Annotated in this window: 112 protein-coding genes and 1 tRNA gene (2 of these 113 running past the window's edge); 35 read left to right on the top strand and 78 right to left on the bottom strand. The window is 57.6% G+C overall.

What is annotated here, in order from left to right:
- Together K8I01_05800 and K8I01_05805 are read right to left on the bottom strand one after the other, a co-directional pair.
- Positions 1–55 carry the 5' end (the start) of a hypothetical protein gene (locus K8I01_05800; GenBank protein MBZ0219926.1) on the bottom strand. 368 nt of this gene lie to the left of the window's left edge, so the window shows 55 of its 423 coding nt (coding positions 1–55); it begins with the start codon at positions 53–55; its stop codon lies beyond the left edge, outside the window.
- A 91-nt stretch (positions 56–146) separates the two neighbouring features.
- Positions 147–578, bottom strand: a complete 432-nt coding sequence (locus tag K8I01_05805) for a hypothetical protein (protein ID MBZ0219927.1) — start codon at positions 576–578, stop codon at positions 147–149.
- A gap of 246 nt (positions 579–824) precedes the next feature.
- On the opposite strand from K8I01_05805, the gene K8I01_05810 reads away from it, so the two are divergent.
- Positions 825–2,282, top strand: coding sequence for an RtcB family protein (locus K8I01_05810; protein MBZ0219928.1), 1,458 nt, complete (start codon positions 825–827; stop codon positions 2,280–2,282).
- 25 nt (positions 2,283–2,307) lie between these two features.
- Complete coding sequence (locus K8I01_05815; protein ID MBZ0219929.1) at positions 2,308–2,739, top strand: archease; 432 nt, start codon at positions 2,308–2,310, stop codon at positions 2,737–2,739.
- Between the two features lie 154 nt (positions 2,740–2,893).
- On the opposite strand, the gene K8I01_05820 is transcribed toward K8I01_05815, so the two are convergent.
- Positions 2,894–3,067 (bottom strand): hypothetical protein, encoded by a 174-nt coding sequence (locus K8I01_05820; GenBank protein MBZ0219930.1) that lies wholly within the window; start codon positions 3,065–3,067, stop codon positions 2,894–2,896.
- A gap of 324 nt (positions 3,068–3,391) precedes the next feature.
- On the opposite strand from K8I01_05820, the gene K8I01_05825 reads away from it, so the two are divergent.
- The gene (locus K8I01_05825) at positions 3,392–3,619 is read left to right on the top strand and encodes a DUF3553 domain-containing protein (GenBank protein ID MBZ0219931.1); all 228 of its coding nucleotides are present in this window, start codon (positions 3,392–3,394) and stop codon (positions 3,617–3,619) included.
- 210 nt (positions 3,620–3,829) lie between these two features.
- On the opposite strand, the gene gpmI is transcribed toward K8I01_05825, so the two are convergent.
- The 5 genes from gpmI to nadD form a co-directional block, all read right to left on the bottom strand.
- Complete coding sequence (gene gpmI / locus K8I01_05830) at positions 3,830–5,368, bottom strand: 2,3-bisphosphoglycerate-independent phosphoglycerate mutase (protein MBZ0219932.1); 1,539 nt, start codon at positions 5,366–5,368, stop codon at positions 3,830–3,832.
- Positions 5,369–5,489: 121 nt separating this feature from the next.
- A complete protein-coding gene (locus tag K8I01_05835) occupies positions 5,490–6,833 on the bottom strand; it encodes a tetratricopeptide repeat protein (GenBank protein MBZ0219933.1) in 1,344 nt (447 codons plus the stop codon).
- Positions 6,834–6,856: 23 nt separating this feature from the next.
- Positions 6,857–7,327, bottom strand: a complete 471-nt coding sequence (locus tag K8I01_05840) for a 23S rRNA (pseudouridine(1915)-N(3))-methyltransferase RlmH (GenBank protein MBZ0219934.1) — start codon at positions 7,325–7,327, stop codon at positions 6,857–6,859.
- A 12-nt stretch (positions 7,328–7,339) separates the two neighbouring features.
- Complete coding sequence (gene rsfS, locus K8I01_05845) at positions 7,340–7,756, bottom strand: ribosome silencing factor (protein MBZ0219935.1); 417 nt, start codon at positions 7,754–7,756, stop codon at positions 7,340–7,342.
- Positions 7,757–7,830: 74 nt separating this feature from the next.
- Positions 7,831–8,472: a nicotinate-nucleotide adenylyltransferase gene (gene nadD, locus K8I01_05850; protein MBZ0219936.1), complete on the bottom strand. Its 642-nt coding sequence runs from the start codon at positions 8,470–8,472 to the stop codon at positions 7,831–7,833.
- A gap of 153 nt (positions 8,473–8,625) precedes the next feature.
- Between nadD and K8I01_05855 the strand changes: the two genes are divergently transcribed.
- The 8 genes from K8I01_05855 (at position 8,626) to bioD (ending at position 16,617) form a co-directional block, all read left to right on the top strand.
- The gene (locus K8I01_05855) at positions 8,626–9,951 is read left to right on the top strand and encodes a replication-associated recombination protein A (protein ID MBZ0219937.1); all 1,326 of its coding nucleotides are present in this window, start codon (positions 8,626–8,628) and stop codon (positions 9,949–9,951) included.
- Between the two features lie 200 nt (positions 9,952–10,151).
- On the top strand, positions 10,152–10,661 hold the full coding sequence (locus tag K8I01_05860) for a hypothetical protein (protein MBZ0219938.1): 510 nt from the start codon (positions 10,152–10,154) through the stop codon (positions 10,659–10,661).
- Between the two features lie 156 nt (positions 10,662–10,817).
- On the top strand, positions 10,818–11,801 hold the full coding sequence (gene bioB / locus K8I01_05865) for a biotin synthase BioB (GenBank protein MBZ0219939.1): 984 nt from the start codon (positions 10,818–10,820) through the stop codon (positions 11,799–11,801).
- A 10-nt stretch (positions 11,802–11,811) separates the two neighbouring features.
- Positions 11,812–12,975, top strand: coding sequence for an 8-amino-7-oxononanoate synthase (gene bioF, locus K8I01_05870; protein ID MBZ0219940.1), 1,164 nt, complete (start codon positions 11,812–11,814; stop codon positions 12,973–12,975).
- Positions 12,968–13,750 carry an alpha/beta fold hydrolase gene (locus K8I01_05875; protein ID MBZ0219941.1) on the top strand — a complete coding sequence of 261 codons (783 nt, stop codon included), beginning with the start codon at positions 12,968–12,970 and terminating at the stop codon, positions 13,748–13,750. Before bioF ends, K8I01_05875 begins: the two co-directional genes overlap by 8 nt.
- 7 nt (positions 13,751–13,757) lie before the next feature.
- The gene (locus K8I01_05880) at positions 13,758–14,564 is read left to right on the top strand and encodes a methyltransferase domain-containing protein (protein ID MBZ0219942.1); all 807 of its coding nucleotides are present in this window, start codon (positions 13,758–13,760) and stop codon (positions 14,562–14,564) included.
- Positions 14,561–15,931 carry an adenosylmethionine--8-amino-7-oxononanoate transaminase gene (bioA, locus tag K8I01_05885; GenBank protein ID MBZ0219943.1) on the top strand — a complete coding sequence of 457 codons (1,371 nt, stop codon included), beginning with the start codon at positions 14,561–14,563 and terminating at the stop codon, positions 15,929–15,931. Before K8I01_05880 ends, bioA begins: the two co-directional genes overlap by 4 nt.
- Positions 15,928–16,617: a dethiobiotin synthase gene (gene bioD / locus K8I01_05890; protein MBZ0219944.1), complete on the top strand. Its 690-nt coding sequence runs from the start codon at positions 15,928–15,930 to the stop codon at positions 16,615–16,617. Before bioA ends, bioD begins: the two co-directional genes overlap by 4 nt.
- A gap of 18 nt (positions 16,618–16,635) precedes the next feature.
- Here the strand turns inward: bioD and K8I01_05895 are convergent, their stop codons facing one another.
- The 6 genes from K8I01_05895 to K8I01_05920 all read right to left on the bottom strand — a co-directional run bounded on the left by K8I01_05895 (position 16,636) and on the right by K8I01_05920 (position 24,286).
- Positions 16,636–18,570 (bottom strand): aconitate hydratase, encoded by a 1,935-nt coding sequence (locus K8I01_05895; protein MBZ0219945.1) that lies wholly within the window; start codon positions 18,568–18,570, stop codon positions 16,636–16,638.
- Positions 18,571–18,827: 257 nt separating this feature from the next.
- A complete protein-coding gene (locus K8I01_05900) occupies positions 18,828–20,708 on the bottom strand; it encodes a methyl-accepting chemotaxis protein (protein MBZ0219946.1) in 1,881 nt (626 codons plus the stop codon).
- A gap of 14 nt (positions 20,709–20,722) precedes the next feature.
- Positions 20,723–21,313: a cytochrome c family protein gene (locus K8I01_05905; protein ID MBZ0219947.1), complete on the bottom strand. Its 591-nt coding sequence runs from the start codon at positions 21,311–21,313 to the stop codon at positions 20,723–20,725.
- 48 nt (positions 21,314–21,361) lie between these two features.
- On the bottom strand, positions 21,362–22,348 hold the full coding sequence (locus tag K8I01_05910) for an MtrB/PioB family outer membrane beta-barrel protein (protein MBZ0219948.1): 987 nt from the start codon (positions 22,346–22,348) through the stop codon (positions 21,362–21,364).
- Complete coding sequence (locus K8I01_05915) at positions 22,323–23,384, bottom strand: MtrB/PioB family outer membrane beta-barrel protein (protein ID MBZ0219949.1); 1,062 nt, start codon at positions 23,382–23,384, stop codon at positions 22,323–22,325. The genes K8I01_05910 and K8I01_05915 overlap by 26 nt, the downstream gene beginning before the upstream one ends.
- A 26-nt stretch (positions 23,385–23,410) precedes the next feature.
- Positions 23,411–24,286, bottom strand: coding sequence for a DmsE family decaheme c-type cytochrome (locus tag K8I01_05920; protein MBZ0219950.1), 876 nt, complete (start codon positions 24,284–24,286; stop codon positions 23,411–23,413).
- 172 nt (positions 24,287–24,458) lie between these two features.
- Here K8I01_05920 and K8I01_05925 point away from each other — a divergent pair, with 172 nt between their 5' ends.
- The 6 genes from K8I01_05925 to K8I01_05950 all read left to right on the top strand — a co-directional run bounded on the left by K8I01_05925 (position 24,459) and on the right by K8I01_05950 (position 30,374).
- On the top strand, positions 24,459–24,839 hold the full coding sequence (locus K8I01_05925; GenBank protein MBZ0219951.1) for a DUF2267 domain-containing protein: 381 nt from the start codon (positions 24,459–24,461) through the stop codon (positions 24,837–24,839).
- Positions 24,840–24,885: 46 nt separating this feature from the next.
- Positions 24,886–25,893, top strand: a complete 1,008-nt coding sequence (locus K8I01_05930; GenBank protein ID MBZ0219952.1) for a hydroxyacid dehydrogenase — start codon at positions 24,886–24,888, stop codon at positions 25,891–25,893.
- Between the two features lie 3 nt (positions 25,894–25,896).
- Positions 25,897–27,720 (top strand): glycoside hydrolase family 15 protein, encoded by a 1,824-nt coding sequence (locus tag K8I01_05935; GenBank protein ID MBZ0219953.1) that lies wholly within the window; start codon positions 25,897–25,899, stop codon positions 27,718–27,720.
- Between the two features lie 61 nt (positions 27,721–27,781).
- Positions 27,782–28,189: a hypothetical protein gene (locus K8I01_05940; GenBank protein MBZ0219954.1), complete on the top strand. Its 408-nt coding sequence runs from the start codon at positions 27,782–27,784 to the stop codon at positions 28,187–28,189.
- 1 nt (position 28,190) lies between these two features.
- Complete coding sequence (locus K8I01_05945; GenBank protein MBZ0219955.1) at positions 28,191–28,787, top strand: gluconate 2-dehydrogenase subunit 3 family protein; 597 nt, start codon at positions 28,191–28,193, stop codon at positions 28,785–28,787.
- Between the two features lie 33 nt (positions 28,788–28,820).
- On the top strand, positions 28,821–30,374 hold the full coding sequence (locus K8I01_05950; protein ID MBZ0219956.1) for a GMC family oxidoreductase: 1,554 nt from the start codon (positions 28,821–28,823) through the stop codon (positions 30,372–30,374).
- Between the two features lie 9 nt (positions 30,375–30,383).
- On the opposite strand, the gene K8I01_05955 is transcribed toward K8I01_05950, so the two are convergent.
- The 4 genes from K8I01_05955 to K8I01_05970 form a co-directional block, all read right to left on the bottom strand.
- A complete protein-coding gene (locus K8I01_05955) occupies positions 30,384–31,583 on the bottom strand; it encodes an HlyD family efflux transporter periplasmic adaptor subunit (GenBank protein MBZ0219957.1) in 1,200 nt (399 codons plus the stop codon).
- Positions 31,584–31,586: 3 nt separating this feature from the next.
- On the bottom strand, positions 31,587–33,950 hold the full coding sequence (locus tag K8I01_05960) for an ABC transporter permease (GenBank protein ID MBZ0219958.1): 2,364 nt from the start codon (positions 33,948–33,950) through the stop codon (positions 31,587–31,589).
- Position 33,951: 1 nt separating this feature from the next.
- On the bottom strand, positions 33,952–34,662 hold the full coding sequence (locus K8I01_05965; GenBank protein ID MBZ0219959.1) for an ABC transporter ATP-binding protein: 711 nt from the start codon (positions 34,660–34,662) through the stop codon (positions 33,952–33,954).
- A gap of 105 nt (positions 34,663–34,767) precedes the next feature.
- Positions 34,768–35,142, bottom strand: a complete 375-nt coding sequence (locus K8I01_05970; protein MBZ0219960.1) for a helix-turn-helix domain containing protein — start codon at positions 35,140–35,142, stop codon at positions 34,768–34,770.
- Between the two features lie 179 nt (positions 35,143–35,321).
- Here K8I01_05970 and K8I01_05975 point away from each other — a divergent pair, with 179 nt between their 5' ends.
- On the top strand, positions 35,322–35,945 hold the full coding sequence (locus tag K8I01_05975) for an XRE family transcriptional regulator (protein ID MBZ0219961.1): 624 nt from the start codon (positions 35,322–35,324) through the stop codon (positions 35,943–35,945).
- A gap of 38 nt (positions 35,946–35,983) precedes the next feature.
- Here the strand turns inward: K8I01_05975 and K8I01_05980 are convergent, their stop codons facing one another.
- The 21 genes from K8I01_05980 to K8I01_06080 form a co-directional block, all read right to left on the bottom strand.
- A complete protein-coding gene (locus K8I01_05980) occupies positions 35,984–37,018 on the bottom strand; it encodes a glycosyltransferase (protein MBZ0219962.1) in 1,035 nt (344 codons plus the stop codon).
- Positions 37,019–37,052: 34 nt separating this feature from the next.
- Positions 37,053–37,904, bottom strand: a complete 852-nt coding sequence (locus K8I01_05985; protein MBZ0219963.1) for a glycosyltransferase — start codon at positions 37,902–37,904, stop codon at positions 37,053–37,055.
- 31 nt (positions 37,905–37,935) lie between these two features.
- Positions 37,936–39,162 (bottom strand): glycosyltransferase family 4 protein, encoded by a 1,227-nt coding sequence (locus tag K8I01_05990; GenBank protein ID MBZ0219964.1) that lies wholly within the window; start codon positions 39,160–39,162, stop codon positions 37,936–37,938.
- Positions 39,163–39,187: 25 nt separating this feature from the next.
- Positions 39,188–39,955 carry a class I SAM-dependent methyltransferase gene (locus K8I01_05995; GenBank protein ID MBZ0219965.1) on the bottom strand — a complete coding sequence of 256 codons (768 nt, stop codon included), beginning with the start codon at positions 39,953–39,955 and terminating at the stop codon, positions 39,188–39,190.
- A gap of 113 nt (positions 39,956–40,068) precedes the next feature.
- Positions 40,069–41,091 carry a class I SAM-dependent methyltransferase gene (locus K8I01_06000; protein MBZ0219966.1) on the bottom strand — a complete coding sequence of 341 codons (1,023 nt, stop codon included), beginning with the start codon at positions 41,089–41,091 and terminating at the stop codon, positions 40,069–40,071.
- Positions 41,092–41,110: 19 nt separating this feature from the next.
- Positions 41,111–41,329 carry a hypothetical protein gene (locus K8I01_06005; GenBank protein ID MBZ0219967.1) on the bottom strand — a complete coding sequence of 73 codons (219 nt, stop codon included), beginning with the start codon at positions 41,327–41,329 and terminating at the stop codon, positions 41,111–41,113.
- Position 41,330: 1 nt separating this feature from the next.
- The gene (locus K8I01_06010; protein ID MBZ0219968.1) at positions 41,331–42,743 is read right to left on the bottom strand and encodes a glycosyltransferase family 4 protein; all 1,413 of its coding nucleotides are present in this window, start codon (positions 42,741–42,743) and stop codon (positions 41,331–41,333) included.
- 17 nt (positions 42,744–42,760) lie between these two features.
- On the bottom strand, positions 42,761–43,819 hold the full coding sequence (locus tag K8I01_06015) for a glycosyltransferase (GenBank protein MBZ0219969.1): 1,059 nt from the start codon (positions 43,817–43,819) through the stop codon (positions 42,761–42,763).
- A gap of 7 nt (positions 43,820–43,826) precedes the next feature.
- Entirely contained in the window at positions 43,827–44,591 is a 765-nt protein-coding gene (locus K8I01_06020) for a methyltransferase domain-containing protein (GenBank protein MBZ0219970.1), read from the bottom strand.
- 81 nt (positions 44,592–44,672) lie between these two features.
- Positions 44,673–45,626 carry a glycosyltransferase family 2 protein gene (locus tag K8I01_06025; GenBank protein MBZ0219971.1) on the bottom strand — a complete coding sequence of 318 codons (954 nt, stop codon included), beginning with the start codon at positions 45,624–45,626 and terminating at the stop codon, positions 44,673–44,675.
- On the bottom strand, positions 45,623–46,477 hold the full coding sequence (locus tag K8I01_06030; GenBank protein ID MBZ0219972.1) for a class I SAM-dependent methyltransferase: 855 nt from the start codon (positions 46,475–46,477) through the stop codon (positions 45,623–45,625). The genes K8I01_06025 and K8I01_06030 overlap by 4 nt, the downstream gene beginning before the upstream one ends.
- Before the next feature lie 133 nt (positions 46,478–46,610).
- Positions 46,611–46,835, bottom strand: a complete 225-nt coding sequence (locus K8I01_06035) for a hypothetical protein (GenBank protein MBZ0219973.1) — start codon at positions 46,833–46,835, stop codon at positions 46,611–46,613.
- Positions 46,835–48,193 carry a glycosyltransferase gene (locus K8I01_06040; protein MBZ0219974.1) on the bottom strand — a complete coding sequence of 453 codons (1,359 nt, stop codon included), beginning with the start codon at positions 48,191–48,193 and terminating at the stop codon, positions 46,835–46,837. Before K8I01_06040 ends, K8I01_06035 begins: the two co-directional genes overlap by 1 nt.
- Positions 48,190–49,218: a hypothetical protein gene (locus tag K8I01_06045; GenBank protein ID MBZ0219975.1), complete on the bottom strand. Its 1,029-nt coding sequence runs from the start codon at positions 49,216–49,218 to the stop codon at positions 48,190–48,192. The genes K8I01_06040 and K8I01_06045 overlap by 4 nt, the downstream gene beginning before the upstream one ends.
- Before the next feature lie 36 nt (positions 49,219–49,254).
- Positions 49,255–49,905, bottom strand: a complete 651-nt coding sequence (locus K8I01_06050) for a class I SAM-dependent methyltransferase (protein ID MBZ0219976.1) — start codon at positions 49,903–49,905, stop codon at positions 49,255–49,257.
- Between the two features lie 38 nt (positions 49,906–49,943).
- Positions 49,944–50,483, bottom strand: coding sequence for an adenylyl-sulfate kinase (gene cysC, locus K8I01_06055; GenBank protein MBZ0219977.1), 540 nt, complete (start codon positions 50,481–50,483; stop codon positions 49,944–49,946).
- A 35-nt stretch (positions 50,484–50,518) separates the two neighbouring features.
- The gene (locus K8I01_06060) at positions 50,519–51,808 is read right to left on the bottom strand and encodes an ABC transporter ATP-binding protein (GenBank protein ID MBZ0219978.1); all 1,290 of its coding nucleotides are present in this window, start codon (positions 51,806–51,808) and stop codon (positions 50,519–50,521) included.
- Positions 51,809–51,812: 4 nt separating this feature from the next.
- Complete coding sequence (locus K8I01_06065; GenBank protein MBZ0219979.1) at positions 51,813–52,631, bottom strand: ABC transporter permease; 819 nt, start codon at positions 52,629–52,631, stop codon at positions 51,813–51,815.
- A gap of 236 nt (positions 52,632–52,867) precedes the next feature.
- A tRNA-Cys gene (locus K8I01_06070) sits at positions 52,868–52,942 on the bottom strand.
- A gap of 62 nt (positions 52,943–53,004) precedes the next feature.
- A complete protein-coding gene (locus tag K8I01_06075) occupies positions 53,005–53,754 on the bottom strand; it encodes a thermonuclease family protein (GenBank protein MBZ0219980.1) in 750 nt (249 codons plus the stop codon).
- Positions 53,751–54,287 carry a hypothetical protein gene (locus K8I01_06080; protein ID MBZ0219981.1) on the bottom strand — a complete coding sequence of 179 codons (537 nt, stop codon included), beginning with the start codon at positions 54,285–54,287 and terminating at the stop codon, positions 53,751–53,753. The genes K8I01_06075 and K8I01_06080 overlap by 4 nt, the downstream gene beginning before the upstream one ends.
- Before the next feature lie 270 nt (positions 54,288–54,557).
- On the opposite strand from K8I01_06080, the gene K8I01_06085 reads away from it, so the two are divergent.
- Together K8I01_06085 and K8I01_06090 are read left to right on the top strand one after the other, a co-directional pair.
- The gene (locus K8I01_06085) at positions 54,558–54,758 is read left to right on the top strand and encodes a hypothetical protein (GenBank protein MBZ0219982.1); all 201 of its coding nucleotides are present in this window, start codon (positions 54,558–54,560) and stop codon (positions 54,756–54,758) included.
- Positions 54,755–55,201 (top strand): hypothetical protein, encoded by a 447-nt coding sequence (locus tag K8I01_06090; GenBank protein MBZ0219983.1) that lies wholly within the window; start codon positions 54,755–54,757, stop codon positions 55,199–55,201. The genes K8I01_06085 and K8I01_06090 overlap by 4 nt, the downstream gene beginning before the upstream one ends.
- 319 nt (positions 55,202–55,520) lie before the next feature.
- Here the strand turns inward: K8I01_06090 and K8I01_06095 are convergent, their stop codons facing one another.
- The 35 genes from K8I01_06095 to tmk form a co-directional block, all read right to left on the bottom strand.
- The gene (locus K8I01_06095; protein ID MBZ0219984.1) at positions 55,521–56,393 is read right to left on the bottom strand and encodes a methylenetetrahydrofolate reductase; all 873 of its coding nucleotides are present in this window, start codon (positions 56,391–56,393) and stop codon (positions 55,521–55,523) included.
- A gap of 21 nt (positions 56,394–56,414) precedes the next feature.
- Positions 56,415–57,107: a phosphoribosylformylglycinamidine synthase subunit PurQ gene (gene purQ / locus K8I01_06100; protein MBZ0219985.1), complete on the bottom strand. Its 693-nt coding sequence runs from the start codon at positions 57,105–57,107 to the stop codon at positions 56,415–56,417.
- A gap of 47 nt (positions 57,108–57,154) precedes the next feature.
- Positions 57,155–57,394: a phosphoribosylformylglycinamidine synthase subunit PurS gene (purS, locus tag K8I01_06105; GenBank protein MBZ0219986.1), complete on the bottom strand. Its 240-nt coding sequence runs from the start codon at positions 57,392–57,394 to the stop codon at positions 57,155–57,157.
- Positions 57,391–58,095 carry a phosphoribosylaminoimidazolesuccinocarboxamide synthase gene (locus tag K8I01_06110; GenBank protein MBZ0219987.1) on the bottom strand — a complete coding sequence of 235 codons (705 nt, stop codon included), beginning with the start codon at positions 58,093–58,095 and terminating at the stop codon, positions 57,391–57,393. The genes purS and K8I01_06110 overlap by 4 nt, the downstream gene beginning before the upstream one ends.
- A gap of 15 nt (positions 58,096–58,110) precedes the next feature.
- On the bottom strand, positions 58,111–59,421 hold the full coding sequence (gene purB / locus K8I01_06115; protein ID MBZ0219988.1) for an adenylosuccinate lyase: 1,311 nt from the start codon (positions 59,419–59,421) through the stop codon (positions 58,111–58,113).
- Positions 59,422–59,566: 145 nt separating this feature from the next.
- A complete protein-coding gene (locus K8I01_06120; protein MBZ0219989.1) occupies positions 59,567–60,208 on the bottom strand; it encodes a V-type ATP synthase subunit D in 642 nt (213 codons plus the stop codon).
- Positions 60,209–61,561, bottom strand: coding sequence for a V-type ATP synthase subunit B (locus K8I01_06125; protein ID MBZ0219990.1), 1,353 nt, complete (start codon positions 61,559–61,561; stop codon positions 60,209–60,211).
- A 1-nt stretch (position 61,562) separates the two neighbouring features.
- Positions 61,563–63,317, bottom strand: coding sequence for a V-type ATP synthase subunit A (locus tag K8I01_06130; GenBank protein ID MBZ0219991.1), 1,755 nt, complete (start codon positions 63,315–63,317; stop codon positions 61,563–61,565).
- A gap of 140 nt (positions 63,318–63,457) precedes the next feature.
- A complete protein-coding gene (locus tag K8I01_06135; protein MBZ0219992.1) occupies positions 63,458–63,787 on the bottom strand; it encodes a V-type ATP synthase subunit F in 330 nt (109 codons plus the stop codon).
- A gap of 7 nt (positions 63,788–63,794) precedes the next feature.
- Positions 63,795–64,871 (bottom strand): V-type ATPase subunit, encoded by a 1,077-nt coding sequence (locus tag K8I01_06140; GenBank protein ID MBZ0219993.1) that lies wholly within the window; start codon positions 64,869–64,871, stop codon positions 63,795–63,797.
- 2 nt (positions 64,872–64,873) lie between these two features.
- A complete protein-coding gene (locus K8I01_06145; GenBank protein ID MBZ0219994.1) occupies positions 64,874–65,476 on the bottom strand; it encodes a V-type ATP synthase subunit E in 603 nt (200 codons plus the stop codon).
- Between the two features lie 9 nt (positions 65,477–65,485).
- On the bottom strand, positions 65,486–65,698 hold the full coding sequence (locus K8I01_06150; protein ID MBZ0219995.1) for an ATPase: 213 nt from the start codon (positions 65,696–65,698) through the stop codon (positions 65,486–65,488).
- Between the two features lie 134 nt (positions 65,699–65,832).
- Positions 65,833–67,710: a hypothetical protein gene (locus K8I01_06155; GenBank protein ID MBZ0219996.1), complete on the bottom strand. Its 1,878-nt coding sequence runs from the start codon at positions 67,708–67,710 to the stop codon at positions 65,833–65,835.
- The gene (locus K8I01_06160) at positions 67,707–68,036 is read right to left on the bottom strand and encodes a hypothetical protein (GenBank protein MBZ0219997.1); all 330 of its coding nucleotides are present in this window, start codon (positions 68,034–68,036) and stop codon (positions 67,707–67,709) included. The genes K8I01_06155 and K8I01_06160 overlap by 4 nt, the downstream gene beginning before the upstream one ends.
- A 72-nt stretch (positions 68,037–68,108) precedes the next feature.
- The gene (locus tag K8I01_06165) at positions 68,109–68,546 is read right to left on the bottom strand and encodes a helix-hairpin-helix domain-containing protein (GenBank protein ID MBZ0219998.1); all 438 of its coding nucleotides are present in this window, start codon (positions 68,544–68,546) and stop codon (positions 68,109–68,111) included.
- Between the two features lie 53 nt (positions 68,547–68,599).
- The gene (gene cimA / locus K8I01_06170) at positions 68,600–70,186 is read right to left on the bottom strand and encodes a citramalate synthase (protein ID MBZ0219999.1); all 1,587 of its coding nucleotides are present in this window, start codon (positions 70,184–70,186) and stop codon (positions 68,600–68,602) included.
- A gap of 48 nt (positions 70,187–70,234) precedes the next feature.
- Complete coding sequence (locus tag K8I01_06175; GenBank protein MBZ0220000.1) at positions 70,235–71,476, bottom strand: aspartate kinase; 1,242 nt, start codon at positions 71,474–71,476, stop codon at positions 70,235–70,237.
- 29 nt (positions 71,477–71,505) lie between these two features.
- Positions 71,506–72,897, bottom strand: coding sequence for a dihydrolipoyl dehydrogenase (gene lpdA, locus K8I01_06180; GenBank protein ID MBZ0220001.1), 1,392 nt, complete (start codon positions 72,895–72,897; stop codon positions 71,506–71,508).
- 71 nt (positions 72,898–72,968) lie between these two features.
- Positions 72,969–73,430: a tRNA (adenosine(37)-N6)-threonylcarbamoyltransferase complex ATPase subunit type 1 TsaE gene (tsaE, locus tag K8I01_06185; GenBank protein MBZ0220002.1), complete on the bottom strand. Its 462-nt coding sequence runs from the start codon at positions 73,428–73,430 to the stop codon at positions 72,969–72,971.
- Entirely contained in the window at positions 73,431–74,978 is a 1,548-nt protein-coding gene (locus K8I01_06190) for an NAD(P)H-hydrate dehydratase (protein ID MBZ0220003.1), read from the bottom strand. It abuts the gene before it with no gap.
- Entirely contained in the window at positions 74,975–75,325 is a 351-nt protein-coding gene (acpS, locus tag K8I01_06195) for a holo-ACP synthase (GenBank protein ID MBZ0220004.1), read from the bottom strand. The genes K8I01_06190 and acpS overlap by 4 nt, the downstream gene beginning before the upstream one ends.
- A 7-nt stretch (positions 75,326–75,332) precedes the next feature.
- Positions 75,333–76,061: a pyridoxine 5'-phosphate synthase gene (locus K8I01_06200; GenBank protein MBZ0220005.1), complete on the bottom strand. Its 729-nt coding sequence runs from the start codon at positions 76,059–76,061 to the stop codon at positions 75,333–75,335.
- A 188-nt stretch (positions 76,062–76,249) separates the two neighbouring features.
- The gene (glmM, locus tag K8I01_06205; GenBank protein ID MBZ0220006.1) at positions 76,250–77,608 is read right to left on the bottom strand and encodes a phosphoglucosamine mutase; all 1,359 of its coding nucleotides are present in this window, start codon (positions 77,606–77,608) and stop codon (positions 76,250–76,252) included.
- Positions 77,609–77,611: 3 nt separating this feature from the next.
- The gene (locus K8I01_06210) at positions 77,612–78,259 is read right to left on the bottom strand and encodes a hypothetical protein (GenBank protein ID MBZ0220007.1); all 648 of its coding nucleotides are present in this window, start codon (positions 78,257–78,259) and stop codon (positions 77,612–77,614) included.
- Positions 78,256–79,065 carry a diadenylate cyclase CdaA gene (gene cdaA / locus K8I01_06215; protein ID MBZ0220008.1) on the bottom strand — a complete coding sequence of 270 codons (810 nt, stop codon included), beginning with the start codon at positions 79,063–79,065 and terminating at the stop codon, positions 78,256–78,258. The genes K8I01_06210 and cdaA overlap by 4 nt, the downstream gene beginning before the upstream one ends.
- Positions 79,059–80,204, bottom strand: coding sequence for a dihydropteroate synthase (gene folP / locus K8I01_06220; protein MBZ0220009.1), 1,146 nt, complete (start codon positions 80,202–80,204; stop codon positions 79,059–79,061). The genes cdaA and folP overlap by 7 nt, the downstream gene beginning before the upstream one ends.
- Before the next feature lie 146 nt (positions 80,205–80,350).
- Entirely contained in the window at positions 80,351–82,231 is a 1,881-nt protein-coding gene (ftsH, locus tag K8I01_06225; GenBank protein MBZ0220010.1) for an ATP-dependent zinc metalloprotease FtsH, read from the bottom strand.
- 136 nt (positions 82,232–82,367) lie between these two features.
- Positions 82,368–83,213 (bottom strand): YihY/virulence factor BrkB family protein, encoded by an 846-nt coding sequence (locus tag K8I01_06230; protein ID MBZ0220011.1) that lies wholly within the window; start codon positions 83,211–83,213, stop codon positions 82,368–82,370.
- A gap of 3 nt (positions 83,214–83,216) precedes the next feature.
- Positions 83,217–84,527: a ribosome biogenesis GTPase Der gene (gene der, locus K8I01_06235; GenBank protein ID MBZ0220012.1), complete on the bottom strand. Its 1,311-nt coding sequence runs from the start codon at positions 84,525–84,527 to the stop codon at positions 83,217–83,219.
- A gap of 66 nt (positions 84,528–84,593) precedes the next feature.
- Complete coding sequence (gene era / locus K8I01_06240; GenBank protein ID MBZ0220013.1) at positions 84,594–85,472, bottom strand: GTPase Era; 879 nt, start codon at positions 85,470–85,472, stop codon at positions 84,594–84,596.
- A 615-nt stretch (positions 85,473–86,087) separates the two neighbouring features.
- Positions 86,088–87,500: a YchF/TatD family DNA exonuclease gene (locus K8I01_06245; protein ID MBZ0220014.1), complete on the bottom strand. Its 1,413-nt coding sequence runs from the start codon at positions 87,498–87,500 to the stop codon at positions 86,088–86,090.
- Positions 87,501–87,648: 148 nt separating this feature from the next.
- Complete coding sequence (gene metG, locus K8I01_06250; GenBank protein MBZ0220015.1) at positions 87,649–89,181, bottom strand: methionine--tRNA ligase; 1,533 nt, start codon at positions 89,179–89,181, stop codon at positions 87,649–87,651.
- Positions 89,174–90,097 (bottom strand): stage 0 sporulation family protein, encoded by a 924-nt coding sequence (locus tag K8I01_06255; GenBank protein ID MBZ0220016.1) that lies wholly within the window; start codon positions 90,095–90,097, stop codon positions 89,174–89,176. The genes metG and K8I01_06255 overlap by 8 nt, the downstream gene beginning before the upstream one ends.
- Before the next feature lie 63 nt (positions 90,098–90,160).
- Complete coding sequence (holB, locus tag K8I01_06260) at positions 90,161–91,177, bottom strand: DNA polymerase III subunit delta' (GenBank protein ID MBZ0220017.1); 1,017 nt, start codon at positions 91,175–91,177, stop codon at positions 90,161–90,163.
- A gap of 5 nt (positions 91,178–91,182) precedes the next feature.
- Entirely contained in the window at positions 91,183–91,815 is a 633-nt protein-coding gene (tmk, locus tag K8I01_06265; GenBank protein MBZ0220018.1) for a dTMP kinase, read from the bottom strand.
- Between the two features lie 121 nt (positions 91,816–91,936).
- On the opposite strand from tmk, the gene K8I01_06270 reads away from it, so the two are divergent.
- The 13 genes from K8I01_06270 to atpC all read left to right on the top strand — a co-directional run bounded on the left by K8I01_06270 (position 91,937) and on the right by atpC (position 107,073).
- Positions 91,937–92,362 carry a BlaI/MecI/CopY family transcriptional regulator gene (locus K8I01_06270; GenBank protein MBZ0220019.1) on the top strand — a complete coding sequence of 142 codons (426 nt, stop codon included), beginning with the start codon at positions 91,937–91,939 and terminating at the stop codon, positions 92,360–92,362.
- Positions 92,362–93,249, top strand: coding sequence for a M56 family metallopeptidase (locus K8I01_06275; GenBank protein MBZ0220020.1), 888 nt, complete (start codon positions 92,362–92,364; stop codon positions 93,247–93,249). Before K8I01_06270 ends, K8I01_06275 begins: the two co-directional genes overlap by 1 nt.
- A gap of 47 nt (positions 93,250–93,296) precedes the next feature.
- Positions 93,297–94,568, top strand: a complete 1,272-nt coding sequence (locus K8I01_06280; protein MBZ0220021.1) for a TolC family protein — start codon at positions 93,297–93,299, stop codon at positions 94,566–94,568.
- 244 nt (positions 94,569–94,812) lie between these two features.
- Positions 94,813–96,285: an efflux RND transporter periplasmic adaptor subunit gene (locus K8I01_06285; GenBank protein ID MBZ0220022.1), complete on the top strand. Its 1,473-nt coding sequence runs from the start codon at positions 94,813–94,815 to the stop codon at positions 96,283–96,285.
- 2 nt (positions 96,286–96,287) lie between these two features.
- On the top strand, positions 96,288–99,428 hold the full coding sequence (locus K8I01_06290) for an efflux RND transporter permease subunit (GenBank protein ID MBZ0220023.1): 3,141 nt from the start codon (positions 96,288–96,290) through the stop codon (positions 99,426–99,428).
- A gap of 56 nt (positions 99,429–99,484) precedes the next feature.
- A complete protein-coding gene (locus K8I01_06295; GenBank protein MBZ0220024.1) occupies positions 99,485–99,811 on the top strand; it encodes a hypothetical protein in 327 nt (108 codons plus the stop codon).
- Between the two features lie 87 nt (positions 99,812–99,898).
- The gene (locus K8I01_06300; GenBank protein ID MBZ0220025.1) at positions 99,899–100,675 is read left to right on the top strand and encodes a hypothetical protein; all 777 of its coding nucleotides are present in this window, start codon (positions 99,899–99,901) and stop codon (positions 100,673–100,675) included.
- A gap of 433 nt (positions 100,676–101,108) precedes the next feature.
- A complete protein-coding gene (locus K8I01_06305) occupies positions 101,109–102,068 on the top strand; it encodes an ATP synthase F0 subunit B (protein MBZ0220026.1) in 960 nt (319 codons plus the stop codon).
- Positions 102,068–102,613, top strand: a complete 546-nt coding sequence (gene atpH / locus K8I01_06310; GenBank protein MBZ0220027.1) for an ATP synthase F1 subunit delta — start codon at positions 102,068–102,070, stop codon at positions 102,611–102,613. The genes K8I01_06305 and atpH overlap by 1 nt, the downstream gene beginning before the upstream one ends.
- Positions 102,614–102,616: 3 nt before the next feature.
- Complete coding sequence (gene atpA, locus K8I01_06315; protein MBZ0220028.1) at positions 102,617–104,131, top strand: F0F1 ATP synthase subunit alpha; 1,515 nt, start codon at positions 102,617–102,619, stop codon at positions 104,129–104,131.
- A gap of 28 nt (positions 104,132–104,159) precedes the next feature.
- Positions 104,160–105,026, top strand: coding sequence for an ATP synthase F1 subunit gamma (gene atpG, locus K8I01_06320; GenBank protein ID MBZ0220029.1), 867 nt, complete (start codon positions 104,160–104,162; stop codon positions 105,024–105,026).
- 133 nt (positions 105,027–105,159) lie between these two features.
- The gene (gene atpD / locus K8I01_06325; protein MBZ0220030.1) at positions 105,160–106,629 is read left to right on the top strand and encodes a F0F1 ATP synthase subunit beta; all 1,470 of its coding nucleotides are present in this window, start codon (positions 105,160–105,162) and stop codon (positions 106,627–106,629) included.
- Between the two features lie 21 nt (positions 106,630–106,650).
- Positions 106,651–107,073: an ATP synthase F1 subunit epsilon gene (gene atpC / locus K8I01_06330; GenBank protein MBZ0220031.1), complete on the top strand. Its 423-nt coding sequence runs from the start codon at positions 106,651–106,653 to the stop codon at positions 107,071–107,073.
- Positions 107,074–107,272: 199 nt separating this feature from the next.
- On the opposite strand, the gene K8I01_06335 is transcribed toward atpC, so the two are convergent.
- From K8I01_06335 to K8I01_06350, 4 genes are all read right to left on the bottom strand, one after another.
- The gene (locus K8I01_06335) at positions 107,273–107,851 is read right to left on the bottom strand and encodes a hypothetical protein (GenBank protein ID MBZ0220032.1); all 579 of its coding nucleotides are present in this window, start codon (positions 107,849–107,851) and stop codon (positions 107,273–107,275) included.
- A gap of 71 nt (positions 107,852–107,922) precedes the next feature.
- Positions 107,923–108,888, bottom strand: coding sequence for a hypothetical protein (locus K8I01_06340; GenBank protein ID MBZ0220033.1), 966 nt, complete (start codon positions 108,886–108,888; stop codon positions 107,923–107,925).
- A 41-nt stretch (positions 108,889–108,929) separates the two neighbouring features.
- Positions 108,930–111,122: a HAMP domain-containing protein gene (locus K8I01_06345; GenBank protein ID MBZ0220034.1), complete on the bottom strand. Its 2,193-nt coding sequence runs from the start codon at positions 111,120–111,122 to the stop codon at positions 108,930–108,932.
- A 279-nt stretch (positions 111,123–111,401) separates the two neighbouring features.
- Positions 111,402–111,677, bottom strand: a complete 276-nt coding sequence (locus K8I01_06350) for a hypothetical protein (GenBank protein ID MBZ0220035.1) — start codon at positions 111,675–111,677, stop codon at positions 111,402–111,404.
- 280 nt (positions 111,678–111,957) lie between these two features.
- On the opposite strand from K8I01_06350, the gene trpE reads away from it, so the two are divergent.
- Complete coding sequence (trpE, locus tag K8I01_06355) at positions 111,958–113,463, top strand: anthranilate synthase component I (GenBank protein ID MBZ0220036.1); 1,506 nt, start codon at positions 111,958–111,960, stop codon at positions 113,461–113,463.
- Positions 113,464–113,465: 2 nt separating this feature from the next.
- Positions 113,466–113,779, top strand: partial view of an aminodeoxychorismate/anthranilate synthase component II gene (pabA, locus tag K8I01_06360; protein ID MBZ0220037.1) — the 5' portion only. It continues 274 nt past the right edge of the window; 314 of the gene's 588 nt are visible here — the first part of the coding sequence; its start codon is at positions 113,466–113,468; its stop codon lies beyond the right edge, outside the window.

A 113,779-nucleotide genomic window follows, 5' to 3' on the forward strand; every position in this document is an offset into this window, starting at 1 on the left:
CGGCGGAGGTAAAGAAGACGGCCGCGAGCGCGATTGTCAAAATACGGTATTTCATGATTTACCTCTCTTGTTGCGCCTGTAACCTCTAAAATCAAAAGGGCCTGCGGCTTAAGCCGAGGCCCTTGATGACCGTAACCATGCGCCTTTTAGCCATACAGGCCCAAATCGCCCCTCAGGGCTATCTCCGCGTTTTCAAGGTCAGCCGGGTCGCCGGTGGGGTGATAGGCTATTTCCAGCATGTCCCACCTGTTAAGCTCGCCTTCGGGCACCGTGGCTATGAACCTGCCGTTGCCGGCCGCGTCGGTCCGGAAAGAGTAATCCTCCACGCCGAGGCCCTGCATCCTCTCGGGCCCGTCAGCCAGCCATGCCGTGTATACGGAATTGGGCCTCAACCCCCTTACCTCGACCGTAACCTCCTGCTGGTTGATGCCCGAGTCATAATCTTCCACGCTTATGAAGCCTTCGGCATCCGGGAACTGAAAGACGCCTTCGAGCGGGATCCTGTACTGGGCGTCCGCAGTTGATATGAAAGCGGCCGAGATCAAGCCCATTACGGCCGCCAATAAACCCTTTCTCATACTCGCACCTCCATTATATGCAAAACCCTTCGGAAATCATGCCGCTTAAATCGTCCGCTTGCGGCGCATAAACCGTTCATATTTTAATTCTAGACCCGAGGACGGGCTTGTCAAGAAGCCCGAAATCCCCGCCAAGACGGGAAAAACAAGCCTTGCTTTTTTCTGGTAAAGTAATGATTATACCGAGGACCTCCGCGACCGCCGTGAAGTCCCGCGCCGGGGAATAATACCTTAGAGGCAAGGGCTATGGCCGTTCCTTCATCGATAAAAAGGATATCCGAAACCATCTGGGAGCTCCCGAAGAGCTACAAGCAGGGGATGCTCGTCCCGGCGCGCATATACGCGACCGAGAAACTCATAGGGGAGATGGACGAAGGAGTCTTCAACCAGGTGACGAACGTCGCATGCCTGCCCGGCATAGTCAAATACGCCTGCTGCATGCCGGACGGGCACTGGGGCTACGGCTTCCCCATAGGCGGGGTGGCCGCCATGGACGCAAGTCGAGGGGTAATATCGCCCGGGGGCATAGGCTTCGACATAAACTGCGGGATGAGGCTTGCCGTTACGGACCTCACACTCGAAGAGGTGAAACCCAGGCTGAAGGAATTGGTGGACGCGCTCTTCTACAGGATACCCTCGGGCGTGGGCTCCACCGGCTTTCTGAGGCTCGACAGGAAGGAGTTCAGGGAAGCGCTTGAAGAGGGCTCGCGCTGGTGCCTGAGAAAGGGCTATGCCTGGCCCGAGGACATCGAGCTTACAGAGGAGCGGGGCTGCTTCGAGGGGGCGGACGCCTCGAAGGTGAGCGAAAAGGCCATAGACCGGGGGTTCGATCAGGTGGGCACGCTTGGGAGCGGGAACCATTACTGCGAGATACAGGTCGCGAAGCCCGAGAACGTCATCGACGAGGAGACGGCCAGGGCCTTCGGTTTCACGCTCCCGGACCAGATAGCCATAATGTTTCACTGCGGTAGCCGCGGCTTCGGCCACCAGGTGGCGACCGACTACCTCCAGGCCTTCCTTCGCGTAATGGAGCCGAAATACGGGATAAAGGTGCTCGACAGGGAACTCGCCTCCGCGCCCTTCAACTCGCGGGAGGGTCAGGACTACTGGAAGGCCATGAAGTGCGCCGCCAACATGGCCTTCGTGAACAGGCAGGTGATACTCCACAGGATACGCGAGGTCTTCTCGACAATATTCAGGAGGCCGCCCGAGGACCTCGGGATAAGGATGGTATACGACGTAACCCACAATACGGCCAAGGTCGAGAGGCATATGGTTGACGGCAAGGAGATGGAACTCCTCGTCCACAGGAAGGGAGCGACAAGGGCCTTACCGCCCGGAATGAAGGGACTCCCCGAGAGGTACATGCAGACCGGCCAGCCCGTCATAATCGGCGGGAGCATGGAGACGGGCTCATATCTCCTCGCGGGTCTCGCGACCGGCAAGGACGCGTTCTACACGACCGCGCACGGGAGCGGCAGGACCATGAGCAGGCACCACGCGAAACGCATGTACAGGGGCTCGAAGCTCCAGCACGAGATGGAGGAGCGGGGCATCTATGTAAGGAGCGTGACATGGGGCGGGCTTGCCGAGGAGGCAGGCGCGGCCTATAAAAAGATTGACGAAGTGGTCGGGGCTACCGAATCGGCCGGGCTCAGTAAGCGCGTAGTCCGGCTCATACCCATCGGGAACATAAAGGGTTAGCCGTAAAGGCAAAGGAAAACCGGGAATGCCGTATCGCTATCTTGACGAAATAGCCACTGCCGACGTAGCGTTCGAGGCAACCGGCGGAAGCCTTGAAGAGGTCTTCACCTCCGCCGCGGAAGCGACGGTGAACGTAATGGTAGACGAGCCGGAGAGGATAGAGAGAAAGAAACGCGTGAGCGTAAGGCTCGAAAACCCTGACAGGGACATGCTCCTCTACGATTTCCTGAACGAGCTTGTGTACCTGAAGGACGCGAAGAAGCTCCTTGTGCGAGTGGAAAAGATTGAGATAAAGGAAGGCGCGGACGGCTTAAGCCTCGTTGCCGAGCTCTCGGGAGAAGAGCTTGACCCGGCCAAACACCCGCTCGGCGCTGACGTGAAGGCAGTGACCCTGCACATGTTCAGCCTGGAGAGGGCCGATAGCGGGTGGAAGGCGGTTGCCGTGCTGGATATATAGCAGGGTACTGAATCACTCAAGGCACGTTCAGACTGCTCAAAAAGCTCAAGATGCGAGGAGTCGAAAATGAGGAATGAGGCGTACTTTCATTGTACGCCGGAATGTCCAATTTTGAAGACGACAACGCAGATTGGGCTTTTTCAGCAGCCTGCGCTCAGAAGTCCTCCTCCAAAAAGAACTCTTCCGTATTCTTCTCTTTCCGGAGCGCGAGCGGGGTCTGGCAGTAGGGGCAATAGACGCTCTCCCCGATCTTTTCATCCCCGGCCATCGGTACTTCCACATCGCACATCGGGCAGGTGAGATAATTACAGGAACCTTTCTGCGGCATAGGTCGCCCTCCCTAGAAGGATGTTGAAAAAGTCCTTCCTGGACTTTTTCAAACACGGCTTGGCGGAATGAATCCGCCCAAGCCTCACAAATTGCTCGACTTTCAAGTCTTCGCAATTGGCAATCCATCCATGGATTGCCTAGCATGGTGTTTTTCAACACCCTGCTATGAATTCCGGCCATATCATCTCATACCCGGGCCTCGGTTTCAAGGGGGCTGGAACCTCGCCATAGCCGGAGAAAAAAACGCCCATAGCGCGTTTCACCCAGTCCCTGCGCGGGTTTTCCCACTTGACGGAGCTCACTAAAAGACGGAAAATTAGGTATGCGCGAGGAGAGAAGGAAACTGTACCTCTCGGTTGGGGAAGTAGTCGTCCACCTGAGGCACCCGGAGTGGGGCCATGGACGGGTGGTCGAGGAGATGAACTCCACCATTCCCGGCGGCATATCCTTCATCAGGATAGAATTCAGGTACGCCGGCAGGAGGACCTTTGATAACAATATCGAAAGCCTGCAGTGCTGCTACCATGCGGGCGTAAGGAGGGTTGGCTGACTTATAAAAGGGCTGCGCATGTCGCGCTTCATGATGCAGTGGGGCAAAATACTCCTTCCCTATCTCAAGGCAACCTCTAAAAATTTGGGATTTTTCCCGCAGTAAGGAAGGCCGGGAAGAAAAAAGCGGAGCATATACGATAGTGTGTGAGCATTTTTATTCACGTAACTACGCAGAGTCCGGGGAAAAGATCATTTTGTAGAGGTTGCCTCAAAAAAGAGGCTTGCCGGTCATCTCAGAGGGCTGGGGTAGTCCCATGAGCTTAAGGACAGTCGGCGCGACGTCGTCAAGCCCGCCGTCCTTGAGCCTCGTCCCTTTCATATCCGGGTCTACCATTATGAACGGAGCAAGGTTCGTTGTGTGGGCCGTATGGGCCTCGCCGCTCGAAGGGTCTTTCATCTGCTCGGCGTTACCGTGGTCGGCGGTTATCAAAACCGACCAGCCGTTTTCAAGGGCCGCCCCGGTCACGATGCCCAGGGCCCGGTCCACCGCCTCGCAGGCCTTGATCGCGGCATCCAGGATCCCGGTATGGCCGACCATGTCACAGTTCGCGAAATTCATCAGCATGAAGGAATAGCGCCCCTCCCTTATCTTGAGTGAAGCGGCCTCGGCTATCTCAAGGGCCCTCATCTCGGGCTTTTTGTCGTATGTCGGCACATCCTGCGCCGACGGGATAAGGAGCCTCTCCTCGCCTTCGAACGGCTCTTCCCTGCCGCCGTTAAAGAAAAAGGTCACATGGGCGTACTTCTCGGTCTCGGACACCCTGAACTGCTTAAGCCCCCTGGTAGAGAGGACGTCCGCCAGTATGTTCCGGAGCGCCTGAGGAGCAAAAAGGACCGGAAGCCCGAGCCTTTGGTCGTATTCGGTCATGCAGACGAATCTCGAAAGGGCGCGTCTCGCCTTCCTCTCGAAGCCGGTAAAGCCCTCGTCCACGAAGGCCCTTGTTATCTCCCTTGCCCTGTCCGACCTGAAATTGAAAAAGAGGACGGCGTCTCCGTCCGAGACCGGGGCTACGGGCCTTCCTTCCCGGACCAGCACCGTAGGCTGGACGAACTCGTCAGTTTCATTCCTGGAGTAAGCCGCCTTCACGGCCTCGAGAGGGTCTTCGGCGATTGCTCCGGCTCCCTCCGCAATCGCTTCATACGCCTTCTTTACGCGCTCCCACCTGTTGTCCCGGTCCATAGCGTAATACCTGCCGCACACGGTGGCCACCCTGGCAGGCGATTTGTTCTTCGCAAGGTATGAAAGGAGCGACTCCATGTAGAGAGCGCCGCTCGATGGAGGAGTGTCCCTGCCGTCGAGTATAGCATGTATGTAGATCCTCTCCACACCCTTTCTCTTGAAGATGTCGAGCAGGCCGAAGAGGTGCTCTATATGGCTGTGCACCCCGCCGTCCGAGAGAAGGCCCATAAGATGGAGCGCGCTGCCCCTCCGTTTGAGCTCGCTTGCGAGTTCTCCGATCATGGGGCGGGATTCAAGCTCGCCTTCCTTTATGGCCCTGGATATCCTTACGAGCTCCTGGTATACGATCCTTCCCGCGCCCATTGTGAGATGGCCGACCTCGGAATTCCCCATCTGCCCCTCAGGGAGGCCCACTGAAAATCCGGAGGTGTCTATTGACGACACGGGATATTCCCGGACCAGCCGGTCATAATTGGGGGTCGAGGCCAGGAGCACGGCATTCGAGTCGTTCTCGGGGTTGATGCCCCATCCGTCGAGCACGATCAGGCAGACCTTTTTCAAATCCAGTTCTCCTGCTTTTTTTGAGGGGGGATAAACAGAGCACGGGGTCAGGCAGTATGACTTTCCGGGCAACTCGTCCGGAAGGGACGCTAGCCGGTTGCGCGGCCCGGCCTTCAGGCGGCTGGGCTCAGAAGAGCTTTCTCAGGGCCGGGGCCCTGTGCTGGGACTCCACCCCCCTCATTACAAGTGTATCCCACTCTCCGCATGAAGTGCACCGTGCCTTCCAGGAGACCACATCGGAGCCGCATCCCGAGCACCTGAAATGAGGGCTGTACTCCCTGTCGAGCCCGAGCGCCCTGTGGAAGAGGTGCGCGGCCCTGCCGCCCTGCTTACGCCTGAGATACGCCTCGCCGAGGAGCACGGAATGGTAGAACCCGTCCTCGCCCTCGTTCTGAAGTCTTTCGAGCTCTTCTATGGCGTTATCGACCATCTCGAGCCTCAGGTACAGGCGTGCAAGGAGGAGCCTCATATTTAGCCCGTTCGAATGCGTAAGTATCTCCTTATTGTACCTTTCGAGTATCCTTTCCGGGGCCGATTCCCTGATACACAGGTCCTCGAGCTTGAGGATAATCGGCTCGGGGGTGCTGAACCTGGCAAGCGCCTTCTCCCACACCTTTGCGGCGCTCGAAGAGCTCCCCTGCCTGTCGAGCACCTCTCCGAGGAGGATATGCCCGGGGAGGAACTTGTCGCCGTTCTTCAATGCCTCTTTTACCCTGACGAGCGCCTCGGTTAGCCTCCCCTCGTTCATCGACACGCATGCAGACTCATATAGGAGCCCCGTAAGGAGCTTTTTCTCCTTTTTCCTGAGGTCTTCGTTCCTTTCGGAATCAATGATCTTTTTTTGCAGCTCCGCCGCATCGGACCAGAGGTCCTCCTTTATCCTCAGGTCCCTCAATTTCCTCAAGGCATAGAGATTGCCCGGGTCGAGCTTCACGACCTCTTCGAGGGCCTTTGCCGCCCTCTGTGCGTCCCCGGATTCGGTCGCGCAACGGGCAAGCGAGCTCAAGACGCCTATGGAGGAAGGGTTATTGAGGAATCCCTTCTCAAGGACCTTCACCGCCTCCCTGGGCCTGTCCTCCCTCATGTAGGTCTCGGCGAGGCTTATTATCATTCCGGTTTCGTTCGGCTTTGCGGCGTGGGCCTTCTCAAGAAGCTCCCTCGCGGATGCGGTATCGCCCTTCACAAGGAGCTCGGCCCCTTTCCTGTAGTTCTCGTCGGCCTGGGCAAGGAGCTTCTTCTCCCTCCGCTCCTTCATCTCCCTGAGCGCCCTCCTCGCGTCAGCAACGAGCGAATTCAGGACCGCAAGCACGACGCCCGCGAGAAAGCCGAAAAAGACGAGAAGAGTAGCCGGAAGCGCGTAAGTGTATTCGCTCGTTACGACGAAAGTGACAATGCCGGGGTTCTTGGTATGGAGGTAGAAGAAAGCCCCCAGGACGAGTATGATTACTACTAGGAGTACCTTGGTGTACATCTGCCGCCGCTCTTCCTTTTTTTTCAGTGCGAATAGGGTTCGTTCCGCATTATTGTAAAGCCCCTGTAGACCTGCTCATACAGGACGAGCTTCGCGAGGTCGTGGGGGAAGGTCATCGGCGAAAGCGAAAGCACCATGTTAGACCTGTCGTATACGTCCCTGTCGAGGCCCCACGAGCCTCCAACTATGAAGACAAGCCTTTTCCTGCCCGAGGCCATTATGCCGGAGAGGAGCTCCGACAGGCCCGCGGAAGTCATTCCGGTCCCGGTGTCGGCAAGCGAGACGACATAATCGCCGGGCATGAGCTTCGCGATTATCCTCTGCCCCTCGCCCCTTGCGACGTCCGCCCTGGGCGCCTTGGCCGTGGCCTTCTCGTCCTTTACCTCCACGACCTCGACAGGCGCGTATCTCCGTATCCTTTTAAGATACTCCGAGGCGGCTTCCCTCAGGCCCTCACTTTTCATACGGCCCACGGAGATAAAAACTATCTTCAAGGCGCCACCGGCCTACCCGCCCTTTTTTCCCGTCCCTTTTTTGCCGCCCTTTGTGCCGGGTTTAGCGGTGGCGGAGCGCTTCAATTTATCCGCGACCTCCGTGGCCGGCGCCTCGGCCCAGAGCCCTTCTAGGTCGTAGAAAGACCTTATATGCTCGAGGAAGACATGGACCACGACGTCGTTATAATCCATGAGCGCCCACTTCCCTTCGGCGGCGCCTTCGGTGCCGAGAGGCCGCTCACCGGCTTTTCTCAACCCGTCTTCCACGGCATTGACTATGGCCTGCACCTGCCTCTCGGATTCCGCGCTGCAAATGACGAGGTAGTCCGAGACTGTGGAAAGTTTCTTTATGTTCAGAATGACAACCTTCTCGGCCTTCTTGTCGAGGGCGAGCCTTGCGATCTCGAGCGCCTTCTTCTTTGGTTCCAGTTTAAGAGCTCCTTGATGGATTTTTGGAGGCCTCCCCCCCGTTTACGGACGGACTGCCTTGGCAGCGGCCTGGCTCATTTATAAAGCTCCTGCTCTTCTATGAGTTTACGGACACTCTCGGGCACGAGGTACCTTATCGAGAGGCCGCTACGCACTTTTTCCCTTATGGCCGAAGAAGAGATGTCCATAAGAGTCGTATTCAGGTAAGTTATAGAGATACCGGCGGAATTGACGTAGGCGCCGGTTTCCGAATCATACCAGAACTTACGGGCCACTTCAACCGGCAACACCTCACCGGGCTTTTTTACCGGGTGGCCGGGCCTCGGCACGACTATGAGGCTTGAGAGGTTCAGAAGCTCCTCGTACTCGTACCATGAGGTTATATCGTTGAAAGAGTCGTTCCCTATTATGAGGCTTACAGAGGATTCCGGCCGCTCCCTCTTAAGCTCCCTCACGGTCTCGACCGTAAACGACCTGCCCCCGCGCCGTATCTCGATATCCGAGGCCTCGAAGCCGGGGTTCGCCTCTATGGCGCGCTGTACGAGCTCATAGCGCGCCTCGGGAGGCGTAAGCGACTCCCTCAACTTATGCGGGGTTATATGCGTCGGCACAAAGACCACGCGCTCGAACGAAAGCGCCTCCCTCGCCTCCTCGGCTATCCTAAGGTGGCCCAAATGTATGGGATTGAAGGTGCCCCCGAAGATCGCTATCCGCATTAAAAAAGTTCTCTCAAAGAATTTTAGCCCTGATTTCCGGTGGATATGCTATCCCATAGGGTCTCTGCTGTCAACGGTTAAGGGGTGCCCCGGCCCTTCCTTCCATTTCCCTTCCGCATATAGTAAAATTTCGGTTGTAGGAGATATTCTTATATGGAACTTGAGCTTTTCAATGATAGCCGAAGCGGGCTGAACCCTGCACCGCTTGCCGAGAGGATGCGGCCAAAAGACCTTTCGGGTTTTGTAGGGCAGGAGCACCTTCTTGGAGAGGGGAAGCTCCTGGACAGGGCAATAAAGAAAGGCGAACTTCCTTCCCTTATCCTCTGGGGGCCGCCCGGCACCGGCAAGACAACAATCGCCAGGATAGTTGCGGAGGCTTCGAAATCGGAGTTCATCGAGTTCTCGGCGGTCCTCTCGGGCGTAAAGGAGATAAGGGAAGTAATAAAGGTCGCAAAAGACAACCTCCGGCGCGGCAAAAAGACCGTCCTTTTCGTGGACGAGATACACAGGTTCAACAAGGCTCAGCAGGACGCGTTCCTCCATAGCGTGGAGGACGGCACCATAACCCTCATAGGGGCGACGACCGAGAACCCGTCTTTCGAGGTAAACGCGCCGCTCCTATCGAGGTGCAAGGTGCTGGTGCTCGAATCCCTCTCTTCAGAGGCGCTCAATGAAATACTTGGGCGCGCCATGAAGGACAAGGAGCGCGGGCTCGGCGGCTATAGGGCCGAGCTTGAGGAGGGTGTCCTTGATTTCCTCTCCGAGATATCGGCGGGAGACGCGAGAACGGCGCTAAACGCCCTTGAGGCCGCCTACATGCTTACCGAGCCGGACCCCGAAGGGGTAAGGCATATAAGCCTCAAGGCCGCCGAGGAGGCTGTGCAGAGGAAGGCCATTCTCTACGACAAGGGCGGCGAGGAGCATTATAACGTCATCTCGGCTTTCATAAAATCCATGAGGGGGAGCGACCCGCACGCGGCGATCTATTGGCTCGCGAGAATGGTCGAGGCAGGCGAAGACCCTCTCTTTATCGCAAGGCGCATGGTCATATTCGCCTCGGAGGACATCGGGAACGCCGACCCTGCGGCCCTCAGGCTGGCGGTCGACGTAAAGGACGCGGTCGATTTCGTTGGAATGCCGGAGGGCTGGATACCGCTGGCGCACGGGGTCGCCTATCTCGCGACCGCCCCGAAATCCAACGCCTCGTATCTCGCCTATCTCGAAGCCGCGGGAGACGTAAAGAAGCACGGCGCCCTCCCCGTGCCGCTCCATATAAGGAACGCGCCCACAAGCCTCATGAAAGGGCTCGGCTACGGCAAGGGTTACAAGTACCCGCACAGCTTCAAGGACGCGGAGGTCGAGCAGGAATACCTGCCGGAGTCCCTAAAGGGCAGGACCTACTACCGGCCGAACGAGAGGGGCCATGAAGGGAAAATCGCCGAAAGGATGAAGGGAAAAGGAAAAAACGAACAAAAATAAAGAGGTTAAAAAGAAGCCGTACAGGAACTAATCCGATGTGACCTGAGTCACAGAAGGACCGGCCGAAAACCTCTAAAAGAAAGGAGGGGTTTAAAAAAAATAAAAAATCGGATCTGCCGTAAACCGATTCTTTTCCAAACCTCCCACATCCACCCCGACCCGCACCAGGACACATCTTTTAAAAAAGAAAGGAAGGCGCTGTGAAAAGATACGCGCTCTTGGCTGCGGGTCCCAAGGACAGGAAGCTCACAGAACTCTTCTGCTCGCTTAAGGAGAGCGGGTGCCTGGTCGGGGATTCCATAATATCGTCCTTTGGCGGCCACTTCGCAGCCGCAATGGAAGTCCTCGGAAAGGACCGGAAGACCTTTGTTAAGGCGGTAAACAGGGTAACCGGCTTATTGACCCTGAAGTCAAAGGAGCTTGCAATTGCAAAAAGCCGGACCTTCGGAAACGTGCATATAATGCTCCACGGCCCGAACAGGCCCGACGCTCTCTACACGGTCTCGAAACTCCTTGACAGCTCCAAAGCGGCAGTGACATGCATTGAGTCCAAGACCGATTCAGGGGGGATGCTCTTCGCGGTAACAATAGAGGCCTATTGCCCTTCCAGGTCCGCCCGGAAGAAGCTTGAGGGCCGCATCCATTCCCTTGCCCGGCGGCTCGGCATTAAATCCTCTGTAAGCCTCCTGGACTCAGGCGATATCCCCTGATCTTGTATACACACTCCGTCCCGCCCCACGTTAAGCGGGTTGACGAAGGCCGTCCCGCCCGAAAAGCATTGTCAACCTACTATACGTTTAGGTTGACAATGCTTTTGCCCTATGCTATTCAATCTTAGGAACACACTTCAAATCCCCGGAAAAATAATGGAAACCATACTGAAGACTGCCCTTGAAAAAGGCCTCTCCGGAGTCGGCCTATCCGAAGGCGAAGCCCTTGACTTTGCAAGCCTCCCGGATTCGTCCATTTACGAAATACTCGCAATTACCGAGAAGGTCAGGCGTCATCACAAAGGGGTCGAGGTAAACCTCTGCGCCATCGTAAACGCCAAGAGCGGCCTCTGCAAGGAGGACTGCTCTTTCTGCTCCCAGTCCGTGAAGTATCCCACTGGCGCAGCCGAATACCCCATGTCCGGGCCCTCTGACATTCTCAGCGCGGCGCGGGAGGCGGCAAGGACCGGGGCGCGCGAGTTCTCGATAGTCACAAGCGGCACAAGAATAGAAAAGGAAAAGGACATCTCCGCCCTTTCCGAAGCCATAAGAGGAATGCGGGGCATGGAGCTTGAAAGCTGCGCCTCGCTCGGGATGCTTACGAGAGAGACTCTTAATAGGCTTAAAGAGAGCGGACTTGAAAGCTACCACCATAACCTCGAAACCGGACGGAGTTTCTTCCAGAAGGTCTGCACGACCCACGACTACGAAGAGGACGTGGCGGTCGTAAGGGCAGCAAAGGAACTCGGGTTTCACGTCTGCTCGGGCGGGATATTCGGGCTCGGAGAAGGCTGGGAGGTAAGGATAGAGCTCCTTTCCACCTTAAGGGAGCTTGAGGTCGATTCCATCCCGATTAATTTCCTCAACCCCAGGCCCGGAACGCCCCTTGAAGGCGCCAATCATCTTACCCCCATAGAGTGCCTCAGAATAATCGCGCTTGCCCGTCTCATGCTGCCGGCGAGGGACATCATCATCTGCGGCGGGAGACAAGTGAACCTCCGCGACCTCCAGCCCCTCATATTCGCGGCAGGCGCGAACGGCATGATGATAGGCAACTACCTCACCACACCCGGGAGGGCCCCGGAAGACGACCTCCGGATGCTCTCGGACCTGGGCCTCAAGCCCCGGGGCTACAATTAATCTTTCCAAGATGAACCCCATGCTCGAATATATCGACGAGGAGCTCTTGAGGCTCGATTCCCTCGGCTTACTGCGCAATCTTAAGACCATTCACGGGCCGCAGGGGCCAAAGGCCGTCGTAAACGGCAGGGAAGCGCTTATCATGTGCTCGAACGACTACCTGGGCCTTGCCGGCCACCCGCTCGTAAAAGAAGCCGCGATCGAGGCCGTTCAGAAGTGGGGGGCCGGGGCCGGGGCATCAAGGCTCGTCTCAGGCACAATGGAGCCCCACGTCATGCTGGAAGAACGGATAAAAAGCTTCAAAAGGGCCGATGCCGCTCTCCTCTTCAATTCCGGCTATAATGCTAACCTCGGCGTGATCTCCGCCCTTCTGGACAGGTCCTCCGAGGTATTCTCGGATAAACTGAACCATGCCTCCATCGTTGATGCCTGCGTCCTCAGCAGGGCCAAAGTCAGGAGATATCCATCAAGGGACGTAAACGTCCTTGAAAGGCTCCTCAAGGCCTCGCAGGCTAAAAAGAAGCTGGTAGTGACCGACAGCGTCTTCAGCATGGACGGGACCATAGCGCCGCTACGGGATATCACAGGCCTTCTGGACAGATACGGCGCCATGCTCCTTGTGGACGACGCGCACGCGACAGGCGTCCTTGGCCCCGGAGGCCGCGGGAGCCTCGAGCATTTCAATATCAGCCACCCGGCCGTCATTACAATGGGCACTCTCGGGAAGGCGCTCGGCTCATTCGGAGCGTTCATAACAGGGAGCAGCGCCTTAATAGACCTTATGGTCTCAAAGGCACGGCCGTTCATCTACACGACGGCCCTTCCGCCCTCGGTCTGCGGCGCGGCTATCAAGGCGTTCGATATCGTGGAGAACGAGCCTGGGCTCAGGCAAAGGCTCTGGGAGAATACGGCACGGCTTAAGGAAGGCCTTTCAAGGCTGGGGCTCGATATTTTGGGGAGCGAAACGCCCATCGTCCCCATAAAGGTCGGCACCGCAAAAAAAGCGGTCGATATATCGGACAGGCTCCTTGAAAATGGTGTCTTCATACAGGCCATCAGGCCTCCGACCGTGCCCGAGGGGACCTCGCGCCTCCGGATGACCTTATCCGCATCGCACACGGCGGAGGACATCGATTCCGCGCTTTCCGCGCTGAGGGAGGCCCTCGATGGCTGAAGCATTCGTATTCGTCCACGGATGGGCGACCGACAGCCGCGTCTGGGACGTGGCGGCAAAAAGGCGCGGGGGCGGACATATAATGGTGGACCTGCCCGGCCACGGCGGGGAAAGGGCTTGGGACGAGCCTACCCTTACCCCGGCGATACGGGAGCTATCTGTGCGCACACAAGGCATCAAGGGCGCAGTCGGCATAGGATGGTCCCTCGGCTCCGAGGTACTTATTGCGGCATACCCGGCCCTTAAGGAGAGATTCCGCGCCCTCATACTCGTCGGCTCGACCCCGTGTTTCGTTTCGAAGGAAGATTTCCCCTGGGGCCAGTCAAGGGCGCTCGTGAAACGCATGATAATGGACATGAAAAAAGACCCGGCCTCCACGGTCGAGAGGTTCTATAAGCTCAATTTCACGGACGAGGAGCTGGCTTCTCCGGGGGCGTCGGCCTTTCTCGAGCGATACAGGTATCCGGGACCGATATCCTGCGAAGGCCCGGTGCCGGGCTGCTTCCCCTCTTTCAGGTACGGCGAGATGACGAAGGCCCTTGAGGCCCTTTACGCTGCCGACCTGCGGGACAGGCTAAAGGAGATAGAAGTACCCGTCCTCCTCGTCCACGGGGAGATGGACACCGTTTGCCCGCCAGGGGCCGCAATGTACATGGCCGAAAATATAAAAGACGCCAGGCTCGAAATAGTGAAGGGGACCGGGCACGCGCCGTTCATTACAAATACTGATTCATTCATGTCCGTCGTAAACGAGTTTATTTCTTTGTTAGAGTAGGAATTGCATGCTCAAGGCCTGTTTCGATAAATCAGCGGTAAAGAGATCCTTTTCACGGGCGGCCTCTTCCTATGACAGGTTCGCGGATTTCCAGCACGAAGCCGCGAAGGAGGTCTCGGCAGCGCTCAGGGATCTCCTTCCGGAAGGCGGGGACGGCAAAGGCATATCCGTACTCGACATAGGCTGCGGCACAGGTTCGCTCGCGGAGCTTATACTGTCATCTCTTCCAGAGGCACGGGTCTACGGATGCGACCTCGCCCTCCCCATGCTCTGCAGGGCCGTGGAAAAGCTGGGGCAAAGGCTTTCCGGGCTCGCCGGGGCGGACTGCGAAGCCCTTCCGTTCAGGGATTCCTCTTTCGATTGCGCGGCATCGAGCCTTACATACCAGTGGGCCGGGGACCTCTCCTCGGCCATGGCCGAGGCTTATCGCGTATTGAAGCCAGGCGGCCTCTTCGCTCTCTCGACGCTCGGGCCGGAAACCCTGTCCGAATTGAGGGAATGCTACCCCGGATATCGGGGGCTTGAGTTCAAAGATTCGGATGAAATCCTGATGGAGACGAAGAGGGCCGGTCTTGAAGCAATAAGTTTGGATAAAAGGCTTGTAAAAAAGGTCTACAAGGATTTCTTTGAGCTGCTCCGGACCCTTAAGCACATCGGCGCCTCCCCTCCGCTTGAGCGCGGCAAGGGGCTTTCTCCCGGAAGGGAGCTCAAGGAGGCAGGCGAAGCATATGCACGCAAGTTCCCGGCCAAAGGCCAGGGCGTTATTGCAAGCTACGAGCTTATATTGATCACGGCAAGGAAAAAAAATCAATGAACAGGAAGACAGCACGGCTCATACAACTCGACAGGAAATACGTCTGGCACCCGTTCACGCAGATGCGCGAATGGGAGGCTTCCGACCCCCTCGTAATCGAACGGGGGCGGGGCAGCTATCTCATCGATACGGAAGGCAGGCGCTACCTTGACGGCGTATCTTCCCTTTGGGTCAATGTCCACGGCCACAGGAAAAGGGAGATCGACCGGGCCATAAAGGCCCAGCTCGGGCGCATTGCGCATTCAACGCTCCTCGGGCTCGCGAATGTCCCCTCCATAGAGCTTGCAGAAAGGCTCGTAAAGATTGCGCCAAAGGGGCTTACGAAGGTCTTCTATTCGGATAACGGCTCGACCTCCGTGGAGATAGCCCTGAAGATGGCCTTCCAGTATTGGGAAGAAACCGGAAAGCCCAGAAAGAAAAGGTTCATAGCTTTCACAGGGGCCTACCACGGCGATACCTTCGGCTCCATGAGCGTCGGGGAGATAGATATATTCGTAAAGAAGTACCGGCCGCTCCTCTTCAGGCCCTTCCGCGCTCCATACCCGTACTGCTACAGGTGCCCGGTCAAGGCGAAAAAGGCCTTCCCGGACTGCAAGACCGCCTGCCTTCGCTCGTTCGAGGAGATACTTAAGAAGCACCACAAGGATATAGCCGCGTGCGTCATAGAACCCCTCCTTCAGGGCGCGGCAGGCATGGTCGTATCGCCCCCAGGGTTCCTCAAGGAGGTGAGGAGGCTTACAAAGAAATACGACGTCCTCCTAATAGCCGACGAGGTGGCTACAGGCTTCGGGAGGACTGGACGCATGTTCGCCTGCGACGCCGAAAGGGTCTCCCCGGACTTCCTCTGCCTTGCGAAAGGACTCACGGGCGGCTACCTGCCCCTTGCCGCGACCCTCACGACAGAGAAGGTCTACAGGGCCTTCCTGGGAAAATACGAAGAGTACAAGAGCTTCTTCCACGGACACACCTATACCGGCAACCAGCTCGGGTGCGCTGCCGCCATCGCAAGCCTCGATATATTTGAAAAGGAGAAGGTGCCGCAAAAACTCGCCGCGAAAGTCCATACTTTCAACGGGTTACTGGAGAAGCTTAAAGGACTGCCGCATGTCGGCGACGTGAGGCGGATAGGGCTTGTCGCAGGGATAGAGATCGTGAAGGACAAAAGGACGAAAGAGGCCTACCCTGCCCGTGAGCGTGTGGGCTACCGGGCGTGCCTCCACGCCAGGGACTACGGGGTAATACTCCGGCCCCTCGGGGACGTGGTTGTTATAATGCCGCCCCTGAGCGCCACCGAAAAGGAAATAGAGAAAATAATCGATGCGGCCTATGGGGGAATAAGGGACGTAACGGAGGGCGCGAAAGCGTGAAACGCTCCTTCTTCATAACAGGGACCGACACAGGCGTAGGCAAAACCGAGGTCGCCTGCATGCTCGCAAGGGCCTTCCGGGCTGCGGGCCTTAAGCCCGGGGTCATGAAGCCTGTGGAGACCGGCTGCCCTGAAAGAGACGGCAGACTTCTCCCGATGGACGCATTGAAGCTCAAAGAGGCATCCGGCACTGACGCGGACCTCGACCTCATAAACCCATACAGGTTCGCGCCTCCGCTTGCGCCTATTACCGCCTCTGAACTTTCAGGCATAAGTATCGATTTTCAAAAAATAAAATCATGCGCTAAAGAGCTTTCAAATACACATGACGTCATGCTCGTCGAGGGTGCGGGCGGACTCCTCACGCCTATTGTTCAAGGAAAATACATGGCCGATCTTGCCCTCGACCTCGGCCTTCCTATCATCATCGTTTCAGCCAACCGGCTCGGCACAATCAACCACACCTTGCTTACGGCCAGGTGCGCCGCCGCCCTGAGGCTAAAGGTTGCCGGCATCATACTCAACAACCCCGCACCCCGCAGAGACGACTTGAGCCTTACCCATAACAGGGCCGAACTGGAACGGCTCTCGCCCGCGCCCGTCCTCTTCGAAGCGCCATTCTCATCAAAAAACAAGGCCCCCTTCCTTCCGGAAGAGGGCCTTGTCGCAGGCCTTTTACGGGCCTGACTCCTTTTTAAAACCCGCTTAAGCCTTGGCAGCGGTCGTGTAGTTGAGCGTGCCGCCGGCGAGTATCGTCTCTATCTGCCTCGGCGAGTAGCCATGCTTGAGCTTGCAGTCCCTGCCCTTGGTGACGTTCCTGAGCGTTACCGTCTCGCCTGAGGTCAGCGCCTGCCGTAGGCCCGGAAGCTCGAGCTCGTCGCCGTCGGCAATGGAATCATAGTCCGCCGGGTTCTCGAAGGTAAGGGGGAGTATCCCGAAGTTCACGAGGTTGTCCTTGTGGATGCGGGCGAAGCTCTTGGCGATAATGGCCTTTATCCCGAGGTACATGGGGCAAAGGGCCGCGTGCTCGCGGGACGAACCCTGGCCGTAGTTCTCGCCGCCCAGCACGAACCCGCCGCCGGCGGCCTTGGCCTTCTCATGGAACTTGGCGTCTATCTGTGAAAAGACGCTCTCCGAGTACTTGGGCACGTTCGAGCGGTACTTGAGCCACGTGCCCGCAGGGGTTATGTGGTCGGTAGTAATGTTGTCGCCGAGCTTTATAAGCACCTTGCCCTTAAGGGATTCCGGGAGCGCGGCCTGCTTGGGGAGCTCCTTTATGTTCGGTCCCCTCGAGACGGTTACCTTTTCGGGGTCCTTTGCCGGGGGTATTACCATCGAGTCGTCTATGAGGAACTTCGCAGGCATCTTGACCTTCGGAAACTTACCGAGCTTTCTCGGGTCGGTTATGACGCCGTATACCGCGGCGGCTACCGCGACCTCGGGGCTGCAGAGATAGACCTTGCCGTCCTTGGTGCCGGACCTGCCCTCGAAGTTCCTGTTGAAGGTGCGGAGCGATACGCCTCCCGACGGGGGCGACTGGCCGTTCCCGATGCACGGGCCGCAGGTGGCCTCGAGTATCCTGGCGCCGGACTCGATGAGGTGCGAAAGCCCCTTATTGAGGGCCATCATGTCGAGCACCTGCTTGGAGCCGGGGGATATGGTCATGCTGACCTCGGGGTGCACCTTATGCCCGCCCTTGTGAAGGACCTCGGATACGAGCATCAGGTCCCTGTAGGAGGAGTTCGTGCAGCTCCCCACGCAGACCTGGTCCACCTTAAGCCCCTCGACCTCGGAGACCTTGCAGACCTGGTCGGGCATGTGGGGCCTTGCTATCATGGGCTCGAGTTTCGAAAGGTTTATCTCTATCACCTCGTCGTACTTCGCGTCCTCGTCCGCCTTGAGCTCTATCCAGTCCGCTTCCCTGCCCTGCGCGGCGAGGAACTCCCTGGTGACCTCGTCCGAGGGGAAGACGGAGCTCGTTGCGCCGAGCTCGGCGCCCATGTTGGTTATTGTGGCCCTCTCGGGGACCGAGAGCGACTTTACGCCCTCTCCGCCGTACTCGATTACTTTGCCTACCCCGCCCTTCACGGTCATCCTCCGGAGGAGTTCGAGGATTACGTCCTTGGCCGAGACCCAGGGCTTGAGCTTGCCCTTGAGGTCCACCAGGACTATCTTGGGATAGGTGAGGCTGAACGGGCCGCCGCCCATAGCGACCGCGACGTCGAGGCCGCCCGCGCCGATGGCAAGCATGCCTATGCCGCCGCCCGTGGGGGTGTGGCTGTCGGAGCCGAGCATGGTCTTCCCGGGCTTGCCGAACCTTTCGAGATGGACCTGGTGGCAGATGCCGTTACCAGGCTTGGAGAAGTAGATGCCGAACTTGGAGGCAAGGGTCTGGAGGAACCTGTGGTCGTCGGCGTTCTCGAATCCGCCGTACTGGAGCGTGTTGTGGTCTACGTAGCTCACCGAGAGCTCAGTTGCGACCCTCGGCACGCCCATGGCCTCGAACTGCAGGTACGCCATGGTGCCGGTAGCGTCCTGGGTAATGGTCTGGTCTATCCTGATGTTTACCTCTTTGCCCTTGACGGGCTCACCTGTAACCAGGTGGCTGTCAATCAGCTTTTCCGCAACGCTCTTGCCCACGATTGCTCCTCCTTTTAGGGTATGGAAGACGACTTTTTATTATATCTCAAGCGGGTCCTTTATTCCACAAAAACAGGCACTTACGTTTTAGGGAATTTGGAGCAAATGAGGATACACAAATAAGCCCGAAAAGTCAATCAAAACCAAAGGGAATCAAGGGGAAATAAAGGGCCCGCAAAAGACGCGGCGCGCGCAATTTAAAAGGCCTCCCTTTTGAGGGGGAGGCCTTTGATAAACCCGGATTTCCGGCTTTGTCCTTATTTCACTAGGGCGAGTTTCCTTTTCCGCTCGACCGGCCTCTCCTGGACCGGTGGCGCATCGGGCTTTTCGCCGTGAGCGGTCTTGAAGAGCGATATCATTTCCTTGAGCCTTGCCGAAAGCTTCGCGAGGTCCACGGCGGCATCGGCCACATGGCCCACGTCGTCCGCCCTGCTCTTTGCGACCTCGGCCACGGCCTCGATGTCGCGGCTTATCTGGCCGGCGGCGGTGGACTGCTGCTCCGAGGCGGCCGCGATCTGCTGGACCATCACCGAGACCTGCTCGACCTGTAGGAGTATCTCGTCAAGGGCGACCCCGGCCTCCTTCGCGTAGCCGGACGCTTCCTCAACGGCCCTGACTTCCTTGTCGGTGCTCTCTATGGCCTTCTTCGTGTCTTCCTGAATAGCCTTTATCATGAAGCTTATTTCCTTGGTGGCAAGGGTAGTCCTTTCCGCGAGCTTCTTGACCTCGTCCGCGACCACGGCAAAGCCCCTGCCCTGCTCGCCCGCCCTCGCGGCCTCGATGGCGGCATTGAGCGCAAGGAGGTTGGTCTGGTCGGCGATGTCGTTGATGACCCCGACTATCTTCCCGATCTCGGCGGAGCGGCTTCCGAGCTTGGATATGGTCTCCGATGATTCGTTCACTATCGGCACAATGGAGCTCATGCCGTTTATGGAATGGGCCACTATGTCCGCGCCCATCCTCGCCGCGCTGCTGGCCTTCTTCGCGGCCTCGGCCGCGCCGTGCGTGTTGCCGGCGACCTCGTTTATGGTGGCCGAGAGCTCTTCGGATGCGGTAGCGACCTGCGCGGTTTTTGCCTTCTGGGCATCCGTGCCGTTAACTATCTGTGTCGACGAGGCAGAGAGCTCCTCGGAAGTGACGGCCATCTTGACGGTCGCGTCCTGTATCTCGCCGATCATCCCGTTGAACCTGTCGACGAACGAGTTGAAGCCGCGGGCGAGCTTGCCCATCTCGTCCTCGCTCTCGACCTTGAGCTTGGTGGAGAAGTCGCCGCCGGATATCCTGTTGAAACCGGCAAGGAGCGACCTCACGTTCCTTATGACGAAAACGGACATGAAGAACGAGAGGATGCCGAGTATTATGGCGAGCCTGACGGCTCCGACCCCGGCGGTCTTCAAGTTGTTCGCGACTATGTCCTTCTGTATGTCGGCTATCGAGAACTCCATGCTTATCGCGCCGAGGACGTCGCCCTCCTTGGCCATCTTGTGGCAGCCGCTCGTGGTCGAGCAGGTTTTCTGAGCTATGTAGGGGATAAGGACCCTCCCTTTGTCGCCGGCAAAATGGTATATGGGCTGGCCTGTCGCGAGCACTTCCCTGTCGAGGTCGTCTTTGGGGACCTCCCTCGGGTCGGTCTCGCGCACGATCCTGGCCTTTGTTATCTTATCCTCGGAGTCGGCGATGTAGCCCTTTATGTCCTCTATCTCCTCTTTTATCTCGGCCCTTTCATCGGGATCCCTCGTGGCCTTCAGGTCGCCCTCAAGTCGCGCGATGTCGTCCTTGTAGGCATTGATGGCCTCCATCTCCCTGGGGATGAGCTCCTGCTCGTTTATAAGCCTAAAGCCCTCGTCGACCTTGGGGCCCCTTATTATCCTCACGTGCTCGACGCCGCTTATCTCCTTGGACATGGCGTCCAGCATGGAGAAGCGGATGTCCATCTTGTCCTCGCGCATGAGAGTGTTGAGGGTCGTCCTCACGTTCTCGGCGAATACGAAGGTCCACTTCTTGATGTCCTTGTACATTATGTCCTTTTCCTTTTTCGTGCTGAACCACACGTCAAAGGCCGTAAGGACCACAAGGGCGGCGCCTATGGTTATCATTACCTTCGCGCCAAGGCTCAAATTCCGGAATTTTTTCTTCATCGATCTCCCCGGACTCAGTGGTTACCCTCGAGCGGGTAATATGTATGGAAGGCCCGGTTGTTCTTCAGAGCCTCCTGCACGTTGAAATTATCGTTCCTGAATGGGTTGTCCTTGTGTTTGTGGCACGAGTTGCAGACCTCGGGGTCGAGCGAGCCGTAGAGCTGTCCTGCCGCCATCGACTCCGCCCTGGTGAATTTCGTGGTCTTCTCCTTGTGAAGCGCCCTGTATTCGCTTCCGGGGCCGTGGCACATCTCGCAGCCGACTCCGGACATCTTCGGGGTTGAGGCCGTATTCGCGAAGCCGCCGTCCTTTTCGTAGCCTGTGGTATGGCATTTCAGGCATTTGGCTTCGTTCCCGTAATCCTTGTCCGGCTCCAGCCCCGCGCCCTTCTTCTTCGAGGCCTTCTTCCCCGACTGCAGGAGGTCTACCGCTTTCGAGTGGACGCTCCGCTCCCAGTCGGCGATTTCGGACTTATGGCACTTGCACCCGTCGACGCCCACGTACTTCGGCGCGGCCTCCGCGCCCGATGCCGAAAGAGTCAATACAAACGCCGCTGATACCACCATGCCCCAGAACTTCATCTGAATCGTGCTCCTTTCAGTCATTATTCTTGCTTGCTTTCCTTAAAGAACTTGCATCGTATTGCCTGGTCGTCAGTTGCCGAAACGATATGTAAGGAACACGGTTGCCTGGTGCGCCTCGTAGTCCTGGATCGGTCCGCTAAGGGTGATGACGTTGGGTATGGTAGCCGAACCCGGCTCGACGACGTCGGTCTGCCAGTCGTCCGACCTGTAGTTCTCGTATCTGTACCCTGCGCCGAGGCTCAGGTTCCTGTCGATATTGTACGTGCCTGTAAGGGCCGCGGAGTGGAGCCTTGTGACCAGGTCGGGCATGGACGGGCGGCCAGGCAGGAATGTCAGCCTTGCCGTGCTTTCCGAGAAGGAATAATCCGTCTTGAATACGAGCCTGTTCTCCAGAAATCCGATATTTACCCCCATGCCTGCCGTGTCAATGTCCTCGTCATGGTTTACGGCCCAATCCACGCTGGCGTTCGTCCTGCCGACCTGGCCCGTGTCTATGCGCTCCCTTGTATAGAAGGCGTAAAAAGCCGCCTCCCTGACAGGTGCCCAGTTCGCGTCAACAGTATAGGAGTTGCCCTTCCTCGTCTGGAGGCCCAGGGCCGAGTTGTCAAAATCATCCTGGTAGTACGTAGCCGCCACTGAAAAGGCGAGGGCCTCGGAAGGCAAATAGGAAGCGCTTGCGTTCACCTTCGTCCTGTCGCGGTCCGCAAGGTCGATTTGAAGGACGGTGTCCCCCTCCTCGGCCCTTCTTTCGGAATAGGCCGCGTTCAGGCCGAGCGAGAGGTTTCCGAAATACCCGCTCTGCACCCCTGCCCTCACGGTCCTCTCTCTCGTCTTCTCCGCATCCCTGTGTGACCTCTTTATGACCTCCTTGTCGTATCCGGCTTTGAGTGTGGTCGCGCCGGAGAGGAAGTATGAGCCATCGATGCTATAGGTGTTGGAAGTGTAATCGAAAGGCTCGCTGGTTAAGGTGGTCGTGGTCACGGTATTGTCGTTACGGAGATATGTAAAGCTTTCCTCGGGCGTCCTGTTGTCAGTCGAGTAGTACCTGTATCTCATGCCCTAGTCTGGGCGTAGGCCTTGTCGCCGCGTTAAAGACCAGCGTCTTGGTCCTTATCTCGGCCTCGGCGCTCTCCCTGGGCGGAATATTGGCCGGGTCGTTCTCGGGTAGGTTGACCGAGAATGGCAATAGCTTCTCATCCTGCTCCATCATCCCGTACTCGGCGAGGAAGTTGACCCTCGTCGAATAGAACGGAAGGGCCGTGCCGCCCGACAAGCTGAACCTCTGATGCCTGTTGTCCGGTGGCAGGGATATCCTGGCCGTGTCTACAGTGGTGAACGGACTTTCCCACGTAAGTGATTCGATGCTGTTGTCGAAATCTGAAAGAAGGTAGTCGAACCTGACATATGATGTCTCCTTCTGCCAGTCCAGACCTGCCTTCAGCTCGTCCATCCTGTAATCGACAGGCTCCGGCAGGACTACTCCTCTTGCGCTGGTGGGGCTGCCGGACGTTCCGACCGTTCCGCCGATTGATTTCAGGCCCTCCTTGTCCTCTCTGGAAACCGCAAGCGAGTAGCCGAACCCGCTCCTTAGCCTCTCGGAGAAGCCCAATGCCGCCTTCTTCCTCTTGAGCTCCAGCCTTACGTCCTTGAGGTTATCTCCGATATTGGTCAAGGCGGTCGTGTTCGCGCCCCTTACAAAGCCCGCGGGCAGCGTCAGATTCGAGCTGCCAACGCCTTCGAAGATCGTCCTGCTGTTGTTGGATATGAGCTTGGGGGTCTGGCTGAAGGATATGAACGAATCGAACCTGTTGAACTGCCCGCCCCTCAAGAGCAATTCCCTGCTGTCGAGCCCGACGTCCCTGGCCGCGAACTGGAGGTAATAGGGCCCGCTGTAGCGCCTGATATTCGCGCTACCCAGGAGATACGCGCCGTCCTTTGCAAGCCCGGTGTACTCGCCGAACTTGTAGGACTCGTTGTCGATATCCAGGATACCGACCCCGATTGAAGCCGAACCGGCAAGCTCGGCCCCGCCGGAATCGGCAGGCGACGCGAGCAGGGCGGCTACTGCGGCAATATAAAGTAATCTTCTCATCTCAGGCCTTTTTCCTCCAGCTTCGGTTACCTCTGGAACCTTGCTCCAGAAGGATGATTAGAGCCGTGCACCTGGCTGTGGCAGTTAAGGCACCCTTTTCCGGCAAGCTGTTGCGCTGTCAGATTGCCGCCATCATACCTGTTCCGCGGATGACTGCCTAAAGTGGTGTGGCACGTCTGGCAAAGATATGGGTTCTTTATCTTGAGTAGCGATTCGAAGTTCGAGCCGTGCGGGTCGTGGCAGTTCGCGCAGTTCTCCCTTACCGGCGGGTGCTCCCAGACAAGGGGGCCCCTCTTTTCCTGGTGGCAGGCATAACAGTTCTCGTTGACTGACGCCTGCCTCAAGGCGCTCGGCCCGGGTCCGCCGTGCGGGTTATGGCAGTTGCTGCATACCATCTTCCCTTCCCGGAGCGGCATGTGCGAGGACCTCTGGAGCTGTGCCCTCCTCTCCTGGTGGCAAGCGAAGCATACGTCCATTGCGGGCCTCGCCTCCTCTGCGTGTATCTTGTGGCAGCCCGCGCAATTCATGCCCGAGAGCTCGTGGCGGCTCCCTTTCCAGAAGCCCCTTTCAGCGTTGTCGTGGCAGGCGAGACACCTTGCGTTCGCATCACCCGGAAGCCCTTTTCCGGGCCTGAAGTTCTGAATCCGCAGGTCAAGGTCTTCCCTGTCCACGGCGTCTATATGCTCCGCGCCGGGGCCGTGGCAGGCCTCGCAGCCCCTGGCCTGGAGCTCGCCATTGGGGGCCGAGGTAAATACCCTCCCATGCCTGTCCTTCGCGTATTCCGCCTTTATCTCCTTGTGGCAGGCAAAGCATTCCCTTTCGCCGACATATCCGCTGCTGTCCGCGGCGTATGCCGGAGATATGACGAGAAATAAGAGAACGACATAAAAGGACCTGAGCATGACACTCCCCCTGAAGCTGTTTCTTTCCTTGTTTATCGTCCGGCGGCCTGGAAACTTTATTTTTTTTCGCCGGAAGACGCATTTTCCCCTGATTTGACAATTAGATAACATATGTTTAAATCGAATTAGAAAGGTATTTATCCTTAAATCCCCAGGCAAGAGAGAGGGGCATATGGAGTACTCAAGGTTCATAAACGAGATAAAAAAATTCGATTTCATCGGAAACGAAGGGCGGGCCGACGCCCTCATAAAGGCGGTCCTCGGCATACTCGCAAGCTCGATGGACGACGATACGGCGCGGAAATTCACCGAAAGGCTCCCGGAGCCGCTTACGTTCGAAAAGCTCCGGGGCCATCAGGCGAGGCCCGTGGAAATCACCATAGAGGAGTTCTTCTCCGAGATAGGCGCGCAGTTCAGGATAAACCCTGAGCAGGCGAAAACAGCCGTGGACGCTGTCTTCCACCTTGTAAAAGAAGCGGTGGGAGCCCATACGCTCTCGGAAGCGGAATACTCCATGCCTCCGGACGTGGCCGAGGAAATAGAGGCGGCCTGAGCGCCCTCCTCCCGCCCCCTGAGCGCCTTTTGACCGGCGAATCCCCATGAAGATTATCTTCTTTGAGACAGGGCCGTGGGAGGAGAAGGCGCTTAAAAGGCTTTCCGGGCATGAGGTCGTGTTCAGCGCCGAGCCGCTTACCTCCGAAAACGCCGGACTCGCTTCGGGCTCCGAGGTCGTCTCCGCGTCCATCTATTCGGATCTCAGGGCCGGGGTGCTGGAAAAACTCGGCCGCCTAGGTCTGGTTGCCGTCCGCTCGGCCGGGTATGACAACGTCGACGTTGACTATTGCCTCAGGCGGGGCATCGTAGTCTCCCGCATACCCGAGTACGGCGGTAACACGGTCGCGGAGTTCACGCTCGCGCTCATGCTGGCTGCGAGCCGGAAGGTGGTCCGGGCTGCTGCCAGGGCCAGAGAGGGGGATTTTTCGCTCGAAGGCCTGAACGGGTTCGACCTTGCCGGGCGCGTGCTGGGCGTCATAGGGACCGGGAGGATTGGCAGGCAGGTAATAAAATACGCCGGGTGTATCGGCATGGAGGCGGTCGCATTCAGCAGGACGCGGTATGCGGACCTGGAAAAGGAGCTCGGCTTCAGGTATACAGGTTTTCGCGAGCTTTTGTCCCTCTCGGACATAATCTCGCTTCATGTGCCGGCGACTTCCCAGACCCGGGGTATGCTCTCGGATGACCAGTTCGCGGCAATGAAGAAAGGCGTGGTGCTCGTAAACACATCGAGGGGTGAAATAGTGGATACGAAAGCGCTTCTTCGCGCCCTCGAATCAGGGAAGGTCTCGGCAGCGGCTCTCGACGTGCTCCCCCGCGAAAAGACCCTCCGGAGCGAGACCGAGCTCTTACGCGCCGCATGCGAGGGGTGCGAAGACCCCGAGGGGCTCCTGGCGGCACAGGCGCTCCTTCGCCACAGGAACGTGATCGCCACCCCGCATATCGCTTTCTTCACGGACGAGGCAATTAGGCGCGCCCTGGAGGTCACTATCGAGAACATAACCTCCTTTATAAAAGGGAAGCCCATCAACTCGGTAACCCGGGCCGCTTGACCCATGTACAAGAAGATATCGGAATACGGCGTAATCGGGAATTTCCACTCCCTCGCGCTCATAGGGCTCGACGGCTCTATAGACTGGCTCTGCCTCCCCCACCTCTATTCCCCAAGCATCTTCGGCGCGCTCCTGGATTCCGAAAAGGGCGGCTATTTCTCGATCACCCCGGCTGGCGAGTACGACTCGACAGCTGAATACCTGGAAAACACGAACATACTCGCAACCTGCTTCAGGACCCGGCAGGGAGAGGCTACCCTTACCGACTTCATGACAATACCCTTCGGGCCGGAGGAGGAAAGAAAGAAGGAGCGCCATGAGCTCTACCGGCGTATCGAGGTCACGAAAGGAGAGATGGAGTTCCGGGTGTGCTTCGAGCCCAGGCTTGATTACGGGAGGGCCAGGACCGAAGTCAGCGGCATTGACGGGAAGATAAAGGCCGAGGCCGGGAGGGACAGCATCTACGTCGAGGCGACCAGGCCGCTTGAAGGCCTTGGAGACAGGGCTGCGGGGACATGGCTTATCAGGGAGGGCGAGACGGCCTGGCTCCACATGAGGTACGGCATTGATATAGAGCGCGGCTTCGACGTCGCGAAGGCCGAACGGGCGCTCGACCAGTCTGCCAGGTACTGGAGGATTTGGGCCAAGAAGAGCGAGACCGGGGTAAGGGTGGACCTCGGCCCCTACAAGGAGATGATAATACGATCGGCGCTGATACTTAAGCTCCTCTATTTCTACCCCAAGGGCACGATGGCGGCCGCGGCCACCACCTCGCTCCCTGAAGTGGTCAGGGGAGTAAGGAACTGGGACTACAGGCACGCCTGGCTCCGGGACACCTTCTTCACCCTCGAAGCGCTCTTCAACATAGGCCATGACGAGGAGGCGCACGGTTATTTCGGCTGGATAGAGGAGCTTGTCATGAAGTACGGCCCGGCTATCCAGAGCGTATACGGCCTGAACGGCGAAAAGGACCTGCCCGAATGCGAGCTCGATCATCTCGACGGCTACAAGGGCTCAAGGCCCGTAAGGATAGGCAACAACGCGGCGGCGCAGCGCCAGCACGATATATACGGGGAGATACTGAATGCCGTGCACAAGCACGCGGAGCTCACCGGGGAGCTCAACCCGAGGCTGTGGCCGTCGCTCCGGAGCATCTGCGATTTCGCAGCCGGGAGCTGGCGCAATAAGGACTACGGCATATGGGAGATGAAGAGCGGCCCTCACCATTTCACATATTCGAAGGTCATGTGCTGGGCCGCGCTCGAAAGGGGCATAAGGCTAGCCGAGAGCTTCGGCCTGGACGGCGACACCAAAGGATGGAAGGGCGAGGCGGAGGAGATCAGGCGCGACATAATGGAGAAGGGCTGGGACGAGGGCAGGCTGGCATTCGTCCAGCACTACGAGACCGACCGCATGGACGCAAGCAATCTCCTGATACCGATGGTGGGCTTCCTGCCGTTCGACGACCCAAGGGTCATATCGACGGTCGAAGCGACGAGGCGCGAGCTATCGTTTAACGATTGTTTTTTTTACAGGTACAGGACCGATGACGGGCTGCCGGGAGACGAGGGCGCGTTCCTTATCTGCTCGTTCTGGTACATCGATTACCTTATCGCCCGGTGGAGGCTCGAGGAGGCGGAGACATATCTCCGGAGGACGGAGACGGTCTCGAACCATCTCGGCCTTTTCTCGGAAGAGTACGATTTCAAATGGATGGAGCCGCTGGGGAATTTCCCCCAGGCATACACGCACCTCGGCTATATAAACTCGGTTCTCGCGCTCAGAAAGGCCAGGGCGGCCCTCAAAAGGGCCGGGCCGGTGATTTGACAGCCGATTCAACGGTGCTTTACTTGAATCATAAGTGGTGAATACAGGCGCGGGGATTATCATGGAAAAATGGGACGCATGGACTCCGGAGCGCTTTTTTTATCTTTTCATTGGGCTCGCCTATCTCATGGTCTGGGTACAGGTGCTCCTTATGCACTGGAGGGGCGCCTTCCGTTTCAGGATCATGTGGGCCCCCGTGCTCGAGGCTCCGGTGCTTTCGCTCACGGGCATCGTCTTCGCCTTCGTGCACGGCGGCTGGCTCAACCCTCTCTTCGTAATCATCTTCACTTTGGGCGCGCTTGGCGGCCTGGCCGGAACTTATTTCCATCTGAAAGGGATACGGCACTACATAGGCGGGTGGACCCTCAGAAACTTCATGGCAGGGCCGCCGCCCATGCTGCCGCTTACGTTCTCGGCGCTCTCGGCAGGGGCGCTCATCGTCTACTTCGTCTGGCACACGGGAGGATAGGATGGCGCTCACCGGGAAAGACTTCGAGGGCTTCATTGAGAACTGGGACGAGAAGGCCCGGCGCATCATTACGGAGCGCATGGATGGCCGTTTCACCCGGGAGCGCCTCGAGAGATTCACGCCCGGGGAGGGAGAGCTACTGCGGGCTATTTTAAAGCGCCTCATCCCGGAGGACGAAGGCATAGACCTCGTCGGCTTTCTCGACTGGGCGCTCGATAAGCCGCTCGGGCGCGGGGACAGGCCTGAAGGGATGCCTGAAGACCAGGTCCTTTTTAAAGAAGGGCTAAGGGGTATCGAGGAGAGCGTAAAGGCAGGGTATAATAAAAGCTCCTTCATTGAGCTTGCTCCTGATGAACAGGACCGGTTTCTAACGGCGCTCCAGGAAGGAAGGCTCGAAGGCGGGTTATGGGAAAGAATACCCCCTTCCTATTTCTTCATAAAGCTCCTTACAAAGGCGCTCACCGGTTACTGCTCGCACCCGCTCGTGTGGATGCGGATGGGATTTCCCGGCCCTAGCTATCCCGAGGGCTACGTATGGATAACACGCGAAGAGGTCTCGGCCAGACGGCGGCACACGCCAGGCTGGAAGACCCTTTAAAGAGGATACGTCATGAAGCCCATGCGCGAGCTCATGAGAAGGTATGAGGGCCCGGTGGACGTCTGCATCGTTGGGGCAGGCGCGGCAGGGGCCGTGCTCGCAAAGGAGCTGTCCGAGAGCGGGTCGAGTGTCGTTGTAATAGAGGCCGGGCCCTGGCTCGACACCAGGGAGGATTTTGTAAACGACGAGCTCACCATGCTCGACGGCCGCATGGACTGGGACGACTTGAGGATTACCGGCGGCAAGGACCCTATCCCCCTTGGGAGGAACAACACGGGAAGGGCGGTCGGCGGGAGCACGGTCCATTATACGGCAGCCACGCTACGGCTCCACGAGGACGACTTTGAATTAAAGACGCGCGAGGGCATAGCCGACGACTGGCCCATAAAGTACCATGAGCTCGCCCCGTATTACGACAGGGTGGAAAGGTATCTCGGCGTATCCGGGCCCAGGCGCTTCCCATGGCCGCCGCACCACGGGCCGTTCCCTTATCCTGAGCTACCCTGGAGCGCTAGGGACCAGTACCTGGGCCGGGGAATGATACGGCTCGGGCTCACTCCCGCCAAGGCGCCGCACGCCATAATAACCGGCTCAAAGGACGGCAGGTCCCCGTGCATGATGTACGGCTTCTGCACGAACGGCTGCAAATCCGACGCAAAGTCGAGCACCCTCGTTACCTACATACCTGATGCGGTCAGGGCCGGGGCCGAGATACGGGAGAACTCTTTCGCTATCAGGGTTAACACGAGGCAGGACGGCCTGGCAAAATCAGTCACATACGTGCGCGATGGCAAGGAGCACGAGCAGGAGGCCGGGATAATAATCCTTTCATGCTACGCGGTAGAGACGCCTAGGCTCCTTTTAAACTCCGCCCCCGGAGGGCTTGCGAATTCGAGCGGCCTGGTCGGGAGGAACTTCATGGTCCACCTCGGGGACAACGTCATCGGGAGCTTCGATGAGCCGTTGGACAACTGGGTCACCCCGCCCGTGGGCATCATGAACCAGGACCGCTACGGCACGATAAAGGGCAAGGATTTTGTCCGGGGCTATACGCTCGAAGCCTACAACATGTTCCCCATAGAGTTCTACACGAGCTTCGTCGAGGGGAATCCCCATCTCTGGGGAAAACGCCTTATGGACTTCATAGACTCCTACCAGAACCGGACCATGATAGGGAATGTGGGCGAGGTACTGCCGAGCGAGGACAATTATGTGGGACTGGCCGCCGAGACGGACCAAAACGGAGTGCCCGTAGCGAAGGTGGTCTTTTCGAGGGACGAGAACACGAGGAAGCTTTCGAAGGACTCGATGGACCTCTGCGAGGAAATACTGAAGGCGGCAGGGGCCAAAGACATAATGCGCCAGGAATCGACCATACACGTATTGGGGACCTGCAGGATGGGGAATGACCCGGCAAATTCGGTGGTGGACAGGTGGTGCCGCTCGCACGATATCCCGAACCTCTTCATATGCGACGGGAGCGTCTTCGTAACCGGAGGCGGGGTGAACCCGAGCCTTACGATAGAAGCGCTCTCAACGAGGACGGCGGAGCACATACTGAAATACGGCAGCACAAAGGCCGCCTGAAAAAGAGACTCACCTCTCCATCCGGGTTATCCTTGAGCCGTCCTCAAGCGATTCGTCCGGATTCACCACAATCTCTTCGCCTTCCGAGAGGCCTGAGAGCACCTCGGCCGTAAAGCCGTTCCTGTGGCCTATTTCTACTCTCCTCTCCCTCGCCCTGCCGTTATCTACCACGAAGACCGCGTCTCGGTCCCCGGACCTGAAAAGGGCGCTTACCGGGACCTTGAGGGCGCTCTCCTCCTCCCAGACCACGAATCTCGTCTCCACCCTGTAGCCGTCCCCGAGCCTCTCCCAGGTCTCGGCAGGGGAGAGGATATCCACGGTAACGAAGACCCTCTGCTCCTCGACCCCGAGGCTCGATACCTTCGTAAACGCCGAAGGCTCGACAATCCGGACGCTCCCGTCGAGCGGCACGCCCCCTCCCCACCTCTCTATGATGACAGGAGTGCCGGGGCGAAGAAGCACCGCATCCGACGAGAGCACCTCCGCGCGTATCTCGAGGGCTCCGGTGTTGCCGATGTCTATTAGCGGCTCCCCTGCCCTTACGGCCCCTTCGCTCTCGCGGTGGAGCCTCAAGACCCGCCCGGCGATCGGGCTTTTGACCTCGACAATCCTTTGGCCGTCTGCTTCCGGGCCTTCGCCCGCGGGCATGAGCGCGGCCCGCGCCCTCTGGAACTCGGACCGCGCCGCGTTCACGTTCGCCTCGGCTGAGTTAAGCACTGCTTCGGCCTGCCTGGCGGCGGCCTCGACCCGGTCCATCTCGCTTCTCGGGACGTGTCCGCCCCTAAAGAGCTCCCTGGTCCTCGAAAGCGTCTCCCTGGCGTACTCGGCCTCGGCGCGCCTCGCTTGAGCCACCTCCCTTGCCGCGCGTAACGACGCCTCGGCTGCGGAGACCGCCGCCTCGGAAGCCGCCCTTGTCCTCGGGTCGAGAGGCTCTGACCGGAGTGGCTCGATGACTGCGAGCGTTCCGCCTTCAGACACGGTTGTCCCGGCCCTCAGGTCTATTCGCCTGAGATGCCCCGATACAGGGGCCGATACGACGAACCTGTCGGTGACGACCGCCCTGCCTTCCTCGGTCACGGTAACCGACATGGGACCGCGCTCGACTGACGCCGTCTCGATCCTTACGGGCTTGGGCATGAGCCCGTAGATAACGGCCAGGACGATGATGATTATTCCGGCCGCAATCAATATCTTCTTTCTCGAATCCATATGCTATTCCCTCGCCTTCAGGACTTCTACCAGGTCCAGCCTGTCGAGCCTTCTCCTGACTATGAGGCCCGAGACCGCGGCAGAGCCCAGGACCACGGCCGCGGACATTGAATATGTCGACAGGTCTATCACGAGAGGGAGGCGGAAGAGGTCTGAACCCAGCTCCGTAACCAGATAAGCCGCTATCCCGCTCCCGAAAAGAAACCCCAGCGGCACCGAAGCGAGCGTAAGGACCGCAAGCTCCCCGAGGAGTATATAGGATATCTCCCCCCTGGTATACCCCAAAACCCGAAGGCTCGCAAGCTCCCTGCTCCTCTCCGAGAGCGCGATGCGGGCGGTATTGTAGATTACGCCGAAGGCGATCGTCGCGGCAAGCAGCGTGGCAATGAATGTAAAAAACAGGAGGAACTCCGCCTGGGTCTCGTAGAAGTTCCTTATCTCGTCGGTCCTCACTGACGTGCCAGCCACCTTCGGCATGCTCGAGAGTTCGCCGTATATCTCCGGCAAGCGGCCCCGGTCTATCACGAGGTTTGCCCCGGTCACCGCATTCCCCTCGCCCGCGAGCCTGTTAAGCTCGTCTATATCCATGTAAGCAGAGACCCCGATGTATTGCTTGACGAGCATCGCTACAGGCACCTCCACGACCGGCTTTGCGCCCTCAAGCACTTCGACGGTCACGACGTCCCCGGGCCCGGCTCCGAGAACGCTGCCCAGGTAGTCGGTCAATACGAGCCCCTGAGGCGGGACCTCTATCGGATTGAGCTCTATATCAAGGAGGTCCTGGAGGCGGCTTTCAGGCGACACTCCCTGCACCGCGGTCCTGTAGCTCCTGTGCTTGAACCTGAGCCTCGCGGGTACGGACCTCGCAGGCTCGGCCCTGTAGACACCCTCGACGCCTTCGAGGTCGTAAAGGGCCTTCCATGAGACCGGGCCCGTGAAGGTGACCCTCATGTCCTCCCTCTGCGCGAGCCTGAACTGCACGTCTATAAGGTAATCCACGGCGTCCCCGAAGAAGATGCCCGCTATGAGTATCGCTCCGGCGAGCGATATGCCGATTATCGAAAGAAGGGACTTTATCGGCCTCCTCTCTATATTCCTGATTATCATCCTCGACGGCTGGGACAGCACGCGGCCGAACCCGAGCCTGTCGAGGAGCGTCTGCCTGTACCTTGCCGGAGGCTCCGGCCGCAAGGCTTCTGCTGGCGGAAGGGCAGCGGCCCGGTAGACGGCGAAAATCGTCCCGGCAAGGGCCGCGGCGCCGGTTATGGCGGAAGCCATGATGACGACACCGGGCCTCAGGTCGTAAAGGAGGTACGGGAACCTGTAAAACTCCATGTAGAGGCCGGAAAGCCTTGTCCCGAGCCACGCGCCAAGGGCGAGCCCGCCCGCTGTACCCGCGAGAACGATTAGCAATATGAGCTGCACGTAATGGAGGCCGATCGCGAAGTTGCCGTACCCGAAAGCCTTAAGCGCGGCTATCTGCTCGCGCTGCGTGCTCACGGTCCGGCTTATGACGACGTTGAGGAGGAACGCGGCCACTCCTATGAATATGGCCGGGAATATGGTCGCGCTCCTTTCGAGCTGGTTGAACTCCTCGGTAAGATACCTGTGCGAGACCTGGTCCTCGCGCGTGGTCGCGCCGAGCCCGCCGTACCGGGCGAGCATCTCATCGAGCCTCGTTATCACCTGCGAGGGGTCCGCCCCGGAAGAGAGCGAGGCGACTACGTCGTTGAACGCGCCATCCATGTCATAGGCCGCCTCGACAGCGTCCCTGGTCATCCAGACTATCGCGTACCGCTTGTAGTCCGGGCTCAAGGCCCCGGGCCTTACCTGCAGGATGAACTCCGGCGAGAGCGCGATGCCGGTAATCTTGAGGCCCTTCATCCGGCCTTCGATTATCGCGTTTACGGTATCCCCGATTTTCAGCCCGTGCGCCTCGGCAAATGCTTCGCTCAAGACCGACTCGTCGTCCTTAACCGGGTCCGGGAGCCTGCCCTGCCTCAGGTGGAGCCTGTTGAGGCGCGCGGGCGCATCCGACGGGAGTGAGATGAGCATGGCCGTAACCGGCTCTCCGAACCCACTTACCTCAAGTCTTACGTCGGCAACCACCCTGGTTTCGACCAGCTCGATCCCGGGAATCTCCTCTATCCTCTCCCTTAGGCCCTCGGGCGCTCGCTTAAGCCTCGCAAAAACATCGGCAAAGCCGTATTCCCTGTAGAACGTATCCCTCATGAGCTTCAAGGAGTCCATCGTGCTCACGAGGAGTATGAAAGTCGCTACCCCGCTCGCAATGACCAGGGCTATGGCGAGCGACTGCCCCCTCATCCTCCAGAGGTCCCTTATGAGCTTTTTATCAAGCGCCTTCATGTTACCAATGGAGCTCCCTCGGGGGTTTCTTTACGGGATTGGAGAGGACCTCCGAGATGTGACCGTTACTCAGGTGGATGACGCGGTCGGCCATGCCCGCGATGTCGGAGTTGTGGGTTATGACCGCGGTCGTAGTGCCGAGCTCCCTGTTTATCCTGTCGAGAGCCTCAAGAACGACTATGCCTGTCTCTGAATCGAGCGCGCCCGTGGGCTCGTCGCAGAGAAGCACGTCGGGGTTCTTCGAGATGGCCCGGGCTATCGCGACCCTCTGCTGCTCGCCCCCGGAGAGCTGGGCCGGGAAGTGATCGAGCCTTTCGCCGAGGCCTACAATTGAGAGCGCATCTTCAGGCCGCATCGGCTTCGCCGCTATCTCCGTGACCACGGCGACGTTCTCCCTCGCGGTGAGGCTCGGTATGAGGTTATAGAACTGGAAGACGAAGCCAACGTGGAAGCGGCGGTACTCGGTAAGCTCCGCCTCATTTGCCCTGGTAAGCTCCCTTTCCCTGTACATGACTTTGCCGCTTGTGGCCACGTCCAGACCGCCCATAATGTTCAAGAGGGTGGATTTGCCGCTCCCGGAAGGGCCGAGGAACACTACAAGCTCCCCGGACCAGAGCTCGAGGTCCACTCCCCTCAAGGCGTGCACCTCCACCTCGCCCATCCGGTAGACCTTCGTAAGGCCTTGTATGCTGAAGACCAGGTCCCTTTGCATCTCTCCTCCAAGGAACGGTTCTCAGAGGCAATTATAAGCGGATACAGAATGGAAGGCTACCGGAAATGGAGCCGGATTATGGAGAGGCGGGCCTGAAACGAAGATTTACGGAATATGCGCGTAAAAGACCTCTATCGCGCTCTTGACCGCAATAGCAAAGACCTGGTTCTCACGCCGGAAAATGGTCAGCATCTTGCCGATACACACCAACTCTTCAGGGCTTGCCTCGGCGCATACGGAATGGCGGTCCGGAGCCGCTCGATATGGGTCCACCCGGGGCCCTCCGTTGCCCTTAACAAGCCAGTCAAGGGAGACCTCGAATTTTTCGGAAAACTTGAGAACCAGTGACGACGGGATAGCTCCCCTTTTGCGGTAATTGGAAATCGCCTGCGGGCTGACCCCGAGCGCCTCAGCCAGACTCGAGCCGGTCTTCAGACCCGAAGCCTGCATCATGCGGCTAAGCACATCGTTTCCGGACATTTACAATCCCTTTCCAAACCCTTGCTGAACGCCGTTGACCTGTATACGAAAAAGTGATATAAACTTTATGATTTTTACGCAATTTACCATTTTGCGTAAATCATGTCAACAGGATTTTTAATTTGGACGGACAAAAAACAACTCTTGGTGAAAGAATCAGGCAGGTACGGGAAGGCTTATTGAACCTCAACCAGGCCGAATTTGCAGGGAAATTGGGTTTTTCCAGGCTTGCCACAATAAGTGATTACGAGACCGACAAACGTGCCCCTGACATTGCGACATTGCGTAAAATAGCCTACATGGGGAGCGTGAGTCTCGACTGGCTCCTTACCGGCCAGGGTCGCCTCTCTCTACTTGACCCTGGGTGGGTCGGCTCGGTAAAGGACGGCTCGGTTGTTTACGGGGGAGGGGATTTCATAAAGGTAAACATATACGACCCGGCCACGGCAGGCCCTCCGAGGGAGTTCCCGGCCACCGACCCCATCGGCTCGATCATGGTTCCGTCAGCGGACTGCGCTCCGGGGACAGCGGCTGTGAAGGTGCTTGGGGACGGCATGAGGCCATCCATACTGGACGGCACGGTCGCAGGCGTTCATACCGGTGATAAACGGGTGACAAGCGGAAATATATATGCCGTGTGGCTTGACTTCGAAGGCATTACGCTTAAAAGGCTCTTCGCCTACCCGGACAGGATAGTGCTTAAGCCGGACAATCCTGCTTTCCCCGAGACAGCGGTATACAACGGAAACTCGAAAAAAGAATTCATAATAGGCAGGGTCGCCTGGGTGTACCAGAGGTACTGATTGCCGCGCCATTTCAACCTTGGCATGCGGGAGCCCGGCTACGGCAATAACCCCTTGAGCGAGCCGTAGAACGCCCTCATGGGCGCGGTCAGTTTTCTGCTGAATGCCTGGAATATCGAATGGCGTTTTCTCGTAAACCCGGCGAATGTCTCAAGGGCCCTCAAGACCCTGAAGTCGTCCTGGGGGTCAGTGACAAGGAGTTGATGGAGGAATCCGATGGCATACCTTTCGTGGCATTTGATAACGAACTCGGGTACGCCGGCTGTCCTTTGCATGCTCAAGTCACGGGCTGAAAACCGGAGATGGGCATAAGGATAGGTCTTCAGGGCCGTGCCAAGGACCGCGTCGGAGCGGCCCTGCCAGTAAAAACGCTGGCAGAACCACCTCTTGCTGAGCCTCGATTTGGAAATCTTGTGGTGCACTACGGCCCCTGGCACAAGGACTATCCGCCTCCCCTTCCGCCTGATCGTCCTGCAAAGGAGTATCTCCTCGTTCGACAAAAGAAGCTTCCCCTTTCTCCCCAGGTCCTCGGGGAACCCGCCGAACTCATCGAAGGCATCTCTCCTGAAAGCCATATTCGCGCCCCAGGGGTTGTCGTTCTCGTCCTTGAACTCGTTACCGCTCCTTCGGGCCTCCCTGAACTCGCTTACGGCAATGAAGCCCAGGAACTCATCGGTTAGCCATTCGGGCCTTTTCCCCGGCCAGACCGGCCTTAAAGGTCCTCCGGCAGCATATACCTCCGGGTCCTTGAAAGCGATGTCATATTCCTTGAGCCAGCTCGGGTCAGCCTCTATGTCGTCGTCCGTGAAGACTATAATCTCCCCTTCCGTGTGCCTTACGCCGGTATTCCTGGCGTTCGACAGTCCCTGCCTTCTCTCAAAAACGTACTTTATCCTAACCGGAGAGGATGCGGCAAAGCCCTCGACGACCTCTTTTGTCGAGTCGTTCGAATTGTTGTCCACCACGACAATTTCGTAGCGGTCCTTCGGGAAGTCCTGGCCCATTATGGAGCGCATGGAATCCTTCAGCAGGGCCGAACGGTTATATGTGCAGATAATTACGGATATCCTCATCCTTGCTCCTTAGGCCGGGCAAGCCAGGACGCTTTCATCTTACATACCTCTTCGTGAAATGATTCCCCTTGAATATGAATACCGGCCTTATGAGCGGGAAAAGAAATTCGGCGGGCCGCCGCATCTCAAGCCGCATGAGGCCGCGGAGATAGCCGAGCATCATGCCGAAGTTGAAAAAATCCAGGACCATATCGCCGAAAGAATATGCCTGGCCGACATTCCTCCAGCCAAGGCCCTCGTTTTCGCACCTTTTGGCAAGTTCAACGATGCCGTACTGGTGCGAATGGAATACAGCGGCCTTCTCCTGCATTATTATCCTCTCTCCCTTTTCCCGGAGTTTTTTCTGGAAGACCTTGTCCTCGCTCATCTCTACCTGGCCGAGCCTGTTCGCATCCCAGACGCTCCTCCGGACGGCGCAGCAGACGAAGGACAGCCCGATGCCCCCGTGCTTTCTTATCCAGCCCTTGCATTCCCTTGTGTAATAAAAGAGGCCGGCCTTGAGCCAGTAAAATGCGTCCGCGACAGGCAGGCGCTCCCGGGCCTGCACGGCCGCTACGGACGGGTCGTCGAAAGGAGCGACAATGTCCTTGAGCCAGCTTTTCCCGACCGGCACCGCGTCCTGCGAGAGCGTAACGACTATCTCGCCCTTAGCAAGGGAAAAGCCGTAGTCGCGCGTGAGCCCGAAATTGAACTCGTCGGGCTTAATAGAATGCACCATTACAGGGCGCGCCCTCATCGCTTCGAGCGTCCCGTCGGTGGAGCCGGAATCAACGGCTATAACCTCGAACTCAAAAGGCGCTTCCTGCGAAAGGACGGATTCAAGGGATTCCCGGAATACAGCGCCCCCGTTCCTGGTCAGGTATATTATAGAGGCTTTAACGCCCACGACTGCTGCCTTATCATACAAAGGCCTGGATTCATCCCTGTCTTACGGCCCTCTCCTCTATTTTAAGGAATATCTCACTTAATATCCCGCCCACTATCTCAGGCGAATAATTATTTCTCATGTAATTGAAGCTGTTCTCCGTCACTGCCCTGTAAAGCGCTTCATCCTCGCTGAGCCTCAATATACAATCCGAGAAGGCCTCGGGCGTGTCGCCCACCATTATATCTTCCCCTATCCGCGCATCCATACCCTGCACCCCTATGGAGGTCGTAACGACCGGCAGCCCTATGGACATTGCCTCGCCTATCTTGCCCTTGAGGCCCGCGCCGTAACGGAGCGGAGCTATTGATATGTAGCTCGTCCGGAGATAAGGCATGGTGTCCGGAACGCGTCCGGTTACCTCTATTGAATCCGACCGGAGGGCGGTGATCGAGGGCGGAGGGCTGTCGCCGACGATCCTGAGCCTAACTCCCGGCAATCGCTTCCTTACGAGCGGCAGCACCTCGCCGCAGAAATAAAGCACCGCGTCCTCGTTCGGCCTGTGCCTGAACCCGCCGACGAATACGAGGACACCCCTTTCCCTTTCGGAAGCGTCAGACGGGCCGGCGCTCATCTCATGCACGTTGGGGACAATGGCGACATTCAGCCCCGGCTTCTCGGAAAGGAGTATGTCCCTGTCGAGCCCGGTGACCGTCCACACCATATCGGATTTTTTGTATACAGCGAGTTCTTTCCTTTTCGTCTCAAGGGCGCCACGGCGCATTTCGTCATCAGCATAGACCTCGGCCATCTTCATCTCGCGGTAGAAAAAAACGTCGACCGAGTCGGTGATTATGAACGTACCCGGGCTCCGGGCCCTTATCTCCTCGATGTATTTATCCGCCGTCGAGTAGACCTCAAGCAGGGCGAACCGGAAATTCCCCTTTAGTATGCTCTTGAGGTTGAATCGCGCGACATGGACTATAACGCCAAGCTCCTCAAGGGCATCAACGTACTTGTCACCCCTCCCTCTCCTGTACCCTTCGTGACGCTCCCTGGAGAGATAGGTTATGTTGTAGCATCTGGACAGTAGCCTTATGATCGAAAAAAACCTGAGCTCGCCCGAGCCGCGGTCGAACTCCGGGACGAACCTGGAGATTATGAGAAGGTTCGTCTTCCCGTTATCTTCCGGAGAGTGCGGAGGAGTGGGCCGGGGAAGCAGCGACTCGCACGCGGCCCGGAAAGGCCCCATTATTTTTTTAAAGCCCTTCACCTTCATTGGTCTATATATTCCGGCTTCCGCCTCAAGCCCGCTCAAAGATGGAGGTCAGATCGAATTGCGGGTTTTTGGCCCCGATAATAATGCCCTGCCGGGGAACGCCCAGTTGAGCCAACCCCTTTTCCAGATAAAACGCGGTGAACCCGATGTCGCTCATTAGGTCAAGGAGGTCCCGTCCGTAATCGCGGTATACGAGCGTCCGGCCCCCGTGGTAAACAGGCGGCAGCAGATGGCAGTCTTCATCACCCCTCGTTTCTACGCGGGTTACAGTCTTCACCATCGAATTCTCATATGGTACCTGAAGGAGAAAGACACCCTCTGCGTCGAGCACCCTGTAAACCTCCTTCAAAGCATCCTCGTACAGCCGCACATGCTCAAGGACATCCGAAGCGATAACGACATCAAAGGAGCGGTCAGGATAGTGCAGGGACTGAAGGTCGGCATATTTTCCGCGGTCGAAGGTCCTCTTCTTTAGCACCTCGGGGTCGTACTGCGCGTTTATGTAGTCGAAAGCCCTGCTAAGATATCTGCAATACCTTGCGACCCCGCTCGCCTCGAATATCCTGACGCTCCTGTTTCTTTTAAGCCGCGCCAGAGGCTCTTCTTTGAATCCAAGCACCATCCCGAGCGTATAGGCCAGAAACCTGTTCCTGCTCGTCGAATTGCACAAGGGGCAGCGGAAGCTTTCCCTCGGGCTTGCTGGCTCGACGTCCTCGAAGGCGACCTCGCTGCCGCATATATTGCAATTGCCCCTGGGCGACCCCGGGCGCTCCGCCCGGAACCGGTAGGTCATTCTCCTCGAAAGGTTCTCAAGTTCGCCGTAAATATCTCTTATTAATTGCGCTCTCAAAATGCGCCGCAGCCCTGCCAAAATAGGACCCCTGAATAAGGCTCTCTCATATGTGATTATTCCCTTCCGAATATGCCCAGGAACTCGGTCGGGCGGAGCGCTTTTGACTCGACGCTCCTGTCGTCCTCTCCGATAAGGTAATCAAGGATACCTCTGGCCTCCGCCGTATCCTCGGAGAGGTTCCTTCCCAGAACGGGATGGGTCGCGATGAACCTGATGAACGCGTTGTGGGGATAGACGAATTTGGCTTTCATGTGCTCAAGTAGGATGCCGTACAGTTCCTCCTGCCTGACACCCTCCATGCCTTCGCCCTTGCTAGGAGAGATCTTCTTTACGAGGCGGCCTCTCTCGTCCCTCCTGAACCTCTCCGGTATTTCCCGGACGAGCCCGTTAAGGTACTTGAGGTTCTCGTCCCAGAGGATCACGCGGTTTTTGCCGATAATATCGGCTATATAAAACTCCCCATCGTCCGTGAGGGCCCTGTTTATCTGCTCGAAGAGGTGCTCGAGGTTCATTATATGATGAAGGGATGCCTGCGAAAAGACGAAATCAAATCCGCCCTCGGGCAGGGATATGTAGTTCAGGTCGGCGCACTCGAATTTTATATTCAGCTTCTCGCGAGCCGCCGTCTCGCGCGCCGTCTTCAATATGTTCTCGTTCAGGTCGAGCGCGGTTATATGGTAGCCGGTCCTAAGCCTTCTCGCCAGGCCCAGCTCGTGCCCCCCGTGGCCGCATCCCAGGCTCAGTATCCTGGGCCTCTCCATCGCGTTCGCGTTTTTTTCCATGAGGGGCCATATGTTGGAACAGCCCAGGAGCTTCTCGACCCTCCTGTTCACGTGCTTCCAATAATAATGCCACGCGCCGAAGTCATGTATCCCGCCGAGCTTCAGGTCCTTCGTAATCTCGACGCTGCTGTACTCGGCTATCTCTTCCTGCACGAGCTTCTTATACTCCGGGTTGTCGCACCTGTCGCCCCTGACCTTACCGACCTGCCAGGGGTGCTTTATGGACGGGGCCGCATCGGGCGCGCCCCTTTCGGCGAACTTACCGGTAAGAATAGAGAAGAGCTTGTTCAGCACGGCTGCTCCATCGGCATGGTCAGGACTTTTTCATCATCCCGAGTATGCGCCGTAACGGCGCGGTCAACTTCCAGCTCCATGAATTCAGAACGCACTGGAGCTGGCGGTCCTTCTCGGCAAGCTCGCCTGTGAGCCTCCGGTTACGCTCGACGAGATTACGGAGCCTCTCTCCCATTTCTCCGGGAGTGAACTCCCATTCGGCTTTATTTCCTGTGTTCTTCATTTCTATATTCTTCAAGTCAGGGCTTCCTTACGCCCTCAAGAACACGGCGGAGCGGCCCTGTTACTTTCCAGCTCCAGGAATTGAGGAGCGCCTGTATCTGGCGGTCCTTCTCGGCTATCTGGCGGTCCTTCTCAGCAAGCTCGCGCTCCATTTTAGCCAGCTTGTTTATTTGCATGAAAATCCCATACAGCTCGTCCATTCCGGTTATAGCGGCGATATCATGGACCAGCCTTTCGTTAGTCGAAGGCCGGGGAGCTTCCTTTGCGTAACGCCCGTAAACTTCCCTGAATACGTGTTCGATCCCTGAAATATAATTCTCTTTTGTGAAGACCTTCAGGACGCGCTCCCTGCCGGCGGCTCCCATCTTTTCCGCAAGCGCCGGCTCCCCGAGTATCTTCGTTATGGCCGCAGCCATCCTGTCCGGGGCGCGCACGGGGACAAGGAGACCTGTCACACCGTCCACCACTATCTCGGGCGACGCGCCGGTATTCGTCGCGACCACGGGTTTTCCAGCGGCCATCGCCTCGATGGTCGTTCTCCCGAAAGGCTCGCCAAGCGAGGCGACGACTATTATGTCGAGTTCGCTGAAGACCTCGGGCATGTCGTTTCGGAAATCAACGAATATGACGGAATCTCCGAGGCCTTGCTCTTCTATAAGTCCGAGCAGGACGGGCTTGTACTCGCGGTCGGGCTGCCCGATTATCAGGAGCTTCGCCTTGCTCTTTTCCTTTTTAAGATAAGCGAACGCGTTTACGAGGTCTTCATGGTTCTTGTGCCTGTGTATTGTGCCGATTATCCCGACAAGGGGGCAGTCCGGGCTGATGCCCAGCTCCTTGTGGAGTTTCCCGGATGGCTTTGCGCTCACGAACGCGCCGGTATCGACCGCATTGTAAACGACCGAGATCTTGCCCTCCGGGGCTGACGGGAACTGCGCCGCCACGCTCTTCGAGTTGGTTATGAGACGGTCGGAAAGGTATTCGACAATGCTGAACGTCGCGTCGATGCTGAAAGGGCCCCTTAGAGGGTGGTCTTTCAACACCTCCCTTATGTGCCAGACATGCGGCTTTCCCGCGAGCCTTGCCGCTATCGCGCCCGATATCCTGGTGATGGTGTTAGTGTAGACTATGTCTATCGACTCGTCCCGTATGAGATTTACGAGAGGCTCGACAATCTTAAGCTCGCTAACGAACCCGGCCGTTACCTCCAAAAGAGAAGCCGAGCGTATCCAGGGAGCCGGCGACTCAAGCACGACTCTTTTCAGGCCAAGGCCGTCGACCTTCTCGACAAGCGCGCCTTTTCCGGCCGGGAACACGACTATGGGCTCAAAAACGCTCCTGTCCATGTGCCGGAGGAGAAAGAACATGCTCTGCTCGGCGCCGTAGAACGCGGAGGAATGGGACATGAAGAGGATTTTTGTTTTTTTATTCATGGCAATTTACGTAAAACCTAAAAGGTGCCGAACGCCTTTTTTGATATCTCCGCCGACCTCTCCCAGCTGTAAGCCAGCGCCTTTTGACGAGCCGCCTCGGCAGCCTTCGCGTAATCGACCGACCTGACCATCTGCATGGCATTGAACAGGTTTTCGTTCGCCTCGTCCGGCGAATACTTTACACCGCAGCTATCGTCCACGACTTCGGAGATTATTCCCATATCAGGGGCTACCACGGGCTTACTGAAAGTCAACGCCAGGAAGAGGTTGCCGGACGTGAACACCTGTTTATAGGGGAGCAGCACGGCATCCGAGGCGTTGAAGAAATACTGCACTTCGTTTCTTTCTATGAACCTGAGGAAAGGGAATATCCTGGTGTTTGACATTGCCTCGGCTGAGAGGAACTCGCCCAGGTGCTTGTCTTTCGGGTTCCCGGCGACGATGAGGACCGCGCCCTTGTCATCCATCTTTTTGAAGGCCTGTATCGCGTTCTCTATCCCCTTGTACGGCCTTACCGGCCCGAAGAGGAGGTAAACGAATGCGCCCGGCGGGATACCGAGCCTCTCCCGAGCTTCCTCCCTGCCGCATTTATTCTCAAAAACAGCGCTGAAATTGCCGTGGGGTATTATGTAAACATCATTCTTTCTGAGAAAATAGCGGGACAGCATCTCCTTCGCCTCAACGAAATGCACGAATACGACATCCGAAAAACACGACATGGCAAGCCTTCCGGCGTATTCGAGCGCCATATTGTTCCGCTCGTGGGGGAAGAGGTTGTGCACCGTCCACGCTATCTTATATCCCATTGATTTGGCGCGGCGGAGGTTCAGGATGAAAAGCAGAAGTTTTTTCAAAAAAACAAGAGGGTTCCTGTCCGAGTACAAATAAGCCGGCCAGTGGAAATGCACTATCCGCACCCTGCCCCTGTTCTCCCTGAGCCAGGCAGGGCCGAAGGTTTTACCCCTCGTGTCCACTATCTTATAGCCATGCTTCTGAAGGGCGTCATAGTAAAGCCTGAAATAATAGGTGTCCTCGTCAGGCATGGGGAAGGAGGCTATTTTTATAAATTCTGCCATTTCGCCTTCAGGATTTTGGACTTATTTGGGAACAATGCCCCTTTAAGGACCCAATCAGCTTGGAAAACCAGCTTGCGCAGGAAAAAGCGGCCGTATTTTTAGTGACATAATAAATATCTTCGTTAATGAGCCCGTATCTATCCACATCTTCCGAGCTTAAGGTATTCACAAAAGAATCGACATGCACATTGAAGCCCGCCTCTTCAAGCCTTGCCTTGTATACTCCATCAAAACCATAGCGCCTTACATGGTCACCCTGTCCGAATGCCCGCTCCCTGTCTTCAGGGGTGACTATATTGGGATCCTCCAGAGTCCTATCGCCTGAAATAGGGACCTGAAGTATCGCCCAGCCTGAAGGTTTTAGCACCCTATGCAGCTCGCGCATGGCTTTTCTGTCATCGGGTATATGCTCAAGGACATGGCTGGCATAGATGACGTCAAAGGCGTTGTCGGGGTATTTTATGTCGGTTATATCCATTTGCACCATTGCCTTGCCCGGCATCAGGTCGCCGCTGATGTATTCAAGATTCGGCAAGGCTTTCAGCATCTTGTATATCTGTCCCTCAGGTGCAATATGGAGAATTTTCATTTTGTCCGTGAAAATGTTCGTTTTTTCCTTGAAGTAAAGCCAGATGAGCCTGTGCCTCTCAAGGGATCTGCATACAGGACATTGCGCGTTTGGCCGTTGCTTTATTCCAAAAGGCAGAAAGGACTCGGATTGTTTTCCGCAGACCGGACATTCGAAATATTTTTTAAATTCTGCTGTTTTCATGCAAAATATCTCGGAATAATTCTTGCCTAATTAGAATCTTATAATTGCAACTTTGAATAAGAGGCTATTTGGCATTTCCACTCATTTAACCCATAAACGTCGGAAGTCAAGGTTATCTCTTTTTCCGAACCTTCCACGCAAAAAGTCTAATTCCCCTGCGAGCAAGGCAAAAAGCCTTTCAATACGCTGTTCGGGGCTTCCCCATTCAAGCCACCTGAGATTTCTTTTCAGGCACTTAAGATAGGCTTTGAGGCGGGCTATGCCGCTAAGATGGCGTTTTATCAGGAGCAGGTTGTTCCTGGCGTAATAATAAATCCAGGACGGCGCGCGGGCCGCCCGTTTGGCGCGGGATTTGCCGAAGGAAAAGGAGGTGGAGCATTTATGATATACCCTTGCGCCGGGAACGTAGAATATTCGATATCCCGCCCTCCTTGCCCTGAGGCACCAGTCGGTCTCTTCAAAGAGCAGAAAATAATCGGGGGACATGAGGCCGACCTCGCTTATGACGCCTGCCTTTATAAGAAATGCGCAGCCCGTTATGTAATCCGTCTCGACGGCCTCGTCGAATTTACCATCATCCGGCCTGCCGCCGCCCCTGTGAGAGGAGCCCTTGTCGAAATCGACGATACCGCCCGCGAACCATATCCTACCGGGCTCAGAATAAAAAAGGATCTTCGGCCCGACTATGCCGACTTTTTCGTCCTTTTCCGCGAAATCGACCAGATGGCCCAATGCGTCAGGCTCTATGGTCGTGTCGTTATTCAGTAAAAAGACATATTCCGCGCCGTTCTTAAGCGCGTATCTTATTCCGACGTTATTGCCTTCCGCGAAGCCGAGGTTCTCCCCGGTCTCTATCAGGCGCAACCCCGGAAACTTCTCCTTTATCGCCTCCACGGAGCCGTCGCTTGAGCCGTTGTCCACGACTATGGTCTCGAAATTGGGATACGAGAGCTTGCCGACGGACTCAAGGCACTCGATCGTGTCCTTTTTTCCGTTCCAGTTAAGGATGATAAGGTGGACCTTCGGGCGGTTCATCCCTGTGATTTTTTCCTCATCCAGAAGCTGCCGCCGCCCCAGAACGGCTCTGAATTGGGGAACGCGGCCTGCATCTCCGGAAAGAACTTGAGGGCCATATAGCTGTTGGAGAAAAGCACTTCGTACTGGCTGTTGAAGGCCAGAAAGCTCTGGAGAAGGTACTGCTCCGTCCAGGAGCGGTACAGCTTGAACGTCCAGCTCTTCGGGTACTCCTTCGGGAAGAATATGTCGTGCACATGGATAATGACCCCCGGCGCGAGCCTCGGGATTATCTCCAGGTATATCCTGTGGACATCGTTGCCGCACCGCAAGACATGGGATGTATCGATGAATAAAATGTCTCCGTCCTTCAACTCGCTGAAGATGGACAGGTCGACTTCCTCTATCTTCTGCACGCTCAGCCTGGAGAGCCCCGGAAAACCCTTTTTAAGGACCTCGGATGGGTAAGGCTCTATCGAGGTCAGCTCAGTATTACCGTTCATCAGGGCGGCCTTCGCGGACACGAGGGTCGAAAAACCCGAGCCGCACTCGATTATACGTTTCGGCTTGAAATGGCGCACCATGCAATAAAGGACGAGCGCGTCCGTGCCGTCGAACATCCTGTTATTGAAATGGAACTCGTGCGGAACGCCGGTAGGCCCCTTCGGGAACCTGTCATACTCGTCCCGGAACCTGGGGAATATGTTCAACAGAAAATCCTTCTGGACCTCGGGTTTCATGTCCACGCCCGGCATCTCTGATTCGCGTTCCCATAATTCATCTTTGAGGGTCCGGGTGTCGGGTATGGGCTGGTAATAATGGTTCGGGGTCACATGGAAGCCGTTCTTCTCCCAGAAAGGGAACCACTTCATGTAGTTCGTTCCCTTGACATACTTCGGCAGAAGCTTCGCTATCAATGAGGCGACCTCCGCCTCGTTTTCTTCATTGCTGGCGTATTTGAGGACCTCGCCCATCAGGTCATTTTTTCCCTTTTCCGGTTTTTCCCTATTTAGTATCTTTAAAAAATCCATACAATCTCCTCAAGGGCCCCGTTATTTTCCAGCTGATGCTGTTGTAAATAGCCTGTATCTCTTTTTCCAACCGGCATACCTGCGCTTCGAGAATTTTTATGCGCTCGTTTTTGCGTTCGTGATGTTTTTTGTATTCAGTCAGTTTTTCAATAATGGCGCTGTTGTCCTTCTGAAGGATCCTGGTCTCGCCATCGCTCATTAGCCGCCCTCCCCGATGCAGGTTTTCTCAAGCTCGTCGACGTATCGGCTGATATTCTGAAGTTCTGATTCATACGCGCGTATTTTCCCGGACTTTATCTTAAGTTCTTCGTTTTTATTCTTGAGCTCTTCGTTCTTATTCCTCAGGTCTTCTTTCTTTTGCCTTAAATCACTTTCAAATTCAGCGGCAACGCCCCTTACCCTATCCTCAAGCAGCTGCCTGAGGCTTTCGGGAAGCCCTGAGATTGACGGCTTACCCTTAAGGAGTTCCTTGAAAAGCCCTTCGAGCCTTCCCATCTCGGCCCTGTGGCTGTAAAGCCTTTCGATATTGGCCCTGCCCTCCTTTCCCATCCGTCTTCTCAGGTCAGGGTCGCGGATAAGCTCCTTGAGCCTTACAGCAAGCAGGGCCGTGTCCTTCTCCGGCGCAAGGAAGCCCGTCTTCCCGTCTATGACGACCTCCGGAATGCCGGTGTGCAGGCTGGATACCACCGGAAGTCCGGTTGCCGAGGCCTCCATTATCGAGACGGGCACGCCTTCCCTGTCGCCGTTCCCAGCGGTGACGGAAGGGAGGAGGAATATGTCCGCGCCTTCCATTTCCTTCAAGACGGCGGATTGCGGCATGGGGCCGAGAAGCACAACCCTCTCCCGCAGGTCAAGGGCGTTTATCAGGCCGACGATTTCGTCCTTCAGCTCCCCGTCTCCGATTATCCTGAGCTCCGCATTGCTTATCTCAGAGGCGACCTCCCTGAATGCCTCAATCGCGTAGCGAACTCCCTTTTTCTCCACAAACCGCCCGACAAAGAGTATCTTAACCTTCTCTCCGGGCTTCCTCTCTATGAACCTGAAATCCTCAAGCCTGACCCCGCACCTTATGACCTCGATTTTTCCCCTGAGGTCTTCCCCGAGTAACTTTAGAAGATAGTCCCTGTTGAAATCCGAAATCGTGATCGCCTTTGAGGCCGCTTCGAATTTCTCGCGGAGCGCGCCTGCGTCCGGGTTTGCGAATATGTCAAAGGCATGGGCAGTGAAGACGTACGGGATGCCGAAGGACCTCGCAATTTTAAGGGCTATTTCAGTCTGACTCGCCGCAAAATGGGCGTGGATGATATCGGTGAAAAAAAGGGCGGAGACGAGCTTTTCATTAAGCTCGAACCCGATATTAGACTGGTTCCTCGTAAGGTAATGGGTCTTAGAGAGGAGGCCGTATCGCTCTACGCTCTCATGTACGACCTCTTCCTTCGGCCTGTTGGACGATATTATCTCGACATCGTGCCCCATGTCAATCAGGTCGGTTATCTGGTTGAGCACGAAAGTTTCCGAGAGCTTGGGAAAAATGCCGACTATGTATGTTACCTTCATTTTAACGCTATCCGAATCCGACATTTTTCTAACACTCTTTTCCAATGCGGGGTGCTCAACTGCTGCTCAAGAAACTTAATCCTTTCGTTCTTTTCTGCCAATTCATTGCGACACGCGTCCATTTTCAACTTAAGCGCTTCCAGGCTCTTGTGATACTTATAGCATTTTAACGATTCATCATTGAAAAATCGCGCATATGAATTCAATTCGGAATAAAGCCTTTCTGTTTCCAAATTGAGCAAATCATCAGCATTCGCATTTCTTCTTATTACATTTTGGAGAAGTTCCCAAAATGTGATAACAGAAGAAGGCGCGTCAGACCTTCTCAATTCATCAATTCCGGTAATATTATGTCGTAGGTCTGGCCGTATGAATTGCTTTATTTGAGTTCTTATCTCTTCGCCTTCCGGCCATGGCAAATCGAGAGCCGCCGAGCATCTTCGCATTTGATTTTCACAGTCCATCATGAAATCATCAAAAGAAATAAGAGCATGCTGGACAAATTTGGTCGAGCGCAAGATGCAAAGGTTATAGTTCAGCCATATTCCGTATATTTTATTACGGCTACTAGGGTCTGTTCGTTTTTCCAGCGAGCCTACTACCTCAAGAGGATTCCTTATTATGACGATGCACGAAAGATGGATTCCGAGTTCTTTGAGCGCGTTTTTCCAAATTTCCAGCAATATGGAGGTACGCGGATCTTTCCACATCCATAGCTTTTGATCCTTATATTTTGCCCTTATCAAGTCAATGAGCTCAGTCCTGAAAGGCTTCATCTCGTTCATAAGATGCCAGCCCTCAGGCAAGGGGGCGGCCGTACGCCAATCCCTGTTGAAATGATCTAAAATCTTGTCATGCAGGTCAACAATGGCTTGCTGCTCCCAATATCCCTCGGGATTGAACCTTGATTTGGGCACCAAATCGGTTTCCTCGCCGATGTACGCGCCAAGAAGGTTTACCGCCCGCGCAAGTGCGGAAGTCCCGCTTCTGTGCATGCCGAGAATGCCGATTGCCCTTTGTTCCATCTTCTTCCCTGCCTTTAAACAAGCCGCACTATGAATTCAAGCTTTCCTTGCGACCACGACCTTTTCACGAACATCATCTTGAATCAAATCGTTTTTCATAAACCTGAATACTTGAGCCCTGACTTGAGAGTTCCTGTTGAACAATGTATTCATGCCATGCCTATCCAGAAGGATATCAACTGATTCATCCGTAAATGCATGCGGATGGGCCGGATTGCGTTTTTCTGGAACCTTGAAAATGTCGGTGGTCAAAACGAATACGCCTCCGTCTTTAAGCACCCTTCGCACTTCGTCCAACACGGCATCGGGGTTTTCCGTATGGTCAAGCACATTGGTGCAAAAGACGATGTCGAAATACCCGCCAGGGAAAGGGACCTTTTCGCCCGGCGCAGCCGACCAATCAATCCCATCGTCCAGCTTGTATAATTGTTTGTATTCATCCATGAGGGGGTCGATGCCGTGAAGCTCGGCGCCGGGTTCCTTTATAAGGTTCAAAACCGAGATGACGCCGCAGCCGATATCAAGCACTTTCTTGCCCTGAAGAGGCCTGATGAAGGTCTGTACCTCGTCGAAAAACCTATATTTCTTCCAGTATTCAAGTAGCTTGCCAGACAGAAAATCCTTATCGAATTGCAGCCAGAGTTTCTGAAATTCAAGCTCGTGCGCTTCCTTGCACCCGGTTTCCATTACCCGACCTCTCCTGCTAATCGCAAAAAAAGGCGCGCTCAGATAAGCCCTTTTTCTGTAATATGCTTCAATATCATATCCACGCCCTGCTGGACCGAAATATGATCAGTCCTGATATGCACCTCTGGACTCTGCGGCGGCTCATACGGGTCGTCAATGCCCGTGAATTGCCTTATCTCGCCTGCCCTCGCCTTTGCGTAAAGGCCTTTCACATCCCTCTTTTCGCAGACCTCGACCGGACAATCGACGAACACCTCGATAAACTCTCCACCGGTATGTTCTATCAGGTTCCTGACCTCATCCCTGACATTCCTGTAAGGTGAAATTGCTGAGACGAGATTCGGGACCCTGTGCTTGGTAAGAAGATGGGCGACCCAGCCTATCCTCCTTATGTTGGTGTCCCTGTCTTCCCTGGTGAAGCCCAGCCCCTTTGAAAGGTGAGTCCTTACGACATCGCCGTCAAGCACCTCGACGTTGGTCACGCCCCTTTTCTGAAGGCTATGGTGCAGGAGATTCGAGAGCGTCGTTTTTCCCGCGCCGGACAGCCCGGTGAACCAGATTGTAAAACCTTTTCTCATGTTAATTTCCAATTCCCTTGAAGATTCAGGTTTTCTCAATATGTAATACCTTCAGCATCAGCCGTTATAGAAATAGCGCTGCCGCTGTTGACTATCCCATATGACACGGTCGTCCCTATCACCTTGAAAAATAGCACGTCAAGCCTTCTGTCGTGGAATATCCTATCGCTCTTATCGAACTCAGCAACCGAGGAGGTTATCGCGTACTGGCCGGGGTTGAGGTTCATTTTCTGGTCGAAGCGTATCTCCCTGAAATCGCCTTTCCTTACCGGCCCAATGGGCGTTTTGGCTGACTCGGTGCTCGCGCCTGAAAGCTCCAGGCCATTCAGCGTCTTTATCATGAAGCCCAGCACAGGCTCTTCCATGTCCTTTTTGAAAAGCACCCTGGCCCTCACCGTATACGGCTCTCCGGCCTCGATGAACGTAGTCGGCTCGCCTTTCCCGTTCAAAAGCTCTATTTCCTTCAATTCCGCGCCGCCCGCGCCGAAGCGGAACTCGCCGGGCCCCTCGACCCTCTCATCCTCCCCCTCCCCGTCCCATTTCGGCGCTATCTCTTTGCCGCCGCTCATTTTCCGGGCGTACTCGGCCTCCCTCTCGGCAAGGGCCTTGCTGTAGGCGTTCACCACTTCCTTGGGGCTTCCCAGGCACACTACCCTGCCCCGGTCCAGGAACATGGCCTGGGTGCAGATGTTCGTGACAGTGCCCACGTTATGCGAGACGAACAATATCGTCTTCCCGCTCTTCTGGAACTCCTCGAGCCTCCTGTAGCACCGCCTCTGGAACATCGCGTCGCCAACGGCAAGCGCCTCGTCAACGATTAGTATTTCGGGGTCGATATTGATGGCGCAGGCGAAGGCGAGCCTCACGTACATGCCGCTCGAATACTTCTTTACCGGCTGGTCTATGAAGTGGCCTATGTCCGCGAAGGCGGTTATGGAGTCGAACTTCTCCTCCATCTCCTCCCTCGTGATGCCCCGCATCGCGCCCTGCAGGAATACGTTCTCCCTGCCGGTGAATTCCTTATTAAAACCCGCTCCGAGCTCAAGGAGGGCGGAAATCCTGCCGCTTACCTCCACGCTCCCTACCGTAGGGCTCAGTATCCCTGCGATTATCTGCAAAAGGGTGCTCTTCCCCGAGCCGTTCTGCCCGACTATGCCGAAAGTCGTGCCCTTCGGCACCTCAAGGCTTACGTCCCGGAGCGCCCAGAAGTCCTTGTGGTATTTCTTGCCGAAAGGGTGAAGAAGCTCCTTCATCCTGTCGGCGGGGGCGGGGTACATGCGGTAGCTCTTGCTGACGTTCGATATGCGTATGGCGGTCCCGGACATATGCCTACAGTACCTCCGCGAAGCCGGGCTTCAAGCGCCTGAAGAAGAGGCCGCCGACGCCGAATGTTATTAACGACACGAACGCGAGATAGGCAATGGCCTGGGGGTTGGGGAGCCTCCCGGCAAGGAGCGATTCCCTGAACCCCTCCACCACCAGGAAAAGCGGGTTGAACTTGAGAAAGGCCATCATCCCCGGCGGCACTATGGACGGCGAATAGAATATCGGGGTAAGGAAGAACCACGCCAGCATGAGCATATCTATTACCTGCTTAAGGTCGCGGAGATACACGCTCACGCTCGAAAGTATCCAGCCGAGCCCTATCGCGAAAAGCGAGATAAAAAAGAGATAGGGGATTATCAACGGAGCGTACAGGGGGAGCCGGAACTCGATGACCACGAGCGCCAAAAGAAGGAGACTCAGGCCTATGAGGTGGTTAATGAAGCTGCTCATTACAGAGATTATGGGCAGAAGCTCCGACGGGAAGCCCACGGCCTTTTTGACTAGATTGCTGTTCGAATTTATGGAACCCATTGCCGATGTGACGCCCTGCTGAAAGAACTGCCAGGGGAGTATGCCGGTCAGAAGGAATAGGATGTAGCTGTCCGTGCCGTAGGACGCATCGGGCCTGGACTTGAAGATGACCCCGAAAACCAGGCCGTATACCAGGACCTGCACGAGCGGATGAATGATCGCCCAGGTGAGGCCGAAGACGCTCCCAACATATTTGGCCTTGAGGTCCCTCATTGCCATGGCCCAGAGCATCTGCCTGCTTTTGAAGAGCTTCCGCACAAAATCTATGGAGATAAGTACGCTTTGCTTCATCGGCTATTTTCAGCTCTCTGCAGGGAATTTCCGGCCTTTTCATCCCGGTTCAGCCGCAGACCAAGCGCCTGAAAGGGCCAGGTCGCCTAGTCTGTTCACAAAATGAACATAGCATGGCAAAGGAACTCCTGTCAAGGCCAATGTCGGACGGAAAGGCGTTGGAGATGGGGGCTAAAATCGCTTCCTGTCTGCTTAGTTCAAAAAATTCGGGTAGTTTAAAAAGGAAGGGGGGAAAATGGAGGCGGCGAGCGGATTCGAACCGCTGGATGGCAGTTTTGCAGACTGCTCCCTTGCCACTTGGGTACGCCGCCTTAAGAATTCATCTTAATCAACCGGGCTCGGTATTGTCAACACAAAAAAACCAAAGGAGAGCCTATTCTATCCTCGACGGCGAGTCTATCAGTATCTCCAGGCCGCTTCTCCCCTCATGGAGTATGCCGGTTATGGTGACCGTCTTACCCTTGAAGGAATGCAGGCTTATGCCCCTCCTCTCGAACTCGAAGAAGGCCCTCGGCATGACGACCGCCTTTACGGTATCCGGCCAGAACTCCAGGAACCAGGTGTCGCCAAACCTGACAGCGTCGCTCACCTCTCCCGTCATCCTCACCATCTCGCCGACGTGCATCCAGGCCTCGAACGGGGTTATCGAGAGCGCCTGGGATCTGGCGGCGCTCCCCCAGATCCCGAGCTTCGCGGCCTTTGCCTCGGCCTCGGCAGCCGCAAGCCTCCTGGCCATCCTCACCCCGCAGGGCGGTATGGCCAGGGCCCTGCCGAGCCCTTCCCTTATCAGGGTCTCGCTCACAAGCTCGCCCTCGGCGGAGTAAACCCACGCGAGCACCCTGCCGTATTTGTCCCTTTTTTCAGCCCCGCAGACGTCAACGCGCACGAGCCTGCCGAGCACGATGGACATGTTCCTCACCCTGGCCTCCAGCCAGTGGAACTCGTTCACCTCAGGAGTGTCCACGCCTATGTACCTTACCGTCTCGCCGTTCGAGAGTATGACGGTGTCGCCGTCTATCACCTCGCGCACCCGGTATTCGCCGGAGGGCATGGCAAGGGCGGATTGGCAGAATATGACGACCGCCGCCACCGCGAGCGCCGCTATGCGGATTGCCCGCGTCATCTTCCGGCCTCCCTGAGCTTGCCGATAAGCTCTTTAAGCTCGGCGCATAGGCCCGGGGCGGCCTTGCCGGCTTCGAGCCCCTTCGATATCTCCTCGAGCCTTGAAAGTATTTCTACCCGGAGCCGCTCCTCGTTCTTTTTCGCGGCCTCGAAGCCGGCAACGAACGAGTTCACAAAATTCACGAAGTTCCTTATGTGCAGGTCGTCCTGGGTCCTGACCGAGAGCCGTTTAGAGAGGTCCCCGGCCTGTATGAGCTTCATCTCGTATTCAAGCCGCCTGAAAGGCCCCACAAGACGGTAGGTGAAGAAGACCGCTATTAAAATGACTATGCCTACATAGCCGGCGGCGAGAAAAACGGCCAGGAGAGGGGAGCTCATCCCGTAATAGGTGATAAGGGCCGAGGATACGGTCTGGAGGAATATGCCCGCGAGGAGGGCGAGCACCACGAGCAGGGCTATCGAGAACTGAAGGTCCCTGGACGAGAAATACCGCTGCTTGGTTATCCTCGATATGAGGCGGTTGTCCTTCTGCATGGGTTACCTTTTTTAAGAACGCCTTTTGCGCTCGTCCGGGAAGGGAGCCGCGAGCCTCTCAATCGAAGGGCCTGCACAAGCGGCGGGTTGCCGGGGCCGTTATAAAAGACATTGAGGAATCCAGAGCGAATCCCCGCTCACCTGAAATTATTGCAAAAAAGAAAGGTCTTGTACACTTAAATTCTTGACTACTCCGGGACCTGCCTAATATACTATATACGACATCATACACTCAGCTTCGGCACGCGCTTCAGGGCTCTCAAAAACGCCATGAAAGACAAGATCATAAAAATCGAAAAGGGCAAGGAAGGCGTCGTACTCCCCGCCGAGTACCTGAGGTTTTTAGAGCTCATCCCCGGCGCGGAGGTTGAGATCCTGCTTGACCGCGAGAAAAAAGAGATAATAGTCCGCCCGCTCCACGGCGAGGACTTTGTCGAGCACTTCAAGGACACAATGGAATCAATGGCATGAAGATATACAGGCTACCGCAACTCGCCGAAGCCCACGAGGACGGCACATACCTTCTCGGCCTCGAGGACTTGAAGTCCAATGCGGTCTATATGGCATATGCCAGGCTCAGGCCGGGAGAAGCGCCACGGAAACTCGCCCCGCCCGAGGGCCGGGAAGAAATAGTGTTCGTGATAAAGGGCAGCCTGCTCGTAAGAAGCGGCAAGACCTCCGTGCCGGTCGGACCGGGCGAGGCCTTCCATGTCAAAGGTTCCGACAACACCAGCCTTGAGAACAGCGGCAGCGAGGACGCGGTCTTTATCGCGGCAGGCGGGAGCGCCGTTAAGGCCGAGGAGGCCGTAAAGGAAAAGGCCATTGAGGAGCCCCCTGTAAATCAGGCGTTTGAGGCCGCACCCGAAGAAGGTGAGCCTGAATTCATAATAACCAGAGAGGGATCGAGCGAGTAAGGACAGATCGAACGACGAGAGCAGCCAGCTTTAAACCATCCGCCGTTTCCGCTTCCGTTAGCGAATCATTTAAAATTCAAGTCACCTCAGCACCGCGCAAAAGGTCTTTTGCGCCCTTGATTAGATACCACGCCGCAAAGAACGGGGTATCTTTGTCGTGGAATATGGACCCGGCTCGATAATCTCCACAGTCCCTCTTTAGATAAAAGGGGGAATACTTGCGAGTTTTCGAAAAGTGCGGAAAGGCTTTTTAGGATTGCTGGACAAAAACAGGCGAGCGACTGAAAAGCGGACGAAAAGACTCCGGCGCGCCGGGGACTCAAGCCCCTTCTATTATCTCCACCACGCTCTCTTCCTGCCCGATGGCCATTATATGAGCGCCGTGGCAGAAGCCTTTAAGCTCACGCACCTGCCTTGAGGCTATCTCGATGCCTTTTTTCAACTGGTCGGGCGCGGCCTCGAGCTCGTCTATGAGCCCCTGCGGCACGTTAACGCCGGGAACGTTGTTATTCAGGTACTGCGCCATCTTCGCGGATTTTAAAAGCAGTATTCCGCCGAGCACTCTTACCCCGCTTTTCTCAGCGCCCTCGAAGAACCTCTTGAACTTCTCCATATCGAAGATGGCCTGGGTCTGGAAAAACCTGGCCCCGGATGCGACCTTCTTCTCGAATTTTATCTCCTCCGGCCCCCAGGGGTTGGCCTCCGGCGCGACGACCGCGCCGATATAAAAATCAGTCTTCCCCCGTAGCTCGGTAGCCTTCATGTTCTTCCCGTGGTTCAGGGTGTCTATAAGGCCCACGAGCTGGACAGAGTCCACGTCGAAGACGGCCTTTGCCTCCCTGTGGTCGCCGAAGGCGACATGGTCGCCGGTAAGGGCCAGGATGTTCCTCACCCCCAGGACCCACGCGCCCAGGATGTCTGACTGGAGCGCAAGCCTGTTCCTGTCCCTGCATGTCATCTGGAAGACCGGGTCTATGCCCTCGTTAAGGAGGAGGACCGAGCAGGCGAGCGACGAAAGGCGCATGACCGCCCTCTGGTTGTCCGTTACGTTCGCCGCGGCGATCCTGCCCCGTAGAAGCCTGGCCTTCCGGAGGAATGTCTCGGTGTCCGTGCCCCTGGGCGGACATATCTCGGCTGTTATTACGAACCTGCCCGAATCCAGCTCGTCTTTAAGGCGTGTCTTCGGTTCCATGTTCACCTGTTCTGATTATGATTACGACCTGACTCGGCCGAGGATGGATTCGAAAACGCCCCTGCCGTCAAGCGAGCCAAGCTCGCCTTCAAGCGCCCTCTCGGGGTGCGGCATCATTCCGAGCACGTTCCCCTTCTCGTTCAAGATGCCGGCTATATTGGAAATGGAGCCGTTGGGGTTCGCGGAGTCGCTTACGATCCCGTCCGGGGTCGAATACCTGAAAGCCACCCTGCCCTCGCCCTCGAGCCTCGCGATAGTCTCGGGGTCGGCGTAGTAGTTACCGTCCGCGTGGGCTATTGGTATGTCCACGACCTGGCCGCCGGAGTAGCGGCTCGTGAAGCGCGATCCATTGTTCTCCACCCTTAAATGGGTGTGCTCGCAGATGAACTTCAGGCCCTTGTTCCGCATGAGCACGCCCGGAAGGAGGCCCGCTTCCGTCAATATCTGGAAGCCGTTGCAGATACCCATGACAAGGCCGCCCTTCCTGGCGAACGAGACGACCTCGTTCATGACCGGCGAAAAGCTCGCTATCGCGCCTGTACGGAGGTAGTCGCCGTATGAAAAGCCGCCCGGCAGTATGACGCAGTCGAAGCCCTCAAGGCTCGTGGACTTGTGCCAGACGTATTCGGCTTCCTGGCCGAATACGTGCTTTACGGCGTGGTAGCAGTCGTGGTCGCAGTTTGACCCGGGGAACACTATTATTCCAAACTTCATGATTTCCCTTCATCGCAAACCTGCTTACGGGGCCGGCATGCGTTTTTCTATTCCAGCTCTATCCTGTAGTTCTCTATTACCGTGTTTGCGAGGAGCTTCTCGCACATCTCCCGGAGCCTCTTCTCAGCGGCTTCCGGCGAGGTCCGATCAAGCTCCACCTCCATGAACTTCCCGACCCTTACGTCCTTGACTTCATTAAAGCCCATTGAGCCCAGCGCGCCCATAACCGCCTTGCCCTGCGGGTCGAGAACGCCCTTCTTAAGCGTCACGTATACCTTCGCCCTCATTCCATCACCTTCCTCAGGACCTCCTGGTAGGCCTCGCCGACCTTGCCCAGGTCCCTCCTGAACCTGTCCTTGTCGAGCTTCTCGCGCGTCTTCTTGTCCCAGAGTCTGCAGCCGTCCGGGGTTATCTCGTCCCCGAGGAGCACTTTCCCCTTGTGCTCGCCGAACTCGAGCTTGAAATCCACCAGTATTATACCCCTCTCGTCGAAAAACCGGGAGAGTATTTCGTTCACCTTAAGCGCGGTCGCGGACATCTCCTTCAATTCCGCGTCGGTCGCCCACCCGAAGACCCTGGCGTGGTACTCGTTTATCATGGGGTCGCCGAGCGGGTCGCTCTTGTAGAAGAACTCGACGATGGGCTCGCTTAAAGAGGTCCCCTCCTCTATGCCGAGCCTCTTCGAGAGGCTTCCGGCGATGAGGTTCCTTACGACCACCTCGACCGGGATTATGCGAAGCTTTTTAACCAGCATCTCCCGGTCATTGAGCTCCTTGACGAAATGGGTCTTTACGCCGTTTGATTCGAGCATCCTGAAGATGGCCGAGGATATCTTGTTGTTGAGCGTGCCCTTTTCCTCGATTACGCCCTTTTTCTTCCCGTCAAAGGCGGTCGCCTCGTCCTTGAAATACTGTATCAGGAGGTCAGGGTCGTCGGTCGTAAAGAGGACCTTCGCCTTGCCCTCATAGATTTTTTCGCGCTTTTCCATCAAAGCCTCCCCCTCCTAAGACTCAGATCCCTTCTTCCCGAAGGTCCTCTTGAAAATATAGTCAACTTGCTTCAGATACGGCTTTATGTCGAAAGAGGCGCCTATCTCCTTCTCCGTAAGATAGCCCCTCACTTCATTGTCGTCCATGAGGATGGATTTGAAGTCCCCGAGCCCCTCCCAGACCTTCATGGCGTTCCTCTGGACTATCGCGTAGGCCTCTTCCCTTGTGGCGCCCTTGTCCACGAGCTTAAGGAGGACCTTCTGCGAGAATACCACACCCTTGAGCTTGTCCATGTTCTCCAGCATGTTCGCCGGATACACGACCAGGTCCCTTACGAGGCCAGTGGCCCTCGAAAGCATGAAATCGACGAGTATGGTCGCATCCGGAGCGATTACCCTCTCGACCGACGAATGGCTTATGTCCCTCTCGTGCCAGAGCGGGATGTTCTCTATCGCGCTGACTGCGTATCCGCGAATGAGCCTTGCAAGCCCGGTAAGGTTCTCTGAGAGTATGGGGTTTCTCTTGTGCGGCATGGCGGACGAGCCCTTCTGCCCCTTGGTGAAAGGCTCCTCTGCTTCCAGCACCTCCGTCCTCTGGAGGTGCCTTATTTCGACCGCGAACTTCTCGATGGACGAGGCGATGATGGCGAGAGTCGAGAAGAACTCCGCGTGCCTGTCCCTGTGGACGACCTGGGTGGCTACGGGCTCGGGTTTCAAGCCGAGTTTCCTGAGCGCGAATTTTTCGACCCTCGGGTCTATCTGCGAGAAGGTCCCGACCGCGCCGGAGAGCTTGCCGTAGGAGATTACTTCCTTGGTCCGCTCCATCCTCTCGAGGTTCCTCCCCATCTCGTCATACCAGAGGGCCATCTTGAGTCCGAAGGTCGTTGGCTCGGCGTGTATGCCGTGTGAGCGGCCCATCATGGGGGTCATCTTGTGCTCGAACGCCTTTTTCTCGAGCACGGACATGAGCCCCTTTATGTCGGAGATTATGAGGTCGGCCGATTCCCTTAGAAGCAATGCGAGCGAGGTATCGAGGACGTCCGATGAAGTAAGCCCCATGTGTATGAAGCGTGAGTCAGGCCCGACGAACTCGGCGACAGACGTAAGGAAGGCGATTACGTCGTGCTTGACCGTCCTCTCTATTTCGTCGATACGCGCTACATCGAAATCCGCTTTCTTTTTGATTACTTCGAGGGATTTCTTCGGGATCTTCCCGAGCCTTTCCCAGGCCTCGCAGGCCGCTATCTCCACTTCGAGCCACTTCCGAAACCGGTTTTCCGGCTCCCATATGCGGCCCATCTCCTTCCTCGTGTACCTCTCTATCACCTTGAAACCCCTGCGGATGGAATGAAAAAATTTAATATACCAGAAGGGGGCGGCCCAATACAAGAGGATATGAAAGGGGTTTTCCGATTTTCTGAAGGGGTTTGGAAGGGCTCCTGGCGGGATAGGTTTAAGCCCAAAAACCGGCTTAAGCCCCTTCCTCCGCCTGCCTTCTTGCCTTATTTCTTTTGAGCCTGAATATCTCCTCCCTCTCCCTTTCCTCGAGGACGCGTTCTATGTACTTTATCCTGTCCTTTATGGAGGGGAGTATTACCTCGTTTATTGCGTTTATCTTTCTTGAATCCGAGCGTATGACCTCGCCTATGCGGGATAGCCTCACCTCGCGCGAGGCTATCTTTACGATCAGCTCTGTTGCGGCCTCGAACTCCCGGGCGGCGTCGAGCACCTCGGCCCTTTCGCCGAGCGGGGATATGTCCCTGGCCTCAATAGACCTCGTAAGTCTGACCTCATCTATCTCCGGGATGAAGATGCCCCATACGTTCCTGGCCTTTATGCTCAAGGGCACGCTCCTCCTGGAGGCATGGGCGAACGACTCTATTGACCCTGCGTCTATGGCCCTTGCGCGCTCTATCCGCCTCTGGGCGTCGGCAAGGAGGCTATTCAGTTCCTCGCGCATCCTTATCGATTCGTCCACGATGCCGAAGAACTCCTTCATGAGGGCCTCCCGCTTGCTCTTAAGAAGCTCAAGGCCCTTGCCTATGACCTCGTACCTCCGCCGGAGGGCCATGAACTGCTCCCTCGTGGGCGCGCTCTTTTCGAGTACCGCCATCTATCTTCTCCTTGCCACGGCCTCCCTCTCGGGCACTGTCTTAAGGAGCTCAAGCCCCAGGTCCAGGGTCTCGTCTATGGAGCGGTCTTCCCGGCCCTGGCCCACGAACCTCCTTTCGAACTCGTCGGAGAAGGCCAGGTATCTCCGGTCAAGGTCCGAAAGCCCCTCCTCGCCGACTATAGTCACGAGCCTTCTTACGTCGATGCCCCTCGCGTACGCGGAGTAGAGCTGGTCGGCTATGGTCCTGTGCCCGTCCCTCGTCTTACCCTTTCCTATACCGAGGTTCATTAGCCGCGAAAGGCACGGGAGGACGTCTATGGGCGGGTATATCCCTTTTCTGTGCAAGGCCCTGCTCAAGACTATCTGCCCCTCGGTGATGTAGCCGGTAAGGTCGGGTATGGGGTGCGTTATGTCATCGTCGGGCATGGTGAGTATGGGCATGAGCGTCACGGAGCCCTTGCCGCCCTTGAGCCTACCCGCCCTTTCGTAGAGGGTCGCAAGGTCGGTGTACATATAGCCGGGATAGCTCCTTCTGCCGGGGATCTCCTCGCGTGCGCTCCCTATCTCACGGAGCGATTCGCAGTATGAGGTCATGTCCGTAAGGACCACCATCACATGATAGCCGCGCTCGAAGGCGAGGTACTCGGCGACGGTAAGCGCTATCCTCGGGGTGAAGAGCCTCTCGATGGTCGGGTCGTTCACCTGGTTTATGAATGCTATGGTCCGCTCAAGCGCGCCAGCCTCCTCAAGCGACCTCCTGAAAAAGAAGCTCTCCCTCGATGTTATGCCCATTGCACCGAGTATGACCGCGAACTCTTCCGCCTCAGCGACCTTCGCCTGCCTCACTATCTGAAGAGCCAGCTCCTTTGCAGGGAGCCCCGCGCCCGAGAATATCGGGAGCTTCTGCCCCCGGACGAGGGTATTGAGCCCGTCTATTGCCGAGATGCCGGTCTGGACGAAGAAGTCCGGCTTTTCGCGGGCGGCCGGGTTCATGGGCAACCCGTTTATCTCCTTGTACTCGTCAGGCACTATGGGCGGCAGGCCGTCTATGGGCTCGCCGAAGCCGTTAAGAACCCTGCCGAAGAGGTCCATGGAGACACCTACACGGGCCGTCTCCCCGGTCGGCAGCACGCTCGACTCGTCGGAGTCTATTCCCGAGGTCCCTTCAAGCACCTGTATGACGGCCCTCTCCCCCATGAGCTGGAGTATCTGCCCGGTCCTCTGCTCGCCTTCGGGGAGGTCGACGACGCACATCTCGCCGAGGCTCCCCCTTGTCATCCTGTCCACGAATATGAGCGGGCCGGATATGGTCGCAAGCGTCCTGTACTGTCTTTTTATGAGGTCCAACGCCATTTCATTTTTCCTCGAGTATGGTGAACTCGCTCTCGATCTCTCCTATGAGGGCCCGGCCCTTTGCCGAGAAGCCCTCGTTCGGCTCGTCTTTCATGCGGGCGAGCTTCCATTTTACCGGGCTATCCAGTATGGTCTCGATGAAGACCCCTCTCTCCAAAGCCTCCTCGGCGCTCTCAAGGTAGGCGAATATGGTCTTCAGCATCCAGTATTGCTTCTCATAGGTATTGAATGCGTCTATTTCGCTGAATGCGCTCTGCTTTAGGAACGCGTCTGTCGCGAGGTTCGCGGCTTCGAGTGTCAGCCTGTCGGATTCCTGCAGCGCCTCGACGCCTATTATCTGTATTATTTCCTTCAATTCGGTCTGCCTCTGAAGGAGCGAGTAGAGCCTGTCTCTCAGCCTCACCATGTCCTCGGCGACCTCCCTTCCGAACCAGTCGTCGAGCTCGGCCTGAAAGAGGCTGAAGCTCGCGAGCCAGTTGACGGCCGGGAAATGCCTCCTGTACGCGAGGTCCGGGTCGAGCGCCCAAAGCGTGCCCGCGAACCGGAGCGAGGCCTGCGTAACGGGCTCCGAAAAGTCGCCGCCCGGGGGAGATACTGCGCTTATTACCGTTACCGACCCCGTCCTGTCCTCCGAGCCCAGGCACATGACCTTCCCGGAGCGCTCGTAGAACATGCCGAGCTGGGTTGCGAGATACGGCGGGAACCCCTCCTCTCCGGGCATCTCCTCGAGCCTCGACGAGATCTCCCGCAGGGCCTCGGCCCACCTTGAGATGGAATCCGCGAGCATGGCGACGCTGTAGCCCATGTCCCTGAAATACTCGGCAATCGTAATGCCCGTGAATATCGAGGCCTCGCGGGCGGCGACGGGCATGTTGGAGGTGTTTACGACTATTACCGTCCGGAGGCTCAGCGGCAGCCCGGAGGTCGGGTCCTTGAGCTTGGGGAAGTCCGAGAGTATCTCCGACATCTCGTTACCCCGCTCGCCGCAGCCAACGTATACGACAATGTCGCTACGAGAGAACTTGGCAATGGTCTGCTCGACCACGGTCTTACCCGTGCCGAAGCCGCCGGGCACAATCGCCGTGCCGCCCTCGGCGACCGGGAGGAGCGTATCGAAGACCCTCTGTCCGGTTATGAAAGGCGACTCGGGCGGTAGCTTCGCCTTAAAGGGCCTGGGCCTTCTTACGGGCCATTCCTGGTATAGCTCGATGAACTGCCCCCTTTCGAGCATGCATATGTACTCGGCCCCCGAGACCTTCCCGGACTTTATCTCCTTTATGACGCCCCCGAGGCCGGGCGGCACCATCACCCTGTGCGTAATGCGTTCCGTTTCCTCGATAGTGCCGAGGATGTCGCCGGGCGCGACGGTGTCGCCCTTTTTCCTGATGGGCGTAAAATCCCAGACCCTATCGAGGTCGAGCGCCTCGACCTTTACGCCCCTTGTAAGGAACCCTCCGGCAGTGTCCCTTATTTTTTCGAGCGGCCTCTGTATGCCGTCGAAGAGGCCGGCAAGGAGCCCCGGGCCGAGCGTGACGCTAAGAGGGATACCGTAGCTTATGACGTCCTCGCCTACGGAGATTCCGACGGTATCCTCATAAACCTGGAGCGTCACCATGTCTTCTTTTATGCGTATTATCTCTCCGAGGAGCCCCTGCCTGCCCACGAGGCAGACGGTATTCATTATGGCCCCGGTCATTCCCTTGACCATGACCGTCGGGCCGGCCACCCCGTATATCTTTCCCCTCGTCTCTTTCATGGCAACCCGTAAAAATCAGAGATTTTTCCCGCAATCGAGAAAGGCCGGGAATAAAAAACGGAGCATACAGGAATAATATATGAGCATTTTTATTCCCGTAACTACGCAGAGTCCGTGGAAAAGATCAATTTTTAGATATGCTATCTCTTTATTTTTATCTGGTAGCCTATGGCCCTTCTTATGAGACGGACTACCGGGGACTCCGCCGCCCCCGCCTCGTCCCACTTAAGCGGCAGGCTTATGGGTATGATAATAGGGAGCCCTTTTTTCCGGAGGCGCTTCATCGCAAGCTCCGGGACCCTTTCAAGAAGCCGCTCCTCGATTGCGACGAGCCCGTATTTTCCGACCGACTGGATGTTGAGGAGCGTGCCCGAGATATCGGAGTCCTCCTTGACCTCAAGTGTGTCGACCCCGGCGCACCTGAAGCCGATAGATGCGCCCGGCCCTGTTATAACGAGCAGTTCCGCCATATAAGCCTCATAAAGGCAGGAACATGAGCTTCTTTATTTCGTCCTCGGGCATCCCGAAGAGCTTTCCCCTGAAGATGAGCCTCAGGTTCCTGGTCTCCCCGACCTTCATGTGTATGTATGCGGCGCCCAGGGCAATTGAAAGCGGCTCCGATACGGCGGTCGCGGCAAGGCGCTTCTCGAGCGCCTTTTCAGCCGATTCCTCAAGGAGGGCAGGGTCGCGCGGGTCTCCCGAATCGAGCACCCCCTTTATGGCGGGCTCGGTTATGAGGCCCCGGAGCGCGTCGAAAAGCTCCTCCCTTTTCTTAAGCTCCGAAAGCCTTATGAACTCGTTTTTCCTGAGCGCCTTTCCGCCTCTTACGAAAAACTCACCCGCGCCCTCGGGGGTGTAGGCCTCGCCGGAAATCTTGACAAGGGTGGTTATATTTATGAAATCGACCCTCATTGCGGCCCAGCCTCTCATTATGCTGACGTCCAGCCATTCGCCTTCGAGGGCCGAAAGAAGCGCCTCAGCCGAATGCCTGTCGAGGGCTATCTCCATCTCAGCGGTCCTGCCGTTTTTAATGAACGCGGGCAGGCCTTTTGAGACCGGCTTCGCATATATGCTCCCCCATGTGCGGAGAAAGCCCGCAAGGTCCTGCAAGTCCCTGGATGAAAGGAGGGTATTGAGCGCCGCGGTATCGAGCTCTCCGGCTGGTATGAGGACATCGCGGATGTCCTCGCTCCTTACGCCCCTCGATATCCCGCGTATAATGGCCTTGAGGTCAAAGATCTCCCAAATGCTGAAGACCGCCTTGAGGAACGGCCTTGCGCCTTCGGGAGCGAGTTTCCAGAGAAGCTCGAAGGAGTCCGAGAGGCTGGATTTGAGGGCCGCGGGGAACGCCTCCTCGACTGAGACGAAACGCGCCAGTGCGGCCTCGATGTCAGGGCCGTAGGCGCTCGATCGGAGCCTATCAACTGCCTGAGCAGGGCCTTCAGACTGGATGAGCGCCTCATAGTCCTGGCTTTTGAGGAGCTTTCCCCTGAGTCCCCTGACCCTCGCGTTAAAGTAGCTCAAATCCGTATGGGACGGCCTGGACGCGGGCATTATCACGGGAGCGCCTCCCTGAAAAGGAGCTTGTCTATCGCGGGGACCATGAGCTTCCTCGCCCTCTCGATCATCGAAGAAACCGTGCTCTCGAATACCACCCTGCCGTCGAATGAGGTCAGGACGACCCCGCCCGCCACCTTGGAGTCCGGCTCTACCCGTGCGCCGTCCGCGCGTATGCGGGCCGCGTCAGCCGGGTTTAGACGGATGATCGCCTGCTCGCCCGGCCTCGCCTTCGCCCATTCCTCCCTCAGGGCCAGGTAAAGCCGGTCAATGAGCCTTCCGTAATCCGCGTCCGGAAGGGATAGCAGCCTTTTTTGCGCCTCAACGAGCACGCTCCCCACAAGCTCCTGCCTGACCCCTAGCTTAAGGCCCGCGGCCTTTGTCTTCGCGCTATTTAGAATCGATGCCCGCTCGCGCGTAAGCCTCTCCCGGAGCGTTGAGAGGCGCTCATCCGCTTCCTTTTCGGCCTCGGCCCTTGCGCGCCGGAGAATTTCCTCCTTCGCCTCTTCGGCCTCCTCGATGAGCCTCGAAGCCTGCCCTTTGGCGTCCTCCTCGAGCGCGGCTATGAGCGGGTCGCGGGAATCATCCGGGTTTGCGGCCATGCCCGCCCCCTAACCGCCCATCAATAGGTACGCGACGACGAAGCCCAGGAGCACCATTGTCTCGGGGATGGCGACCAGTATGATTATTATGCCCGTAAGCTCCGGTTTCTCCGCCACGGCACCTGCCCCGGCAGCGCCGATCTTGCTCTGCGCCCATCCTGTAGCCAGGGCCGGGAGCCCTATGGCCAGCGCGGCTGCGAGCGCTATGAGTCCCTCTTGCATGTTCGCCTCCTACGTTAATTTGCGGCAACCTCTAAAAGGCCGGGAATGAAAAGCGGAGCATATAGCATTTTATTCCCGGTCTGACACAGAGTCCGGTGAAAAGATCGATTTTAGAGGTTGCCTTGTGCTTCCGGCTAACGCCTCCTGAAAGGCCTGTACTTCCTTCCGCCGCCCTCGTAGAACTTGCTGAAGAACTCGACATACTGGAGCCTCATCGACTGTATCGAGGGGCTAAGTATGCTCAAAAGCAGGTTTAGAAGGTGCATGAGCCCGGCAATCGCTATTCCTATTGCCATGCTCTCGGGGAGCGACCCCAGCCTGTTCGCGACCAGGGCCATTACTACCGAAGCCGTGCCCACGGCCATGATACGCACATAGGAAATGATATTGCCAAGGGCCTCGAGGAAGTCCACGGGTCCAAGTATGCCCTCAAGGACAACGAGCGCGATAAAGGAAAGGGCCGAAACGGCCGCCGCTATCGGAAGGTATTCGCCCGGCAGGTAGCCTGAGAGCGAGCCCAGCACCCAGAGGAACGAGACGACGAGGACGAAAAACGCCGCCCTTGCTCCCGCCTTTTTGGTCTTTTTCCTTGTTATGCTGCTCTTTATGCCAAGCGCTATCCCAAGAAGCACATGGAAGACCCCTATCCCTATGGTGACGTAAATGAGCGTCGTAAGGGCCTCTATCCTGTGGAATAAAATAGGGTGGAGCCCGAGCCTCTCTCCAAGGTCGCCGAAGAACTCGCCGAAGAGGAACCCGAAGACTATAGCGGAGCCGCTCGCTATCGCAAGCACGGTCGCTATGTCCCTGTAAGCCTTCATGCCCTTGAATCTTGAGCGGATGAAAAGTGCGAGAACCATCGTGACCGCGCCGTAGCCCATGTCAGCGACGATGAGGCCGAAGAAGGCAGGGAAGAATATCGCCACATAAATGGTCGGGTCCACCGAGCCGTACCTGGGCGGAGGGAGCGCCGAGAGGAATACCTCGAAGGGCCTTATGAACCAGGGGTTCCTTATGAGGACGGGAACAGAGTCGTCCTGGGCCGCGCCCGTCTCAATTGTGCTTATTCTCACGCTCTCGACGAAAGCCGCCCGGAACTCCCTAAGAAGGTCTCCGTACCTCTCGGCGGGGACCCAACCCTCGATTATGAACGCGAAGGAGCTCGCCGCCGCGTAAGAGAGCGCGCCGAACTCGTCGAGCGCGTTATCTACCGCCCTCGCGGTCCCGGCGATTTCGTCGTACCACTGAAACCCGATAGTTGAGAGCTCCCTGTCGATGTCCCTTATGAGCCCGGGTATCTGTGCCCTCCTCCGTTCCATCCGCATCAAAGCCTCTACGAGGGCCATGTCCGCGTACTCGTCAGGGAGGCGCACCTCGCTTATGGCCCTGCCCGCAAGGAGTGACTTTACTTGCGGGTCGAAGTGCTTGGGATACGCGAGCACCACCCCGATAGTCTCAGGGTCCAGGTCCCTCATGAGCATCCTGTAAACCCCGTCGGTGATCCTGGAGACCTCGGATTCGAGTAAGCCTGCTATGTCTTCCCTCGTCCGCTCAAGCGTAATGCCTGCGATCTCGAAATTCTTCAACCCCCCGAGCCTCGATACTATGGGCGCGAAACCGCGGAGCAGCTTCTCGTATTTGCCTATCGAGGAAAGCTCCTCCGAAAGCGAGTCCTTCCGCGCCCTTAGCTCCCTTGCCCTCTCGCCGATATGGGCGAGGTCGCCCATGTACCTAGGTATCATCCTGGCCTCCACCCGCGCGGGCCTTACGACCGGCGGCGGCGGCACAAGGGCAGTGAGGCTCGCAAGAGTTTCGCGCGCCCTTTCGAGCTCTTCCTTTTCCCTTATCCTTTCAGCTTCTATCGGGAGCCTACGGATGAGGCCTCCGTTCCGGATATCCTCCTCCGGAACAGTCTCTATATGAAGCACCGCCGCCGAATGGAGCGCCTTAACCGCCTCATCGATGCGCGACTTGGGGCCTATTATCCTCACCTTGAGCATCCTCTTTATCATCTGGGCGCACCTATGGATTCCATGAGGAAACGCATGACCTCGGATACGGCCCCCTCGAACTTCCTCTCGCCCTTTTCCCTCAATTCCCCTGCCTCTCTCCTCCCCTTTTCCTCTATTTCACTGGCGTCCTTTTCGGTTTTTTCGCGCTCGGATGCCGCAAGCCGCGCCGCCTCGGCCTCGGCTGCGGCTATCAAGGACTCTTTAAGCGCCTTAGCTTCCCTGGCAGCCTCCTCCCGTATGCGGGCGGCCCTTTGCCTTGCCTCGTTTATAAGGGCCTCCATCTCCTCTTCCCTGGCCCTCAACTCTGACAGGATGTCATCCGGCATAAGAAAGACCCCGGCTTTCAAAATACTTGTATTCAGTTGATTTTCGTGAATAAAACCAAGGCGAGCTGCTGTTTACGGAAGGCTCTCTGGAGTGGGACCTGGGGTCTTATTGGACGGCCCGGCAAATATAAGGCCCCGAATCCTCTCCAACTTGACTTTACCAACCCACTTGACCTCTGTCAAATCGTCGACCGTCCGAAAACCGTTCATTTCCGCTCTTTTCTCGACTATCCTCAAGGCGGTCTTCTCGCCGATGCCCGGAAGGAGCATCAGGTCTTCAGCCGAGGCCTTGTTTATGTCGAGAGGGAAAACGGGGATGGAGGGCCTCGGGTCCTCTGGAGCCGCTTTGGCAAGCGGGGCGGGAGAAGGGCTTGTTGGGGCCGTTGAAAGCGGCTTATATGGCAGTGACGCTGAAGGCTTTTCAGAAAAGAGCGATGGATTTCGGTAGATGAACAAAACCAGAAGGGCTATTGAGATGAGTAGGAAGGCGGGGTAGCGCTTGTCTCTCATTTTGCCCCCCTGATCCTCAAAGGGACCGACTAAGAATACGGCATGCGCAAGGCTTACGCCCGGGGCTTGCCTTTCCTTTTTTTCCCGTCCTTGAAGAGCTTGTATTCGAGGCTGTCGACGATTGCCTGCCAGCTCGCCTCTATGACGTTCTCGGAAACCCCGACGGTGCCCCATTTATCCGCCCCGTCGCCGGATTCCACAAGGACGCGCACCTTCGCGGCCGTGCCCTGCATCCCTGCAAGGACGCGCACCTTGAAATCCAGCAGTTCCACATCCCGGATGGAAGGGTAAAACCTCTCAAGCGCCTTCCGGAGGGCCCGGTCGAGCGCGTTGACCGGGCCGTTCCCCTCCGCCGCCGTGTGCTCGACCACTCCGTTCACCTCGAGCTTTATGGTGGCCTCGGAGTGGGGCGCCTCGTCCTCGCTCCTCTTCTCGTCTATGACCCTGAAATCGAGGAGCTTGAAGTACCTCTCCTTCTTCTTCAGGGCCTTCTGGATGAGGAGCTCGAATGATGCCTCGGCGCCCTCGTACTGGAAGCCGTGGTGCTCAAGGAGCTTAAGCTCGTTGAGGACGCCCTTTACGACTTCCGAGCCGCTCGATATGTCGACCCCGTACTCCTCGGCCTTGTAGATGATATTGGACCTTCCGGAGAGGTCGGAGACCAGCACGCGCTGGATATTGCCCACGAGATCAGGGCTCATGTGCTCGTAGGTCGCCGGGTTCTTTAGGATTGCGCTCACATGGATGCCGCCCTTGTGCGCGAAGGCGCTGTCGCCCACGTAGGGCTGGTGCTTCAAATGAGGGAGATTTGCAAGCTCGTTAACGAACCTTGCCGTATTCCTGAGCTTCTTGAGCTTCTCGGCACCGATGCAGTCAAGGCCCATCTTGACCTTCAAGGCCGGTATGATGGAGCAGAGGTTCGCGTTCCCGCATCTCTCCCCGAAGCCGTTCACCGTCCCCTGCACCATTACCGCGCCCTCCCTCACGGCTGAAAGCGAGCTTGCCACCGCCGTATCAGAATCGTTATGCGCGTGGATGCCGATGCGGGCCGAGGTATTGAGCCTGACTTCCCTCGTTATCTCGGCTACCTCGAAAGGCAGGGTCCCGCCGTTCGTGTCGCAGAGGACCAGGACGTCTGCCCCTGCCTCCTTGGCCGCCTTGAGGGTCTTCAATGCATAAGCCGGGTCGTCCTTGTAGGCGTCGAAAAAGTGCTCGGCGTCGTAGAAGACCTCGTCGACCCTCTTTTTAAGATAGGCTACCGAATCAAAGATCATCTCGATGTTCTCATCGAGCGAGACCCTGATGGCCTTAAGCACATGGAGCTTCCATGTCTTTCCGAAGATGGTTACGGCCGGAGTGCGGGACGAGACGAGGGCCTTCAAGTTCGCATCTACGGAGGCCTTGACCCCGGCCCGCCTGGTGGAGCCGAAGCTCACAAGCTTGGAATTCCCGAGCTTCTCCCCGGCCATGGACTTGAAGAACTCGATATCGCGCGGGTTGCTTCCGGGCCAGCCGCCCTCGATATAATGAACCCCGAGGTCGTCGAGCGCCTTGGCTATCCTTATCTTGTCCTCGACGGAAAAGGAGATGTCCTCGGCCTGCGTCCCGTCGCGGAGCGTTGTGTCGTACAAAAAGATCATTTTGACTCTCAAATGGAATACGGGTATTGCACAAAAAAAACGTCCCGTCTATGCCCCCGCTTCCTCCGTAACCTCGCCCTTGCCGAGGCCGAAGGCCTCGTGAAGGACCCTTACCGCTAGCTCGGTATATTTCACGTCCACCACTATCGATACCTTAATCTCCGAGGTGGATATCATCTGTATGTTTATGCCCTCGTTGGCCATCACGTCGAACATCTTCGAGGCCACTCCAGCGTGGCTCCTCATCCCGGCGCCCACTATCGAGACCTTGGCTATGCTGGTGTCGCCCACCACCTGCTTTGCCTCGATGGAGGCCGCAATTCCCTCGACGATCTTCAAGGCCCTCTTATAGTCCTCCTTGGAGACGGTGAAGGTCAGGTCAGTGTGCGAGTCGTGGCTTATGTTCTGCACGATCACGTCGACGTTTATGCCCGCTTCGGTAAGCGGCCTGAAGAGCTTGGCGGCTATGCCCGGCCTGTCAGGCACCCGGAGGACCGATATCTTGGCCTCGTTCTTGTTGTAGGTGATGCCTGAGACCACCACTTTTTCCATTTCCCTGTCCTCCTTGCAGACGAGCGTGCCCTCTGAATCGTTGAACGAGGACCTCACCATCACCGGGACCTCGTATTTTTTCGCGAACTCGACGGACCTGGTCTGCAGCACCTTGGCCCCGAGGCTCGCCATCTCGAGCATCTCGTCATAGGAGACCTTCTTCAATTTCCGGGCCTCCTGGCAGATGTTGGGGTCGGTCGTGTAGACTCCGTCCACGTCGGTGTATATCTCGCAGAGGTCGGCCTTCAATGCCGCGGCGAGCGCAACGGCGGTGGTATCAGAGCCGCCCCTGCCGAGCGTCGTTATGTTGCCCTCCGGGTCAACGCCCTGGAAACCGGCGACCACCACGATCGAGCCCTTCGCGAGCTCGTCCTTTATGCGCGTCCCGTCGATGGACTCTATCCGGGCGGAGCCGAACTGGGAGTCGGTCACTATCGGGACCTGGTGTCCCATGAAGCTTCTGGACCTGAGGCCCATCTCCTTCAGGACGATCGAGAGGAGTCCTATGGTGACCTGCTCGCCCGTGGAGATTACGACATCGTACTCGCGGCCTATCGGGAACTCGCTCGCCTCATGGCATAGGGCCACGAGCCTGTTGGTCTCGCCCGACATTGCAGAGAGGACCACGACTACGTCGTTGCCTTCTCCCCTGGCCCTGGCGGCCCTCCTGGCCACGTTCTTTATGCGCTCTATGTTGCCGACCGACGTCCCGCCGTACTTCTGGACTATCAATGCCATTTTTAAAAACCTCTCAACAGGTCAAAGACCTACCTCTTTCTTCCAATCTTATGAATAGCCAGGCCGTGCACGTCCTCGGCGGCCTCCATGACGAGCTCAGGAAGGGTCGGGTGCGCGTGGACCGTTTCGGCCAGCTCCTTTACCGTGACCCCGGCCTTCATGGCGAGCGCGGCCTCGCCTATGAGGTCCGTCGCGTGTGCGCCCACAATCGAGCAGCCGAGGACCTTGTCGGTCCCGGGGTCCGCGACCATCTGCACGAAACCTTCGGTCTCGCCCATGCCGAGGGCCTTGCCGCTCGCCGCGTACGGGAACCTGCCGACCCTTACATCAATGCCCTTTTCCTCCGCGTCCTTTTCCCTTAGGCCCACGCTCGCTATCTCAGGGTCGGTGAATATCCCGGCCGGTATCACGGAATAATCCATCCTGGCGTCCTTGCCGAGCGCGGCGCTTACGGCAACGATGCCCTGGGTAGAGGCCACGTGCGCAAGTAGCATCTTGCCGGTGACGTCGCCTATGGCGTAGACGCCCTTGACGTTGGTCTCCATGCGCTCGTCCACCGCTATCCTGCCCTTTTCAATATTCACGCCCAGGGCGTCAAGCCCTATGCCGGACGAGTTGAACGAGCGGCCTATGGCGACCATGACCTTCTCGGTCATGAACTCGCGCCCGTCCTTGAGCCTGGTCTTTACGCAGCCGTCCTCGGGGATGACGGCCTCGACCTGCACGTCGGTAAGGACGTTTACGCCGGTCTCCTTGAATTTTTTGGCTATGACCCTCGAGACCATCTTGTCCTCGGTAGTGAGTATGGAGGAGAGGAGCTCGACTATCATTACCCTGCTGCCGAACGCGGAGAAAAGGGTCGCGAACTCGCAGCCCATGACTCCGCCGCCTATTACGAGGAGCGACTCCGGCACCTTCTTGAGGTCCAGCATCTCGGTCGAGGTAAGGACGTCCTTCCGGTCGATATTGAAGGCCGGTATCATCGCGGGCTCGGAGCCTGTGGCGACGATTATGGATTTCGCCGCAACGGTCTCGGTCGAGCCGTTATTCGTGACCCTCACCCTTACGGCAGACTCAAGGAAGCCGTTACCCTTTATGACCTCTACCTTGTTGCCCTTGAGAAGCTGCTCGACCCCTCCGACGAGCTTTTTTACGACGCCGTCCTTTCTCTCGACGGCCTTGGCGAGGTCGAAGGATATTTCACCGGCGTTCACGCCGAAATCAGCCGCGTGTTTTGCGCTTTCCAGGGCCTTTGCCGAATAGTACAGGGCCTTCGTCGGTATGCAGCCCCAGTTGAGGCACGTGCCGCCTATCCTGTCCCTTTCGACAAGGGCGGTTTTGGCCCCGAGCTGCGCGGCCCTTATTGCCGCGACATAGCCGCCTGGCCCGGCCCCGACTACAACGATATCGAACTCTCGCACTCTCAAATACCCCCGCTATTCAGTATGCCGGAACACCCCTGAAAGGCTTCCGGAACCCGTAGGTCTTTCACTTATAACACAGGCTTTCCATGCTTTCCAGCGTCGTCTTTTATCCGAAGCTCGATCTCCCTCTCGGTATCCGAGACGTACCTGAACCGGACCGTTATCCTGCAATCACGGAGGAGCAAGGGCGCACGCTCGGCCCATTCGATGACGGCGACTCCCTTTCCGTGGACATATTCCTCAAGCCCGGCGAAAAGGAACTCCTCCTCTCCCATTATCCTGTAGAGGTCCATGTGATAGAGGGGTAGCCTCCCCCCCTCGTAGATATTGAGGATCGTGAAGCTCGGGCTTTTAACCGCCCCTTTTGCGCCCAGCCCCCTGGCCATTCCCCTTACGAAACGGGTCTTGCCGCCGCCGAGCTCGCCGGTAAGCGCTACACAGTCCCCTGCCCTGAGCTTTTCTGAAAGTCCTTCTCCGATGCGCTCTGTCTCTTCAGGGGAGGTCGTCAGGTATGTGAATGCCTCTTCCATTCAGGCGTGGTCTATGAAGGAGTTCATGAGCCTGGGTATGACCGGCACGAGGTCCATGGCCATCATCCCGAGCTCGCCCTGCGCCCTCTTCACCTCGTCCCCGGCAAGTCCGTGGATATAGGTAGTCGCGCACGCGGCCTGTATCGGCGGGTATCCCTGGGCAAGGAGGCCGCCGAGCATGCCCGCGAGCACGTCGCCCGTTCCAGCGGTGGCTAGGCCGGGGTTCCCGGTCTGGTTTATATGAATCTCGCCAGAAGGGCCGGCTATGATGGTTGCCGCGCCTTTGAGGACGACCGTAGCTCCCGTTAAGCTGGCGAGCTCTTCCGCGGCTCCTATCCTGTCTGACTGGACCTCGGCCGCGCTCCTCCCGAGTAGCCTTGCCATCTCACCGGGGTGCGGGGTCAGGACTATATTCAGGCCCTCTCTTTTGACAGCGGCTATCCCCGGGCCGAAGGAGTTGAGCCCGTCGGCGTCTATGACGACCGGGACCCGGACCTCGTGAAGGAGCATCTCTATAAGGCGCCTTACTTCCTCCGAACTCCTCATGCCCGGGCCGACTACCACTGCGGTCTTACCGGGGAGGAGCTTTTTTATTGCCTCGAAGGAAAGCGTGCCCAGAGTCCCTTCCGGGGTCTCCGGAAGCCCCAGGCTCATCACCTCGGTCGTCTTTGCCTCCATGATATTATTGAGTCGTTCCGGAACGCCGAGGGTAGCAAGCCCTGCCCCGGCCCGCATGGCGGAAACAGCCGCCATGTAAGCGGCCCCGGTCATGCCCGGCGAGCCCGCGAGCACAAGGAGGTGGCCGTGGGTGGATTTATGGGACTCGGGCCTCCTGGGCCTCAGGGTCTTTCTTATATCAGCCCCGGTAAGGAGATTCCATTTTATGCCGCCATCTTCTATGAGCTCGCGCGGGACCCCTATGTCTATTACCTCGACCCTTCCGGCATAGTTCCTGCCAGGATACAGGAGAAGGCCGAGCTTGGGCATTGCCATGGTTGCCGTGATATCGGCCATCACGGCACGCCCCAATACATTGCCGGTCGTGGCGTCTATGCCTGAAGGGATGTCGACAGCTATGGTCTTTTTTCGGAGAGAGTTGACGAATTCTATCGCGCTTGCGTGTATCCCTGAAATCTCCGTTTCAAGCCCTGTCCCGAATATCGCGTCAACGATTACGGCCGAATGCCTTATCGAGGAACTGGCCGAGTCGAGGTCCGCGCTTGAGAGGACCTCCCGTACCTCGCCGCCCATATCCCGCCATATTCCGGCGTTCATTCCGGCGTCACCGAGAAGCTCTTCCATCCTGCAAAGGGAATAGACGACAGTATCGCGCCCCGAGTTCCTCAAGTGCCTGGCAGCCACGTAACCGTCGCCGCCGTTATTCCCCTTGCCGGCGAAAACGGCCACCCGGCCCGGCGTAGCCGCCTTCAGCACGATTTCGGCCACACCCCGCCCGGCGTTCTCCATGAGTTGCAGGCCTGTAATGCCGTATTTCTCCAGGGCGGCCATGTCCACCTTGCGTATGGTCTCGGAATCGGCGGCCTTCAAGAGTCCCTCTCGATTATGGTCTCCGCGATACTCAGGTCCCCGTCGTGCGATATGGAAACGCTGACTCTCATGCCTTCCGACAGCCCCTTTACGCTAAGGGCGGGCGCGCCGGATGAGGCCCTTACTACCTCCACGTCCCTCCACGGCACAGGTTTTCCGAGGGCCTTGAAAAAGCTCACCTTCGCTGCGAACCGCGCGGCAAGGTGGCGCTCAGGCCTCCTCAGGCGAAGCGAATACGCGAGCTCCGACCCGGTAAAGAGCCTTGAGGTAAGCCTTTCGCCCCACTTCTCCATTGCCCGCTTGAACCTGGGGACCTCAACCGCGTCTATGCCTATCCCGTGGATCATGGACTGGCTACCTGGGCCTCGATTCGATTATGAGACGCTTCATCTCGCGGACCGCCTCGCCGATGCCCGTATATACCGCGCGGGAGATAATGCTGAAACCTATCGCAAACCCGTCTATTTCCCTCATGGCCGCGACACCCCCTATGTTCAGGTAATCGAGGCCGTGGCCGGCGTGCGTCTTAAGCCCGAGTTTTCTCGACAGCACCGCCGAGTCGTGTATCCTCTTGAGTTCATTTTGCCTTGCTTCTTCTCCCTTTGCTTCGGCGTATGTGCCCGTGTGGAGCTCGACCCCGTCGGAGCCGATCCTGGCAGATGCCTTAACGGCCTCCGGTGAGGGGTCTATGAAGAGGTTAACACGTATGCCGCCGTCCCGGAGCTGCCCCACGAACTTCTTAAGGTGCTCGGCATTGGCCTTCAGGTCGAGCCCACCCTCGGTCGTGAGCTCCTTCCTCTTCTCCGGGACGAGCGTCACAAGCTCGGGCTTCACCTCAAGGGCCATGTCGAGCATCTCCCTCGTTGCGGCCATCTCGAGGTTAAGCTCGGTCTTAACGGTCTTCCTCAAGACCCTGAGGTCCCTGTCCTGTATGTGCCTCCTGTCCTCCCGGAGGTGGACGGTTATGCCGTCCGCGCCGGCGAGCTCCGCCATCATCGCCGCGGCGACAGGGTCCGGCTCGCTTCCGAGCCGCGCCTGCCTTATTGTAGCCACATGGTCAACGTTCACAGAAAGCTTCGACATCAGAACGACTCTCCTCCCAGCCCTTATTCAAAATTTCGCTTCAGGCAACCTTCTGAAAGTTTGAGATTTTTCCCGCTTTTCCCGGAAGGCCGGGAAAAAAAGCGGAGCATATATGACAATCTGTGAGCATCTTTACTTACGCCCTAACGAAGACATCGGGGAAAAGAACAATTTTGGAGGCGCCTTTATCAGCCTATCTCTTTTTTAAGCAGCTCCGCAAGCTCATTGGCCATAACCGAGATCTCGTCCTCTTTCTCGCCCTCTATCGTTATCCTCGCGAGCGGCTCGGTCCCGGAGTAGCGTATGAAGGCCCGGCCCCTGTTCCTGAGCTTCTCCTCCACGGCCTTCAATGCCTTAGTGACCGCGGGTATGGAGCCCAGGTCCTTTTTCTCCCTTATCCTTACGTTGAGGAGTATCTGCGGGTAGGTCTTCATGACCGAGGCGAGCTCCGAGAGGGGTTTTCCTTCCCCCGCGATCCTCTTAAGCACCTGCAGGGCCGATATGACCCCGTCTCCGGTCGTGGTGTGGTCGAGGTAGATGATATGCCCGGACTGCTCGCCGCCGAGGTTGTAGCCGCGCTTTAGCATCTCCTCGACCACGTACCTGTCGCCGACCGAGGTCCTTACAACCTTGCCTCCGGCCCGCTCTATCGCCTCCTCGAGCCCCGAGTTGCTCATTATCGTGGCTACGACGGTATTGCCCTTGAGAGAGCCCTCCCTGAGCATCGCTGTGGCCGAGACCGCGAGCATGTGGTCGCCGTCGAGGATATTGCCCTTCTCGTCGACCATGATGCACCTGTCGCCGTCGCCGTCGAGCGCGAATCCCGCGTGCGCCCCCGACTCCCTCACCGCGGCCGCGAGCCTCTCCGGGTGAAGCGCCCCGCAGTCGCGGTTTATGTTCTCGCCGTCGGGCTTGACGCCAAGGGGTATGACCTCGGCCCCGAGCTCGTAGAAGACCGCCGGGGCCACCTTGTACGCCGCCCCGTTCGCGCAGTCCACGGCGATCTTCAGGCCGTCGAGCGTAAGCTCCCTTGGAAAGGTGTTCTTGGCGAATACTACGTAACGGCCTATCGCGTCGTCCACCCTGTAGGCCTTGCCGACCTCGCTCGCTGTCGGGCGGTGGCTCGGGTCCTGGTTCTCGAAGATGAACTCCTCAATCTTGAGTTCCATCTCGTCGGGGAGCTTAAGGCCGCTCCTTGAGAAGAACTTTATGCCGTTATCCTGGTACTGGTTGTGGGAGGCCGAGATGACGACACCCGCGTCCGCCCTCATGCTGGAGGTGAGGAAGGCTATGCCCGGTGTCGGGAGCGGCCCCACCATGAGCGCGTCCACCCCCATGGAGCAGATGCCCGCCATCATAGCGCCCTCGAGCATGTAGCCCGAGAGCCTCGTGTCCTTCCCGACCACTATCCTGTGGCGCCTCGCCTCCTGCTTGAATATGTAGGCGATGGCCCTGCCGAGCTGCAGGGCCATCTCGGCGGTCATTGGCTCGATGTTCGCCACACCCCTTACGCCGTCGGTGCCGAAGAGCCTCTTCCTGGCCTGCATGGGCTATCTCTCCTTCCTCGGGAGTATTCTCACTTCAACGCTGTCGACGCTCAGGCTCCGGAGCTCAAGTCCGGCCTGGTCTATCTGGATTTTTACGTTCAGGGGGGCGTCTATTCCGGAGATGTCGATGGGCCTGGTGCTTACCTCTTTTATCTTCCTCATCTCCTTTTCGGTGCCTGTCACGGCTACGGTCCTGGGCGATACGGTTACATCGGCCACCCTGTACCCGGCAGCCGGCCTGCCGGTGAGCTTGGCCCTCACGGGCAGCTCTGCCCTGACCACCTTCTCGAGCTTCACCTCGATGGAGCTGGGCCGGAGCCTCTGCACCTCGACTCCCATCGGCGTAATTATGTCCTTGGATTGTATGCGGTAGGCATTGAGCCCTTCCCTTGCGCCGCTTAAGTCTATCTCGGCGGTTATCTGGGTGGGCGAGAGGTTGTTTATGAAGAGCTTGGGCCCGGTGACCCGTACCTCCAGCTCGTCAGGGGGCATGCTGGTCATGACCATGTCCTTGGGTATTCCCTTGAACCCTAGGGGCACCAGAAATCCCACCTCGGTCCTCGACTGCCCGGCCACGAAGAACCATAGCGCAAGGGCGAAGACCAGCGCCAGGACCTTGAGTTTCGTGTTGGACGCGAGAAAGGACCTCATTTCGCCCCGGTCCTCCATGGGAATATGGCCTCGCTGTCGGCAAATCCTGCGGCAAATAGCTTTCTCAGGTCGTCGAGGAGCTTCTCGGCCCCGAGGCCCACGAAAAGGCCGTCCTCGACCGCGAGCGTCACCTCACCGGTTTCCTCGGAGACGACTATTATGGCCGCGTCCGTCTCCTCGGCAAGGCCTATCGCGGCCCTGTGCCTCGTGCCCATGGACTTCGAGAGCTCCTTATTGGTAAGCGGCAGTATGCACCCGGCCCGGAGCACCCTTCCCTTCCGTATTATTACCGCGCCGTCGTGTATGGGGGAGGTCGGGTTGAATATCGAGAGGACGAGTTCCTTCGAGACCTTCGCGTCTATCTCGACCCCGGCCCCCTCGCCGACGAAGTCGGAAAGATCTATCGAGCGCTCGAGGACTATGATGCCGCCGGTCCTCGACTCCGACATGCTGGAGACGGTCTTGACCACCTCTTCCAGGGCGCCGTCCGAGGTCATGGCGTCCCTGGTGCTGAAGGGCTTGCCCATGTGGACGAGCGCCCGCCTTATGTCCTGCTGGAATACGACAATTATGAATATGACTATCGACCCGAGAAAGTTGGAGAGTATCCAGTGGAGCGTAAGGAGCTCGAACCTCTGGGAGACGAAATACACCGTAACGATTATCCCGAGCCCCCATAGCATCCTCTCCGCCCTGGTGCCCTTGAACATGAGCATGAGCCAGTAGAGGACGAAGGCCACGATGAGGATATCGAGCACGGCCACCACGGCGTTTAAGCCGAATATATTCTCAATCAGGTTCAGCATCGAGCCAACTCGTCCGCAAGTGCGGAAGCCTCCCTGGCCTCCTTTACGTCATGGACCCTGAGTATCGAGGCGCCGTTCAGGACCGAAGCCGCAAGCGCTGCCAGTGTCGCCGGCAGCCTCTCGCCTGCTCCCTTCCCGGCTGAGAACTTCCCGAGGAAGGACTTCCTGGAAAGGCCGACGAGAACGGGCCTGCCCAGCGACTTCAGTTCCCTGAGCCTTCTCAATATCTCCATATTGCCCTCGGCGGACTTCCCGAAACCTATTCCAGGATCTATGATAATGCTCTCAGGGTCTATCCCCTTCGATACGGCGTGCTCGACCCTCGAATGAAGCCAGCCGTAGACCTCTCCCATGAGGTCCTCATATGAGGTGTCGAGCTGCATGGTCCTGGGCGTGCCCCTCGTGTGCATGAGGACGACCGGGGCCCCGCTTTCCGCGACCACTGCCGCCATCTTCTCGTCAAAAGACATGGCGCTAATATCGTTAACAATGGAGGCCCCTGCCTCAAGGGCCGCCCTGGCGACCTCCGCCTTGGTCGTGTCAACCGACACGACCGCCCCCTCTTTTGAGAGGGCCTTTATGACAGGAACGACCCGAGCGGCCTCAGTAGCCGGATCGACCGGCTCGGCCCCGGGCCTTGTGGACTCGCCGCCTACGTCTATCCAGTCCGCGCCATCCTTGAGCATCTCAAGCCCCCTCCGGACCGCGGCGTCGAAGTCCAGGAACCTCCCTCCGTCCGAGAAGGAATCCGGAGTAACGTTCAATATCCCCATTATCACGGTGCGGGGGCCGACCTCGAAGCTCCGTTTCCGGCCCCGGACTGACCAGGTTTTGAGGTCCCTGTTCTCTATGGCCCTCCGGAGCGAGCCCGCTACCTCCGGAAGGCCGAAAGGCTGGCACCCGAGCTTGCCTATGAGTTCGGTAAACTGCCTCATGGTGCCGGAGACGATGGCGTCGGTCCGCTCGACAGACGAAGAGACAGTGCCACACGCCACCGCGGCCTCGCCCCCGATGGAAAGGGCGTCCTGCTTAAGGATATTCGCCTCTGCCGGGGTGAGCCCTTCTATCTTCAGATTGTAATGGAAATGCTTCGGGGCCATTATGCGTACCCCGGCGGGGTCGACTCCGATCCGCTCCATCTCTGAGCGCGATCTCTCGGCTGAAGCGATCTCAAGACACCGTACGGGCAACCTCAATGGAATCGGTCCGAATGTTTTAGGGTTAAAGGCCGGACGCCTCCGGGCGTCCGGCCTGCTTTACGGATAGGTTGTGGAGCGGGGCCAGGCTATTTCAGGACGACACCGAGCCTGGCCGCGTCCTCGGGCTTGAGCGATTCGGGCCTGGCCTCGGGAGGAGTCCCCTCTCCGGGGTCGTCCTCGCCGCCCGAGGAGATGAGCCTGTCTATCTCCGGGGCGTCCAGTACCTCTTTTTCGAGGAGGGCCTTGGCGAGCCTGTGGAGCGCTCCCATGTGCGACTCTATGAGCTTCCTGGCCCTGGTGTAGTTCTCAAGGACCACCTTCTTTATCTCAGTGTCTATCTCCTCGGCGGTCTCCTCGCTGAAGTCCCTTCTCTGGGCCATTTCCTTGCCGAGGAAGATATGCTCCTCCTTCTTGCCGAAGGTAAGGGGGCCGAGCTTCTCGCTCATGCCCCATTCGCAGACCATCTTACGCGCTATCTCGGTAGCCCTCTCGATGTCGTTGCCGGCGCCGGTAGTCATGTGGTTAAGCACAAGCTCCTCGGCGGCCCTGCCGCCCATGAGGACGGAGATGTTGTTCTGCAGGAACTCCTTGCTGTAGGTGTGCCTCTCGTCTATGGGGAGCTGCTGGGTGAGGCCCAGCGCCATGCCCCTCGGTATTATCGAGACCTTGTGTATGGGGTCTGTGCCGGGGATGAGGCGCGCAACCAGCGTATGCCCCGCCTCGTGGTAGGCGGTATTCCTCTTCTCGGCGTCGCTGATTATCATGCTCCTCCTCTCGGTTCCCATGAGGAGCTTGTCCTTCGCGTCGTCGAACTCGGTCTTTTCGAGCTTGTCCTTCCCTCTCCTCGCCGCCAGCAGGGCCGCCTCGTTTACGAGGTTCGAGAGGTCCGCGCCGGAGAACCCCGGGGTGCCCCTCGCTATTATCTCCATGTCCACGTCGGCGGCGAGCGGTGTCTTGGAGGTGTGGACCCGGAGTATCTCCTCCCTGCCCTTAAGGTCGGGCTTGGGCACGACGACGTTCCTGTCGAACCTGCCGGGACGGAGGAGGGCCGGGTCGAGCACGTCGGGCCTGTTGGTCGCCGCTATTATGATTACGCCCTCGTTGGACTCGAAGCCGTCCATCTCGACGAGGAGCTGGTTAAGGGTCTGCTCCCTCTCGTCGTGGCCGCCGCCGAGGCCCGCGCCCCTGTGGCGCCCGACCGCGTCTATCTCGTCTATGAATATTATGCAGGGCGCGTTCTTCTTGCCCTGGACAAAGAGGTCGCGGACGCGCGATGCGCCCACGCCCACGAACATCTCGACGAAGTCGCTGCCGGATATAGAGAAGAACGGCACTCCCGCTTCACCGGCTATGGCCTTGGCGAGAAGGGTCTTTCCGGTGCCCGGCTGCCCCACAAGGAGGACTCCCTTGGGGATGCGGCCGCCGAGGCGCGTGAACTTCTTCGGGTCCTTGAGAAAATCGATTATCTCCTCGACCTCCTCCTTGGCCTCCTCTATGCCGGCCACGTCCTTGAACGTTACCCTGTGCTGCGTTTCGCTCAGGAGCTTGGCCTTGGATTTGCCGAAGCTCATGGCCTTTCCGCCGCCGCTCTGCATCTGGCGCATGAAGAATATCCACACGCCGATAAGGAGTATCATCGGGAACCAGGAGACGAATATCGTGCCCCAGGAGGGGCTGTCGACGACCGGCTCGGCGGCGATCTTGACGCCGCTTGAGCGGAGCTTGGCTATAAGGTCCGGGTATTGCGGGGAGAAGGTCTGAAATGTCTTCCCGTCCTTGTACTTCCCGCTTATGTCGTTCCCCTGGATTGTGACCTCGACGACGTTTCCGGACTCGACTTCCTGGATGAAATCGCTGAATACGACCTTGTCCGAGGAGGGCTGCTTATAGCTTATAAGATTGAACATGAGCACGACCGTGGCTATGATGATGAGCCACATGGCTATGTTCTTATATAGCTGGTTCATCTATGCTCCTATGTAATGAGTAGTTTTCATCGGAACTTAAATACAAATAATTGTGTCACAGATTTTGCCGTTTTACAATAAAAATCTCAGCCATAAAAGCCCGTAACCCCCGTAAAGACCACGGTTTTCAAGGGATTCAGCGCCGTAGCGCCCGCCTGGACTCCGAGGCAAGGTATGCGGCCCTGGCAACAGATGCCGAGAGAAGGAACAGGCTCGCGGAGTAGTATATCCACATAAGGAGTATCATGAGCGCGCCTATTGAGCCGTAGAACTTATTATAGCTCTGGAAATTCGCAACATAAAGGGCGAAGAGCTGCTTTGCAGCCTCCCAGAGGAGTGCAAAGACCATGCTGCCGAAAAAGGCGTGCCTGAAATCCAGGTTGGCGCCTGCAAGCACCCTGAAGACCACTGCTATTATGCCAGCCACCAGAAAAAATGGCAGGACGAGCCCGAAGACCAGGAGAGTAATAAGATTAAAAATGAACTGGACTCCATGTATTCCGGTATTGAGTTCCTGGATGGTGTACGACAGGGCGGTCACGGCTATGGAGGAAAGGGCGGCCAGTATCGCGAGGAGTATCATAAAGAGGCCTATGAGCCTTGTGCGTAGCATCCCGAAGCTCTTCTCCGTGCCGAATATCGAGGTAAGCGCCCGGACCATCGCGCTCATCACGAACTCGGCGGCAAGGACGAGCGACAGGATGCCTATCCAGCCGAAGGTCCTCCAGTTCTCCGAAAGCTCCTCGAGCTCGCTGATTATCGTGTCGCTCAGGTATGGAAGGCTCTCGCTCACCATGCCTATGACCCTCTCCTGGAGCTCGGGCCTTGCGCCGAGAACGAAACCGACCCCGGCGGTCACGAGGAACATGACAGGTATGAGCGAAAAGAAGGCGTAGAAGGAAATGGCCGCGGCGTTCGTGGAACCGCCTGTCCGCATGAATATCCTTATCCCCTCACGGGCGACGGATATCAGTTCCCTCATCCCTCAATGTCTTTCCCTGAAGACGAGCCTCAATGGGACCTCCTCGAGGCCGAGTGTTTCCCGGAGCCCGGATGCCAGATACCTCTGATAGGAGTCCTCGACCCCCTCCGGGTGGTTGGTGAATATTATGAAGGCCGGCGGCGCGGTGCCGACCTGGGTGGCGTAGTAGAACTTCACTTCCTTGCCCCTGAAGGCGTGGGGGCCGTACCTTGAGACCACCGACTCGAGGGCGCTATTGAGGGCCGAGGTCGCCACCTGCCGCCTTGATTTCTCGACAAGCGCGTCCACCGTCTCGAGTATCCTCGGCACTCTCTGGCCTGTAAGGGCCGAGACGAATATTACAGGCGCATAGGAGATAAACGGGAGCTTTTTCCTTACCGTATCTGTCGCGTAATCCGCGGTCCGGGTGTCCTTCTCGACCAGGTCCCACTTGTTTACGAGCACTATGCAGCACTTTTTCCTGTCCTCGATGAGGCCCGCTATCTTCTCGTCCTGCGAGGTTATGCCATCCTTGCCGTCGACAACGAGAATAGCCACGTCGCACCGCTCTATAGACCTTATGGCCTCCATGACCGAGTATGTCTCGACGGTCATGCTGACCTTGCTCTTCCTCCTGATTCCCGCGGTATCAACGAAGAGGTATTTCCTGCCGTCGATGTCGACGGGCATGTCAACGGGGTCCCTGGTCGTTCCGGCGACCGCGCTCACTATGGCCCTTGGCCTCCCGGTTATCCGGTTAAGGAGCGAGGACTTTCCGACGTTGGGCCGCCCCACTATCGCGACCCTCACCCTCTCCTCGTCCTCAGGGGCCGGGGCCTTCTCCGGGAGACTTTCGAGCACCGCGTCCAGGAGCTCGTTTATTCCCGTGCCGTGCTCCGCCGATATTGCCAGCACCTCGCCTATGCCGAGTGTGTAAAACTCCATCGCTAGGGCTTCGTACCTTGGCGTATCTATCTTGTTTACGGCGTATACTACAGGTTTCCCTGACTTCCTGAGCATCCCGACAAGCTCAATATCGTCCGGGGCCGGGCCGGCCCTGCCGTCCATTACAAAGACGATAAGGTCCGCGTCCTCGACGGCGAGCCGGGCCTGCTCCCGCACCTGGGCAAGGACGACGTCTTCGGTTACGGATTCGAAGCCGCCGGTGTCCACGAGCGTGAACTGGCGGCCTCCCTCCTCCATGTCCGCGAAATTCAGGTCTCTCGTGACTCCGGGCATGTCATGCACGATGGCACGTTTTCTCCCGAGAAGCCTGTTAAAAAGGGTCGACTTCCCCACGTTGGGCCTGCCGACGATAGCTACGACCGGTTTCATATCAAGCTTACGCCTGGACTCCTTTCATGATTGCGACCGATACTTACGACCATGCAGAGAAGGGCCTCAGTAGCCGAACTCTTTCAGCGCACCCGGCTTCTTTGTCCACTCCTTCTGGACGCGGACGAATAGCTCCAGAAAGACCTTGGAGCCGAGAAGCTTCTCTATCTCCTCGCGCGCGGATATGCCTATTTTCTTGAGCATGGCCCCGCCCTTTCCGATGATTATGCCCTTCTGGGACTCCCTCTCGACGTTTATGGTGGCGGTTATGGATATGAGCCCCTTCTTTTCGACGAACTTGTCCACGACCACGGCGACCGAGTACGGTATCTCCTCGCGCGCGAAGAGGAAGACCTTCTCTCTCACTATCTCCGCGACTATGAACCTCTCGGGCACGTCGGTAAGTACGTCGTCCGGGAAGTATTTGGGCCCCTCGGGCATGAGGGCGGAGAGCGTGCTTACAAGCAGCTCCATCCCCTCTCCCTTTAGCGCGGAAAGGGGTATCACTTCCTTGAAGGCGTATATCTTCGAGTATTCGTCGATAAGCGGGAGTATCTGCCGCTTGTCGATCTTATCAACTTTGTTTACGCCCAATAAGACCGGGCACTTGAGGCCCTTTAGCGAGTTGATTATGTGCCTGTCCTCGTCCGTAACGGGCCTGTCCGCCTCGATAAGAAGGACCACCGCGTCTACGTCCTTTAACGACGCGACCGCCTCCCTGACCATCCGTTCGTTAAGAAGGCCCTTGCCCTTGTGTATGCCGGGCGTGTCTATGAATACCATCTGGCAGTCTTCGAGGTTCTTGATGCCCCTTACGACGTTCCGAGTCGTCTGCGGCTTGGGCGAGACGATGGATATCTTCTCGCCGAGGACGCTATTCAAGAGCGTGGACTTACCCGCGTTGGGCCTGCCTATTATGGAAACGAAACCTGATCTGAATGACATTGTTTTCTACTCCGATGGATGAGGATACCATCAAGGGGATTGAGTGTCAAAAGAAGGATTGGACGGAGTGTGGATTCTTGGCGAGAGTATCTGATGACAATCTGATCGGACCTTATCCGCATTGCAGAATGGTTGTGCAAAAGACCTTTTATCGCGCTGCAGCGGGTGCAAAAGACCTTTTCCGCGCTTCCGCGCGGTTTTCGAGGGTAAGACTCGCTTGCTTGCCGCCTCCCCCACCCCGTGAACGGGCCCCTTAAGTCGCTCCGCTCCTACAGCCTCGGCCCGTTCACGCTCTGCCTCCCTAATGCTACGCTCGCCTTACCCTCCGGGGCTTGTTTCAAGACAAAAACCACCATTACTGCTCCTGTTTTTGCATTTCAAAACAACCCATGGGCATAAGGCGTTGCGAGCATAGGGCTGGGGGAAGGGCGAGCGAGGCGAGGAAGCAGGAGCTCGGCCCAAAGGGCCGAGAGACATAAGGGCCGAGCGAGGAGGATGGGGGAAGAAAGCGAGCCGAGCCTTATGCCCGAAAAGAGCGCGGCAGCGCGATAATGGCTTTTTGCACAAGGCCTGAGAGAGGCTTCAACCGTATTGCGCGAATCCCGTTAAGCCAGCTCACCCTACCGTATTATATTCCCTTACCCTGAACTTCACCCCTATCTCGTCTTCCGCTACTTTCCGGCACGCCTCGATATCGAGGCCGGGCACTGCGACGACGCTCGCCACGACCTTCGATATGTGCTTCTTGGCCTCCCTGAGAAAGAAGAGTATGGCCGGGTAGGCGTCGTCCTTGAAAGGCGTTTTCACGAGCTTCTGATAGGTCTTCGAGTCCGGGGCGTTTAGGCTCACGGAGACGCAGTCCACGAACTTAAGTTCCGGCAGCACGTTCCTTCCGTGGACGAGGTTCGCCAGGCCGTCCGTGTCTATCCGAATCCTGCAGCCCCTCCGCTTAAGGTACATCCCGACCTCTTTAACTATATCGAGCCTTATTAGCGGCTCCCCGAAGCCGCAGAAGACTATCTCGTCGTACTTCTCCTCCGGGTCCGGGCCTATGGCGGAGATTATCTCGGCAAAGGTCGGCTCCTCGCGTAGCCTCAGGTAATGCCCTTTCACGGTGTAGGACTTGAACTTGGCGCAGAAGGTGCAGTGGTTCGAGCACCTGTTGGTTATGTTGAGGTAAAGGGATTTCCTTATGGGATAGGCTATCCGGGCCTTGTCGGTTGCGCCCCGGAGACCGAAGAGGTCTTCCGCGTTGAGGCTCGTTATCCTGGCCACGTCGTCGAAGCTCAAGCCTTTTACGGCCGCTATCTCCCTCGCCGTCTCAAGCACGAACGAGGGCTCGTTCCTCCGGCCCCTGTAAGGCTCGGGCGCGAGATAGGGACAGTCGGTCTCGATGAGCATCTTCTCTATTGGCACGGCCTTCACTACCTCGCGAAGAGCGTCTGCCTTCGAGAAGGTGACGACCCCCGTAAATGAAAGATGGAAGCCCATGTCCAGGGCGGCCTTGGCGGTCTCTTTCGTGCCCGAGAAGCAATGGAAGACCCCGCCTGTCTCGCCCGCCCCCTCTGAGCGGAGTATATCGAGGGTGTCGCTCTCCGCGTCCCTCGTGTGTATGATGAGAGGGAGGTTCAATTCCCTCGCAAGCCTTATCTGCTTTACGAAAGCGTCCTTCTGAACCTTCTTGGGCGAGTGGTCGTAATAATAGTCGAGCCCGGTCTCGCCTATTGCCACGAGCTTTTTTATTGCGGCGCCCTCTCCGAGAGCGAGCTTCCGTATCTCGTCCCAGGGGGCCTTGCCGGCCGCGTCCTTGGTGTCGTGCGGGTGCACCCCGAGCGCAAGATAGAGAAGGTCGTACTTCGAGGCAAGCTCAATCGGCTTTACGAAGCCGTCCTTCTTGCTCCAGCACCCTACAGTGATTATGGTCTTGAGCCCCGCCTCTTTTGCCCTGGTTATGACCTCATCGAGGTCGTCTGCGAACCTGGGGTCGTCGAGGTGGGCGTGGCTGTCGATCAGATATGGTTTTTCCATCAGCAAACTAAACACTATCGCTCGCAGCGAGAGGTTCTTTTTTAATGAGAGCCTGTTATGAAATTCCCCCTTTTCTAAAGGGGGAGGAAGGGGGATTATGATTCATTTAAATAATCTCCCCTACCCCTCTTTAAAAAAGAGGGTACTATTACTGCACCCTCGGGAAGAGCGGGGGCGTTTTTTTGACCTTGAGGCCTGAAATCGTACTTCCCCAGGCCACGGCCTCGTCGAATTTTGCCTTTCCTATATCGCCTTCAAGCCCGAGGCTCTCCCATATCTTCTGGGCAGAGTCCGGGATAACCGGCCATGCGTATACCGCTATAATCCTTAGCCCCTCTGCGAGGGTCGCCAGCACAGCCGAAAGTGTCGCCCCGTCCTTCTCCTTCCAGGGCGCGGCCTTGTCGACATACATGTTAAGCTCCCTTACGGCTGCCCACGCCTTTCCTAGGGCCTCGTGGAAAGAGAGCTCGTTCATCTTCTCCTCGTACTGGTGCGGGAGCTCTTTGAAAAGGAACCTGATCCTCCCCTCAAGCTCCTCCCTCCCGACCGAATCCGCCGGGGGGACGACACCGTCCCTGTACTTCTCTATCATAGTGATTGACCTGCTAAGGAGGTTCCCCAGGTCGTTCGCGAGGTCGCTATTGAGCCTGCCGACAAGGGCCTTCTCCGAAAAGTCGCCGTCTACGCCGAAGGGCACCTCGCGCAAAAGAAAATACCTGAACGCGTCCACCCCGAACTTCTCGGCAGTCGCCCAGGGGTCCACGACATTCCCCTTCGATTTGCTCATCTTCTGCCCTTCGATGGTCCACCACCCGTGGGCGAAGACCTCTTTCGGCGGCTCGATACCAGCCGCCATGAGGAAAGCGGGCCAGTAGACCGCGTGGAAGCGGAGTATGTCCTTCCCGATGAGATGCACGTCGGCTGGCCAGTACCTTTGGCTCCGGCCCATGTCGTCAGGGTAGCCTGTCGCGGTCAGGTAATTGGTGAGCGCGTCGAACCATACGTACATCACATGCGCCGGGTCGCCGGGCACTGGTATGCCCCACTTGAAGGTGGTCCTGCTTATGCTCAGGTCGCGGAGCCCTTCTCTCAAAAAAGAGACGACCTCGTTTCTCCTGTTCTCGGGCTTTATGAAGCCGGGGTTCGCTTCAATATGTTTAAGGAGCGGCTCGCCGTACTTGGAGAGCCTGAAAAAATAGCTCGGCTCCTTGAGCTTTTCAACGGGGCGGCCGCAGTCCGGGCACTTGCCGTACTTAAGCTGCTTATCCGTCCAGAAGCTCTCGCAAGGGGTGCAGTACCAGTCCTCGTACTCGCCGAGGTATATATCGCCCTTTGCCTGCACTGTCTCCCAGAGCCGGGAGACCGCCTTAAGGTGCCTCTCCTCGGTAGTCCTTATGAAGTCGTCGTTCGTGACATTAAGCCTGGCCCAGAGGTCCTTGAACCTCTGCCCCACGCCCGAGGCGAAATCCAAAGGCGCAAGCCCTGCAGTAGCCGCCGCCTTCTCCACCTTCTGGCCGTGCTCGTCGGTGCCGGTAAGAAAGAGGACGTCGAGACCCTTGAGCCTCTTGAAACGGGCTATGCAGTCCGCGGCGATGGTCGTGTAGGCGTGCCCTATGTGCGGCACGTCGTTCACGTAATAAATGGGGGTGGTGACGTAAAAGGTCTTTTTAGCCTCAGGCATTCCCGTCAGCCCCCTGCCCCGGCTTTCCGTCAGCCCCTTGCCCTGGTTTTCCGTCATCCTTGGGCCTGTGCTTTTTTTTGTCATGCCTGCCGCAGCCGCCGCAGCCGCTCTTCTGCCCATGTTGTCCCTGCTGTCCCTGTGCGGCTTTGCCCGGCTTTTTCCCGCGGTCCCGGTCGGGCCTCTGGCGCTTCTCCTCGCCCTTGCCCCTGTCGCTTGCGTCCTTGCCAGCGTCCCTTACGCTCTCCCTTTCCTTTTCCCTGTCCCTCTTCCTCTCGCTCTGGTAGAAATCGTGCTCGTAAGAGAGGCAGCACATGAGCCTGCCGCATATGCCGGATATTTTCACCGGGTTCAAGGCCAGGTTCTGCTCTTTGGCCATCTTGATGGTAACTGGCTCGAAATCGGCGAGGAACCCCGAGCAGCATAGCTCTCTTCCGCACGGGCCGAGGCCGCCTATCATCTTGGCCTCGTCCCTCACGCCGATCTGGCGCATCTCTATCCGGGTGTGGAATGTCGCGGCCAGGTCCTTAACGAGCTCGCGAAAATCGACCCTGGTATCCGACGTGAAATAGAATATTGCCTTGCTCGAATCGAATAGGTACTCGACCCTTATGAGCTTCATGGGGAGGTTATACTTGAGTATCCTCTCCTTGCATATGGCGAATGCCTCGTTCTCCCTCTCGGTATTGAAGCCGAGCCTTTCTATGTCCACGGCGTCGGCCTTCCTGACTATCTTTTTAAGCGGCATCGTGAGCGTCGCCGGGTCCACCTCCCTTGGACTGTAGACGAGCGTCCCCATGCCGAGGCCCCTTTCCACCTCGACTATCACGGCGTCCCCCGGATGGAGCTCCAGGGCCCCGGCCTCGAAATCGTAGACCTTGCAAGCTTTCTTGAACCTGACTCCAGCTACCCTTACCATGCCTTTATCCTTTGCCTGTGCGTCCGCTATGAACCCGCGGCAGCTATCCGGTTCCGATTTGAGCTACATGAAGAGCGCGCCCGAGAGCTTAAGTACCAGCGCTTCCATAGTGAGCTGCCTGTTCCCGTACCTCGGGGGCGCGATGCTCCTCATTGCCTCCTCGACCGCCCAGAAAGAGGAAGAGAGGCGGTTAAAGTCCTCCACGCGGTCGTCCTTCATGCGCCTTTGCATGTCGGTATTGGCTATAAGGTGCGGGGCGCCCTCGAATGCCACTATCCTGTCCCTGTACCATGACTTCAGAAAGTCGAGCATCTCGTCTAGGTCGTCCCTCTTTGAAAGCTCCTCGGCGAACTTCAGGGCCTCGTCCGCGTCGTTCGGGCCGAACGACAGTAGCTTCTCGACGACATCCCTCCTCTTCTGGAGCCATCCCTCCTCGATATAGCTTACAGCCCTCGATACGGAGCCCCCGGAGAGACGCGCGACAGCCCCTGCCTCGGCAGGGGCGATCCCCTTTTTCTCTATGAGGAAAGCCCTTACCGCATCATCGGAAAGCGGCCTGAAGTTTACCCTCCTGCACCTTGAGACGACCGTAGGGAGGAGGTCGGCGGGCCTGGAGGATACTAGTATGATTACAGACCCGCCGGGCGGCTCTTCGAGTGTCTTCAAAAACGCGTTGGCGGCGGCAGGCATGAACCTGTCTGCCCCGTTCACTATGACGACCTTCGTGCCGCGTTCGGCCCTGTATTTAAGGACCGACTGCACCTCCCTTATCTGGTCTATCCTTATGAGGCCGAGCGGGTCCCTTTCGCCCCCCTTGTCGACCGGCTTATCGAGCGGCCATATCTCCATTACGTTGGGATGGGACCCGCCCTCGATCGCGGCGCAGTCGCGGCATAGCCCGCACGAGTCGCCGCCGGGAGACGCGCAGTTGAGCGCCGCGGCAAAGGCCCTTGCCGCGAGCTTCTTTCCAACGCCGTCCGGGCCCGCGAACAGGAACGCGTGAGGGACCCTGCCCGAGACTATAAGCCCCTTAAGTATCCCTATCTCGCGCTCGTGCCCGACTATCTCCTGAAAACCCATTTCAGCTAGCCCATCGCCCTGTCAATGATATCACATATCTCCTTGTGGACCGTAGAGATTTCAGCGGAGCCGTCCACGACCTTTATCCTCGGTTCGCGCTTGGCCGCCCCGAGGAATCCCTCCCTTACGCGCCTGTGAAAATCGAGGTCCTCCCTTTCGAAGCGGTCCTCCCTTGCGCCTTTTGCGGAGGCTATGCGCGAAAAGGCCCTCTTCAAGCCTTCTTCCACTTCGCAGTCTATGAGGAAGGTCAAATCCGGGACAAGGCCGCCGGAGCCGAGTGCGTTGAGCCTCTTTACCGCCGCCCTGTCAAGGCCTCTGCCGTAGCCCTGGTACGCTAGGGTCGAATCGTAGAATCTGTCGGATATGACGACCTTGCCGGCCTCAAGGGCCGGCCTTATGACGCGGGTTACGAGCTGCGCCCTGCATGCCTGGTAGAGAAATAGCTCGGCCCAGGGGTCTATGGGCTCGTCCCCGGCCTCAAGGAGTATGGCCCTTACCTTCTCGCCGAGGAGCGTGCCGCCCGGCTCCCTGACCGTAAGGACCTCTCTCCCCTTCTTTTCGAGATAGCCCTTCAGGAGCTCCTTCTGGGTGGATTTCCCGCAGCCCTCAATTCCCTCGAATGTTATGAAGAAACCCAAAAAGCCTCCGAACTGTGAAGGAAAAAGTTTTTTGAATTTTAAATGGTACAGCAAGACAACCCTCTTTGGCAAGGAATTCCTCTTGACTTTCTACGCCTTGTCGAATATATTGGAAGCGGAGATGAACATGATAAAAAAGGCCAGATTCGACGGATACGGAAAGCTCCTGGGGCCGCTCGAGCAGGAGATAATGGAATTCCTTTGGAAGAGCGGGGAGGCGAGCGGCAGGGAGGTCCATTCAGGGCTCGCGTCCAGGCAGGTCGCCCTCACGACCGTCCTCACGGTGCTTGAGAGGCTCGTGAACAAGGGGCTCGTTACCAAGTCCAAGGGCGAGAGCGTATTCCTTTTCAGGCCCGCCTACACGAAGGACGAGTTCGCCAGGGCCGTATCCCAGGACGTCTTCCGGGGCATAATGGAGATATCGTCGAGCGGCATGTGCGCCTCGTTCGTGGACGCGCTCGCGGAAGCCGACCCCGAAGAGCTCGAACGCCTCTCGGCGCTCATTGAGTCGAAAAAGAAGGAGCTTAAGTCTTTGGAGGAAGGATAGTGGCCGCCCCTCTCCTTTTTATCTCTGTATTCGCGTTTTCAGCCGCATGGCTCATTTACGCGCTGCCGACGCTACTCTTCTTTACGGAGAGCGTCCTTGAGGCCTGCCAATCTCTCCTTGTCATGTGTGTTGAATTCCTCTCCCTCGGCAAGCTCGCGTTCTTCTGGTCCGGGGCAATCCTCCTTGCAACAGGTTTCGCATGCGCCGCTTTCCGCGCAATCTCGGCTTTCGCAAGAACAAGAAGGGCTGTAAGGCAACTCCCGGTTCATTACGCCAAGGGCGGGCTCGCCCTTATAAAAGACGAGAGCGTCAGGGCCGCCTTTACCTACGGACTCCTTAAGCCCAGGGTCTATATCTCTACCGGACTCCTTAATATCCTTTCAAGCGAAGAGGCGAAGGCCGTCCTCCTCCACGAGATAAACCACAAGAAGAGAAGGGACCCATTGAGGTTCCTGGCCTTAGGCTTCCTCAAGGACGCCTTCTTCTATATTCCAGCCGCGCGCCAGCTTGCATCTTACTCAAGGCTAAAAAGGGAAGAGGAGGCGGACGACGCGGCGGCAAGGTCTTCATACGGACCGATCACGCTCGCGTCTGCCATACTCAAGGTCGCAAGGAACAATATCTACCTGCCCGTGCCTTCGATAACGGGCAGCCAGACGGACCTCTCCGGCAGGATACGGAGGCTTGTCGAAGGGAAAAAGACCGCGTTCCCTCTAGCGCCCAGGAAAGCGGCTGCGAGCGCGGCAATCGCCCTTTTCTTAGCGGCATCCCTTGCCATGCCGATATACGCGGGCTCGCTTTCACATGATTGCACTATGGAGCGGTGCGAAACACATGCCGAGCTGTTAGACGACTGCAAGACCCACTGCTCTCACAAGGGGCATTGATTTTTTTTGGATTTTTATTCTACATCCTGTAGAAGGAGGCCGCGGCAATGACCTTAAGAAGCACCCTAGCGCGGGCATATGTTGCATCGGCGTTCCTTGCCCTTCTCTTGCTTGCCTTTCCGGGCGCGGCTCATCCGGAGGAAGACCTCCTTCTTAAGCCCCTTCTCGATGAAGCCCTGGCCAATAACCCCGAGATACGGGCCATGCAGGAGAGGTACAACGCCCTCAGGGCGCGCTCGAAAGCCGAGGGCGCCCTCGACGACCCGGTCTTGAGGATCGAGAAGGAAGAGATCCCGACCGGAAGCCCCTTCGAGCTCGGAAGCCCTCCGACCGTCACCAGGTATTCGATAAGCCAGACGTTCCCCTTTCCCGGCAAGAAGTCTCTTAAAGAGGACATCGCGTTGAAGGAGGCCGGCGCCGCGAAGGCTGACCTCCGGGCAAAGGAGCTTGAGGTCCTCGAATCGGTGAAGAACGCATATTACGATTACGCCTTTCTGGATGAGTCCATAAGGGTCACCCGGGAGATAAAGAGGCTCCTTGAGGACATGTCCAGGATAGCGCAGTCCAGGTACGCGACAGGTCAGGTATCCCAGCAGGACGCCATAAGGGTGAACGTCGAGACAGCCGCCATCAACGAGGAGATAATCTCGCTCGAGGCCCGGAAGGGGATAGCGGCTTCAAGGCTCAAGGCCCTGCTTGACAGGCCGCAGGATTCCGACCTGCCGGAGAGGGCCGCGCTCCCCCTTAAGCGGGCGGCGATAGATATCGAAGAGCTTACCAGGTCCGCCCTCTCGCAAAACCCCGAGGTAAAGGCCCTCGAATCCGAGGCCGAGGCAAACGAGCTCTCGGCGAGGCTGGCGAAAAAGAACTACTACCCCGATTTCATGGTAGGGGTCGAGCCCATGGAGCGGGACGGCAGGTTCAGTAGCTACGGCGTGATGTTCCAGATGAACATCCCCATCTGGCGGGGCAAGTACGACAGCCTTTCGGAAGAAGCGCGGGCGGGTGCGCGCTCTGCAAAGGCGAGGCTACTGGCAGCGCAGAACGGGAAGGGCTTCGAGGTGAGGAGCGCGGTCCTCCTGGTAGAGGCCGCCGGGAGGACCATAGACCTCTACGAGACGAGCCTTCTGCCGCTTGTCGAGCTTTCGTTCGAATCAGCGGTAAGGAACTATCAGGCGGGGAAGGTCGACTTCCTCACCCTCCTCGACACCGAACGGGAGCTTAAGAGGGTCAGGATCGATCGCGTAACGGCAGTCGCGGAATACATGAAGAGGCTCGCCGCGCTTGAAAGGGTAACAGGGTCTGAGCTGCTCCCCTGAGGGACTAGCAGGATGTTGAAAAAGTCCTTCCTTGGACTTTTTCAACCACGGCTTGGCCGGAATGAATCCGTCCAAGCCTCACAAATTGCTCGACTTTCAAGTCTTCGCAATTTGGCAATCCATCCGTGGATTGCCTAGCAGGGTGTTTTTCAACACCCTGCTAAAGGCCTTAGCGAGTTTAGATTGAAATTCCCCCTTTTCTAAAGGGCGACAAAGGGGGATCACGAATGACAAGGAGATCCGGATGAAAAAGCCTTACTGGGCCGCAGTCCTAGTAATCGGTATCATCATCGGCGGGCTCCTCGCCTGGAACTTAAAGACTGGCGAGGCCCCGGTAGGGACCGAGGCCGAGAGGAAGGTCCTCTATTACCGCAATCCCATGAACCCGGAGATAACCTCCCCGGTTCCCCTGAAGGACTCGATGGGCATGGATTACATACCCGTCTACGAAGGCGATGCCCCCGAGGCTCCTGGCATCGTAAGGATAAGCCCGGAGCGGCTTCAGCTTATAGGGGTAAGGTCTGAAGTGGCTACCCGCCGTAGCCTTGAGAGGACCATAAGGACAGTGGGGCGGGTCGAGCCGGTGGAGAACAGGGTCTTCGTCATAAACGCGAAGGTGCCCGGATGGGTCGAGAGGCTTTACGTCGACCGGACGGACCAGATGGTGGAAAAGGGGCAGAAGCTCCTTGAGCTCTTCAGCCCCGACCTCGTCTCCGCGCAAGAGGAATACCTCCTTGCGTGGAAGGCCGCGGAGGAGGTGAAGGCTAGCCCGTATCCCGATGTACGTAGCGGCGCGGCGGCCCTCCTCGAAGCCGCAAGGCAGCGCCTCAGGTACTGGGACATCTCAGAGGAGCAGATAGAGCTTCTGAGTAAATCCGGCAAGGCCATGAGGACCATGAGCATAAGCGCCCCTTCGAGCGGGAGCGTTACCGAGAAGATGATAGTTGAGGGACAGAGGATAGACGCCGGAGAGCCGCTTTTCAAGATAATAGACCACTCGGCCGTGTGGGTCTACGGCGAAATATACGAGTACGAGATGCCGTACGTGAAGAAGGGGCAGAAGGCGACCCTTGCCCCCGCCTATTCGGAGGGAGATGCCTACACCGGAAAGATTGAACACATCTACAGCCACCTGGGCTCCATAAGATATGTGCCGGAGGCCGGCACGGAAGTGAGGACAATGAAGGTCAGGTTCGAGCTCCAGAACCCTGACCACAGGCTTAAGCTGGGCATGTACCTGAACGTGGAGCTTTCGGTAAATATCGCCGATTCCGCCATAGCCTTGCCCGACTCCGCCCTTATCGACTCCGGCGAAAGACAGATAGCCATCATCGACAGACGGGACGGGACATTCGAGCCCAGGGAAGTAAAGACCGGCGGCAAGGCCGACGGCTTCTTCCAGGTGCTTCAGGGCGTAAGCGAAGGCGAATGGGTCGTTACCCAGGCGAACTTCCTTATCGACTCGGAGAGCAAGCTCAAGGCCGCGGTCGCCGGGTTGAGCGCGCTGCACGACCACGCCGGCAGCGCCGTCAAGATGGAAGGCCCGCGGAAGGACGCATCCGGAAAGGCCGGGGACGACCATTCCGGGCACGCCATGAGTCCGGGCCGTTCCGGCGGGGAGGGAGCAGCTGAAGGCGCAGGCGCTGGCCGCTCCGGCCACGAGAACGGAAGCCATGAAAGCCATCCTGACCCGATGGATTTACACGAGGGGCACTGAAGATGCTTGGCAGGATCATCGAGCTATCCATAAAAAACAGGCTTATCATCCTCCTTTTCACCGCGTTCGTAGTCGGCTTCGGCGTCTATTCGGTCTCAAGGACGCCAATTGACGCCATCCCCGACCTTTCCGACACGCAGGTCATAATCTTCACCGAATTCCCAGGGCAGGCCCCGCAGGTCGTCGAGGACCAGGTAACGTATCCTCTGACCACGGCCATGATGTCGGTCCCCAAGGCCAAGACCGTAAGGGGCTATTCTTTCTTCGGGGTCTCGTTCGTTTACGTCATATTCGAGGACGGCACCGATATCTACTGGGCCAGGAGCCGCGTCCTCGAATACCTCAACTTCGCCTCGGGCAAGCTCCCGGCCGGCGTTACCCCGTCGCTCGGGCCAGACGCCACGGGCGTCGGGTGGGTATACGAGTACACGGTCGAGGGCAAGGGCTTGAGCCTCGCGGAGCTACGCTCCATCCAGGACTGGTACATAAGGTACCAGCTCACCTCCGTGCCGGGAGTATCCGAGGTCGCCTCCATAGGCGGGTTCGTGAAGCAATACCAGGTAAATATAGACCCGAACAGGCTCATTACGTACGGCGTCTCCATCGGCGAGGTCATGGAGGCCGTCGAGATGAGCAACCGGGACGTGGGCGGCAGGGTCGTCGAGATGTCCGAAAGAGAGTACATGGTACGGGGCCTGGGATACATCGAGGGCATTCCGGACATAGAGAATATCGTCCTCAAGGTGGACGGTACAGGCACGCCCGTAAGGATACTGGACATAGCAAGGGTGGAGCTCGGGCCCGACGAAAGGCGGGGCCTTGCCGAGCTCAACGGCGAGGGCGAGGCGGTCGGCGGCATAGTGGTAATGCGCTTCGGCGAGAACGCGCTCGAGGTAATAAACGGAATCAAGGAGAAGATAAAAGAGCTCGAGGCGGGCCTCCCGCCCGGGGTCACAATAAGGACGGTCTACGACAGGAGCGACCTCATTTACAGGGCAATAGAAACACTGAGGGAGAAGCTCATAGAGGAATCTATCGTGGTCTCCCTCGTCTGCGTCATATTCCTCCTCCACTTCAGGTCCTCGCTCGTCGCCATGATAATGCTCCCGGTGGGCATACTCGCCTCTTTCATAGTCATGTACGCAATGGGCATAAACGCCAATATCATGAGCCTGGGCGGCATAGCCATAGCCATAGGCGCGATGATAGACGGCGCGATAGTCATGATAGAGAACGCCCACAAGCACATCGAGAAGGGGGAGGGAAAAGGGAGAGACCGCTGGGGCATGATAACCGAGGCGGCGAAGGAGGTCGGGCCCGCGCTCTTCTTCTCGCTCCTTATCATAACCGTCTCCTTCATGCCCATCTTCACGCTCGAGGCGCAGGAAGGGAGGCTCTTTAAGCCGCTGGCCTATACCAAGACCTTTGCGATGGCGGCGGCCGCGCTCCTCTCGGTTACGCTCGTTCCCGTCCTCATGGGTTACTTCATAAGAGGCAGGATACGGCCGGAGGAGCAGAACCCCGTAACCAGGTCCCTGATATGGCTGTACAGGCCTGCCCTTCAGAAGGTCCTCCGGCACAAGAAGCTCACCATAGCGATAGCGCTCCTGGCGCTTGTCTCTACCCTTTACCCGATGAAAAAGCTGGGGAGCGAATTCATGCCGCCCCTTAACGAAGGCACGCTCTTTTACATGCCCGTGACCTTGCCGGGCATATCCATCACGAAGTCCGCCGAGATACTCCAGACCCAGAACAGAATTATAAAGGGCTTCCCCGAGGTGGAAAGCGTCTTCGGAAAGGCAGGGCGGGCGCAGACCGCGACCGATCCGGCCCCGTTCGAGATGTTCGAGACGGTGATCAATCTCAAGCCCGAGAAGGAATGGCGGCCCGGCATGACCATGGAAAGGCTCGTAGAGGAGCTGGATTCGGCCCTCCGGATGCCCGGGATTACAAACGCATGGACCATGCCCATAAAGGCCCGGACAGACATGCTCTCGACCGGCATAAGGACGCCAGTTGGGGTAAAGGTGTTCGGAAAAGACCTTGCCGAACTCGAAAGGCTCTCCCTAGATATAGAAGCGGCCCTGAAAGAGGTGCCCGGCACGTCCAGCGCATTCGCCGAAAGGGCGGTCGGAGGATATTACCTGGACGTCAGGATAAAACGCGAGGAGGCCGCAAGGTACGGCTTGAGAATAGAGGACATCCAGGAGGTCATAACGTCGGCTATCGGGGGCGAGAACGTCACCACCACGGTCGAGGGCCTTGAAAGATACCCCGTAAACGTAAGATACAAACGGGAGCTCCGGGACGATATCGTGAAGATAGGCCGCGTGCTCGTGCCTGCCGCCGGAGGGCAGCACGTCACTCTTTCGCAGGTCGCCATCCTGGAGGTGAAGAAAGGCCCGGCTACCGTAAGGACCGAGAACGCCCTCCTTACCAACTGGATATTCGTGGACGTGAGGGGAAGGGACATCGGGAGCTATGTCGCGGATGCAAAAGCCGCGGTCGCGGAAAAAGTGGAGTTCCCGCCCGGCTATTACGCCGCATGGTCGGGCCAGTACGAGTACATGGAGAGGGCCTATCAGAAGCTCAAGGTCATAGTGCCCCTTACACTCGGGATAATCTTCCTCCTCCTCTACCTGAATTTCAAGTCCATTACCGAGTGCCTCATAATACTCCTTGCCATCCCGTTCTCTCTTATCGGGGCGACATGGACGCTCTACCTTCTGGATTACAATTTCAGCATAGGCGTCGCGGTCGGATTCCTTGCGCTTGCGGGGCTCGACGCCGAGACCGGCATAATCATGCTCATCTACCTGAAGCACGCGCATGAGAAGCGTGTCTCGGAAGGCAGGATGAACTCGCGCGCAGACCTCTACGAGGCGATAAGGGAAGGGGCGGTCCTCAGGGTCAGGCCCAAGGTGATGACCGCGATGGCCATAATAGCCGGCCTCCTGCCCATAATGTGGAGCACGGGCACAGGCGCCGACGTGATGAAGAGGATAGCGGCGCCAATGGTCGGCGGCATGGTGACGGCGGTCCTCCTCGAATTGCTCGTGCTCCCGGTCATATACGCCTTCTGGAAAGGGAGAGGGCTTCCTGCCGGAAAGAATTCTCCCGGGTTCGAGAGCCCGCATTCCTGACCGCCAATGAAAGTTCTGCTATAGTCGAGATAGTAAATCCATGCGGGGGTACGAGCATGAGGATTGCGATTACGCTCCTTGCCGCTTCCCTCCTCTTTTCCGCACCGGACGCCTCGGCTGAGCTGGGTGAGCGTGCCATACCCGTACAATTGCCTCCTGAGCAGGAGTTCCGGCAGCCCGTTGACCCCTTCCTGGCAATGGAAAGGGAGCAGCTAATGCAGGAGACCCTTATAGCCATGAGGGAGCTCATCGATGTGATAGGGCGGGTCGAGGAGATGCCGCCCGATGCCAGGGACAGGCTTGCCATGCTCTCAGACAGGATGGACTTCCTTATAACGCGCCAGCAGGACCTCGCCATGAGGCAGAGGCTGGGCATGAGATAAGGACTTGTCGTCTTCTGAAGGTATGCTCTTTTTGGTGCATACTATAATGATAGTTATCCGAGTTATCCGAAAAAGGAGGAAACTGTCATGAAGAAGACGACCGCACCTGTCGCCGCCGTCTTTTCCGTCTTTTTAACCGCAGGCGTAGCATCCGCCCAGGTCGGGGCAGCCCCGGCGCCTGCCGCGCCTTCTCAGCCGCCGTCCCTGGGGTCCCCTCAGGTGACCACACCCCTTCCGCCTCCGACCACTACGACTCCGCCTCCGGTTACCGCGACCCCTCCGCCGACTACGACGATACCCCCTCCTACGACAACCGTACCTTCCCCGACGACTCAGCTTCCACAGACGACGACTCCGTTGCCTCCAGCCGGGACCGGGACCCCGCAGACGACAACGCCCCTACCTCCGGCCACGACCGAGCTCCCTCAGCCAACGACCCCTCTTCCGCCCGCTACTACGGAACTCCCTCAGACCACGACACCTCTCCCGCCAGCCACTACCGAGCTCCCGCAGGCTACAACGCCATTTGAGCGCCCACCCGGAGAAGGTATACCGATGCCGCCCCAGTCGTCATTAGGGCCGCCGCGGGGAGTTGGCGAAGAGCCCCCCCCTGTCCTTCCCGATGTGCCGGCCCCGGCAGCTGATGTCCCTCCCGAGACCGCACTGCTTTTCCCCCCGTTCCCCTCTCCGGGCGAGCTCGAGCCGGGGATAACGATTGCCCAGCCGCCGCCGGTCACGCCGACCGTCCCTGGCCTGACCGAAGTGCCCGGCGGGGAGTTCTTCGGAAGCGGCACCGAGGGCCGGGTCCTCCGCGACTTCGAAAGCGAGACCCCGGTCACGATACTCGGGGAGGAAGGCCAGTAAGCAAATTGATGGTCAGGCGGCGAAAAGGATTGAAGGGCTCCGCATCCTTGTGATACAATCCGTTCAAATCCGGCAGGGCCGCAAAAGCGGTCCTGCCCGTTTCATCAGGACCCTGCGCCAGCAGTTCCGCACTCTTCCTTATCCCCCTTTATCAATGGCCGGGTTCTTAAGACCGAGCATGTTTTCGCATGTCGGCGAATCGGGTGTTTTTATACACGCGGCCGGCTCAAGCTTGCAAATTAAATCGCTTGACAATGAACTTTTGTATATGATAGCAATACCCTGTTTTAGTTTTGAAAAATCGGCTTTCACTACTCCGGACAATTGTTCAGGTTCAAAACGGCCTTCCATGGTCCAGGCGCGGCAGCGGACGCCCGGCCCTGGTCTTGCCGCTTGAAAAACTGCAAAAAACCCAAAGGCTCGCATATATAAAATGATATCACTCGACCAGACCCTCCTTTTCCAGATAGTCGGTTTTTTCGTCCTCCTTATAATCCTCAACAGGCTTCTTTACAGGCCCGTCCAGCGGATACTGAAGGAAAGGGACGAGCGCATAGCCGGGAGCCTCAAGAAGGCCGCCGGGACCGAGAAAGAGGTCGCCGAAGGGCTTCTGAGCTATGAAAAGAGGCTCAAGGAAGCCGCCATGAAGGGGCATGAGGAAAGGGGCAGGCTCAGGCAGGAAGGCGTCGACAGGGAAAAAATCATACTCGAGGCCGCCAGGTCCGAGGCCGCCGCCGAACTCGCCAAAATAAGGAAGGAGCTCGATTCGAGCAGGCAGGGCGCGCTTTCGGGGCTTAAGACCGAGGCAAGGGGCCTTGCCAGGGAGATAGCCGGGAAGGTGCTCGACAGGAGCGTAGCAGGGCTTATCGCCCTTTTCATCCTAATCCCCTCCGTAGCCTTCGCCTCAGCGGGCGGCGACCACGGGAACGGCATGCTCTGGAAAATCGGCAACTTCATCGTGCTCGCAGTCGGCGTGTACCTCGTATGGACAAAGGCCATAAACAAGCTCCTGGATAAGAGAAGCGCCGAGATAAAGACCGCCCTCGAAAGCGCCCAGGCAGCCAAAGACGAGGCCGAGAGGAAGGCCGCGGAATACAGGGCCAAGCTCAACATCCTGGATTCGAGGATAGCCGAGATACAGAAGGAGCTCAGGGCCGAGGGCGAATCAGAACGGGAAAGAATAATAGCCGAGGCAGGGAAATCCGCCGAGAGGCTCAAAGAGCAGGCAAAGGCCGCCGCCGAGCAGGAGATAAAAAAGGCTAAGATCGAGATCCGCGAAGAGGCGGCCAGGGCCGCCGTGGAGCTGGCCGAGGAGATACTCAAAAAGGAGTTCACCCCCGCGGACCAGGACAGGCTCGTAAAAGGATACCTAAATAACCTGAGGATCAACTGATGAAGAGTTCCGCGTCCAAGAGGTTCGCGAAGGCGCTCATAGAAGTCGGAAGGGATGAAAACTCCTGGGACCAGTACGGGAAGGAGCTCCGCTCGGTGCTCGCGATATTCAGCGGCAACCCCGAGCTCGAAAAGGCGCTCCTTAACCCCATGTACAAGCTGGAAGACCGCTTATCGTTAATGGACAACGTGGCCGCCTCCGCCGGGCTCTCGTCCCATGTCGCCAAATTCCTCGGCATACTCGTACGCACCAGGAATTTGAGGTTCCTGGACGAGATAACCGCCGCGTACTCGGCCTACGAGGACGAGCTGGCGGGCAGGATCCGGGCCTCGGTGGATTCCCCCACGGAGCTTCCCCCGGCCCTCGTCGAGGAGATAAGGAAAAAACTCTCCTCCCTTACCGGCAAGGACGTAGTACTAACATGCAATTATAACCCTATCCTCCTGGGCGGGCTTGTCCTCAAGATCGGGAACACCATCCTGGACGGGAGCTTGAAGACCCAGCTCGAACTCATGAAAGAAAAAATACTCGAAGGGGTGGTTTAGAAGATGATCAAGGTAGAGGAAATAAGCCAGCTCATAAAGACCCAGATAAAAGGGTTTGAGAAGGAAATCGACATACAGGAAGTCGGCACCGTCATATCGGTCGGCGACGGCATCGCGAGGATATACGGCCTTGAAAAAGCCATGGCCGGGGAACTTCTCGAATTCCAGGGCGGCCTCCAGGGCATGGTCCTGAACCTCGAGGAGGACAACGTCGGAGCCGCCCTCCTCGGAAGCGACCAGACGGTAAAGGAAGGCTCTACGGTAAAGAGGACCGGAAGGATAGTCGAGGTCCCGGTCGGCAAGGGCCTCATGGGCAGGGTCGTTAACGCCCTCGGACAGCCCATAGACAACAAGGGCCCCATAGAGGCCGCCGAGAGGCGGAGAGTCGAGATAAAGGCCCCCGGCATAGTCGCGAGAAAGTCGGTCAAGGAGCCGCTCCAGACCGGCATCAAGGCCATAGACGCCATGATACCCATCGGCAGGGGCCAGAGGGAGCTCATAATAGGCGACCGCCAGACCGGAAAGACCGCCGTCGCGATCGACACCATCATAAACCAGAAAGGGCAGAACGTCTTCTGCATATACGTAGCCATCGGCCAGAAGCAGTCGACGGTCGCCCAGATATCCGAGAAATTGAAGCAGTTCGGCGCGATGGACTACACCGTAATCGTCGCCGCCACGGCAAGCTCCCCGGCGCCGCTCCAGTTCATCGCCCCTTACGCGGGCTGCGCCATTGGCGAGTACTTCAGGGACAACGGGATGCACGCCCTCATAATCTACGACGACCTTTCGAAGCACGCGGTCGCGTACAGGCAGCTCTCGCTTCTCCTCCGGAGGCCCCCGGGCCGCGAGGCGTACCCCGGAGACGTCTTCTACCTCCACTCAAGGCTTTTGGAGAGGGCGGCTAAACTTTCGGACGCGCTCGGCGGCGGGTCTCTTACGGCCCTTCCGATCATCGAGACTCAGGCGGGTGACGTCTCGGCCTACATCCCCACGAACGTCATCTCCATCACGGACGGACAGATATTCCTCGAGACCGACCTCTTCTACTCAGGCATAAGGCCGGCCATCAACGTCGGCCTTTCGGTCTCCCGCGTCGGCGGAAGCGCCCAGATAAAGGCCATGAAGTCGGTCGCGGGCACGTTGAGACTCGAGCTTGCTCAGTACAGGGAGCTCGCTGCGTTCGCACAGTTCGGAAGCGACCTCGACCCGGCAACCCAGAAGCAGCTCAACAGGGGCGGCAAGCTCGTCGAGATCTTGAAGCAGGGGCAGTACAAGCCCCTTCCCGTAGAAAAGCAGGTGCTCGTAATCTACGCCGCCACAAACGGCTACGTGGACGCATACCCCAACTCGGCCCTCAAGAGGTACGAGGAGGAGCTCATAGCTTTCATGGAATCCAGGCACCCCGAGATAATCGAGGAGATACGCACCAAGAAGGCCATAGACAACGACCTTAAGGCCAAGCTCAATAAGGCGCTCGAGGACCTGAAGGGCCTTTTCGTGGCCGAAGGCAAGTAGCACAAAACATCCGGGGACGACCACTTAGATGCCAAGTCTTAAAGACATAAAAAGAAGGATAAAGTCGGTCAAGAACACGCGGCAGATAACCAAGGCCATGAAGATGGTCTCCGCCGCGAAGCTTAAAAAGGCCCAGGACGAGATAGTCGCGGCCCGGCCCTATGCCGAGAAGATGCTCGAGCTCATAGGCTCGCTCGCGTCCAAGGCCTCGCCCGACAGCCACCCCCTCCTGGAAAAGCGGGAGGTGAAGAACATCACCCTTGCGCTCTTCACCTCGGACAGGGGACTTTGCGGAAGCTTCAACTCGCAGCTCCTCCGGACAGCCGAAAGGTTCCTCCGTGAGCGCGGCCCGTCCGGCGCAAGCCTTTATCTTGTCGGGAAACGCGGGGGCGAGTACTTCAAGAGGCGGAACATCAAGGTCCTCAACGCCCGCCCGGTCGGGAGCGGCAGGCCGGCGTACGGCACCGCAGTCGAGATAGCCAACGACCTCGTGGGCTCGTACTTGAAGGGCGAGACCGACGAGGTCCATATGATATTCAGCGAGTTCAAGTCCGCCCTCACCCAGAAGCCGCTTACGATAAAGCTTCTGCCCGTCTCGGCCCCCGAGAACGAGGAAAATAAGGATGGCGACGGCAAGGGCGAGTACATTTACGAGCCAAGCGAGGAGGCGGTGCTTGCGAGCCTCCTTCCAAAGTACGTCGAGGTTCAGGCCTTCAGGGCCCTTCTGGAAACCTCGGCCAGCGAACACGGGGCCAGGATGACGGCCATGGACTCGGCCTCGAAGAACGCGGGGCAGATGATAAGCGGCCTTACGCTCGTCTATAACAGGCTCCGCCAGGCCGCCATCACCAAGGAGCTCATGGAGATAATCGGAGGCGCGGAGGCGCTTAAGTAAGGCTCCCGCTACTCCGTCGCAGCCAATTTATGCCCCGGAACGCACACGCGCGGGGCCATAGCCGGGAGAGGGCCGGAACCGTCCCTTCCCCAACCGTAAACAATAAAGATTCCGCAAGGGAGGTCTTCCTGAAATGTCCCAAGTCGAAAGAACAGCAGCCGGCCTGACAGCCGAAGGTGTCGGGAAGGAGAGGAATATCGGCAGGATCACGCAAGTCATCGGCCCGGTGCTCGATATCGAGTTCCCGCCCGGCAAGCTCCCGGCCATCAATAACGCCGTGAGGGTCACGAACAAGAGCATAAGCAGCGAGGACTGGAACCTCGTTACCGAAGTGGCCCAGCACCTCGGAGAGAACACGGTAAGGTGCATAGCCATGGACGCTTCCGAGGGCCTCGTAAGGGGCACCGAGGCCTGGGACACCGGCGCCGCCATAACCGTCCCTGTCGGCAAGCCCGTCCTCGGGCGCATAATAAACGTCATAGGCGAGCCTGTGGACGAGCTCGGCCCCATAGCGAGCGAGAAGAAGTACGGGATACACCGCCCTGCCCCGACCTTTGAGCAGCAGTCGACCAAGATGGAGGTCTTCGAGACCGGCATCAAGGTCGTCGACCTCCTCACGCCCTATCTTAAAGGCGGCAAGATCGGCCTCTTCGGCGGCGCGGGCGTCGGAAAGACGGTCCTCATAATGGAGCTCATCAATAACGTCGCCATGCAGCACGGCGGCTTCTCGGTCTTCGGCGGAGTCGGTGAGAGAACCAGGGAAGGAAACGACCTCTGGGAGGAGATGAAGGAATCGGGCGTTCTCGGCGAGACCGCCCTCGTCTACGGGCAGATGAACGAGCCCCCGGGAGCGAGGGCGAGGGTCGCGCTCACGGCGCTCACAATGGCGGAGTATTTCAGGGACGAGGAGAACCAGGACGTCCTCCTCTTCATAGACAACATTTTCAGGTTCGTGCAGGCGAACTCGGAAGTCTCCGCGCTCCTCGGCCGCATACCTTCCGCCGTCGGATACCAGCCGACGCTCGGCACCGACGTGGGCGGCCTCCAGGAGAGGATCACCTCGACCCTTAACGGCTCGATCACCTCGGTCCAGGCCATATACGTCCCTGCGGACGACCTGACCGACCCGGCCCCGGCGACGACCTTCGCGCACCTTGACGCGACGACGGTCCTTTCGAGGCAGATAGCCGAGCTCGGCATCTACCCTGCCGTGGACCCGCTGGATTCGACATCCAGGATCCTCGACCCGCAGATAGTCGGCGACGAGCACTACTCGACCGCGCGCCGGGTGCAGGCGATACTCCAGAAGTACAAGGACCTGCAGGACATCATCGCGATCCTCGGCATGGACGAGCTCTCGGAAGAGGACAAGCTCGTGGTCGCCCGCGCGAGGAAGATACAGAGGTTCCTCTCGCAGCCCTTCTTCGTGGCCGAGCAGTTCACCGGAACGCCCGGCAAGTACGTAAGCGTGAAGGACACCATCAAGGGCTTCAACATGATCGCCAACGGCGAGCTCGACGACATCCCGGAGCAGGCATTTTACATGGTCGGCACCATCGAAGAGGTAATGGAAAAGGCCGAGAAGATACGGGCGAGCGTTTAACCGAAGGACAGGACCAGGATAATGGCTGACAACAATACAACCTTTTTGCTCGAGATAGTCACCCCCCAGAGGAAGCTCCTCTCCATGGAGGTCGAGGAGGCCACTGCCCCCGGTCAGGAAGGCGAGTTCGGGGTGCTCGCGGGGCATACCCCGTTCCTTACGGTCCTTAAGCCTGGCGAGGTCGCCTTCAGGAAGGGCGCGGAAGCAGGCGTATTAGCCGTTGGGAGGGGCTACGCAGAAGTACTGCCCGGGAAGACCACCATACTGGTCGACACTGCCGCGAGGGAGTCCGAGATCGACCTTGAGGCAGTAAGAGCCGAGGCTGGCGAGGCTCAAGCCGCCCTCGGCTCCTTAAGCCAGGAGGACGCGGCCTATGCACAGGCCCAGGACCGGCTCGAGTACGCAGAGGCAAGGCTCAGGATAAAGGAACGGGTCAGGGCTTAGGTATACAGAAAAACCCATAAAAAAGGCGGGCTAAAAGCCCGCCTTTTTTATTTCCGGCTACATTGCAATTCGTGATTTTCCACGCGAGATCAAGAAAGTCCGGGAATTAAAAAACGGAGCATATATAATATGTGAGCATTATCATGTAAATACGCAGGGTCCGGGGAAAAGATGGATTTTCAGAGCTTGTCGTCCGCCCTTACTTCTTCGGCACGATCGTAAGCTTCGCCTTCCCGTCCTTCACGTATACCCTGACATCCACGTTGCTGGTCTTGTACTGCTCCTCCACCTTCTTTTTGTACTGCTCTACCGTCTTTTTGAGGCTTTCGAGGGTTATGCCCTCCACAGGCTCGCGGCACTCCTTACGCGCCTCTATGTACCTCTTGTAGATGTCCTCGAAGCCGCCTTCCGCCGGGGCGGGGCTTTTTGAGCCGCCCTTCGGGCCAGGAGGGGTGGATGGGGAAGCACAGCCCGCGTCGGCAATCCCCTGCCCCGGCGCGCCCTCGGCCTTTCTGACGTAAGTCCCCTCCTCTATTGCGCGGAGCACCCTGTCCCAGTGCTGCTTGTACGAGTTGTATTTGGCGACGATGGAGTTGAGCTTGAATTTCGCAGCCGTATTGTTTATGGTCCTGCCGTTCAGGGAAAGTATCGATTTTTCGATATCGCTTCTGAGCTTGGACGGCTCGCGCTTCAATATCCTGGCAAAGTACTGTTCGTACTCGACCTTGAGCCGGATGATCTTCCCGTCCAGTATCTCTATGTCCTCTCTATCGCCCATATGCCCTTGAGTCTAACAGATTACCTGATTCAAGGCCAGGAGGTATGTGACCTGCGTCCGGGCCTTTCCCCTCAGTCCTTGAGCCTTATTGCCTGTATGTCGCCCCCGGAGCCTAGCCCTATCGAGACCGGCAAAGAGACGTAATGCCTCCTCTCCTTTGCCCCGTCCTCGTGAATGGCGACGGCGATCGTAAAGACATCGCCTTCGGAGAGGGCTACATCATTTTTGCCTGCGCTTCCGATGGGCCTCTTGAAAACCGCCGTGTACGCGCCTTCCGACCACTCTCCCATGCCTTCGAAACCGGGCCTCTCCTCCCATGCCTTCTCGTCATAGATCCATCCGTCAGCGGCCCTGGCCAGTCCCTTCCCCAGCTCGATCGATTTCAGGTCTATGAGCCCGGCGGCCTTCCTGGCCTCGGCGTCTGAGTTCTTTTTGTCCCAGGACGCCTTGGCGTGGACGGAATAGAGGCTCACCTCGTCCTTGCCCCTGTAGGCGGGATGCTCGCCCATCTCCTTCCTGGAAGGGGCGTGAGGCATCGTTGAAAGGTCGTTGTGGCAGGTTATGAAACATCCGCCCGCTCTAAAGAGCTGGTCCGACTTGTTCGCCTGTATTGATATCCTGTCCGGAATATTTGCCGATTGGGCCCAGCCGGCGCCGGTTGAGCTCCATCTGAACCTGAGGTAAAGGTGCTCGCGGTCGTAGGCGGCCTGCATATCGGCGGAGATGAACCCCTTTTTGCCGGCACTCGGCTCGGGCTCGAAGGGCTTTAGAGACCTCTTCATCTTGAGCGAGCCCGAGGCTATCTCGTCGGCCTTTATGTCGAGCGTCCCGTCCTTTGCGAGATGGCAGTTCCTGCAGTCCTTCCTGCCGGACTTTATCATCCTTGCGCCGAGCCTGTGGTCCTCGCCCACGAGGAATTCCCAGGAGACGACACCCGGGTAGAAAAGGGCGATCTTTACGGGCTTGATCTTGAGCCAGTTTATGCCGGCGGCTTCCGACGGGGCGGGAAGCGCCGCTCCGGAAAGAAACAGAGCCAAGAGGATAATTCGCAAGGCACCCATGTCCAGCGTCCTTTCCGCTACGCCTTGAAGTTCGCAACCGTGCTCTTCAACGCGTCAGCCTCCCTGTTCATCTCCTCGACCGTCCTCTCGAGCCTTGCAGCCAAGGTCGCGTTGTCCTCCGCGGTCTTCTTTATGGTATCGACAGCGTTCACTATCCTTTTCGAGAAGACCATCTGTTCGGAGGTAGTGTCGGCCACCTTCGATATCTTCTCGAGCACCCTGAATATCGCCTCGGCGACCCTCCTCGTCTCCCGGGCCTGCTCCATAGTCGAGCTCTTGACCTTCTCCATGAACTCGCGCATCTGGGCCGTGTCCTTCAGGATCTCCTTGGCCGCGTGGGACTGCTCTCCCGCCGCGTTCTTTATATCTCCGACCATGTGGCTCATCACCTGCACGGCGCTCGCGATCTGGCCCGTGCCCCTGGTCTGCTCTATGGTGGCCTTCTCGATGAGCTTGGCCATCTCGAAGGACCTCCGCGACGAATCGAGGATCTTTATGAGCGCCTCCTGCGCGTTCCTCGAAAGGAGCACCCCGTCCTCGACCTTCTCCGAGCTCCTCCTCATGGACTCGACCGCCACCGAGACCTCGCTTTGCACCTGGGTTATAAGGCCGGCTATCTCCTTTGTGGAGGAGGTCGTCTTTGTCGCGAGCTCCTTTACCTGGCGGGCCACGACCGCGAACCCCTTGCCGTGCTCCCCGGCCTGGGCCGCGAGTATGGTGGCGTTCAACGCGAGGAGGTGGGTCGTATCCGCTATGTCGTTTATGACGGTAAGTATCTTCCCTATCTCCTTGGACCTCTCGCCGAGGCGGTTTACGACGAGGGCAGTGGAGGCCACCTCCTCGCTCACCTTTTCTATCCCCTCTCTCGTCTTCACGACAGAGGCCATGCCGAGGTCCTCGGCGTCCACCCTGACCCTTTCCGCGAGCTCGGCCTGGTTTCTCGAGTAGGCCTCGACCTCCTTGACGTTCTCTCCTATGTCGATGATGGAGGAGACGACGTCCTCGGTGTTCTTAAAGAGCTCGTCCACGTGGGAAGCGACCTGGTTTATCGAGACCGCAATCTCGTTTATCGACGAAGTGGTCGACGAGCCGGAGATGAAGAGCTTTTCTATGTTGACCTTCACATCCTCGACCGAGCCGGACATGGTGCGGACCGACTCCGAGACCTCGCTCGAGGAGCTCCTGAGGGCCTCGGCCTCCTCTGCGACCGTTTTTATGGACGCGTCCATTTCCTGTATGGAAGCGGAGGTATCCTCGGCGGCCTGGAGCTGTTTTTTTGCAGCGTCTATTATCTTGGCGGAGGACGCGCCTATCTGCCTAGAGGCCGCGGATACCTCCCTGGAGATGCCGAAGATGTCGCTCACCATCGTCTGCATCCCTTCCACGAACTTGTTGAACCACCTGCCGAGGAGTCCTATCTCGTCATTCGAGCTTATCTCAAGCCTCTTCGTAAGGTCGCCCTTGCCCTCGGCTATTGCCTTCAGCATCACAACCGCCCGGTCAATGGGGCGGGTTATGACGCCGGAAACCAGGAAGCTCAGCATCACGGCTATGGCGCTCATGGTAAGGAGGCCGTAGAAGATCCACTTGTTCCTCGCCCCCTCCAGAATGCCGTACATCCCGTCGAGCGAGGTGGTTATCATGAGGACCCCCCTCGCCGCCTCCTCGTGCTCGTGACAGGACGAGCATTTGGGCCTGTACTCTATCGGACGGAGATAAGTGAAAAGGTTCCTGTCCCCCTCGCTTTCGATATACCAGGCCGCCTCCTTCTGCCCCTCATTGAAGGCCTGGAGGACCTTCTTGAAATCGGGATTGTTTATGCCCTTGGCGACGTTGTTGAGCTTATTGGGGTGGTCGACGAGCCATTCCGGCTTTATCTCGCCGAACTCGGCCTTTACCGCCTCGAGGGTCTTGAAGTCCTGGAAGGCCTCCTCGACGCCGTTGGATCTTATGAGCTGGACCCGCTCTACCCCCTTGATGGTCTTCAGGCCCTCTATGAGAAAGCGCGGCATGTCCGCACGCTCGTCGAGCATGTCCTTGTAGATGGTATGGAGTATGGGCTGGGCCATGAGCTCGCTCGCGTTGAAGCGCTCTCTTAAGAGGCTCTTCTCCTCCTCGTTTATGACGAGATAGATGAGCGCCCCGAAGCCGATAAGGGTGAGCCCGATGGTAAGGGTCAGTATCTTGGATTTCAAGCCTTGCCGGAACATCGCATTACCCCTGGAATGTCTCGGCGCAAGCCGGAAGAAAGGTCAGTAAAAACGCGGTACGTCGAAATGGATGAAGGGGCGTTCTCCGCAAGGAAAAGCGGCTCGCGCGTATAATGGTATTATAAGATTTCAGGGCGCGGAATTCTATCGAAATGGGACTGTCCCCGTCATGAGGTTATCCCGGGCTGGCCCCGGGACGCGTGCCCGTCGTCAGGCTGCGTTCCATCTTATCGGACGATGGCTGTGTTACTTTAGCAGGATAGTCCGGCTGAATGCCGTCTATCTCCTGGATTTTTTCGAGGCCGGCCTTGACCTCAGCACCTCTATTTCCATCCTCCTCGCGTCAAGCTCGGCTGTGAGGGCAGTGACCCTCGACTTCGTATCCCCGAGTTCCTTCTGAAGATAGGCGACCTCGGCCTTGAGCGCGTCCTTTTCCCCGTCGAGTTCCGAGATGCGGGCCTTGAGGCTCTCGTTCTCCTTCTTTATCGACTGCCCGCAGCCCGAAATTATAAGCAACGCCGCCAGCGCAGTCCCCAGATAAAGAGCTCTTCTCATGCCCCTTTTTAACAACTCCCTTCAATGCCGGATTGCGCGATTGTACGAAAAAGCCCGGAGAGCTGTCAAGGGCCAAAAAAGGTCCTCGCCGGACGGGCAATTGCGCCTGGTTGCCTTCATGGGAGCTGGCGGCAGCCCATCTGACACAAGCATTTGTTCCTATCAACAAAAAAAGAGCAAAAAACCTTGCAATATGGTATCCTTACGGCTGTCGAGGGGGCCCGGACGCCGGGTGAAATGATTGACTATGCTAAAGATGCTGTGATATTGTAGGTTGCTTATGAGAAGGCCCATCCACTGCCCTTCCCCCGAAGTATTCAAGGAATTAGCCAAAACGCGCAACATTGTGCCCGTCGTGAGGGAGATCCTCGCGGACACCGACACCCCGGTCTCCGCCTTCATGAAGATCGACGGAGGCGGCGACGCGTTCCTCCTCGAAAGCGTCGAAGGCGGCGAAAAATGGGGCAGGTACAGCATCCTCGGCAACTCCCCGAGAAAGGTCATAAGGGGCTCCGGCAGAAAGCTTGAGGTAATCGAGGACGGAAAAACGAACGTCCTTGAAGGTAACCCGCTCGACCGCATCCGGGAGATGATGTCGGCCTACAGGCCCGCCGAGGTCGAGGGCGCGCCCAGGTTCTCGGGCGGCGCTATCGGCTACATGGGCTATGACATAGTCCGCCACATAGAGGACCTCCCGGACTCGACGCCCAGGGAGCTGGGCCTCGATGACATATACCTTATATTCACCGATACCTTCCTCGTCTTCGACAACGTCGAGCACAGGATAAAGATAGTCTCGAACGCATACATGAACGAGGGAGACGACCCCGACGAGGCCTACAGGAAATGCGTCCGGAAGATAGACGCGCTGGTCCAGAAGATGAGGGGGCCGGTGCCGGGGACGTCTTCCATAAGAGAGGCGGATACGCTATCGAACGAGGGGCAAAGGCTTGAGACCGCCTCGAATTTCAAAAGGGAGGACTTCCTCCGGGCGGTAGAGCGCATAAAGGAGTACATAGTCGAGGGCGACATATTCCAGGCGGTAATATCGCAGAGGTTCTCCGCCCCTCTCGCTTGCGACCCGTTCGAGATCTATCGGGCATTGAGGGTCATAAACCCCTCACCCTACATGTTCTTCCTCAGGCTCGGGGGCGCTACCCTCGTCGGCTCCTCTCCGGAGATACTCGTCCGGGTCGAGGGCGGAAGCGTGAACGTAAAGCCGATAGCGGGCACGCGGAAGAGGGGCAGGGACGAGGACGAAGACGTATCGCTCGAAAAAGACCTCCTTTCAGACCCCAAGGAACTGTCCGAGCATATCATGCTCGTGGACCTCGGGAGAAACGACGTGGGCAGGGTCGCGAGGGCCGGAACGGTCGAGGTCGACGAGCTAATGGCCGTGGAGAGGTACTCGCATGTCATGCACATAGTCTCTAACGTGAAGGGCGAGCTCGTAAAGGGCATGGGCTCGTTCGACGCCTTGAAGGCCTGCTTCCCGGCGGGCACCCTCACCGGCGCGCCAAAGGTGCGGGCCATGGAGATAATAGAGGAGCTCGAGCCCTCGAAGAGGGAGGTCTACGGCGGCTGCGTGGGCTACCTCGGTTTTTCAGGCAACATGGACATGTGCATAGCCATAAGGACCCTCGTCATATCGGGCGGCCGCATACACATGCAGGCCGGAGCGGGGGTGGTAGCCGACTCGGTCCCGGAGAAGGAATTCGAGGAGACCGAGAACAAGGCAAAAGGCATGCTCAAGGCGGTCGAGATGGCAATGGAAGGGCTTTTCTGAATATGATACTCATGATAGACAACTACGATTCCTTTACCTTCAACCTGGTCCAGTATTTCATGGAGCTCGGTGAGGACGTTCTGGTAAGAAGGAATGACGCCATAAAGGTCGCGGACATCGAAAAGCTCGCGCCCGGCGCGATAGTCGTCTCTCCGGGGCCGTGCGACCCGCCCAAGGCCGGTATTTCGGTGGAGGCCATAAAGGCCTTTGCAGGGAAAATCCCCATACTCGGGGTCTGCCTCGGCCACCAGGCCATAGGCTACGCCTTCGGCGGGGAGATCGTTAAGGCCCCGCGCCTCATGCACGGGAAGACCTC

This window comes from Deltaproteobacteria bacterium (assembly GCA_019912665.1).
GTDB lineage: Bacteria > Desulfobacterota > GWC2-55-46 > GWC2-55-46 > GWC2-55-46 > UBA5799.

Coding starts and splice junctions, on each gene's coding strand:
- atpD (MBZ0220030.1), top strand. CDS start 105,160: ATGTCCCAAGTCGAAAGAACAGCAGCCGGCCTGACAGCCGAAGGTGTC.
- K8I01_06075 (MBZ0219980.1), bottom strand. CDS start 53,754: ATGACGCGGGCAATCCGCATAGCGGCGCTCGCGGTGGCGGCGGTCGTC.
- K8I01_05825 (MBZ0219931.1), top strand. CDS start 3,392: ATGCGCGAGGAGAGAAGGAAACTGTACCTCTCGGTTGGGGAAGTAGTC.
- K8I01_06095 (MBZ0219984.1), bottom strand. CDS start 56,393: ATGGAACCGAAGACACGCCTTAAAGACGAGCTGGATTCGGGCAGGTTC.
- atpG (MBZ0220029.1), top strand. CDS start 104,160: ATGCCAAGTCTTAAAGACATAAAAAGAAGGATAAAGTCGGTCAAGAAC.
- K8I01_06065 (MBZ0219979.1), bottom strand. CDS start 52,631: ATGAAGCAAAGCGTACTTATCTCCATAGATTTTGTGCGGAAGCTCTTC.
- K8I01_05970 (MBZ0219960.1), bottom strand. CDS start 35,142: ATGTCCGGAAACGATGTGCTTAGCCGCATGATGCAGGCTTCGGGTCTG.
- K8I01_06255 (MBZ0220016.1), bottom strand. CDS start 90,097: ATGGTAAGGGTAGCTGGAGTCAGGTTCAAGAAAGCTTGCAAGGTCTAC.
- K8I01_06335 (MBZ0220032.1), bottom strand. CDS start 107,851: ATGGGCGATAGAGAGGACATAGAGATACTGGACGGGAAGATCATCCGG.
- K8I01_06200 (MBZ0220005.1), bottom strand. CDS start 76,061: ATGTCGAAGCTTTCTGTGAACGTTGACCATGTGGCTACAATAAGGCAG.
- K8I01_06080 (MBZ0219981.1), bottom strand. CDS start 54,287: ATGCAGAAGGACAACCGCCTCATATCGAGGATAACCAAGCAGCGGTAT.
- K8I01_06025 (MBZ0219971.1), bottom strand. CDS start 45,626: ATGAACCGCCCGAAGGTCCACCTTATCATCCTTAACTGGAACGGAAAA.
- K8I01_05945 (MBZ0219955.1), top strand. CDS start 28,191: ATGGCGCTCACCGGGAAAGACTTCGAGGGCTTCATTGAGAACTGGGAC.
- K8I01_05935 (MBZ0219953.1), top strand. CDS start 25,897: ATGTACAAGAAGATATCGGAATACGGCGTAATCGGGAATTTCCACTCC.
- cimA (MBZ0219999.1), bottom strand. CDS start 70,186: ATGATCTTTTTGTACGACACAACGCTCCGCGACGGGACGCAGGCCGAG.
- K8I01_05960 (MBZ0219958.1), bottom strand. CDS start 33,950: ATGAAGGCGCTTGATAAAAAGCTCATAAGGGACCTCTGGAGGATGAGG.
- K8I01_05880 (MBZ0219942.1), top strand. CDS start 13,758: ATGCTCAAGGCCTGTTTCGATAAATCAGCGGTAAAGAGATCCTTTTCA.
- K8I01_05875 (MBZ0219941.1), top strand. CDS start 12,968: ATGGCTGAAGCATTCGTATTCGTCCACGGATGGGCGACCGACAGCCGC.
- K8I01_06030 (MBZ0219972.1), bottom strand. CDS start 46,477: ATGAAGTGGTTCCCTTTCTGGGAGAAGAACGGCTTCCATGTGACCCCG.
- atpH (MBZ0220027.1), top strand. CDS start 102,068: ATGAAGAGTTCCGCGTCCAAGAGGTTCGCGAAGGCGCTCATAGAAGTC.
- bioF (MBZ0219940.1), top strand. CDS start 11,812: ATGAACCCCATGCTCGAATATATCGACGAGGAGCTCTTGAGGCTCGAT.
- K8I01_06145 (MBZ0219994.1), bottom strand. CDS start 65,476: ATGGCCGCAAACCCGGATGATTCCCGCGACCCGCTCATAGCCGCGCTC.
- K8I01_06040 (MBZ0219974.1), bottom strand. CDS start 48,193: ATGAAGGTAACATACATAGTCGGCATTTTTCCCAAGCTCTCGGAAACT.
- K8I01_05955 (MBZ0219957.1), bottom strand. CDS start 31,583: ATGGATTCGAGAAAGAAGATATTGATTGCGGCCGGAATAATCATCATC.
- K8I01_06230 (MBZ0220011.1), bottom strand. CDS start 83,213: ATGAGGGAACTGATATCCGTCGCCCGTGAGGGGATAAGGATATTCATG.
- K8I01_05905 (MBZ0219947.1), bottom strand. CDS start 21,313: ATGACTGAAAGGAGCACGATTCAGATGAAGTTCTGGGGCATGGTGGTA.
- atpA (MBZ0220028.1), top strand. CDS start 102,617: ATGATCAAGGTAGAGGAAATAAGCCAGCTCATAAAGACCCAGATAAAA.
- K8I01_06135 (MBZ0219992.1), bottom strand. CDS start 63,787: ATGGCGGAACTGCTCGTTATAACAGGGCCGGGCGCATCTATCGGCTTC.
- K8I01_06345 (MBZ0220034.1), bottom strand. CDS start 111,122: ATGTTCCGGCAAGGCTTGAAATCCAAGATACTGACCCTTACCATCGGG.
- tsaE (MBZ0220002.1), bottom strand. CDS start 73,430: ATGGAAGAGGCATTCACATACCTGACGACCTCCCCTGAAGAGACAGAG.
- K8I01_05925 (MBZ0219951.1), top strand. CDS start 24,459: ATGGAGTACTCAAGGTTCATAAACGAGATAAAAAAATTCGATTTCATC.
- K8I01_06050 (MBZ0219976.1), bottom strand. CDS start 49,905: ATGGAAACCGGGTGCAAGGAAGCGCACGAGCTTGAATTTCAGAAACTC.
- cysC (MBZ0219977.1), bottom strand. CDS start 50,483: ATGAGAAAAGGTTTTACAATCTGGTTCACCGGGCTGTCCGGCGCGGGA.
- K8I01_06035 (MBZ0219973.1), bottom strand. CDS start 46,835: ATGAGCGATGGCGAGACCAGGATCCTTCAGAAGGACAACAGCGCCATT.
- K8I01_06110 (MBZ0219987.1), bottom strand. CDS start 58,095: ATGGAAAAGCGCGAAAAAATCTATGAGGGCAAGGCGAAGGTCCTCTTT.
- atpC (MBZ0220031.1), top strand. CDS start 106,651: ATGGCTGACAACAATACAACCTTTTTGCTCGAGATAGTCACCCCCCAG.
- cdaA (MBZ0220008.1), bottom strand. CDS start 79,065: ATGCTGAACCTGATTGAGAATATATTCGGCTTAAACGCCGTGGTGGCC.
- K8I01_06130 (MBZ0219991.1), bottom strand. CDS start 63,317: ATGAAAGAGACGAGGGGAAAGATATACGGGGTGGCCGGCCCGACGGTC.
- purS (MBZ0219986.1), bottom strand. CDS start 57,394: ATGAGGGCGAAGGTATACGTGACGCTTAAGAAGGGCGTTCTCGACCCG.
- K8I01_06245 (MBZ0220014.1), bottom strand. CDS start 87,500: ATGGAAAAACCATATCTGATCGACAGCCACGCCCACCTCGACGACCCC.
- K8I01_06300 (MBZ0220025.1), top strand. CDS start 99,899: ATGAAGAAGACGACCGCACCTGTCGCCGCCGTCTTTTCCGTCTTTTTA.
- K8I01_06165 (MBZ0219998.1), bottom strand. CDS start 68,546: ATGAGAGACAAGCGCTACCCCGCCTTCCTACTCATCTCAATAGCCCTT.
- K8I01_06210 (MBZ0220007.1), bottom strand. CDS start 78,259: ATGAGGTCCTTTCTCGCGTCCAACACGAAACTCAAGGTCCTGGCGCTG.
- K8I01_05835 (MBZ0219933.1), bottom strand. CDS start 6,833: ATGTACACCAAGGTACTCCTAGTAGTAATCATACTCGTCCTGGGGGCT.
- metG (MBZ0220015.1), bottom strand. CDS start 89,181: ATGCCTGAGGCTAAAAAGACCTTTTACGTCACCACCCCCATTTATTAC.
- holB (MBZ0220017.1), bottom strand. CDS start 91,177: ATGGGTTTTCAGGAGATAGTCGGGCACGAGCGCGAGATAGGGATACTT.
- K8I01_06140 (MBZ0219993.1), bottom strand. CDS start 64,871: ATGCCCGCGTCCAGGCCGTCCCATACGGATTTGAGCTACTTTAACGCG.
- K8I01_06045 (MBZ0219975.1), bottom strand. CDS start 49,218: ATGGAACAAAGGGCAATCGGCATTCTCGGCATGCACAGAAGCGGGACT.
- K8I01_06280 (MBZ0220021.1), top strand. CDS start 93,297: ATGACCTTAAGAAGCACCCTAGCGCGGGCATATGTTGCATCGGCGTTC.
- K8I01_05940 (MBZ0219954.1), top strand. CDS start 27,782: ATGGAAAAATGGGACGCATGGACTCCGGAGCGCTTTTTTTATCTTTTC.
- K8I01_06350 (MBZ0220035.1), bottom strand. CDS start 111,677: ATGAGAAGAGCTCTTTATCTGGGGACTGCGCTGGCGGCGTTGCTTATA.
- K8I01_05855 (MBZ0219937.1), top strand. CDS start 8,626: ATGGAACTTGAGCTTTTCAATGATAGCCGAAGCGGGCTGAACCCTGCA.
- folP (MBZ0220009.1), bottom strand. CDS start 80,204: ATGGAGCGGATCGGAGTCGACCCCGCCGGGGTACGCATAATGGCCCCG.
- der (MBZ0220012.1), bottom strand. CDS start 84,527: ATGAAACCGGTCGTAGCTATCGTCGGCAGGCCCAACGTGGGGAAGTCG.
- K8I01_06090 (MBZ0219983.1), top strand. CDS start 54,755: ATGAAGATATACAGGCTACCGCAACTCGCCGAAGCCCACGAGGACGGC.
- K8I01_05810 (MBZ0219928.1), top strand. CDS start 825: ATGGCCGTTCCTTCATCGATAAAAAGGATATCCGAAACCATCTGGGAG.
- K8I01_06295 (MBZ0220024.1), top strand. CDS start 99,485: ATGAGGATTGCGATTACGCTCCTTGCCGCTTCCCTCCTCTTTTCCGCA.
- K8I01_06285 (MBZ0220022.1), top strand. CDS start 94,813: ATGAAAAAGCCTTACTGGGCCGCAGTCCTAGTAATCGGTATCATCATC.
- K8I01_06150 (MBZ0219995.1), bottom strand. CDS start 65,698: ATGCAAGAGGGACTCATAGCGCTCGCAGCCGCGCTGGCCATAGGGCTC.
- K8I01_05995 (MBZ0219965.1), bottom strand. CDS start 39,955: ATGACCTACCGGTTCCGGGCGGAGCGCCCGGGGTCGCCCAGGGGCAAT.
- K8I01_06290 (MBZ0220023.1), top strand. CDS start 96,288: ATGCTTGGCAGGATCATCGAGCTATCCATAAAAAACAGGCTTATCATC.
- K8I01_06120 (MBZ0219989.1), bottom strand. CDS start 60,208: ATGGCGGTACTCGAAAAGAGCGCGCCCACGAGGGAGCAGTTCATGGCC.
- acpS (MBZ0220004.1), bottom strand. CDS start 75,325: ATGATCCACGGGATAGGCATAGACGCGGTTGAGGTCCCCAGGTTCAAG.
- era (MBZ0220013.1), bottom strand. CDS start 85,472: ATGTCATTCAGATCAGGTTTCGTTTCCATAATAGGCAGGCCCAACGCG.
- ftsH (MBZ0220010.1), bottom strand. CDS start 82,231: ATGAACCAGCTATATAAGAACATAGCCATGTGGCTCATCATCATAGCC.
- K8I01_06305 (MBZ0220026.1), top strand. CDS start 101,109: ATGATATCACTCGACCAGACCCTCCTTTTCCAGATAGTCGGTTTTTTC.
- K8I01_06015 (MBZ0219969.1), bottom strand. CDS start 43,819: ATGGCAGAATTTATAAAAATAGCCTCCTTCCCCATGCCTGACGAGGAC.
- K8I01_05815 (MBZ0219929.1), top strand. CDS start 2,308: ATGCCGTATCGCTATCTTGACGAAATAGCCACTGCCGACGTAGCGTTC.
- nadD (MBZ0219936.1), bottom strand. CDS start 8,472: ATGCGGATAGCGATCTTCGGGGGCACCTTCAATCCCATACATTTGGGC.
- K8I01_06020 (MBZ0219970.1), bottom strand. CDS start 44,591: ATGAAAACAGCAGAATTTAAAAAATATTTCGAATGTCCGGTCTGCGGA.
- K8I01_05910 (MBZ0219948.1), bottom strand. CDS start 22,348: ATGAGATACAGGTACTACTCGACTGACAACAGGACGCCCGAGGAAAGC.
- bioB (MBZ0219939.1), top strand. CDS start 10,818: ATGGAAACCATACTGAAGACTGCCCTTGAAAAAGGCCTCTCCGGAGTC.
- K8I01_06155 (MBZ0219996.1), bottom strand. CDS start 67,710: ATGATAAAGAGGATGCTCAAGGTGAGGATAATAGGCCCCAAGTCGCGC.
- K8I01_05805 (MBZ0219927.1), bottom strand. CDS start 578: ATGAGAAAGGGTTTATTGGCGGCCGTAATGGGCTTGATCTCGGCCGCT.
- K8I01_05900 (MBZ0219946.1), bottom strand. CDS start 20,708: ATGAAGAAAAAATTCCGGAATTTGAGCCTTGGCGCGAAGGTAATGATA.
- purQ (MBZ0219985.1), bottom strand. CDS start 57,107: ATGAAGTTTGGAATAATAGTGTTCCCCGGGTCAAACTGCGACCACGAC.
- K8I01_05990 (MBZ0219964.1), bottom strand. CDS start 39,162: ATGAAGGTGAAGGGCTTTAAAAAAATAATGGGGCCTTTCCGGGCCGCG.
- K8I01_06175 (MBZ0220000.1), bottom strand. CDS start 71,476: ATGGCATTGATAGTCCAGAAGTACGGCGGGACGTCGGTCGGCAACATA.
- K8I01_06270 (MBZ0220019.1), top strand. CDS start 91,937: ATGAACATGATAAAAAAGGCCAGATTCGACGGATACGGAAAGCTCCTG.
- K8I01_06160 (MBZ0219997.1), bottom strand. CDS start 68,036: ATGCCGGATGACATCCTGTCAGAGTTGAGGGCCAGGGAAGAGGAGATG.
- K8I01_06085 (MBZ0219982.1), top strand. CDS start 54,558: ATGAAAGACAAGATCATAAAAATCGAAAAGGGCAAGGAAGGCGTCGTA.
- K8I01_05930 (MBZ0219952.1), top strand. CDS start 24,886: ATGAAGATTATCTTCTTTGAGACAGGGCCGTGGGAGGAGAAGGCGCTT.
- K8I01_06125 (MBZ0219990.1), bottom strand. CDS start 61,561: ATGGCGTTGGACCTCATAAAAAGACAGTACAGGACGCTTGCGACCATA.
- K8I01_05965 (MBZ0219959.1), bottom strand. CDS start 34,662: ATGCAAAGGGACCTGGTCTTCAGCATACAAGGCCTTACGAAGGTCTAC.
- K8I01_06060 (MBZ0219978.1), bottom strand. CDS start 51,808: ATGTCCGGGACCGCCATACGCATATCGAACGTCAGCAAGAGCTACCGC.
- trpE (MBZ0220036.1), top strand. CDS start 111,958: ATGAGAAGGCCCATCCACTGCCCTTCCCCCGAAGTATTCAAGGAATTA.
- glmM (MBZ0220006.1), bottom strand. CDS start 77,608: ATGCAGGCCAGGAAGAGGCTCTTCGGCACCGACGGCGTAAGGGGTGTG.
- K8I01_05820 (MBZ0219930.1), bottom strand. CDS start 3,067: ATGCCGCAGAAAGGTTCCTGTAATTATCTCACCTGCCCGATGTGCGAT.
- K8I01_05915 (MBZ0219949.1), bottom strand. CDS start 23,384: ATGAGAAGATTACTTTATATTGCCGCAGTAGCCGCCCTGCTCGCGTCG.
- K8I01_05950 (MBZ0219956.1), top strand. CDS start 28,821: ATGAGAAGGTATGAGGGCCCGGTGGACGTCTGCATCGTTGGGGCAGGC.
- bioA (MBZ0219943.1), top strand. CDS start 14,561: ATGAACAGGAAGACAGCACGGCTCATACAACTCGACAGGAAATACGTC.
- K8I01_05980 (MBZ0219962.1), bottom strand. CDS start 37,018: ATGAGGATATCCGTAATTATCTGCACATATAACCGTTCGGCCCTGCTG.
- K8I01_06010 (MBZ0219968.1), bottom strand. CDS start 42,743: ATGAATAAAAAAACAAAAATCCTCTTCATGTCCCATTCCTCCGCGTTC.
- K8I01_05920 (MBZ0219950.1), bottom strand. CDS start 24,286: ATGCTCAGGTCCTTTTATGTCGTTCTCTTATTTCTCGTCATATCTCCG.